Consider the following 111,159-nt stretch of genomic DNA (forward strand, 5'->3'; position numbering starts at 1 on the left):
CCCCGGCGGCGGAGGTGGTTGTGCGCGACCCCTTGGCGGAACCTTCGGATCTGATCCGGAGCGTGTCCCGCGCGCTACGCGTGCTCGAGTCGGTCGGTCGCGCTCCCAGAGGGCTCACCGTCAAGCAGATCGCCCGGCGCTGCGAGCTGACCGTCGCCACCACCTATCACCTGGTCCGCACGCTGGCGTACGAGGGCTACGTGATCCGCCGGGAGGACGGCACGTACATCGTCGGAATGGAGATCGCCGACCGGTACCGCGAACTGGTCACCGCGTTCCGTGGGCCGGCCCCGGTCGGGGAGTCGCTGCGCCGGGCCGCCATGGAGACCGGCTACAGCCACTTCCTCGGCCGCTTCGTGGGTGGCCAGGTGGCGATCACCGCGACCGCCGAGGGTCCCCGCTCGCCGTACCTGGAGGACCTCGTCCCCGGCTTCGACGAGGGCGCGCACGCCACCGCGCTGGGCAAGGCCCTGCTCGCCACCCTCACGCCCGACCAGCGGCTGCGCTACCTGCGGGAGTACGGCATGCGGCCGTTCACCACGGCCACCCTGACCACCGCCGACGCCTTCGAGGCGGACCTGGCCGCCGGTGACCGGCGCGGCATGCAGTTGGAGCTGGGCCAGTTCCGGCAGGGGGTGGCCTGCGCCGCGGTGCTGGTCACCCCGGACAAGGATCTGGAGCGCCGGCTGGTGCTCGCCTGCGCGCTGCCGGCCGGCGAGATGATGACCTCCGCCCGGGTGGTCCGGGCGAAGCTGCTCACCGTCGCGCGCAGCGTCGCCGACGCGGTCGCGGCGGAGAACTGACCCCGCAGGGCGACCCGCGGCAGGCCGCCCGGAACGCCGCGGGGCCCGGCCGTCCCGCGAGACCCGGCACGCCGAGGGGCCCTCTCCCCGGCTGGGAGAGGGCCCCGGGCGGCGGTCCAGCGCCGGACCGCCGAGGAGGGTCAGCTGCCGATCGGGCCGCCGTCGAGCCGCCAGGCGACCACCACGCCCGGCTTGGCGTAGTCGCCGTCCGGCCAGGTCGAGGCCGGCTTCTCCACCGACGCGCCGGTGACCTCCCCGGGGTGCTGTACGGCCACGAAGGCCGAGCGGTTGTCCCCGGTGATGAACGGGCCGCAGGTCTCCGCGCCCAGCGGCACGGTGAGGAACTGCTTCAGGTGACCGCGCTCCGGGCCGTCCACGGCGGTGGCGAAGAGGCCGTCGTTGCTGCCCAGCGCGTTGCCGTCGGTCGAGATCCAGAGGTTGCCGGTGGCGTCGAAGGCGACGTTGTCCGGGCAGGAGATGGGGGAGACCTTCGTCTTGTCGTACCCGGCGAAGTGGGTGGCCGGGTCGGCCGGGTCGCCGCAGACGATCGGCAGCGACCAGGCGAACGACTCGGCGGTGTTGTCGCCCCGGTCCTCGACCAGCTCCAGGATCTGCCCGTGCCGGTTGGCGGTGCGCGGGTTGGCCTCGTCGGCCTTCGGGTTGCTGCCGACGCCCCGGTTGCTGTTGTTGGTCAGCGCCACGTACACCTTGCCGGTGAGCAGGCTCGGCTCGACGTCCTCGGGCCGGTCCATCTTGGTCGCGCCCACCTTGTCCCCGGCGAGCCGGGTGAAGGTGAGCACCTCGGCGGCGGTCATCCCGTCCACGTACGAGCGGTTGCCGCTGACCAGCTTGATCCACTCGCCGCGCCCGTCGAACGCGCCGTCGGCGGGGAGCCTGCCGCTGCCGTCGATCTCGGCGGCGCTGTTCCCGGCCAGCCTGGCGACGTAGAGGGTGCCGGACTCCAGCAGGGTCAGGTTGTGCCGGCGGGCCACCGACGAGTCGCCCGGCAGGAACTTCTTGTCCGAGACGAACTTGTACAGGTAGTCGAACCGCTCGTCGTCGCCCATGTACGCCACGACGTGGCCGTTCTTCGCCACGATGACGTTGGCGCCCTCGTGCTTGAACCGGCCCAGCGCGGTGTGCTTGCGCGGCGTGCTGTCCGGGTCGAACGGGTCGATCTCGACGATCCACCCGAAGCGGTGCGCCTCGTTGGGGTGCTTCGCCAGGTCGAAGCGCTCGTCGGCGCGCTCCCACTTGCGGCTGGCGCTCGGGTAGCGCACGTCGGTGGGGATGCCGTACCGGGCCAGCTTCGGCTTCAGCTCGGCGGGCGCGCCGTCGCCGCCGACGAAGTACTGGTTGAAGTTCTCCTCGCCGGAGAGCACGGTGCCCCACGGGGTGACCCCGCCCGCGCAGTTGTTCAGCGTGCCGACCACCGTACGGCCCCTGGGGTCGGCGGCGGTGCGCAGCCAGGCCGCGCCGGCGGCCGGGCCGGTCAGCTCGAACTGGGTGGCCAGGGCGGTGACCCGCCGGTTGTACCGGCGGCCGTTGCGGGCCGGCCGCCACTGCCCGGTGCTCTCCACCCGCTCCAGCTCCACCACGGACATGCCGTGCGCGGCCATCGCCACCCGCAGCTGCTCCACGGAGAGCGCGTCCAGGCCGGTGAAGCCGGGGAACATCAGGTCCTCGTTGGTGTACTCGTGGTTGACCACGAGCAGCGCCCGCTTCCGGTCGATCGGCAGCACCCCGACGAAGTCGTTGTTGTAGCCGAACTGCCGGGCCTGCGCCGCGGCGGTCTGGGCGTGCAGGTCGAACGCCGGGGCCCCGGGGACCACCGGGTCGCCCCACTTGATGACGACGGCGTGGTCGTAGCCGTTCGGCACCACCAGGCTGTCGAGCTTGTTCGGCGGGATCGGGCTGAAGGTCAGCGCCCCGTTGCCGATCCCGCCGGGCCCGGCACCCGGACCGGCCGGGCCGGCCGCCGGTGCGGCGGGCGCCGCGCCGGCCGGAGCGGCACCGGCCAGCGCGCCGACGGCGGCGCCACCGAAGCCCAGGACCAGGGCGCCGACCGCGCCGGCCCGGACGACCCCGCGCCGGGAGACCTCCGCGTCGACCAGGTCGCCGAAGTACGGGTTGTCGGAGGAGTTCGGTACCGGGTGGTCGCAGGCGTTGCCGCACCGGTACAGGCAGGTCATCGCGTCGCGGCTGCCGTGCCGGCGGTTGGCGCCGAGCAGCGGGAGCAGCCGGGGACGGTCGCTCATGGGCAGTGGCCTCCTGAGAAGACGTCGTGGCACACCGGGTTCACCCGGGCGCGTACCGGCCGGACGCTGCCAGGGTGCGGTGAGCGGGGCTCGGCGGGTGAGTGAACCGGGCGTGAACACCTGCGCCGCGAGCTGCGGATGAACCGAGCGGGCCCGGCGTACGTATGCAGGAACGGACCCACAACCGGACTCGCCGCCGAGAGCGAGGGAGACCGCCATCAGCGACCACGACGCCCAGCTGCTGCGCGCGCTGCACGACGAGCACGCGGAGGCGCTCTTCGGCTACGCCCTGCGACTGGTGAACGGGGACCGGCCGCGGGCCGAGGACCTGGTGCAGGAGACGTTGCTGCGGGCCTGGCGGCACCCGGAGTCGCTGGACCCGCGGCGCGGGTCGGTGCGCGCCTGGCTCTTCACCACCGCCCGGAACCTGGCCATCGACGCCTGGCGGCGCCGGTCCAACCGGGTCGGCGAGGTCTTCACCGACCAGCTGCCCGACCAGCCGGGCATGGTCGACGAGGCGGAACGCGCGGTGGAGGCGTGGACCGTCGCGGAGGCGCTGAGCCGGCTCAGCCCCACCCACCGGGACGTGCTGGTGGAATGCTTCTACCAGGGACGGTCGGTGGCCGAGGCCGCCGCCCGGCTCGGCGTGCCGCCGGGCACCGTGAAGTCCCGTACCCACTACGCCCTGCGTTCGTTGCGGCTGGTCCTGGCCGAGATGGGGGTGACCGGATGACCCGCTGCGAGTTCGCGCACGACGACGGCGCGTACGTGCTGGGCGCCCTGACCCCCGGCGAGCGGGCCGCCTACGAGCGGCACCTGACCAGCTGCGCGACCTGCCGGGCGGCGGTCGCCGAGATCGCCGTGCTGCCGGGGCTGCTGGGTCGGCTCGACGCGGCCGCGCTGGCGGAGTTCCTGCCGGCGGCGGAGGACACCCGGGTGCCCGCGCTGCTCGCCGCCGCGACCGAGCGCCGGCGCCGCGAGCGGTCCGGCGTGCGTCGGCGGTACGCGCTGACCGGGCTGGTCGCCGCGGCGCTCGCGCTGGTGGTCGGGGTGGCCGTGGCCGGGCTGCTGCGCCCGGCGGCGCCGCCGGCCGCCGCGCCGGTGCGGATGGTGGCGATGACGCCGGTCGCGGCGGGGGTGCCGGTGCACGCCGAGATCGGGCTGACCGGCACCGAGTGGGGCACCGAGGTCACCATGCGCTGCGGGTACGACGCCACCGCCGGCTACCACAAGGCGTACGCGTTCCGGCTGGTGGCGCACGGTCCGGACGGCCAGACCGAGCAGCTCGGGTCGTGGCTGGCCGCCCCCGGCGACGACCTGCGCCTGACCGGCGCGACCCGGTTCACCGGCGCGGAGCTGGTCCGCCTGGAGCTGACCCGCGCCGACGGCACGCCCGTGCTCGCCTACGACGTGGACTGACCGGGTCAGCGGGCGGCGGGCACCGGGACCGGGGCGCGGCGGGCGGCGGCGCGGGTGCGGCGGGTGTGGCGGACCGCGTCGACGGTGAAGACGATCAGCGCCAACCAGACCAGGGCGAAGCCGGCCAGTCGGGCGGGGGGCATCGGCTCGTGGAAGATCAGCACGCCGCAGCCGAGCTGGAGGACGGGCGCCAGGTACTGGATCATGCCCAGCCCGGTCAGCGGCAGCCGGTTCGCCGCGCCGGCGAAGAGCAGCAGCGGGATCGCGGTGGCCGCCCCGGCCAGCACCAGCAGCACGGTGTGCGCCGCGGAGACGTGCCCGAAGGTCGCGTCGCCGCGCTGCGCCAGCCACCCCAGGTAGGCCAGCGCCGGCAGCGCCAGCACCGCCGACTCGACGAAGAGCCCCTCCGTGGCGGGCAGTCCGAGCTGCTTCTTGGCCAGCCCGTACCCGGCGAAGCTGAAGGCCAGGGTGAGCGCCAGGTACGGCAGCCGGCCGTAGTCGACGGTCAGCACGACCACCGCCGCCAGCCCGACGCCCATTGCCGCCCACTGCCCGGGGCGCAGCCGCTCGTGCAGCACGAACACCCCGAGCAGCACCACCACGAGCGGGTTGATGAAGTAACCGAGCGCGGTCTCCACCACCCGGTCGGAGGTCACCCCGTAGATGTAGGTGCCCCAGTTGATCCCGATCAGCACGGCGGCCGCGGCGATCCCGGCCAGCGCGCGGGGCCGACGGGCCAGCGCGCGCAGGAAGCCGATGTTGCGGGCGGCGGCGAGCAGCAGCGCCACCAGGGCCACCGACCAGACGACCCGGTGCGCGAGGATCTCCACCGGACCGGCCGGGCGCAGCAGCTTGAAGTAGAGCGGGAGGAAACCCCAGAGCAGGTACGCGCCGATGCCGTACAGGTAGCCGAGGCGGAGCTGGTTCACGCCTCCACCGTAAGTGGTGTAGTGGCGCCTTGCTCCTTTCCGGTGAGCGGGCTCACCGGGGGTTCTCCGCGCTGGTCGAGCTGCATGTAGCGGTCCGGGGCGACCGGGGCGAAGCCGAGCTTCGCGTACACCCCGTGGGCGTCGTTGGTGGCCAGCAGGATCCGGCGTACGCCGAGCCCGGCGAGGTGGTCGCGGGCCGCCCCGGCGAGCCAGCCGCCCAGCCCGCGGCCCCGCTCGGCGCGGTCCACGTAGACGTCGCAGAGCCAGGCGAAGGTGGCCCCGTCGGTGACCACCCGGGCGACCGCCACCTGCCCGCCGTCGCCGGGCCGGTAGACGCCGTACCCGATGGAGCCGGCGAAGGCCCGCTCGACCGTCGCCCGGTCCCGCCCGAGCGCCCAGTACGCGTCGGTGCTGAGCCAGTGGTGCACCAGGTCGAGGTCGAGCCGGCCGGGGTCGGTGCTGAGCTGGTAGCCGTCGGCGCGGGTCAGGGTGAGCACGCCGACCAGGCTAGTCCCGCCGCACCCCGCCCTCGCCAGCCAATTCCCGGTCGCTGGACCGCTGGCTCCGGCCGGCCGCCCGAGTGCGGCGACCGGCCGGGCCGGCGCTCAGTCGCGGTCCAGGACCGCGCCGAGGATCCAGGTGACCAGGCTGACGAAGAGCGCGCCGAGCACCGCGGCCGGCCAGAAGCCGTCCACGTGGAACGGCAGCCCGGCCTGGCCGGCGATCCAGCTGGTGAGCAGGAAGAGCAGGCCGTTCACCACCAGCGCGATGAGCCCGAGGGTGAGCAGGTAGAAGCCGCAGCCGACGGTCTTGATGATCGGTTGGAGCACCGCGTTGACCACACCGAAGATCACCGCGACGAGCACCAGGGTGGTGACGGTCTCGGTGGCCGAGGTGGAGTCCAGCGAGATGCCGGGGATGAGCGACGTGGCCAGCCAGAAGGCGAACGCCGTCGCCGCCAGCCGGATCAGAATTCCCTTCAGAAAACCCATGGCGGGCATCGTGCCACGGCCGATGGATGTAAGGAGACGGCCCCTGTTAACGCATTCTGTACCGGCGGGGGCCCCGCTTGACACCGCTGGGCGGCGAGTCAGCGGCGGAGGGGGCGGCCGATGATCTGGGACTCGATCGGGGTCGGGGAGAGCAGCGCCCAGCGCAGCGCGCGCCGGTTCACCACCGCGACCATGTCCTCCCGGATCCGGGTCAGCCACTCCGCCGAGCCGCCCAGGCCGAGCGCCGTGCCGGCCAGCCCCGCCTCCGTCGCGGTCAGCGGTTGCAGCACCGCCAGGTCGGCCCGGGCCAGTGCCTCGACGTCCGCCGCGGTCAGCTCGTCGCGGACGACCAGGGTGGACCGCCACTGCGGCCCGGGCGCCGGATCGGCCGGCACCGGCCCGACGTCCAGCACCAGCAGCAGCGGCCGCAGGGAGGTGCCGGTGGCCTCGCCCACCGGGCGCCCGGGTGGCAGCACCGGAATGGCGCCGGCGGGCGCGGCGACGCCCCGGACGAACGGCTCCCAGGCCCGTGGCCGGCCGGTCTGCACCACCACCGCGGCGCCCAGCGCCATCGCGCGTACGGTCAGCAGTTGCGCCGCGCGCAACCCGCCGACCAGCATCACCCGGGTCGCCTCCGGCCGGAACAACCGCACGGTCACCGCGCCGCCGTGCCGGTTGGCGCCCACCATCAACCCGGCGTCGTCCACCGTCAGCTCCGCGGGGCCGCCCGCGCCGTCCGGGCCGGGAGCGCTGGGCAGGGCGGCCAGCGGGAGCGTGGCGGCCAGCCCGGCCAATTGTTCGCCGTCGAGCCGGCGCACCCGCGCGCCGAGCGCCCCGGCCGAGAGCCGGATGGCCTGCGCGGCGGCGGCCAGCTGCGCCGGGGTCGGGCCGGCCAGCCGTACGGTGATCCGGCTGGGCGGCGGCCCCGCCTCGGCGCCGGTGCCCGGCCCGGCGCAGATCGACACGGTGGTGGCGGTGGCCGGCGTGGCCAGCAGCCGCGACACCAGGTGCGCCCAGGCCGGCCCGGCCGCCGGCCGCACCCGGAAGCAGCTCTGCAGCAGCTCGCCGGTGCGGACCGCCTGCCACGACTCCCGTACCGGCCGGGCGTCGTCGAGGTGGGCGAACTCCGCGACGGCGCGTAACGCGGCGGTTTCGCCCAGCGGGCGGGCGGCCGACGGTCCGAGCCGCCGGGCGATCCGGCGGACCGTGCCGGAGAGGGCCCGGCGCAGGTCCTCGTCCGACCAGCCGTCGACCCGGAGCACCCGGACCGCGAGCACCGCCCGGGCCCGCCCGGCCAGCCGCCCGTCGGTGAGCTGCCGGTACGACGTGCCGGCGGTGCCGCCGGCGACCGACGGGCTGGGTGCCGGCGCCGCGACCAGCAGGAGCTGGACGCAGACCGGCGGGCCGTCCGGCGGGGCCGCCGGCAGCAGCGCTGCCGGTGCCGGCAGCGCCCGGGGGTGGCCGCCCAGCAGGTCGCCCGGGTCGCCCACCTCCAGCACCGCGGTCAGCCCGGTCGGGTCGTCCAGCACCGCGGCCGGCCCGCCGGCCAGCTCGGCCGGGCGGACGACGGTGCCCGGGGAGACCAGGTCGAGCAGGCCGGTCGGTCCGTCCGACGGGGGCAGGGCCCGTCGCCGGAACAGGTGGGTCAGGCCCACCGCGAGCCATTCGAAGAGCCACCGACCGCGCCACCGTACGGCGACGGCGGCGCCCAGGAGCCCGGCGGCGACGCCGGCCGCCACCAGGGCCACGCCGCCCCGGCCGGCGACCGCCACCGGCAGGGCGAGCGCCACCTGCCCGGCGGCGACCTGGCCGGCGCGCAACCGGGTCCGGCGCCGTCGGTCGGCCGGCATCCACAGTGGCGGCAGGGGCTGCCGCGGCGGAACCGGAACCGGTGCCCGTCCGCCGGTCGTGGTCGCCGTCACCGCGCCTCCTCCGCCTTTCCGCCGGGCCCGCGCCGTCGCCGGCCCGCCGGAGCGCCGCCCCGGTGCGGCCCATCGTAGGGCCCGCGAGGGTTACGACGGGAACACGCATTGTCCACAGGAGAGCCGACGGGGGTAGCAGGAATGCGACTGGGCGGCTACCGTCAGCGACGAGTTTTGGCGAACGGCCGGCGGCCGGGGCGCCGGCAGCGGCCGGCGACACTCCGGTCAGGACGGTCGCCACCCGCAGGACTACCGAGAAAGCGAGGTGACGGATGGCCGAGACCCAGGCGGAAGCAGTGGTCATGCAGCAGACCGCCGCGAAGTTCGAGCAGGTGGACGAGTCACTGCAGAGCATGCTCAGCAGCCTGATGGCCGAGCTGGAGGTGTTGCAGCAGGCCTGGCAGGGCGCGGGTGGACGCTCGTTCGAGCAGGTCAAGCAGCAGTGGTCGCAGGACCAGGCGGCGTTGCAGCGGGCGTTGCGGGAGACCGCCACCGCGATCCGCACCGCCGGCCGGCAGTACGACGTCTCCGACAGCGAGGCGGCGGGCCGGGTCGCCTCCACCAACCGCGGCGGCATCCAGCTGCCGCTCTGACCGTATGGGGAGGAAGCACCCATGAACGACGGCGTGCTGGTCGTCAACTTCGCCGCGCTGCAACAGGCCGGCGCGGACATCCAGAAGGCGTTGAACACCCTGGACAGCCAGCTCGGGCAGCTGGAACGGGACGCCGCGCCACTCGTGGCGACCTGGTCCGGCGAGGCCCGGCAGGCGTACGAGCAGCGGCAGGCCCGCTGGCGCTCGGCCTCGCAGGACCTCCAGGCCATGCTGCGGGACATCAAGCTCGCGGTGGACGACTCCGCGTCCGACTATCTCGACACCGAGAAGCGGAACGCCAATCTCTTCCAGTGAACCCCGCACGGCGGCGCGGGGCGGGTGTGCGCCCGGCGCCGCCGTGTCCCGTCCGGCCGCGCGGAGTGTGGTCACCCGGCAGGCCGAGTGGCGGCGGGTCGGCGGGTGCCGGTGCCCCGGGGTCGGCTCAGGCCGGCCCGGCGGGTCGCCAGCGGCGGCGGGCGCCCCGGGGCAGCACCACGGCCAGCAGCACCACCGCCAGCACGGCGGTCCCGGCGACCAGTGCCACCAGCACCGCCCGGTCCCGCGCGGTCGCCCGGCGCTCCCGTTGCGCCGCCGCCGTCGGGTCGGGCCGGTCGAGCGGCAGCGCGCCGGCCACGCCGGCCGGCCGGTCCGGGCCGGGGCCGGTCTCGGTGACCGCCCGGTACGGGTTCAACACCCCCGTGCCGTAGCCGCCCCGCCGGCCGTCGCCCGGGGCCGGGTCGGTGGTGGCCAGGATCCGCCGGGTCACCTGCGCCGCGCTCCAGTCCGGGTGGTATTCCCGCAGCAGCGCGGCGGTGGCCGCGACGAACGGCGCCGCGTAGCTGGTCCCCTCCGCCACCACGTGACCCCGGCCGGGGGCGGCGGTCAGCACCTCTCCGCCCGGGGCGACCAGGTCGACGTACGAGCCGGTCTGGGAGAACGCCGACCGGGACCCGTCGACCCCGATCGCGCCCACCCCGAGCACCCCCTCGTACGCCGCCGGGTACGGCCGGGGGTCCCCGCTGTCGTGCAGGTTGCCGGCGGCGGCCACCAGCACCACGTCCCGGTCCCGGGCATGGTCGACCGCGGCCCGTACCGCCGGGTGGTCGGCGTAGAGCACGACGGAGAGGTTCAGCACGTCCGCGTCGTGGTCGACCGCCCAGCGGATGGCCCGGGCGAACTCGGCCGCGCCGACCGTACGCCCCGCTTCCCGGCCGTCGACCACCTGCTGCTCGCTGACCCGTACCGGCAGGATGCGGGCGTCCGGCGCCAACCCCCGGAAGGCCACCCCGGCGACCGGCCCGGCGGCGATGACGCTCGCCACCCCGGTGCCGTGCCCGGCACAGTCCCGCCGGCCGTCGCCGCCCGGGTCCAGCAGGTCGGTGCCGGTCAGCACCCGCCCGGCGAGCTGCGGGTGCCGCCCGTCCACCCCGGAGTCGACCACGGCCACGGTCACCCCGGCACCGGTGGCCAGCGGCGCGAGCCGCTCCGGGGCGTACCGTTGCTGTGGCCACGGTCGATCGGTGACCGTCCGGGCCGGAGCGAGCGGGCTGGCGCAGGGGGGCGGAGCGGCCGGCGCGGCGGTGGCCGGCGCGGCGGCCAGCGAGGCCGCCAGGGCGGCGGTGAGGACCGGGCGTGCAACGGGCCGGGGCATCGACGGCCTCCGTATCGTGTCGGCTCCGGGACCGGATGTTATCGCCTCCCCGGCCGGCCGGCGCACCGCCGCCGGCCAGCCATTGTGATCTTGTTACTACCTTGTAGGTTGTACGCGATGCCGTTGGCCTTTTCGTGGGAGGAGAGGTGGCCGTGACCGACTGGGAGCCGGCTACCGAGGCCGAAGCGGCGATGCGGGACGCGTTGCGCGGCAACGACCAGGAGCTCTACTTCCGCATCCTGGCCCGCACCGACCTCCTGCTGCCGGTGTCCGGCCTGACCGTCGCCGGGGAGACCGCCGGCTGGGGCACCTGGACCACCGGTGGGCGGACTCACGTCCTCGGGTTCACCTCGCCGGCCGCGCTGCACGCCTGCCTCGGCGGGAGCGCCGGACCCACCCGCCGGGCCGCCTACGCCGACCTGGCCGAGGAGTGGCCCAACCACGAGTGGTGGCTGGCGGTCAACCCGGGCCTGCCCGTCGAGGGCTATCTGCCGTCCTGGTTCGTGTCGCAGCTCGCCCGGGGCGACGTCCGGCTGCCCGGTCGCACCATGGGTGCGCGGGCCCGGCTGGAGCGGGTGGAGTCGCTCGCCCGGGCGCGGGCGAACGCCACCACGCCGGAGCGGGAGGCCGCCGGGCCCCCGCCGGTGTCCGCGTACCGTCCGCCGGCCGAGCCGCCCGCCGAAGCGCCACCGCGACCTGCCGCTGACCCCCGGCCGCGACCTGGCGCTGACCCAGCGCCGCGACCTGGGCCGGAGAGCCGGGCCGCTCCGCAGGACGGGCGGACCGAGCCGCCGTCGATCGCCGCGGCGACCACCGGCTGGCCGACCCAGCCGACGGGCCGGTCGTTCTTCGAGCCGGCCGCCCAGCGCCGTGGCGCCGACGAGCCCCGCCGCCCGGGGGAGCGGGCTGTGCCACCGTCCCGGCTCGGCCGGAGCGGCCAGCCCTTTCCCCGTCGCCGGCCGCTGGACGAACCAGTGCCCGCCCGCCCGGCCGGGGATCCGGCGGGCGAGGAACTCACCCAGCGGCTCCGGGCCGGCGGTCCCGACGAGGCACTCACCCAGGCGCTGCCGAGGCGGGGGCCGGAGCCTCCGGCGGAGGCGACCCGGGCGTTCCGGCTGGCCCCCGATCCGACGGTCCCACTGCCGCACCGGTCCGAGCCGGCGCCCGACGAGGTGACCCAGGCCCTGCGGCTCGCCGGGGCCGCCGACCGGCCGGCGCGGCCGCTGAGCCGCCGCGAGCCGAGCGCCGAGGAGCAGACCCAGCGGCTGGCCGGCGCGTCCCCGGCGTACGGGCCGGAGGCCGGCCACGACCCGCCGAGCGCCGCCGAGCCGGTCTCCAGCCCGCCGGCCCCGCGCCGCACCTTCTCACCGATCGTCATAGAGGGCACGGTCATCGAGTCCCGCGACCTCGGCGGGCCGGAGCGGGCGGCACCGCCCGTCGACCGCCCGGCCCGGTCCGGGATGCCCGGCCACGCCGGCCTCTTCGCCGCCCCGCCCGCACCCGAGCCGCCCTCGGCTCCGGCGCCGCCCTCGGCCCCGGCACCTCCCACGGTCGCGGCACCGCCCTCGGCCCCGGCGCCGCCCTCGGTCGCGGTGCCCCCCACGGTCCCGGTGCGGGCGGCCGAGCCGCCGGCGGTCCCGGTCGGGCCGGCCGAGCCAGCGGCGGCCCCCGTGCTGCCGACGGCCCCGGTGCCGCCCGCCATGCCGACGACGGTGGATGCCCCGCCCACAGATCGGCCGGTCCGCCCCGCCGCCCCCGAGCCGGCGTCGTTCCGGCCGCCCGCCGAGCCGGTCCGGCCGCAGCCCGTCCCGCCGGCGGCCGGGCCGGTGCCGGCATACCCGACCGAGGGCGCCCGACCGGGGGCCTCGGTGCCCACCCCGGCCACCGGGCCCGCCTCGGCCGCGGCCAAGCCGGCGGCGGCCGACGCGCCGGGTCCGGCGGCACCGCCGACCGCCGGCTTCCTGCCGGCCAACGAGGTCGAGGAGGAGCTGTACGCCGCGGCCGGCGCCGGCAACACCGACAGCTTTCTCTCCACTCTGCTGCTGGCCCGGGTGCTGCTGCCGGCCGCCCCGGACTCCGCGCCCGGCAGCCGCCCGGGCGACCCCGGCTTCGTCTGGCAGACCGCGCAGCTGGACGGCGGGACGCATGTGGTGGTCTACACCTCGACCGAGCGGATGGCCGAGGACGACGCCCGAGCGGTCGAGACGGTGCTGGTCCGCTTCGTGCAGCTGATCCGCCGCTGGCCCGACCACGACTGGTCGTTCGCGGTCAACCCGGGCACTCCGGTGGGGGCCAAGCTGCCCGGCGAGCAGATCGTCGGGCTGGCCAACTGGGCCGCCGACGTCGGGTTGGGCGACGACCCGGAGACCGAGCCCGAGCCGGCGGCGGCCGAGGCGCCGGCCAGCCGGCCCCGGGTCGCCCCGCCGGTGGCCGACCCGACCCGCCCGGTGGTGATGCAGAAGGCGGTCGCGCCGTCCCAGCTCGCCTACTACCTGGAGCGGGGCTACGACCGGGTCTCCGGCTTCGTGCACCGGGCCACCGAGCTCGCCCACCTGCACACCCCGGCCGAGTTGTACGACGCGCTCGGTCTCGGCCACCCCGACTCGCCCTTCGACCGGGCCGCCGAGGACATCTACGTGCTCCGTTGGCCGGCGTACCGGCCCAGCCTCTACCGCATCCCGTACGGCGGGCAGAACGAGACGGCCATGCGGGCCATGGAGGGCTGGGTCATCGAACGCCCGCCGTTCCGGGGCAACGGTTTCGCCCCGGGGGAGAGCACCGACGTGGTGGCCGAGTTCAAGGTGGACAGCGCCCGGCTGCCGCACGGGGCGCAGCTGTGGCGGATCGGGGCGGACGGCAACGAGCGGGTGGTCGCCGTCCTGGACGCCGACGCGGTGCGCTGGCGACGGGTCGGTGAGGACTGATGCGCGACGGGTACGTGGCCCGCTGGCAGGGCCGGGAATACCAGGCCAGCCCGGACGGCGACGACGTGCGGCTGTACCAGCCCGGCCCGGGCGACGGGTTCGAGGAGGTCCGACCCGGCCGGTACGTGCGGGTGGTGCCGGCCGGCGAGGTCGCCGACCTGGCGTACGTCCGGACCACCTGCACCTGGCAGGGGCAGCCGTTCATCGTGTTGGGCGAGCACGAGGGGTGGCTGCGGGTGGAGTACACCGGCGGCCGCTGGCCGGTGGCCCGGGCGATGGGCCTGGAGGTCTTCGACTTCGGCGTCTACCAGGGCTGGGCCCCCGCGGCGGAGGTCGTGGACCTGCGCGAGCAGCGGGTCTGAGTCACGACTTCGTCCACCGCAGGATCTCGCCCAGCACCAGGTCCCGCGCCTCGACGTGCGGAAAGTGGCCCACCCCGTCCAGCAGCCGCCACTCGTAGGGCGCGGTCACGTACCGGCCGGAGCCCTGGGCGGTGCGCGGCAGGGTGGCCATGTCCGCCGCGCCGTGCAGGTGCAGGGTCGGCGTGACCAGGGGCTTCTGCATCAGCCGGACGAACCGGTAGCCGTGCAGCCGCAGCACGGACCGGAACGCCCACCGGTAGGCCTCCAGCGCGCAGAAGGCGGCCTGCGGGATCTGCATCGCGGTCCGGCAGGCCTGGGCGTACGCCTCGAACTCGGGGCCGTCGACCCAGGCCGGCCCGCCCCAGCGGCGCAGCACGGCCGTCACCTCGGCGGCGTCGTCCCGGGTCAGCACGTGCTCGTAGCGGGGGAGCTGGAACTTCAGGGTGGGTGTGGAGGCGGCGAACTGCCCGCGCGGGTCGGCGAAGATGGCCGCCCGCAGCCGCAGCGGGTGCGGGGCGCCGAGCACCACCAGCCGGCGGACCAGGTTCGGGTGGAACGAGGCGACCGTCCACGCGACCATGCCGCCGGCTCCGGTGCCGACCACCGTGGCGGAACGCTCGCCGAGCGCCCGGATCAGCCCGGCCACGTCGGCGGCGAGGGTGTAGCCGTCGTATCCCCGGGGTGGCTTGTCGCTGGCGCCGTACCCGCGCAGGTCGACCGCGACCGCGCGGAAGCCGGCGTCGGCGACGGCCGGCAGCATCTCGTGCCAGGCCCACCAGTATTCGGGGAAGCCGTGCAGGAAGAGCACCATCGGGCCGGTGCCGGCCTCCACCACGTGGAAGCGGCTGCCGTTGGCGCCGACGAACCGGTGCGTCCAGGGCCCTTCGGTCAGGACGCAGGACTCGTCGACGGTTCCGCCGCGCTGCTCGGTCATGTGGCACAGCCTAGGACCCGGTGCCCAGCTCCGGCCCGGCCCGTCGGCCGGAGGTGGCGGCCGGTCGGCCCGCGGAGCCGGCCCGGCGGGCGGTCAGCTGGTGACGATCCGCATGGGTACGCCGGGCCCGCAGTCGACGCCGTCGGTTCCCGCCGGAGCAGGGCGATGCCCGGGCGCGGCTGGCTGTGCACGTGGAGGGTGAACGAGTCCGCCTTCTTCAGGCTGAACGGCGCATCGTACAGCTGGACCCGGGCGCGCCAGGCGTTGCCGGTCAGGTTGTGCAACGGCTTCGGGCGGGAGTCGATATTCAGGTTCCGACCCTCACCCGGGTGACCGCCCGGGTTTTCTGTTGGGGATGCCCTACTCCGTCACATCCGTGCCGGCCCCGGACACGCGAAAGGGGCCGGTGGCGTCGCCGCCGCCGGCCCCTCTCTCTGGTGCTACCCGATCAGTTGGTGACCTTGACGACCATGTCGCTGGTCGGGGTGGTGCCCTGCTGCAGGATCTCGATGCGGGTGCCGGTGCCGGCCATCTTCACCGAGTTCTGCGGGTTGCCCGCGTTCCAGTACTTGCCGACGCCGCTGTCGCTGAAGATCGGCTGCGGCTCGAGCGGCGGCACGGTGACCGCCACGCCGTTCTTGTGGAAGGTCTGCGCCGGCTTGGTGAACTTGCTGAACGTCGCGTCGTAGCCGCCGCGGCGGTTGGTGATGGTGCCCTGACCGCCAATGTTGATCTTGTCCGGGCGGACGTCGACCGGGAGGTTGAAGCCGTAGCCCGGGTGCTGCGACGTGTTGTTGTCGCCGTAGGCGTAGTTCACGTACCAGACCAGCATGCCGGGCTGGTTCGAGAACCGCTCCACGAAGTCCGGCTTGGTGTTGGCCCAGCCGAAGTTGTACCCACCGGTCCGCAGCGTGTCGTCGTAACCGAAGTAGGTCCGGTTCTCGGCGATGTAGAAGCGGGGGTAGGTGGCGGTCACCGAGCCGGTGATCCGGGTGAAGCCCTTGACGGCCCAGTCCGCCGACAGCGTCTCCGCGTCGTCGGTCCAGGCGACCGTCCCGTTCTTGACCAGTTGGATGTTGTCCAGGAACGGGCCGGCCAGGTGCACGCCGCCGTCGGTGGCGTAGCGGTAGCGGAACGTCACGGTCTTGCCGGCGTACGCCGTCAGGTCGTAGCTCAGGTCGACCCAGTTGCCGCTGGTGGAGCCGTCCACGCCCGTCTCGCCCTCATCGACGAGCGAGTTGGTCAGGGCGGCCCAGGTGGCGCCGCCGTCGGTGGACACCTCGGCGTAGAGGAAGTCGTAGTCCTCCTCGATGTCCCACTGGGCCTTCGCGGTGATCGACGCGGAGGTCGCCCCGGTCAGGTCCAGGGTCCGGCCGAGAGTGCTGTTCAGGTCGTCCGCGCTGCCGCCCCACCACTCGTACGACCCGCCGAACGGCGTGTTGTAGTTCGTGGTCTGGGTCTGCGCGGGCAGGTTGACGACGACCGCCTGGGCCTTCGGCCCGTCGCTGTCGCCGGCCGGGCCGAGCGTCACCTGGGTGGTGCCGCTCTTCTGCTCGACGGTCGAGTAGTTCAGCCAGCCGAGGAACAGCTTCGACCACGGGTCCATGTAGCCCGGGGTCGACCCGATGTCGTCGGTGCCGTGGCTCAGCCACGAACCCGAGGCCATCAGGCTCCAGAAGCCGACGCCGTTGTCGCCGCCAGCGGTGTCGTACAGGTCCGGCAGGCCGAGGTCGTGGCCGTACTCGTGGGCGAAGACGCCCAGGCCACCGTTCTCCGGCTCCGTGGTGTAGTCACGGATCCACATCCCGGTGTCACCGATCTGCACGCCACCGGCGAGGTTGCCGGCCGGGCCGGCCTTGCCCTCGAGGTTGGGGAACGCGGCCCAGCGGTGCGACCAGATGGCGTCCTCGCCCTGAGCGCCGCCGCCGGCCTCCTCGCCCTCACCGGCGTGCACCGCCTGGAAGTGGTCGACGTAGCCGTCGGGCTCGTTGAAGTTGCCGTCGCCGTCGTAGTCGTACCGGTCCCACTGATCGAACTGGGCCAGGTAGTCCTTGATCTGCTGCGGCGTCTTGCCGGCCTTGACCTGGGCGTCGTACCAGGACGTGGCGCTGTCCTTGACGAAGTTCCAGTAGCCGTCGGCCTCGGAGATCTCGTTGCTGCCGTACCGGGCCTCGTTGTACGGCACGGTGACCCAGTCGCTGACGTCACCGCCGACGGTGTACCGGCCACCCGACTGCTTCAGGTAGAAGTCCCGCATCGACTCGCCGGCACCGTAGAACATGTCCAGGTAGTGCTCCCGGTGGAAGTCGGAGCGCCACAGGGTGCTGTTGTCGTCGGTGGGGCTGCCGTCCCAGTTGCGGTCCGGCTCGGGGATCTGGTTGACCACCGGGCCGGGGGTGCCGCCGGTGCGCGGGTCGGTCTTGTCGCCGAAGTTGACCAGCATCGTGAAGATGGGGTCGGTCTTCGGCGCCTGCTGGTACTCGACGAACAGGTCGTCCTTGACCTGGATGACCTTCGAGCCGTTGCGCGTCTGAAGCTTGGCCTTGCCCTTGAGCAGGTCGGAGATGGCCTGCTTCCGGACCTCCCGGTGCTGATCCGCCTTCGGGTCCGGGAGGTTGTCCTTGCCGACCTTCGCCTTGTCGGCGCGCGAGGGCTCCGCCGAGGGGGTTGCGGCGGATGCCGGCGCCGTGACGACGCCGGCCGCCAGCAGCGCGGCCGCAGCCGAGGCCAGGCCCGCTGTGACTTGTCTCCTCAAAGGTCCTCCTCCTTTGTGGAATCTGTTACATGACGATGTCGGACTGCGCCGACGGATGTCATGTGATTCGTCACTGACGATTGCACGGCGTTCGGCGGTTGTCACTGGGCAAGCAGCCAATTTTCTCGCGATTTTTTCCGGCAAACCCGGGCGAAAGCCGTGGGGCAGTAGTGGCGTTCTGGGCTCATTGTCAGGTGGAGATCACCTAACGTGACCGCGGTTATGGGGTCCCCCACTGGGGAGCGCGCTGGGGCGGGAAAACGTCACACACAGGGCGATGGGCAGGCCCGGCCGGGCCCGCCCATCGTCGTCCGCAGTGGCCGGTGTCAGTCCTCGGCCTTGCCGCTCTGCAGGCCGGAGGAGATCAGCTCCATCACCGACGAGTCCTGGAGCGTGCTGACGTCGCCGAGCGAGCGGTTCTCCGCCACGTCCCGCAGCAGCCGCCGCATGATCTTGCCGGAGCGGGTCTTGGGCAGCTCCGGCACCAGCATGATCTGCCGCGGCTTGGCGATCGGGCCGAGCGTCTTCGCCACGTGGTTGCGCAGGTCGGCGATGAGCTGCTCACCGGCGTCGCCGGAGGTCTCCGCGCTGCCCCGCGGGATGGCGAACGCGACGATCGCCTGGCCGGTGGTCGGGTCGGTCGCGCCGACCACCGCCGCCTCGGCCACCGACGGGTGGCTCACCAGGGCCGACTCCACCTCGGTGGTGGAGATGTTGTGCCCCGACACCAGCATCACGTCGTCCACCCGGCCGAGCAGCCAGATGTGCCCGTCGTCGTCCTTCTTCGCGCCGTCGCCGGCGAAGTAGATCCAGCCGTCGCCGCCGGTGTTGCCGGCGCCCGCGCCGAACCGGGACCAGTACGTCTCCAGGAACCGGCTGTCGTCGCCCCAGACGGTGCGCAGCATCGACGGCCACGGCTCCTTGAGCACCAGGTAGCCACCGCCACCGTTCGGCACCGACTGGCCCTGGTCGTCGACCACGTCGGCGACGATGCCGGGCAGCGGCGTCATCGCCGAGCCGGGCTTGGCCGCGGTCACCCCGGGCAGCGGCGAGATCATGATCGCCCCGGTCTCGGTCTGCCACCAGGTGTCGACGATCGGCAGCTCCCCCCGGCCGACGTGCTGCCGGTACCACATCCACGCCTCGGGGTTGATCGGCTCACCGACGCTGCCCAGCAGCCGCAGCGAGGACATGTCGTAGCCGGCCGGGATCTCCTCGCCCCACTTCATCATGGTGCGGATCAGGGTGGGCGCGGTGTAGAGGATGGTGACCCGGTACTTGTCGACGAGCTCCCAGAACCGGCCCTTGTGCGGGGTGTCCGGGGTGCCCTCGTACATGACCTGGGTGGCGCCGTTGGAGAGCGGGCCGTACACGATGTAGGAGTGGCCGGTGACCCAGCCGATGTCGGCGGTGCACCAGTAGACGTCGGTCTCCGGCTTCAGGTCGAAGACCGCGTGCGTGGTGTACGACGTCTGGGTGAGGTAGCCGCCGGTGGTGTGCAGGATGCCCTTCGGCCGGGCGGTGGTGCCGCTGGTGTAGAGGATGAACAGCGGGTGCTCGGCGTCGAACGGCTGCGCGGCGTGCTCCGGCGAGGCGGTCTCCACCGTCTCGTGCCACCAGTGGTCCTGGTCCGACCAGGCGACGTCCTCGCCGGTGCGGCGGACGACCAGCACGTGCTCGATCGTCGGGCAGTTCGCCACCGCCTCGTCGACGGTCGGCTTGAGCGCCGACGGCTTGCCCCGGCGGAAGCCGCCGTCCGCGGTGATCACCACCTTGGCGCTGGCGTCCTGGATCCGGTTGGTCAGCGCGTCGGCGGAGAAGCCGCCGAAGACCACGCTGTGCGTCGCGCCGATCCGGGCGCAGGCCAGCATCGCCACCGCCGCCTCGGGGATCATCGGCAGGTAGATCGCCACCCGGTCACCCGCCACCACACCCAGGTCGGTCAGCGCGTTGGCCGCCTGGCAGGTCAGCTTGTGCAGCTCGGCGTAGGTGAGGGTGCGGGTGTCGCCCGGCTCGCCCTCCCAGTGGATCGCCACCTTGTCACCCCGGCCGGCCTCCACGTGCCGGTCCAGGCAGTTGTACGCCACGTTCAGCTGCCCACCGACGAACCACTTCGCGAAGGGCGCGTTCGACCAGTCGAGCACCTGGTCCCACGGCTTGGCCCAGGCCAGCCGGCCCGCCTGGCGCTCCCAGAAGGCGAGCCGGTCCCCGGCCGCCTCCTCGTACGCGTCGGCGGCGACGTTGGCGTTGGCCGCGAGCTCGGTCGGGGGCGGGAACTGCCGCGTCTCGTTCAGCAAGTTGGCCAATGCCTCGCTCATCCGGTGACTCCCTCGTCGCGTGACCTGCGTCTCTTACCCGGCGAGGTTATCCCCGCCCCCCGCCCCCCGCCCCAACTCGCCCCCCACCTACGCGCCCAGCGGCCCACGCCGCGCGCCGAGATGCAAGGCGGGGCCCCCGCTTAACCGCATCCGGTAGCGGCGGGGGGCCCGCCTAACACCTGGCCGGGGTGGCCTGCTGGGTGGGGGGCTAGCGTGGGCGGGTGACCACCGATCCGCTCGCCCCGCTGCTGGAACTCGCCGACATCGCAGCCGCCGTCGAGCGCGCCCGCGACCGGGTCGACCAGGCGATGCGGCACCGCGCCCTGCGCCGCCACGGCGGCCAGGTCGCCGCCGAGGTCAGCCTCCGGTCCGCGGTGGCCAGCGCCGCCCTGGAGGGGTACGTCCACGAGCGTGAGGCGGTCCGCGCCGGCACCGTCACCGAGCCGGTGCTCCAGGGCGCGCTGCGGGTGGCCGGCGCGCTGCCCGGGCTGGTCGAGCTCTGGCCCCGGGCACCCCGGCAGGCGCTGGCCAAGCTGCACGTGCTCGCCGCCCGGGACGTCGTACCCGAGGGGGAGCTGGGGCGGCCGGTGGCCGACCCGGTCGTCGCGGCCCGGCTCGACGGCCTGGCCGCGCTGGTCGCCGGTGGCACCCAGGTCTCCCCGCTGGTGCTGGCCGCCGTGGTGCACGGCGAACTGCTCAACCTGCGGCCGTTCGCCGGCCCGTCCGGCGTGGTGGCCCGGGCCGCCGCCCGGCTGGTGCTGATGTCCCGGGGGGTCGACCCGCGTGGCCTGGTCGCGGTGGACGTCGGGCACCGGGAGCGGGAACCGGAGTACGTCGGCGCGGCCGGGGCCTTCGCCACCGGCACCCGGGACGGGCTGCGCTCCTGGCTGCGGCACTACCTGACGGCGGTCGAGGTGGGCGCCGACCAGCTCACCGCCATCGGTGACGACCTGCTCGGCTGAGGGCCGGCTCAGTCCCGGCGGACCGCCCGGGTGACCTTCGTCCGCAACGCCCGCCGGGCGATCGGGCCGAGGTCGTCGACGATCTCGATGAGCACGGCGAGCTGGTCGAGCGCGGCCAGCGCCCGCTGCGCGCCGGCCCGGTCCACGCCGTCGTACAGCTCCAGCCCGATGAAGGCGGCGGCGACCGCCCGGGCCAGCCCCGGCACGTCGGCGATCTCGGCGAACGGGGAGCCGGCCAGCAGCCGCCGCAGCACCGGCTCGATCTCGTCCACCCACAGCTGCAAGGCGCCGGCCGTCGGGGCGGCCAGCCGCTCGTCGGTCTGCGCGCCAGCCAGCAGCTGGGCCAGGAACGACACGTTGCCGAGCTGCCGCTCCTCCTCGTGCAGGGCGCGCCCCACCGCCAGCAGTTCGCGCAGCGACCGCGCCCCGGCGAGCCGGTCCGACCAGTGCGCGACCCGCTCGGCGGTGCCCGCCCGGCAGGCCGCGGCGAGCAGCTCGTCCACGCTGCCGAAGTGGTAGAAGACCAACGCCTGGTTCACCCCGGCGGCGGCGGCGATGGTGCGGGCCGAGACCCCGGCGATGCCGTGCTGCCGGATCGCGGCGAGGGTGCCGTCGAGCAGACGCTGCTTGGTGTCGGACATCCTGCTCCTCGCGGGCTCGCCAGGTGCGGCGCAGCGATCATCGCATCGGTCACCAGTTGCGCGAACCAGGTCACCCCGGGCAGCCGCAGGGTCCAGCCCACCAGGGCCCACCCCGGGCCGAGGTGTTCCAGGGCGCGGGCGACGGCGGCCACCCCCCGTTCCCGGTGACCGTCGCCGCCCGCGTACTCGGCCCGCCACAGCACCCGGTGGTGCGCGGTGGCGGGAACGACGGTGAGCCCCACCGGATCCCGGCGGGCCAGGAACCGCCAGGTGGCCGCGCACGGCCCGCAGCCGTCGTCGAGCCACAGGACCGCCGGGGCGCCCGCGACGTACGGTCGGCGGCGCGGCCACCAGTCGCGGACCCGGCGGCGGTACTCCCGCCACGGGCCGCCGTGGCGCCGCGCCAGGTCGTGCCGTTCGTGCGGGCCGGCCACCGCCGCGCCGAAGGCGGCCGCGGCCACCGCCGCGCCCGCCAGGGCGAGGCTGCCGGCCGCCGCCGCGGTGAGCAGCAGCAGCGCCACCGCACTGCACTGCATCGGGTTGGCCAGATAGGCGTACGGCCCGGTGGTCACCAGGCGCGGCGGCGGGTCCCAGGGGTACGGGGTGCCGCCGCCCCGGGTGGCGAACTCCCGTACCGCGGCGAGGGCGGGCGTGGCGAGTAGCAGCGCGACCTGCGCGAGCACCAGCAGCCACGATCCGGGCAACCCGGTCAGGCGGGCCCACGAGCCGTCGCCGAACTCGAAGGCCACGGTGGGTACGAACCAGAGCAGCAGCGCGGCGAAGAGGACGGCCTGGAGCACGGCCCGCAGGCGCAGGTGCCGGCGGTCCGCGCCGAGCCGCCCGAGCAGCTGCGCCGGCAGGGCGACGCCGAGCAGGCCCACCGCCTCCCCCACCAGCCAGTACGGCCCGAGCCGCACCAGCGGTGCCAGCGCCGGCATCGCCACCACGTCCACCCAGAGCAGCAGGCCGAGCGCGACCGGCAGCGGCAGCACCCGGCGCAGCAGCACCGGCAGCGGTCCCCAGAGCGCCGCCCAGCCGAGCCACAGATCCACCGGTACGCCCCGGAACGCGCCGTCGACCGGGGCGAACGCGTACCAGCCGGCCGGCCGGGCCAGTTCGTTGAGCGCGGCGACGCCGATCGCGGCGGCCACGAAGGCCAGCAGCGCGGCTCCCCGGGTGGCCCGGTCGCGGCCGAGCCGGGCGGCGGCCAGCACGGCGAGCACGGGGACGGCCAGGCTGAGGTAGCGGGCCGTGGTCATCGCAGCGTCATCATGTCCAGCAGGTGCCCGACCCCGGCGTCGAGCAGGGCGTCCTGGAGCGGGCCGAAGTACCAGGACGGGTCGAGCCCCCGGCGGTAGTCGACCCGGATCCGGACCTCGGTGTGGCCCGGGTCGACGGCCCGCCAGCGCAGGTCCGCCCGCTCGAAGTCGAGCCAGCGCCCGGTGATCGAGGTGTTCTCGACGAACCCGAAGGCCACGTGCCGCGGCTCGCTGGCGCGGACCTCGGCGAGCAGGTGGCCGCCGGGGCCGTGCGCGCTGCCGTGGTAGCCGAACGACCACCGGTCACCCGGGTCGAGCCCGTCCCCGGCGACCTGGCCCGGGGTGGGCACCCCGAGCAGGCGCAGCGGCACGGAGCGGACCGGCACCGGCCGGGGTCCGGCGGCGAGGCGTCCGGCCACCTGGTCGGCGGGGAGCGCGACGACCCGGACCACCTCGACGGACTGCTCCGGGGCGAGCCGGGGCGCGATGCCGCTGCCCTCCAGGCCGGGCAGGAGCAGCAGCGGCACGACCAGCGCCGGGTAACCCCGCGGGGCGCCACGCAGCGCGTGGAACAGCGCCGTGGCGCCGTGCGCCACCGCGTACACCAGCGGGGCGGCCAGGATCACGCAGACCGCGCCCTCGTGCAGCACGACGGCCGCCAGCAGCAGGGCGATCGTGGTGGCCGCGAAGACCCGGCCGTGACTGGTCCGCGCGGGGATGGCGGCCAGCGCCGCGGCGAGCAGCACCGGCAGCGCGACGAAGAGCAGCGCGCTGTCGGCCCGCCCATGGCGTACGGCGGACCCGAAGACCACCGCCCCGAAGACCACGATCAGGCCGGCCAGCACCCAGTTGGCGTGGTTCGGGCCGCTCGGGTCCGCAGCCTCGTCCTCGTGTTCGCCCGGCTCGGTCATGCCCGCCCTCCTCGCTTCTTGAGCACTCGCTCAAACGCGAGGATAGGCGTGTTTGAGCGACCGCTCAAGAGGGTTGCCCGCCCCGGTCGCGAAGCTGCTCTGCGGGCTGGCGCAAGTCGTGGGAGGGCTCTGCCGGAGGCGACGAACTTGATGACGCGCGAACGAATCACGCCTGGTCGCGCGCCGACCGGGCGGAGCGGTGGGCTGATGGTCAGGCGGCGGTGCCGGGAGCGGCGCGCCTCAGGAGCGGAGCGGGCGCGGCGATCAGGCGGCGGAGGTGGACCGGGTGCGCCGGTGCCGGCCGTACCAGGCGATGCCGATGGCCACGCCGACCCCGACGCCGAGCGCTGCCGCGGCGACCGGCACGGCGGGGCGCTCCCGCAGCCGCCGGCCCAGCGGGATCGGGTGCCGGAACTCCAGCACCGGCCAGCCGTTCTCCGCCGCCAGCTTGCGCAGGGGGCGGTCCGGGTTCACCACCGTGGGGTGACCGACGCACTCCAGCAGCGGCCGGTCGCTGTACGAGTCGGAGTACGCGTAGCAGTCGCTGAGGTCGTAGTCCCGCTCGACGGCCAGCTCGCCGACCGCGTCGACCTTGCTCGGGCCGGCCGCGTAGAACTCCACCTCACCGCTGTACCGGCCGTCGACCACCGCCATCCGGGTGGCGATCACGTCGGTGACGCCCAGCAACTCGCCGATCGGGCGGACCATCTCCTCGCCCGAGGCGGAGACCAGCACGACGTCCCGGCCGGCGGCCTGGTGCTCCTCAATCAGGGCGGCCGCCTCGGCGTACACGTAGGGGTTGATCAGCTCGTGCAGCGTCTCCGCGACGATCTGGCGGACCTGTTCCACCTGCCAGCCCTTGCAGAGCGCGGCCAGGTAGTCCCGGGTCCGGGCCATGGTCTGCTCGTCGGTGCCGCCCAGCCGGAACATCAGCTGCGCGTACGCCGACTTCACGACGTCCCGTCGGGTGATCAGGCCGTCCCGGTAGAACGGCCGACCGAATGCCAAGGCGCTCGACTTGGCGATGACGGTCTTGTCCAGATCGAAGAAAGCGGCACTTCGGCCCACGGCGCGAAAGTCTAGCCCGATGGTCTAGGGTCGGCGGGTGCCCGGGGTCCGGAGCGGGAATCGATCTCCGGGCCGACCCCGGTCAACCAACCCATCGTGATGCCCGTCACACTCAGAGTCAACCACATTTCGCGGTGAGTAGGGCTGGCGGCACTCGACGTGTGCACGTTGCTCAGGCATGCTAGTGCTCACGACGACTGTTCACGTCTCGCCACGAGGAACGACCCTCGGCGGTTGCACCCCCCGCAGCCGCTGAGTGGTTCGGCTCAATCCCCCCCGGAGCCGAACCTTCGACGACCCCCGTCACCCCCCGACGGGGGTCGTCCCTATCTGGTGAAGATGCTGCGCCCCAGGTCACAGTCCGTCTCATCCTCGTCGAGTCTCCCCGTCCGATGCCCAGATAGCCTCAGCTAGCAGCTAGCAGCTAGCAGCTAGCAGCTAGCAGTTGGCGTACCGCGGGAGGCCGGGCAGCGGCGCACGATCGCTCGGTGGCGGGGCGGCACAGCAGGGAGCAGCTTGCCGGAATCAACGGGCGGTGCGCGGCGGGGCGAGCGCCCGCGGGACCAACCGCCACGTAACCACGTTGGACAGGGCGACCGCGGCCAGCACCACCACGGCGACCATGGCGACCACGATCGGCGGCAGCCTGAGCGCCACCGGGGCCAGTGCGGCGAGCAGGAGCACGCCGATCGGACGGGACCAGGAGACGCGACTGAAAACCGCGTAGTCGAGCATGCTCCGACCGGCCAGGAAGAGCGCGGGCCCACCGAAGATGGCCGCGACCCAGGTCCAACCGGTGGGCCCGAAGGGGTGCCGGATGATCAGCGTGTCACCCACGGCGCTGAGGCTGATGCCGATCACCATGATCAGGTGCGCGTACGCCGCGAGTTCGCTGATGCGGGCAGGGGCCGAGGCCGAGGCGATGGCGGCGCGGAGCAGTGTGCCCGCCCGGTAGTAGTAGAGCTGCCAGAGCAGCACCGCGATGACGAACGACACCAGCAGCGCCATCGCCCGGTCCCGCTGGAAGCCGTACGGGCTGAACTCGATGCCCGATGCCAGGACCGCCTCGCCCAGCGCGATGATGAGCAGTTGGCGGCAGCGCTCGGTCAGATGCGCCTCCGCGATCGGCTGATCCCGGAGCCCCGCGCGGCCGAGCCGCGGTGTCGGGTAGTCGAGAATCCCCCCGCTGTAGTCGATGACGATCGCCACGGTCCACAGGACCAACCGCGGGCCGTCCATGACGAAGGTCCCGGCAATCCAGGGCACCGCCGACACGGCTGTCCAGAAGAGGATCCGGAGGTGGACGAGGCGCGGGTAACGGTGCTCGCCGCCGATCAGCAGCAGCCAGAATGGGCGGAGCACCTGGACGGTGACGTAGACCCAGGCGAAGACCACGCCGCGCTCGGTGAGAGCCGCCGCGGGCACCGCGGCCGACATCAGCAGGCTGGCGAGCATGGCCACGATGACCATGAGCTGGATGGATGGGCGCTCCGGGTCGTACCTGTTGGTCGTCCACACCGTCCGATACCAGAGCCACCACATGGCCAGCATCAGCACCAGCGTCGCCCAGGAATTCAGCAGATCGAAATTCTCGACCAGCCGCTCGGAGAAGCGGGTGAACGCGAAGACGAACACCACGTCGAAGAATAGCTCCACGAAGCCCACCTGCTGCGGATGCTGCTGGCTCGCCACAGCCTCGGCCGGCCCGTCTGACCTGGCCATCCTGGATCACCCGCTTTCATGACGGTTCGGCCAGTATCCTCCCGAATTCTTGTCGATAGGGTGTCTGGTCGCGAGAACCGCCCAGCCGCGCGTAGACCCCGCCAACTTCGGTGGGCCGGCATCGGCGAGGCAGCGAGAAGGCAGCGCTCGTCGGGTAGGCCATAGCAGATCCACTGCGATCGCGGTCGTTGTCCACAGCACCCCCGGCTGTCCACAGGCGACGGCTTGGGGGCGGCGCGGGTGGCCCGTCCCGGAGGAGTGTCTGGCCCAGCACCCGAGCCCGAGCGCTGGGAGACCACGATGCCACCCCGTACCCTGCCGTCCCGTCCGCGACTGCCGCTGCTCGTGACCGCCGACGGCGACCTCCTCGACGAGCTGCTCCGCCTCGCCGCGGCCGGCGGCACCGAGGTGGAGCTCGCCGCCGACCCGGCGGCGGCCCGCGCCCGGTGGCTGCCCGCGCCCCTGGTGCTGGTCGGTAGCGATCAGGCACCCGCCTGCCTGCGGGCCAGACTGCCGCGCCGGCCCGGGGTCGTCCTGGTCGGCCGGTCCAGCCAGCTCGAACCGGGCTGGGAGGTCGCCGAGCTGATCGGCGCCGAGCACGTGGCGACGTTGCCGGCGGCGGAACCGTGGCTGGTCGACCGGTTCGCCGAGTGCGGACCGGACCGTACCGGTCCGGGTCCGGCGCGGATCGTCGCGGTGCTCGGCGGACGGGGTGGCGCCGGAGCCAGCGTGCTGGCCGGCGGGCTGGCGGTGACCGCCGCCCGGGCCCGGCTGCGCACGCTCCTGGTCGACGCCGACCCGCTCGGCGGCGGCCTCGACCTCGTCCTCGGCTGGGAGCAGCTGGACGGGCTGCGCTGGCCGGCGTTGACCGACGCGGACGGGCGGGTCGACGCGCCGGCCCTGGTCCGTGCCCTGCCCAGCCGCGGCGATCTCGTGGTGCTCTCCTGGGACCGGGGTGACCTGCTCGCCCTGCCCGCGCAGGCGATGGCGGCGACGGTGGATGCCGCCCGCCGGGGTCGGGACTTCGTGGTGATCGACCTGCCCCGGCAGCTCGACGACGCCGCGGTGATCGCCCTGCAAGCAGCGGAGCGGGTGTTCCTCGTCGTACCGGCCGAGTTGCGGGCCACCGCGGCGGCCGCCCGGGTCGCCGCGGCGGTGGCACCGCACTGCGCCGACCTCTCCGCGATCGTGCGCGGCCCGGCCCCGGGCCGCCTGAAGGCGGCCGAGGTGGCCCGCGCCCTCGGCCTGCCGCTGGCCGGCACGCTGCGCCCCGAGCCGGGGCTGTGCCGAGGGCTGGAACGGGGTGAGGCACCGGCGGCGGCCGGCCGCGGCCCGCTCGCCGCGCTCTGCCAGCGGCTGGTGGGGGAGCTGACCGGCGCGACCGGGCAGGGTGCGGCATGACCGACCAGGCCCGACCCGAGGAGCTCGCGGTCCGCGTCCGGCGCCGCTTCGCCGCGGCGGCCACCCCGGTCACCCCGGCGGCGGTGGTCTCCGCCGTGCGCGCCGATCCGACGGCCGCCGTCCTCGGCGACACCGCCGTGCTGCGGATTGCCGACCGGGTGCACGACGATCTCGTCGGCGCGGGGCCACTCGCCGCACTGCTGGCCGACCCCGAGGTCACCGACGTGCTGGTCAACGGCGTCCGGGTCTGGGTCGACCGGGGGCACGGCCTGCACCAGGTCGCCGTGCCGCTCGGCGGGGTGGACGACGTCCGGCGGCTGGCCCAGCGGCTGGCGGCGAGCGCTGGCCGCCGGCTGGACGACGGCTCGCCGTACGTCGACGCCCGGCTCGCCGACGGCACCCGGCTGCACGCCGTGCTGCCGCCGGTGGCGACCGACGGCCCGTACCTGTCCCTGCGTACCTTCCGGCAGCGGCCGTTCACCCTTGCCGAGCTGGTGCAGCACGGCACGGTGCCGCAGCCGCTGGCTCCGGTGCTCGCCGCGATCGTGGCGGCCCGCCTGGCGTACCTGGTGGTCGGCGGCACCGGTTCCGGCAAGACCACCCTGCTCAACACGATGCTCGGGCTGGTGCCGTCGACCGAGCGCATCGTGCTGGTCGAGGACGCCGCCGAGCTGCGGCCGGTGCACCCGCACGTGGTGGGCCTGCAGGCGCGTACCTCGAACGTGGAGGGCTCCGGGGCGGTGCGGCTCGGGGACCTCGTCCGGCAGGCGCTGCGGATGCGGCCCGACCGGCTGGTGGTGGGCGAGTGCCGGGGCGCGGAGGTGGTCGACCTGCTGGCCGCGCTGAACACCGGCCACGACGGCGGCGCCGGGACGCTGCACGCGAACGCGCCCGCCGACGTGCCGGCCCGCCTGGAGGCGCTCGGCCTGCTCGGCGGGCTACCCCGGGCGGCGCTGCACGCCCAGGTCGCCGCCGCCCTCCAGGTGGTGCTCCAGGTGCGCCGGGGCGGCAACGGGCGGGTGCTGGAGTCGGTCTGCCTGCTGCTGCCCGAGGGGCCCGACCGGTTGGTGACCGTCGTGCCCGCCTGGGTCAGGGGGCGTGGGCTGGGGCTGGCCGGACGGGCGCTGGGGGCGTTGCTGCATGAGCGCGGGGTGACCGTGCCACCGCTGCTCTGCTCGGCCTGGCCCGGATCGGTGGGTCCGGCATGACCCCGGCACTCTGGTCGGCGACCCTCCTGCTGGTCGCCGCGGCGCTGACCGTCGCCTGGCCGGTACGCGCCGGACGGGCCCGACGCCGGGCGCTGCTCGGTCCTGGGCAGGTCGCCGCGACCGCTGTTGGCGGGGCGCGGCGGGCCGGTCCGGCGGACGATGCCTCCGGTGTCGTCCTCGGTGTCGCCATGCACGACCACAGCGGAACCGCCGACTACGGCGGAGCCGCCGTCCAGAGCGGTGCCCACCAGAGCGGTGCCGACCACGGCGGTGCCGGGCAGCACGGTACCGGCCGCGGCGGCGGACACGCTGACCCGCGGGCCGCCCGGTCTGATCGCCCCGCGCACCTGGCCGACCCGCGGGTGACCGGCCCTGGCCGATCGGCGACTCGCCCGGCTTCCGGCGGCCCGCCCGGCCGGCACGACCTGCGCCGCCCCGCCGGCCCCTACCGGCCCAGGGCCGGCCTCTCGCCGGACGGTCACACCCCGGCGTGGCGCGTGCTGGCGGGCCGGGCGTGGCGCTCCGGACCGCGCCCGGGATGGCTGCCGCTCGGGCGGACCAAGGCGACCGAATCATCGGGCGGTACCCGTCGGCTGACGTTCCTGGCGGTCCTGGCCGGGGGCGTGGCCGGAGGCGTCGTGGGCGGGCCGGTGGCGGCGGTGGTCACGGTCGGTTACGGGACGCTGGGCGCCCGTGCGTGGCGTCGCCGCCACGCGGGGCGTCACGTCGAGCGGGCCCGGCGACGTCGCCTCGACCAGCTCTGCGCGCTGGCCGCCGACCTCCGGGCCGGGCTGCCGGTCTCGGCGGCGGCCGACGGTACGGGCCTGCTCGACTCCACCGAGGACCGCCCGCGCACCGCCGACGGGTGGCCGGAGACCCCGCCGGTGGCACCGGACCGGCTGCGCCGGCTGGCGCTGGCCGCCGTACGGCTCGCCGACCGGACCGGGGCGCCGCTGGCCGAACTGGTGGAGCGGATCGAGGCGGACGCCCGGGCCACGGACCGGGGACTGGCCGCCGCTGCGGCCCAGGCGGCCGGTGCGCGGGCCACCGCCTGGCTGCTCGCCGCGCTGCCGATCGGCGGCATCGGTCTCGGCTACGGCATCGGCGTCGACCCGGTCGCCGTGCTGCTGCACACCCCGCTCGGGGGCGGCTGCGCGATCGCCGCGATGGTCCTCCAGGTCGTCGGGCTGCTCTGGGCGGAACGCCTCGGCGCCCTGCCGGGAGGGGCGCGCTGATGCCCCGGGAGGCGCTGGTCGCGGCTTGTCTGATCGTCGCGGCCGTGCTGCTCGCTGCGGTCGGTGGGCCGGCACGGCGGTCGGCGTACCGGTTGCGGGCGGTCGGCGCGGCCGGATCTGACGCCCGGTCGGGGACGGGGCCTGATGCCTGGTCGGGTGCCGGGCCGAGTCGGACCGGCGGGCCGGGGGACCGCTCCGACGGGCTGGCCGGTCCCGCGCTCGCCGATGGCGAGCCGGGCGGCGACCGTTCTGCCGGGTCCGGCCCTGCGGCACGCCGACCGGACCACGCCGGGGCCGCCCCGACACCGGGCGGCCTGGTCGGGTCGGGCTGGCGCGCGGTGCGCGGTGACCCGATCCGGCTCGGCGCCGGGCTGGCCGGGGTGGCAGTCCTGGTGGTCGTCGGCGGCTGGCCGGGACTGCTCGGCGGGGTCCTCGTCGCGGCCGCCGCGGACCGCCTGCTGCGCCGGATCGAGCCCCGGGCCGTCCGGGACCGCCGGCTGCGGGAGGTAGCTGACCTGCCGCTCGCCGCCGACCTGCTGGCGGCGACGTTGCGGGCCGGCGCCCCGGTCGACCGGTCGGTGCTGGCCGTCGCCGACGCCCTGGGCGGCCCGCTCGCGGAGCGGCTCGGGCGAGTCGGTCGGACCCTGCTGCTCGGTGGCGACCCGGGCGAGGCCTGGGCCCACCTCGGCCCGGTGGCCGGGGCGGATCGGCTGGTCACCGCCGCGGTGCGGTCGTCGAGCAGCGGGGCCGCCCTGGCCGGTGCCCTCACCCGGCTCGCCGACGACCTGCGGGCCGACCGGGCCACCGCCGCCGAGGCCTCGGCCCGGCGCTCGGGCGTGCTGATCGTGCTGCCGCTGGGGCTCTGCTTCCTGCCGGCCTTCATTCTCGCCGGCCTGGTGCCGGTGATCGTCGCCGTCCTCGGCGACGTGCTCTGACGAACACCAACGAGGGGAGAACGGCAATGCGCAAACTCGTCGCCCGCCTGCGCGGGGACGCCGGGATGAACACCGCCGAGTACGCGGTCGGCACGCTCGCCGCGGTGGCCTTCGCGGGCATCCTGCTGAAGGTGCTGACGTCGGGCAACGTGCAGTCGGCGTTGACCGCGGTCATCGACCGGGCGCTCAAGTGAGCGGGCGCCGGCGGGCCGGCCGGGACCGGGGTTCGTTCACGGCCGAACTGGCGGCCGGTCTGCCGGCGCTGACCCTGCTGCTGCTCACCGGACTGACCGCGATGGACGCGGTCGCCACCAAGGCGGGCTGCCTGGCCACGGCCCGGGACGCGGCGCTGGCCGCGTCCCGGGGCGAGGCCGGCGCCGCGGCGGGTGCGGGCACCGCCCCGGCCGGGGCTCAGGTGCGCGTCTCGGTGGACGGGGACCGGGTCATCGCCACCGTCCGCGCCCCGGTCCGGGCGCTCGGTGCCCGGCTGCCGCGACTCACGGTGACGGCCAGCGCGGTCGCCGCCGTCGAGCCCGGCCTACCCCGGGCGCGGCCATGACCGGCCGGTACCCGACCACCGGCGCGGACCACACCGGGTGCGGCGCACGGGGTGGCGGCGCCGAGCGGGGTGGTGCGACGGTCTACCTCCTCGCCGTCGGGTTGGTCTTCGTCGTGTTCGGGCTCTTCGGCGCGACGGTCGGCGCCGCCCGCACGGCCCGGCAGCAGGCCCGGGTCGCCGCCGATCTCGGCGCGTTGGCCGGGGCGGGACGGGCGGTCGCGGGGAGCGCTGCGGCCTGCGCGACGGCGGGCGAGATCACCCGGGCCAACGGCGCCCGCCTGGCCGCCTGCCGGCTCGACGGCCTGGACGTGCTGGTCACCGCCGAGATATCGGTGACCGCGCTGCCGGGGCTGGTGCGGGTGGTCAGCATGACCTCCCGGGCCGGCCCGGTCCGCGGCTGACCGTCGGCCCGCCACCTGCGCGGCTTACCTAGGTCAGTCTCATCGACGGGCGGTCGTCCAAGGTGAAGCGAGAGCAACTGATGTCGGCTGAGCAGCGGCAACCCGCCTCGAGACGCCCGCCAGCGGCGGTGATCAGCCAACGATCGTGACACTATGCGCGCCGTACCCCTCTACCTCGCCGTTCGTCCTCGTCACCAAGATGACGGGCTCGCCTTCGTGTAGCCCGTACTTTCGCCGCTCGTCAGGGTCGGGCATCCGAGCTTGGGCCTGGTCGCCCTTGCCCAGCGTTACTACGGCCCGCTCTTGCTCTCCTCTGACGAAGGTCCCGCGACTCTGCACGACCACGATCAAGCCCTCGCTTCGCAGTTGCTGAAGTGCGCGGCGGACCGTGAGTCGACTCAGTTGGAATTCCTGGGTGAGGCTCAGCTCGGTGGGGACTCGCTGACCAGGGGCAAGCTGACCTGAGCGAATGGCTCGTCGAAGCCGATCCGCGAGTTGCTTCCAGGTGGCGACATCGGGATCGAAGCCGCTCTCACTGCTCACAAGCGCACGTTAGGTGATTTCATGCTGCCGTACCGTTGTGCTTACGTCAATACAGCACTTAGAGTGACTGATCATGTTGATCCTCCTGAAGGGGCGCGACATGTCCAGGCACGTCACCTACGACGAGTACTTAACTGCCGTGGCGCTGACCCTCCGGCGCAGACATCGGCCGGTGTGGTCCCTCGACGGGAAGGGGATCATCTGTCGCTGCGGCAATGACCTGCCCTGCCGGGTCCGGCATCAGGTGCCGATCAACCGGGGTCACTGGCCAGGGGAGGGGCGGTGACCACGCATGGGCCGGTTCTGCCGATCTGGACCTGCGGCGGGTGTGGCGCCCCCTGGCCCTGTCGGACCCGTCGCGGCGAGCTGCGAGCCGAGTACGACCAGGCCCCGGCGTCCCTCGCGCTCTACCTGGGCTCGTGCCTGGTGGCAGCGAGTCAAGACCTGGGTTGGGCTCCGGCTGGCCTGCTGCATCGCCGTTTCCTTGGTTGGCTGCGGTGACCACACCCCGCTCCGGTGACCTGCTCTGGGTGACTCGTGCGGCCAGCGTCCAGTTCATCAGCCCGGTCTTGTTCCGCGTGATCCGCGTGCTCGACTGGGTGACCTATGACGGGTGGATCTGGCTCGACGGATACCAGCTCAACGCCAAGGGCGATGCCGTCGCGCGTCGGTCGATCTTCGTCCAGCAGGCGGGACTGGTCAGCCCACGACGAACCGCCCCGGCACCCGTGGTCGGGCAACCGAGGCGGTCCAGGTCGAATGTGCGGGCCTGATCAGCGGCTCTGAAGCGCGTCCAGGCCGATCGCCATGGCGATCACCAGCCGGCGGTCGATCTGCGGGTGCTGGATGGTGACCACGTACCGGTCGCGCAGGCCCCACTTCTTGATCACGGAGAAGACCGGCTGGCCGTTGGCGGTGAAGTCGAAGTGGTACGGCAGCCAGGACAGCGAGTCGACGAAGCGCCGCAGCAGGGCCACCGGCATGCTCCGCTCCTGGCCGGTGATCTGCGGCAGGCCGGCCTGCTCGACGTGCCACGTCGAGCGGAGCAGGGACTGGGCGAAGTCCTTGCGGAACAGCCCGATCGGCTGGCCCGCGTGGTCGGTCACGTCGTACGTGGCGCCGAGGTCGAGTCGCTGGCGGGCCTTGAAGCCGAGCAGCGGGGTCTGCTTCGAGTCGTCGGTGTAGATGGTCACCTGCTCCTTGAAGGCGAGGCGCTTCTGCTGGGCGAACGCCAGCAACCCGCCCTCCGAGCCGTCCGGTGCGACGCTGTGGACCTCGTACTGGTTGACCATCATCCGGATCCGCTGCCGGACGTGGAACTGGTGCTGCTGCTGCAAAGCGTCGAGCTGCATAAAATCTCCATTTCAGGGGGGGGTCGGGCCGGAGTTTCGCACAGCCGACCCGTCAACGTCCGCCCTCCATGGTGGCCTTCATCGCCCAACCGTTCAGCACCTGGTGAATCCGGCGGAGCCGTTCGTCGATCTGGGCCAGCCGTTCCGCCTGGGCGAGCGAGGCCAGCGCGGCGCCGAGCGCGATCAACTGGTCGGGCGTGAGTTTCTCCTGGTCGATGGCGTAGAGCAGGTCGACGGTCTCGGCGATGGTGTCGGCCACGGCTCCTCCTGCGGCAACGGGCGGCAAGCACGGCTGGTGTCGAGCGCCCCCGGCGGATCAACGATGACCTAGCCATGGAAGCGCTCCCATGTATCAATGCCCCATGCCTGCGAAGGTCATGCATGACTCGGCCAGCCGACTGCGGCCGGCGCCGGAAAGCCTCCCGGTTCAGCCCCCGGCCCGAACGTCACCGGCGGCCGGAACGTCGCCCGTGGCCCGGTCCCCGCTGGCCCGGTCACCGGCCGCCGAGACGTCCCCGGCGGGCACGGCACCGCCCCGGTCGCCCTGCTGAGGCAGCGCCGGCAGGCTGGTGCCCTCGGCCGGGGGCAGGTTCGCCAGCACCACGTCGAGCACCCTGATCGCGTCCGGCTTGGACAGCGGGTTGTTGCCGTTGCCGCACTTCGGGGACTGCACACACGACGGGCAGCCGGTGTCGCACCCGCATTCGGCGATCGCGTCCCGGGTGGCCCGCAGCCAGGCCCCCGCCGTCCGGTACGCCCGCTCGGCGAACCCGGCGCCGCCCGGGTGCCCGTCGTACACGAAGACCGTCGGCGCCTCGGTGTCCGGGTGGACCGCGGTGGAGAGCCCGCCGATGTCCCACCGGTCGCAGGTGGCCATCAGCGGCAGCAGCCCGATCGCCGCGTGCTCGGCGGCGTGCAGCGCCCCCGGGATGTCGGCCGGCTGCACCCCGGCGAGCGCCAACGACTCCGGCGACACGGTGAACCACACCGCGACCGTCCGCAGCTCCCGGGTCGGCAGGTCAAGCGGTCGGGTGTCGATCACCTCGCCCGAGGCGATCCGCCGTCGCTGGTACGACACCACCTGGCTGGTCACGTCGACCTCGCCGAGGAAGAGCCCGACCGGCCCGGCGTCCGCGTACGAGCGCACCGACGCCACCGACAGTGAGATGACGTCACGGGCGTGGGTGGACCAGTCCGGCTCCTCGGCGTGCACCAGCGCGCAGCCGTCGGCCAGGTCCAGCGAGTCGACCACGTACGAGACGCCCTGATGCAGGTAGACGGCGCCGGGGTGGACGAGGAAGTGCGACGAGCCACCGTCGACGGTGCCGAGCAGCCGCCCGGTGGACGCCTCCACCACGCAGACCGGCGCGCCGTCGGAGCCGCGCAGGTCCACCTGGGGGCGCTCCCGGTGCCGCCAGTACCAGCCGGTGGGCCGCTGCCGCAGCGCCCCCGCCTCGACCAGCGACTCGACCGCCTCCTTCGCCCCCTCGCCGAAGAGTTCCAGGTCGGCGGGGGTCAGCGGGGCCTCGGCCGCGGCGCAGGCCAGCTGCGGGGCCAGCACGTACGGGTTGGCCGGGTCGAGCACGGTCGCCTCGACCGGCCGGCCGAACAGCGCCTCGGGGTGGTGCACCAGGTAGGTGTCCAGCGGGTCGTCCCGGGCCACCAGCACGGCGAGGGCCTCCCCGCCGGAGCGCCCGGCCCGGCCCGCCTGCTGCCACAGCGACGCCCGGGTGCCCGGCCAGCCGCAGATCAGCACCGCGTCCAGCCCGACCAGGTCGACGCCCAGCTCCAGCGCGTTGGTCGAGGCGAGCCCGAGCAGGTCGCCCCGGAGCAGCGCCCGTTCCAGCTCCCGCCGCTCCTCGCGCAGGTAGCCGGCCCGGTAGGCGGCCACCCGCTCGCCCAGGCCGGGAACCGCCTCGTCCAGCCCGCGCCGGGCGCTCGCCGCGACCACCTCGGCGCCCTTGCGGGAGCGGACGAAGGCGAGCGTGCGTACCCCCTCGGCGACCGTGTCGGCGAGCAGGTCGGCGGTCTCTCGCAGCGCCGAGCGGCGGACCGGCGCCAGGTCCACGACCTGGTCCTCGGCGGCCGGCAGCAGCGGCGGCTCCCACAGCGCGAAGGTCACCCCGCCGCGGGGTGAGGTGTCCTCGGTGACGGCGGTGACCGGCAGGCCGGTGAGCCGGCCGGCGGTGGTCGCCGGGTCACCGGAGGTGGCCGAGGCCAGCACGAACGTCGGCCCGGCGGGCAGGTCGGGGCGGGTGGGGCGGCCGTACTTCGCGCACTGCCGGCGGAGCCGGCGCAGCACGTGCGCCACGTGCGAGCCGAACACGCCCCGGTAGGTGTGGCACTCGTCGACCACCACGTGGGTCAGCCGGCGCAGGAAGCCCGACCACTGGGCGTGCCCGGGCAGCATGCCGTGGTGCAGCATGTCCGGGTTGGTCAGCACGAACCGGGAGTGCCGCCGGATCCACTCCCGCTCGGCGCGGGGGGTGTCACCGTCGTAGCAGGCCGGGCGGACGTCCTCCAGTTCCAGCGCGGCGACGGCCCGCAACTGGTCGGCGGCGAGCGCCTTGGTGGGCGCCAGGTAGAGCACCGTCGCCCGCGGGTCGGCCAGCAGGGTGGCCAGCGCCGGGAGCTGGTAGGCCAGGGACTTGCCCGAGGCGGTGCCGGTGGCGACGACCACATGCCGGCCGGCGTACGCCAGCTCCGCCGCCTCGGCCTGGTGCCGCCACGGCGCGGTGACGCCGCGCCGGGCGAACGCCGCCCGCAGCTCCTCCGGGGCCCACCGCGGCCACGGCGCGGTCGTGCCCGGGCGGGCGGGCACCCGTTCGACGTGGGTGACCGGGTCGGTGCTGGCCCGGGCGCGCAGCCGGCGCAGCAGGTCGGCCGGCGCGGCCACCGGCACCCGCCCGGTGCCCGGGTCCGCGGCCGACGGCTGCCGGCCGTCGCGCGGCGACGGGCGTGCCGGGCGGGGACTGTCGTGGGTCACGTCCTGCACTCTCGCACGGGTGTTCGGGGTGAAGCCCGGGGCCGGTGGGTATGGGTGCCTCTGCCGGTGACCTTCGGGTTCGTCGGGTGGAAGGTGGTTAGATGCCCAGGAGAGTTTACGGCTCTTGCGAGGGAGGGACCGATGGAGCTGTCGCTGACGACCCGCACCGTGGGCGAGCACACGGTGCTCGAGGTCGGCGGTGAGGTGGACGTCTACACGGCCCCCCGCCTGCGCGAACGACTCCTCGAGTTGATCGACGGCGGGGCCCGTCAGGTCGTGGTCGACCTCGGCCGGGTGGACTTCCTCGACTCCACCGGCCTCGGCGTGCTGGTCGGCGCGCTCAAGCGGCTGCGCACCGTCGGTGGCACGTTCGCGCTGGTCTGCGACAAGGAGCCGCTGCTCAAGATCTTCCGGATCACCGCCCTGGACCAGGTCTTCCCGCTGCACGCCACGGTCGACGCGGCGGTCGCCGCCGGCCCGGCGGCATGATGGCCGCGGTCAAGCTCTCGTTCTCGCCCGCACCGGTGCACGTCCGCACCGCCCGGCTGGTCGGCGTGGCGGTCGCCCGCCGTGCCGGCGTACGGGAGGACCTGCTGGACGAGGTGCGGCTGGCCATCGGTGAGGCGTGCACCCGCGCGGTGGCCCTGCACCGCCAGTACCACGTGCCCGACCCGGTGCTGATGGAGATGGACGACACCGGCTCCTACACGGTGCGGGTGATCGACCGGGCGCCGATCGAGGCGAGCATCGGGCTGACCGCGTTGGACGCCGACCAGTTGGCCAATGAGTCGCTCGACGAGGACGATCTCACCACCGGCGTCGGCTTCGCCCTGCTCGCCGGGTTCGTCGAGGATCTGCAGGTGCGCCCGGTGCCGGAGGGCATCGGCACCGAGGTCCGGATGGTGTGGCCCGTCGGTCGCTGACCCCACCCCGCAACCACCCGCCGGCCGAGGCCGGCGATCCAATGAGGCCGCGTCCCGCCGGGATGCGGCCTCGTCGTGATGGCCGCCTTCTATATCAGATATTTCCTCATAACACAGCGACGAAGATCATCGGGACACGGCGGCCCCTCCGTGTGACCTCCAACACTGCGTAGGGCTACAGTACCCGGGTTGTCAGCAAGTGATCCGTTCCCGCAGCCAGCGGGAACGGGTGTTCATCGCTGGTCCGCCGGGGTGGGTTGGCGCGCGCTTGCGAGTCCACATCCAAGGCGTCGGCCCGTGCGTCTCCACGGACCGACGCGAGTGTTCGGTACAGGAGGACACAGATGTCCGGGACCTTGGCCGCCGACAGCGGCGGGCTGTCCCTTACCGGAGCCAACGTGACGTACGTCGTCATCGCCGCGGTCATCGCGCTGGTGGCACTCGTCTTCGCCGCCGCCCTCACCAGGGCGGTACTGGCAGCCGGCAAGGGCACCACCAACATGCAGGAGATCTCCGGGGCGGTCCAGGAGGGCGCCTCGGCCTACCTGCTCCGCCAGTTCAGGACGCTGGCGATCTTCGTCGTCGTCGCCGTCGTACTGCTCTTCCTGCTGCCGGTGCACGACACCGACGGCAGCGAGGTCGCGGTGAAGATCGGCCGGTCGGCCTTCTTCGTGGTGGGCGCCCTGTTCAGCGCGTTCATCGGTGGTGCCGGCATGTGGCTGGCCACCCGCGCCAACCTGCGGGTCGCCGCGGCGGCCCGGGAGCGCGAAGGTGGCCGTGAGGGCGCCATGAAGATCGCGTTCCGCACCGGCGGCGTGGTCGGCTTCCTCACCGTCGGCCTCGGTCTCTTCGGCGCCGCGCTGGTCGTGCTGCTCTTCGAGGGCGACGCGCCGACGGTGCTGGAGGGCTTCGGCTTCGGCGCCGCGCTGCTGGCCATGTTCATGCGGGTCGGCGGCGGCATCTTCACCAAGGCCGCCGACGTCGGCGCCGACCTGGTCGGCAAGGTCGAGCAGGGCATCCCCGAGGACGACCCGCGCAACGCCGCCACCATCGCCGACAACGTCGGTGACAACGTCGGCGACTGCGCCGGCATGGCCGCCGACCTCTTCGAGTCGTACGCGGTCACGCTGGTCGCCGCGCTGATCCTCGGCCGGGCCGCGTTCGGCGAGACCGGCCTGGTCTTCCCGCTGATCATTTCCACCATCGGCGTGCTGGTCGCGATCGTCGGCGTGTTCATCACCCGGCTGCGGACCAGCGACCGCAGCGGCCTGACCGCGATCAACCGGGCCTTCTACCTCTCCGCGCTGATCGCGGCGGTGCTGGTGGCGATCGCCGCCTTCGCGTACCTGCCGGCGACCTTCGACGAGCTGGAGGGCGGGCTCACCGGCGTCGACCGCAACCCGCGGCTGGTGGCCATCGGCGCGGTCGTGATCGGCATCGTGCTGGCCGCCGCGATCCAGGCGCTCACCGGCTACTTCACCGAGACCAACAAGCGTCCGGTGCAGGACATCGGCAAGAGCTCGCAGACCGGCGCGGCCACCGTCATCCTCGCCGGCATCAGCGTCGGCCTGGAGTCGGCGGTCTACTCGGCGCTGCTGATCGGCGCCGGCGTGTTCGGCGCGTTCCTGCTCGGCGGCAGCTCGATCACGCTGTCCCTGTTCGCGGTGGCGCTGGCCGGCACCGGCCTGCTCACCACGGTCGGCGTGATCGTGGCGATGGACACCTTCGGCCCGATCTCCGACAACGCCCAGGGCGTGGCGGAGATGTCCGGCGACATCGACGAGCACGGCGCGCGGACGCTGACCGAGCTGGACGCGGTCGGCAACACCACCAAGGCGATCACCAAGGGCATCGCCATCGCCACCGCCGTGCTGGCCGCGACCGCGCTGTTCGGCTCGTACACCGACACGCTGCAGTCCGCGGTCGCCGACGCCCGCGGGCTGGGCGCCACCGACCCGGCGGTCGGCAACGAGATCATCAACTTCCTCAACGTGGCGAACCCGCGCAACCTGGTCGGCCTGATCATCGGCGCCGCGGTGGTGTTCCTCTTCTCCGGGCTCGCCATCAACGCGGTCTCCCGCTCGGCCGGCGCCGTGGTGATGGAGGTCCGCCGGCAGTTCCGCGAGCTGCCCGGCATCATGGACCGCACCCAGCGCCCGGAGTACGGCAAGGTCGTCGACATCTGCACCCGGGACGCGCAGCGCGAGCTGCTGACCCCCGGCCTGCTCGCCATCCTCGCCCCGATCGCGGTCGGTTTCGGCCTCGGCCCCGGCGCGCTGGCGGCGTACCTGGCCGGCGCGATCGGCGCGGGCACGCTGATGGCGGTGTTCCTGGCCAACTCCGGTGGCGCCTGGGACAACGCCAAGAAGCTGGTGGAGGACGGCGCGTACGGCGGCAAGGGCTCCGACGCGCACGCCGCGACGGTCATCGGCGACACCGTCGGTGACCCGTTCAAGGACACCGCCGGCCCGGCGATCAACCCGCTGATCAAGGTGATGAACCTGGTCTCGCTGCTGATCGCGCCCGCCGTGGTGGCGTGGAACGTCGGCGACGACGCGAACACCCCGCTGCGGGTGGCGGTCGCCGTGGTGGCCACGCTGATCATCGTCGCGGCGGTGGTGTTCAGCAAGCGCAAGGGCGTGGCGATGAACGACTCCGGCTCCGGGGTGGACACCCCGGACCAGCGGCCGGAGACGATCAACGCCTGAGCGCTCGGGACGGTGACGGTTCCCGGTCGGCACCCGCCGGCCGGGAACCGTGCCGTCCGGCCCGCGCCCGGCAAACCTGACCGGTGGCGGTTCCACGGTCAGGCCGTACGCTGCAACGCATGCGTACGTGCCGGGCGTCTGCCGCCGGGAAACTCACGGTGGTCCTGGCCACGCTCCTGCTCACGGTTGGCGCCTGCGGCGGTGGCCCCAGCCCTCGGGCCTGGGCCGCGTCGGTCTGCGTGGCGCTCGCCCCGTGGCGGGCGGAGATCAGCAAGCTGACCAGTGGGACCCAGCAGCAGATGACCGCGCAGACCACCCCGGCGCAGGCCCGGGAGAACCTGGTCCGGCTCTTCGACGGGGCCCACCGGGCCAGCGAGGACGCCCGCCGGCAGGTGGCGGAGGCCGGCGTCCCGGAGATCTCCGGGGGGGAGGAGATCTCCGCCGGCTTCCGGTCCTCGCTGACCCGGATGCGGGACGCGTACGGCCGGGCCCGCGACGCCGTGCGCGGGCTGGACACCAGCCGGCCCGCCACCTTCTATGACGGGGTGCAGAGCGCGGTGGAGAACCTGAGCAAGGAGTACGACGCGAGCGCGCTGGACACCAGCCGGCTGCGCTCCGAAGAGCTCAAGGCCGCCTTCGACGAGGTCCCGGAGTGTCGCTGACCCCACCCGACTCACCCCCCGACCCGGGCCGCCAGCTGTCGCTGTTCGGCACCGAGGCCGCCGATCCGTCCGTGGCCGACCTGGCCGGCCTGCTCGCCGGGCCGGGGGAGGTGGTCCGGATGGGGGGCACGGCGCGGCTGTCGGTGGTGGTGGACGCGGGCTGGCGGGTGCACGTGCTGGTGGCGGAGCTGGCCGCGCGAGGGCTGGCGGCGACCTGGGAGACGGTCGGCGACGAGGAGACGGGGCAGCGGCGGCACACCGTGCGCACCGCGTACACGAGCACCCTGGCGCCGCTGGCGCTGGCCTGGGCCCGCGGCGGCGTGAAGCGGCCACCCGCGGCCTTCCACCTCAACGGGCGCCGGCTGCGGATCTGGCTCGCCGCGGCCGGCCGGGCCGATCCGCCGGGCTTCCGGCTCCGGCTCGGCGCGGCCGACGAGCAGTGCTGGGAGCCGGTGGGGCGGGCGCTCGCCGCGGTCGGCCTGGCCGGGACGCTGCTGGACGCCGGCGCGGGCGGCCCGGCGTACCGGATCGCCGGCCGGCGGCGGCTGGGCCGGTTGGCGGAGCTGGTCGGGGACCGCCCGACCGCCGCGCCCCCGGCCGACTGGCCGGCGCGACCCGGCCGGTGAGTCGGGGCCGGCGCGGTCGCGCTCAGCCGCCCGGCCGGGGATCGCCCCGAGCTGCGGCAACCGGCACCGGCCAGGTGTCCGATCAAGGACAGCTGGCGCGGTGGTCCGGGCCGGAAAACGGCCGGATCTGACCTCCACCGACGGTGCGGCGTCGTCACAGTCACCACTTCGCGGCCTACCCACGGTGTACGGTGGCGCCGTCCGGCACAACCGCCGGGGCGGCCGGCCCGTGGGGCGCCGCACCGGACGATCGCCGCCCGTGACAACCGGAAACCGGGCGGCGCGTTACGTTGGACATCCACCATCGGCGGTGGCCTGCTGGTGCAACGCGGCCCGAAACGGGCATTGAGTAGGAGTGAGGTCGGAGAGAGACGTGCCGAGTAATGCTGGAACCACCCGTCTGGTCATCGTCGAGTCACCGGCGAAGGCCAAGACGATCTCGGGCTATCTCGGCCCGGGGTACGTCGTGGAGGCCAGCTTCGGCCACGTCCGGGACCTCCCGCGCAACGCCGCCGACGTGCCGGCCAAGTACAAGGGCGAGCCGTGGGCCCGGCTCGGGGTGGACGTTGACAACGGCTTCCACGCCCTCTACGTGGTCTCCGCCGACCGCCGGCAGCAGATCAGCAAGCTGGTGAAGCTGGCCAAGGAGGTCGACGAGATCTTCCTGGCGACGGACGAGGACCGCGAGGGCGAAGCCATCGCCTGGCACCTGGTCGAGACGCTCAAGCCCAAGGTGCCGGTCAAGCGGATGGTCTTCCACGAGATCACCAAGCCGGCCATCCAGGCCGCGGTGGCCAACCCGCGCGAGATCGACCGGGACCTGGTCGACGCGCAGGAGGCCCGGCGCATCCTCGACCGGCTGTACGGCTACGAGGTCTCCCCGGTGCTGTGGAAGAAGGTCATGCCGAGGCTCTCGGCGGGCCGGGTGCAGTCCGTGGCGACCCGGATCGTGGTCGAGCGGGAACGCCAGCGGATGGCCTTCCGCACCGCGGAATACTGGGACATCCTGGCCACCCTGGCGGTGGCGAACGCGGGCGAGGGCCCCCGGAACTTCAACGCCACCCTGGTCGCGCTGAACGGCGACCGGATCGCCACCGGCAAGGACTTCGAGCCGACCACCGGCCGGGTGAAGCCCGGCGCCGGGGTGGTCCACCTCGACGAGGGCGGGGCCCGGGGGCTCGCCGCCCGCCTGGCGGACCGGCCGTTCACGGTCACCCGGGTCGAGGAGAAGCCCTACCGCCGCCGCCCGTACGCGCCGTTCATCACCTCGACCCTCCAGCAGGAGGCGGCCCGCAAGCTGCGCTTCTCGTCGCAGCAGACGATGCGCACCGCGCAGCGGCTGTACGAGAACGGCTACATCACCTATATGCGTACCGACTCGGTGAACCTGTCGGAGACCGCCATCGCGGCGGCCCGCCGGCAGATCGTCGAGCTGTACGGCGAGCGCAGCGTGCCGCCGGAGCCGCGCCGTTACACCGGCAAGGTGAAGAACGCACAGGAGGCGCACGAGGCGATCCGCCCGGCGGGGGACAACTTCCGCACCCCGGGCGACGTGGCCCGGGAGCTGTCCGGCGAGGAGTTCAAGCTCTACGAGCTGATCTGGCGGCGGACCATCGCCTCGCAGATGACCGACGCGGTCGGCTCCAGCGTCTCGGTGCGCATCCGCGCGGTCTCCACGGCGCAGGAGGAGGCCGACTTCGGCGCCACCGGCAAGACCATCACCGACCCGGGCTTCCTGCGGGCGTACGTGGAGTCCAGCGACGACGAGAACGCCGAGGCGGAGGACGCCGAGCGGCGGCTGCCCACCCTGGTCAAGGACCAGCCGCTGACCGCCGACGAGCTGGCCGCGCAGGGGCACCACACCCAGCCACCGTCGCGCTACACGGAGGCGTCGCTGGTCAAGGCCCTGGAGGAGCTGGGCATCGGCCGCCCGTCGACGTACGCGTCGATCATGCAGACCATCCAGGACCGGGGGTACGTCTTCAAGCGCGGCCAGGCGATGATCCCGTCGTTCCTGGCGTTCGCGGTGATCGGGCTGATGGAGCGGCACTACCCGCGCCTGATCGACTACGACTTCACCGCCAGCATGGAGAACGAGCTGGACGAGATCGCCGGCGGCGACCACGCCGCGGTGGACTTCCTCACCTCCTTCTACTTCGGCAGCGCCAACGGCACCGGCGACCAGACGATCGCCCGTTCCGGCGGGTTGAAGAAGCTGGTGACTGAGGATCTCAGCGAGATCGACGCGCGCAGCGTCAACTCGATCCCGCTGCACACCGACGACGAGGGCCGCGAGGTCGTCGTCCGGGTCGGCCGGTACGGGCCGTACCTGCAGCGGGCGCTCCCCGGCGAGCAGCCCACCCCGTCGGGCGAGGGCGAGGAGGGCGGCGGCCAGGGGGACCGGGCGCCGATTCCCGAGGGCCTGGCGCCGGACGAGCTGACCCCGGAGAAGGTGCACGAGCTGTTCCTCGGTGGCGGGGGCGAGCGCAAGCTCGGCGACGACCCGGGCACCGGCGAGCCGATCGTGCTCAAGTCCGGCCGGTTCGGCCCGTACGTGTCCAGCGGGGAGCGCAAGTCGTCGCTGCTGCGCTCCCAGTCGCCGGACTCGCTCACCTTCGCCGACGCGTTGAAGCTGCTCAGCCTGCCCCGGGTGGTCGGCGTCGACCCCGAGGGCAACGAGGTGCAGGCCAACAACGGCCGCTACGGCCCGTACGTCAAGCGGGGCGAGGAGTTCCGGTCGCTGGACTCCGAGGAGAAGCTGTTCACCGTCACGCTGGAGGAGGCGTTGGCCCTGCTGGCCGCGCCGAAGGCCCGCCAGCGCCGGGCCGCGGCGCCGCCGCTGCGCGAGATGGGTAACGACCCGCTGACCGAGAAGCCGCTGGTCATCAAGGACGGGCGGTTCGGGCCGTACGTCACGGACGGGGAGTTCAACGCCTCGCTGCGGCGCGGGCAGACCCCGGAGGAGCTGACCCTGGCGCAGGCCTCGGAGATGCTCGCCGAGAAGCGGGCGAAGGGGCCGGCGCCGAAGAAGAAGGCGGCGAAGAAGGCGGCACCGGCGAAGAAGACGACGGCTGCCAAGAAGACGACCGCCGCCAAGAAGGCGACGGCCACCAAGGCGACGGCGGCGAAGAAGACCGCGGCCGCCAAGTCCACCGCGGCGAAGAAGGCGGCCACCGCAAAGGCCGCCCCGGCCAAGAGGGCCGCCCCGGGCAAGGCCACCGCCGGCACCGAGAGCGACTGACGTCGCCGCCACGCCCGCCGCCCCGAGGCTGCGGGTTGCGGCATTTCGTGCTGAGCTCGCCGCCGCTGGGGTGCGGGTTGCGGGTTTGCGGGGGAGTGGAGTGGCCGTTTCGCGACAGCGGAGAGAGCGACCGCCCACCTTAGGGTGAAATGTCCGAACTGAGGGCCGCAGCCGATCCGCCGCGCACCTAACGTGAGCCAGATGCTCGTATCCGTGGTGGCCCGCAGGGCGCTCCTCGCCGTCGGGATGGCCGTCGTCCTGCTGCTCGCCGTGATGGTGGGTTGGCAGGCGCTCCGCCCGGCCGACCACGCCGGGCCGGGTGCCGCGCCGCCGGGCGCCGCGTCGCCGGCGGCCGGGCCGACCACGGGCCGGGCGGCCGCATCGGAGCCGCCGGCCCGTCGGACGTTGCGCCTGGTCGCCGCCGGTGACGTGCTGGTCCATCCGGCGGTCACCGAGCAGGCCCGCCGGGACGCCGGCGGGTCCGGCCTCGACTTCGCGCCGATGTTCGCGGGCGTGGCGCCGGTGGTGCGCGGGGCCGATCTCGCGCTCTGCCATCTGGAGACCCCGCTGGCCGACCCGGCCGGCCCGTTCTCCGGTTATCCGTCGTTCAACGCGCCGCCGCAGGTGCTCGCCGGGGTGCGGTCCGCGGGCTTCGACGGCTGCTCGACCGCCTCGAACCACACGCTGGACCAGGGCGCCGAGGGGGTGGCCCGGACGATCCGGGCGCTCGACGCGGCCGGCCTCGGGCACACCGGGAGCGCGCGCAGCGCCGCCGAGGCGGCCACCCCGCGCATCTACCGGGTCGGCGGGGTCCGGGTCGCGCACCTGGCGTACAGCTTGAACTTCAACGGCCTGGACCGCCCGGCCGGCCGGGAGTGGCTGGCCAACCTGATCGACCCGCCGGAGATCCTGGCCGCCGCCCGCCGGGCCCGGGCCGCCGGCGCGGACATCGTCGTGCTCAGCCTGCACTGGGGTACGGAGTACGAGCATCGGCCCGACGCCGACCAGCGGGACTGGGCCCGGCAGCTGATCGCCTCGCCGGACGTGGACCTGATCCTGGGCCACCACGCCCACGCCGTGCAGCCGTTCCAGCGGTTCGGCGACAAGTGGGTGGTCTTCGGGATGGGCAACCAGTTGGCCAGGCACGCCGACCCGGTCGACGACAACCGTGAGGGGGTGCTGGCCCGGGCCACCTTCACCGAGGTGGCGCCCGGCCGCTGGCAGGTGACCCGGATGGAGGCGCTGCCCACCTGGACCGACCTCGCGCCCCGGCTGCGCCTGGTCGACCTGACCGCGGCGCTCGCCGACCCGGGCACCGCACCGGCCGCCCGGCGGGACTACCAGGCCGCGTACGACCGGGTGCTGGGATACGTGGGGGCCGGTCAGGCGGTCGTGCCGGAGGGCGCCCCGCCGAGCACCCGGTCCAGGTAGCCGTTGCCGAACACCCGCCCCGGGTCGAGCCGGTCGCGCAGCGCCAGGAAGTCGGCGAACCTCGGGTACGCGGGGGCCAGCGACGCCGCGTCCCGCCAGTGCAGCTTGCCCCAGTGCGGCCGGCCGCCCAGCTCCGTCGCCACCCGCTCGAACGCCCGGAAGTACGGCTCGTACGGCATCCCGACGTACTGGTGCACGGCGAGGTAGACCGAGTCCCGTCCGTAGCCGTGCGAGAGCCAGATGTCGTCGGCGGCGGTGAACCGCACCTCGACCGGGAAGAGCACCTTGAACGGCAGCCCGTCGACGATCCGCCGCAGGGCGTCCAGCGCCTCGGGCAGGGCGGCGCGCGGCAGGCCGTACTCCATCTCCACGAAACGGACCCGGCGGGGGGTGCAGAAGATTGCGTCGGAGCGGCCGGTGTAGCTGCGCTCGGTGAGCGCCCGGGCGGAGATCGCGCTGATGGCGGGGGCCAGCGCCGGCACGGCGCGGCCCAGCCGGCAGGCGCCCGCGAAGACGGTGTTGGCGAGGAAGTCGTCGTCCAGCCAGCCGCGCCAGCGGGGCAGCGGCCGGTCGTCGGCGGGCACCCGGTCGTTGGTCTTGACCTGCACCCGGTCGGTGTACGGGAACCAGTAGAACTCGACGTGGTCGTGCCGCTCGACCAGCGCCGGCAGCTCGGCCAGCACGGCGGCCAGCGGCGCCGGCCGCTCGTGTGCCCGCAGCACGAAGGCGTCCACGCAGCGCAGGGTCACCTCGACCAGCACGCCGAGCGCGCCCAGGCCGACCCGGGCGGCGGCGAGCACGTCCGGGTGCTGCCCGGCGGTGCAGCGCAGCACCTCGCCGGTGCCGGTGACCAGCGTCAGCGCCTCGACGAAGGTGGACAGGCAGCCGTAGCCGGCGCCGGTGCCGTGGGTGCCGGTGGAGATCGCCCCGGCCACCGTCTGGGCGTCGATGTCGCCCAGGTTGGGCAGGGCGAGACCGTGCTCGGCGAGCAGCGCGTTGAGGGTTCGCAGGGTCATCCCGGCGGGTACGGTGACCAGCCGGGCGGATCGTTCCACCCGAATGTCGGTGCGCAGGGCGCCGAGTTCCAACTGCCGGCCCTCGGGGCGGGCGATGGGGGTGAAGGAGTGCCCGCTGCCCACCGGGCGGATCCGCTCGCCCGCCGCGCCGGCCGACCGAACGGCCTCGACGACGCCGTCCACCGTGGCGGGGCGCAGCACGGCGCCGGGGTCGGCGTGCTGGTTGCCGGCCCAGTTCGACCAGGCGGTGGTGGGCGGCGCAGTGGCGGCCATCGACCCTCCTCGACATGAATGTGAACTGCCTTCATATCAGGAACGTTGTGCCTGGTAAATACCGCAATCGGGGTCCGATCGTTAGTACCGGTAGTCACGGACTCGTGACGTGCAGATATGTTCATCCGTCGAAGGGGGGTGGCGCCGAGTGTCCACACCAGCCGCCACGACCGGACCGCTGCGCCGCGTTCCGGTGCAGGGTCGAAGTGTCGCGCGGGTCCAGCGGATGCTGGACGCCTGCGCGGAGCTCGTCGACGAGGTCGGTTACGAGGGGCTGACCACGACGTTGCTCGCCGAGCGGGCCGAGGTGGCGATCGGGTCGGTCTATCAGTTCTTTCCGGACAAGCGGGCGATCGTCCAGGCGTTGACCCTGCGCACCATGGAGTCCTACCTGCAGCGGCTCGACGAGCGGTTCGCCTCCGACGACCTGACCCACTGGTGGGACGGCGTCGACGCGGGCATCGACGAGTACATCACGATGCACCGCACCGTCCCCGGCTTCCGTACCCTGCACTTCGGCGACGTGGTCGACCTGCACCTGCTCGACGAGCAGCGCGACAACAACGGCGTGATCGCCGACCAGTTGGCCCGGGTGTTGACCGAACGGTTCGGCCTGCGTGACGTGCCCGACCTCCGGTTCCACCTGGAGATCGCCGTCGAGGCGGCCGACGCCCTGATCAAGCTGGCGTTCCGCCGCCGGCCCGAGGGCGACGCCCGGGTCCTGATCGAGGCGAAGGCGCTGATCCGGGAGTACCTCTATCGCCAGGTCGACACCAGGACCGAGGCCGGTCAGTCCAACTGAGCGGGGTCCGCCACCGGCCGCAAGCCGGCGGCGACGCGGGGGAGCCCGGGGTGCGACCGGGCAGGACCAGGGCGGCGGGCGCCCGAGGTGCGCCGGGAGCCCCGCCGCCGCTCACAGATACGCGTGACCCTCGCCCCGGTAGGTGGGCACGGTCGCCACGACGGCGTCGCCGTCGACCAGGTGCAGCTCGTTGACGTGCTCGCAGAGTTCGCCGGCCTTGGCGTGGCGGAACCAGACCCGGTCGCCGACGCGCAGGTCGGCCGCGGCCCGCCCGGCCAGCGGGGTCTGCACCTCGCCGGCCCCCTCGGCGCCGAGCAGCTTCAGCCCCGCCGGCAGCCACGGCCGGGGCAGTCGGCTCGCCGCCGCCGGGCCGGAGGCGATCCAGCCGCCGCCCAGCACGGTGGCCAGGCCCGGCCCCGGGCGCCGGACCACCGCGCAGGCGAAGAACGCGGCCGGGGTCGGCCGCCAGGCCCGGTACGCGTCGAACAGCGTCGGCCCGTACAGGCCCGATCCCGCGGTGACCTCGGTGACCGCGGGATCCGCGCTGGTCGCGGCCAGGCTGCCGGTGCCGCCGCCGTTGACGAACGCCAGGTCGGCGTGTTCGCGTACCGCGGCCACCGCCGCGCCCCGGCGGGCCAGCAGTTCCCGGTACGAGCCGCGCTGGGCGAGCCGGATCGCGGCCCCGTACGCCGCCTGGCCGGGCGGGGCGTCACCCAGGCCGGCGATCTGCGCCTCGTACGCCATCAGGCCGACCAGCCGGAAGCCCGGCCGGCCGGTGATGGCGGCGGCCAGCGCGCCGGCCGCCCGGGCGCTGTGCACCGGTGAGCGGCGCACGCCCACGTGCACCCGACCGCCCAGTGGCCGCCAGGAGGCGTCGAGTTCGAGGCAGATCCGCAGCGGCGGGCGCCGCCCCGGGGGGCACTCGGCGTCGATCAGGTCGAGCTGCTCGGTCCCGTCGACCATCAGCGTCACCGCGCCGGCCAGCGCCGGGTCGGCGGCCAGCCGGGCGAGCGCGCCCCGGTCGGCGGTCGGGTACGCCACCAGCGCGTCGTCGGTCACCCCGGCCTCGACCAGCCGGAGCGCCTCGGGCAGCGTGAAGGCCATCACGCCGCGCCAGCCCGGCCGGGCCAGCGCGCGGGCGATCAGCTCGGGGCACCGCAGCGACTTGCTGGCGATCCGGATCGGCTTGCCGCCGGCCCGCTCGGCGAGCGCGGCGGCGTTGGCGTCGAAGGCGGCCAGGTCGACCACCGCGTACGGCGGGTCGAGGTGGGCGGTCGCCGCGTCCAGGCGCCGCCGGAGTTGCTCGGTGTGGGTCACCACGTCTGCACGCTAACTGTCTGGGAGTGAATGCGAAATCCCCTCGCGTCTGTCCGGGCTGCGCCGGCTGGTGCCGGCGGCCTAGGCTCGGCGAGCAGGATGTCGTGGACGGGGAACATCCCGACCGCGGGACTAGAGTGTTCCACCGGGGGTGCCCAACGTTGGGCCGGCACGTGGAGGTACGGCCATCGAAAGCCAGCAGAACGGCGAGTCGTCCGGCGTGTCGCCGTCGGGTCCGCAGCCCGCGGGGTCGGCGGACCGACGCGCGGCGGACGGCCACGCCCACCCGGACCTCGACGACACCTCGGCCGGCGCCGAGGCCCGGCAGCCCGGCGGGGGCAGCGCCCAGGCCGACCGCTCGGGTGCCACCGCGATCCGCTCGGTGCTGCGCATCCGGCCGTTCCGCCGGCTCTGGATCGTGCTCGGCGTGGCCTCCTTCGGTGACTGGCTCGGCCTGCTCGCCACCTCCGTCTTCGCCGCCGCGCAGGTCTCCGGCAGCACCGCGCAGGGCGCCGCGTTCGGCGGTGTGATCGCCATCCGGCTGCTGCCCGCCCTGCTGCTCGGCCCGGTGGCCGGCGTCTTCGCCGACCGGTTCGACCGGCGCTGGACGATGGTCATCTGCGACCTGCTGCGGTTCGTGCTCTTCGCGTCCATCCCGCTCTACGCCCTCACCGGCGCCCCGGGCGGCCTGGTGGTCGGCTGGGCCGCGATCGCCACCTTCCTGATCGAGACGATCACCCTGCTGTGGATCCCGGCCAAGGAGGCCGCGGTCCCCAACCTGATCCCGCGTGCCCGGCTGGAGGCGGCCAACCAGCTCACCCTGATCACCACGTACGGGCTGACCCCGGTGGCCGCCGCCGTCGGGCTGGCCGTGCTGGACCGCAGCGTCCGGGGCGCCACCGGCGGCGAGATGCCCGGCTGGGCCGAGCCGGCCCAGCTCGCGCTCTGGTTCAACGCGTTCTCCCGGCTGGCCACCGCGCTGGTGGTGGCCCTCGGGATCAAGGAGATCAGCTACGCCCAGCGCGGCGAGGCGGAGCGCACCGAGCAGAGCATGTTCCGCCAGTTCGCCGAGGGCTGGCGGTACATCGGCCAGACCCCGCTGGTCCGCGGCCTGGTGCTCGGTATCTTCGGCGCGTTCGCCGGCGGCGGCATCGTGATCGGCACGGCGAAGTTCTTCGCCGCCTCGCTCGGCGCCGGCGACGCCGCCTTCTACCTGCTCTTCGGCGCGATCTTCGTCGGCCTCGCGCTCGGCATCGGGCTCGGCCCGATGATCGTGCGGGACATGTCCCGCCGCCGCTGGTTCGGCATGAGCATCGTGCTGGCCAGCGCCTCGGTGCTCGTGCTCGCCTTCGCCATCCACCTGTCCATGGCGATGCTCGGCGCGATCCTGGTCGGCGCCGGCGCCGGAATGGCCTTCCTGGCCGGCACCACGCTGCTCGGCGGCGAGGTCGCCGACGAGGTGCGCGGGCGGGTCTTCGCGGTGGTGCAGATCGGCACCCGGCTGGTGCTGATCCTGGCGCTGGCGCTGAGCAGCGTCCTGGTCGGCGTCGGCGGTTCGCGCCAGCTCACCATCGCCGACCTCGGCATCTCCGTCTCCTCCACCCGGCTGCTGCTGCTGGTCGCGGGCGCCGCCGGGATCTTCGCCGGGATCAGCGCGTTCGGGCAGATGGACGACAAGAAGGGCGTGCCGGTCCTGGCCGACCTCTGGGGCTCGATCCGGGGTCGCCCGCTGCTGCCGGCCGAGCCGTTCGTCTCCGCCGGGCTCTTCGTGGTCTTCGAGGGCGGCGAGGGTGCCGGCAAGTCCACCCAGTTGGAGGCGCTCGCCGGCCGGCTGCGCGGGCTGGGCCGCGACGTGGTGGTGACCCGCGAGCCCGGGGCCACCCCGGTCGGCGCGCGGATCCGCTCGATGGTGCTGGACAATGCCGGCGCCGAGGCGCCCTCGCCCCGGGCCGAGGCGCTGCTCTACGCCGCCGACCGGGCCCACCACGTGGCCACCGTGGTCCGGCCGGCGCTGATCCGGGGCGCGGTCGTGGTCAGCGACCGGTACGTCGACTCGTCCCTGGCCTACCAGGGCGCCGGCCGTACGCTGCCGGTCGACGAGGTCTCCTGGCTCTCCTCCTGGGCCACCGGCGGGCTCAAGCCCGACCTGGTGGTGCTCCTCGACGTCGAGCCGCGCACCGGCCTGTCCCGGGTGGCGGCCCGCAACCAGGGCGCCGACCGGCTGGAGGCGGAGTCGCTCGCCTTCCACGAGCGGGTCCGGTACGCCTTCCTCGACCTGGCCGCCAACGACCCGAAGCGCTACCTGGTGCTGGACGCGTCCCGCCCGGCCGAGGAGATCGCCGAGCTGGTCGGCCGCCGGGTGGACGAGTTCCTCGCCGACCCGGCCGGCATCGTGCACCCGCGCCCCGCCCAGGGCCCGGACACCTCGGTGCAGCCGGAGTTATCCGAGGCGGAGCTGGTGACGCTGGAGCGCCGGACCTGATGCCGGACGTCTTCGCCGACCTGGTCGGGCAGGACGAGGCGGTCGACACGCTGCGCCACGCGGCCGCGTCGGCCGCCGCGGTGCTGCGCGCCGCCGACCCGGCCGGCGAGGAGCGGGCCGGCGACGTCGGCGGCGGAATGACCCACGCCTGGATCTTCACCGGCCCGCCCGGCTCCGGCCGTTCGGTCGCCGCGCGGGCCTTCGCCGCGGCGCTCCAGTGCCGGGACGGCACCGGCTGCGGCGAGTGCGCCGGCTGCCACACCACCCTCACCGGCACCCACGCGGACGTCCGGCTGGTGGTGCCGGAGGGGCTCTCCATCGGGGTGAGCGAGATGCGCGCGCTGGTGCTGCGCGCGGCCAGCACCCCGACCGGCGGCCGGTGGCAGATCGTGATCATCGAGGATGCCGACCGGCTCACCGAGGCGGCCGGCAACGCGCTGCTCAAGGCGGTCGAGGAGCCTCCGCCGCGGACGGTGTTCCTGCTCTGCGCCCCGTCCACCCACCCGGACGACGTCTCGGTGACCATCCGGTCGCGGTGCCGGCTCGTACCGTTGCGGCAGCCGCCGGCCGCCGCGGTGGCCGAGGTGCTGGTCCGGCGGGACGGGATCGCCCCGGACGTGGCGGCCTGGGCCGCGGCCGCCGCGCAGGGCCACGTCGGTCGGGCCCGGCGGCTGGCCCGCGACCCGGAGGCGCGCAAGCGCCGGGACGCGGTGCTCGCGGTGCCCCGCCGGCTGACCGGGGTGGGTGCCGCCTTCGACGCGGCGTCCGCGCTGATCGAGGCGGCCGAGGCGGAGGCCGTCGCGTCGGTCGCCGAGAGCGACGAGGCGGAACGGGCGGCGTTGCAGACCGCGCTCGGCGCGGGCGGCACCGGGCGTGGCGCGGCCGGTGCGGCCCGGGGCGCGGCCGGTCAGCTCAAGGAGTTGGAACGGCGGCAGAAGTCGCGGGCCACCCGCGCCCAGCGGGACGCCCTGGACCGGGCCCTGGTCGACCTGGCCGGGTTCTACCGGGACGCGCTGACCACGGCGCTGCGCGCGCCGGTCGCACCGGTGCACACCGACACCGCCGCCGTGGCCGCCGCCGGGGCGCAGAAGTGGGCGGCCGAGGGGTCGCTGCGCCGGCTGGAGGCCGTGCTGGAGTGCCGGTCGGCGATCGAGGCGAACGTCAAGCCGCGGATCGCGGTGGAGGCCATGATGCTCGCCCTCTGGCGGGGCTGAGCGGCGCCGGGGCCGCTGTCCACAGGGCATCGACAGCCTCGATTCCGGTGCGGTACGGTCCGGTGACGCCACGGTGATCGTGGCGGGACGCTCAGTGAGGGCCTGCCGGGAGGAGTCCGCCGATGCCGCGCGGGGAGATCGACGAGGCCTGGATCGAGGAGGCGGTGCGGCGCTACCGCCGCATCGAGTCCCTGCAGGCCGAGTTCGACCAGGCGGTGTCCACCGTGGAGGTCACCGTCCGCTCGCCCGACGGGCTGGTCGAGGTGGTGGTGACCGCCGGCGGCCGGATCACCGACGTCCGGTTCCTCGGCCCCCTGCACTCCCGCAGCCCACGGGACGTGGCCGGCTCGGTGCAGGCCGCGGTGACCGCCGCGGCGGACGCCGCCCAGTGGGCCCGGGAAAAGCTGCACAACGAGACCTTCGCCGCCTACCGTCCGCTCGCGGGGGCCTGAGATGGACGCCCTGCGCGCCCTCGCCGCGCGGCTCGACGAGGCGAGCGACACCCTGACCACGCTGGCGCACACCGTCACGGCCACCGACCCGGCCCACCCGGCGTTCGGCGCGGACGCGCCCGGCCGTCCCGGCGAGATCGGGCGGGCCCTGCACCGGCGCTGGGCCGAGGCCACCGGCGACCGGTCCCGGGAGGCGGCCGCCGCCGCGGCCCGGCTCGCCGCCGCCGCGGCCGCCGTCCGTGCCGCCGCCGACCGCTACGCCGACACCGACGACGCCGCCCGCCGCCAGCTGAGCAGGGAGGCCTGATGGACGCCCTGGACCGGCTCGCCGAACCCGGGCTGGACCTGCTGCGCCGGGTCGACGTCCTGCTCGCCGCCGGCGTGCCGGAGGGGCACCCGGTCTGGCCGCTGCTGCGCCGGATGCAGGTGCTCCCCGGCGACGCGCTGCGCGCCTTCCTCGACCTCCATTCGGCGCCGCTGGCCTCCGCCGGCGACGCGGTGCGCCGGCTCGTCCAGGGGTACGACGACGCGTCCGCCGCGCTGACCGATCCGGGCCTCTGGGCCGGCCCGGCCGCGGCCCACTACGACCAGGCCCGGGCGACCCTGCTGCGCCACCTCGACGAGGGGCCGGAGAGCCTGGTCGGCCGGATGGAGGCGACCGCCGGTTATGCCGACGCGCTCGCCGACTGGGTGACCGGCAGCCGGCTGGCGGTGGCCCGGGCGCTGGCCGACGTGCTCCGCTGCACCGAGGCGGTGGCGGTGGTCGCGGCGACCCGGCCGGGCGCGGCCACGGCGGGTGCGTTCCCCGGTGGCGCCACGGTCGATGCGTCCGCCGGTGGCGCCACGGCCGCCGGTCGCGCCGGAGTCGCCGAGGCCGCGGTGATCGCCGCCCGGGTGCTGGCGGTGCTCAGCGTCGCGTACGACGGGGCCGAGACGCTGCTGCGCCAGTGGTCGCCCAGCCTGGCCGAGTCGACCTGGCGGCCGGTGGCGGAGGCGGGGCCGCGCTGGAGCGGCGCCGGCACCCGGATCGGCCGCTGACCCGCCCGGGCGAGGCAGGACCGCACGACCGGGCCGGCGCCGGGCCGACGGAGGTGGACCGTCGCGCGCGGTGACCACCCGGCGACGGCCGGCGCGCCGCGGTCGGACCGGCGACGTAGGGTGAGGCCATGGGCATGCTCTGCGCGGTCAGCTTCAACCGGTACGGGCGCCTCTACTACCTCGACCCCGGTGAGCTGCGCCCGCAGGTGGGCGACAAGGTGCTGGTGCCCACCGACGAGGGGCCGGAGGTGGCCGAGTGCGTCTGGGCCGCCCAGTGGGTCACCGAGGACACCGACGGCTTCCCCAGGCTGGCCGGCCTGGCGCAGGAGGACGACCTGCGCCGCGACGAGCTGCTGCGCCGGCGCAAGGCGGACGCCAAGGTCGCCGCGAAGCGGCTGATCCGGGAGCACGGCCTGCCGATGAAGGTGGTGGCCGTGGACCACGTCCTCGGCCAGGTCGAGGGCGGTGGCGGGGAACGGACCACCATCTACTTCACCGCCCCGCACCGGGTCGACTTCCGGTCCCTGGTCCGCGACCTGGGGGCGACCCTGCACTGCCGGGTGGAGCTGCGTCAGCTCTCGGCCCGTGACTCGGCCCGGGTGCAGGGCGGCATCGGCTCCTGCGGGCGTGACCTGTGCTGCGCCACGTTCCTCAAGGACTTCGAGCCGGTCACCATCCGGATGGCCAAGGACCAGGACCTGCCGCTCAACCCGCTGCGGATCTCCGGCGCCTGCGGCCGGCTGATGTGCTGCCTCAAGTACGAGCACCCTCTGTACCAGCGCTTCCAGGAGTCCGCGCCGCCGATCGGCAGCCGGGTGGGCACTCCCGAGGGCGACGGCAAGGTGGTCGGCCACAGCGTCCCGAGGGACACGGTGACGGTGCGCCTGGACGCCGACGGCTCCCGCTGCGCCTGCTCCCGCGCCTCCGTCTGCGCCCCCCGCCAGGCCCACGACCAGCACTACCCCCACTAACCCCCACCCCTCCCCGCCCCCCTCCCCCTCCCCCCGGGGGCCTGTGGTTGATCATGAAGTTTGCGTCTGTCCGGCCGCGTTTCGAGACGCAAACTTCATGATCAACGAGGTGGATGGTCAGTGGAGGGTGATGGGGGGTTCGGCCAGGTGGGGGGTTAGGGGGGTTTTGGGGAGCAGCCAGGGAGCGTGCGGGGTCTGGTCGGGGTTGACCTGCCAGTCGCGGGAGACCCGGTCCACGGCCACGGGATAGATGGTGAGCGTGCCGTCGGGGTCGATGCGCAGGCGGAGGAAGGCCTTCGCGTCCTCGATGCCCTGGCCGGCGAAGAGCTCGTTGACGTTCACCCCGAACGAACCGGCCACCAGCAGGTACGCCGCCACCAGTTCGGCGGCGACCAGCCCGAGTACCGGCCCGTACACGACCGCGGCGGCGACCGCCGGCAGCGGCCAGGGCCACTCGTAGAACGGCAGCCTCAGCCAGGCCCAGGTGCCGGCGGCGGCCAGCGCCAGGTGCGCCAGGCAGTGGCTGACGCCGAGGATCCAGTGCCGGGCGTGCCGCTTGCCGCCGGCACTCGGGGGCTTGGCGAAGAAGGCGGCGCCGAGCAGCGCCACCACCAGCATGATCATCAACGGTACGCTGAACAGCCGCTGCTCGCTGGTGCCCGCCCGGTTCGTGGCCACGCCCGCCATCGCCAGCATCAGCAGCGTGTGCAGCGTGCCGAGCAGGGTCGCGAAGCCCGGGTTGCGGAACGGCAGCCGGGCGAGGATTCCCCAGCCGTAGCGCCGGGAGCGGGCCCGGTCGGGATAACAGGCCGCCAGGTCGTACGGGCGGGTGCGGCTGGCCCGCCGGGCGAGGGTGTCCCGCGGCGGCACCTCGATCCGCTCCGGCAACTCATGCGTCGGGTAGAGGTACGCGCCACCGCCGCCGCAGGTGATGAGCTGCCGGTCGGGGCCGGCGTACCGGGCGTAGTGGTGCAGGTCCCCGGAGAGCAGCAGCCGCACCTGCGCCCCGGTCGGGGCGATGATCGTCCGGATGAAGTAGTCGACCGAGTCGTACGCGGTGGGGTGGTCGGCGGCCTTGACCCAGGTCGGCGCCGGCACCGCCACGATCACCCGGCTCCGCGGGGTGAGCTTGCGGGCCACCTCGTCGAAGTAGCTGAGCTGCGGGTCGTCCAGGTACGAGCCGGACTGGTCGTCCAGGCCGATCAGCCACCAGTCCGCGGGCAGCTCCACCGCGAAGTACGAGCGGGACTGCCCGGTGGTCCAGCCGCCGAAGTTGCGGTCCCGGGAGCGGACGAAGAGCCGCAGGAAGGCGGTCAACCCGTCGTACCAGTCGTGGTTGCCCGGCACCGCGAAGAGCGTGGGCCGCTCGGGCGGGGCCACCGGCAGCGCGGCCTGGTACGGCCCCTTGCACCGGTCCTCGTACGCCTCGTACGCGGCCGACGGATAGACCTGGTCACCGCCCATCACCAGGGTCTGCGCCCGGGGCAGCCGGTGGCCGTCCACGGTCAGCTCCGGCTGGGCCAGCAGGTAGGCGATGGAATAGGTGGCGTTGAACCCGTCGCCCAGGTCGGCCACGTAGTCCAACCACAGCCCGCCGTCCGGCCCCACCTGCCGGCCGATCCGGGCGTCGAGCGCGTTCTGCAGCTCCCGCTTGTCAAGGTACGCCCCGAACAGCAGGGCCAGCAGCGTACGGATGCCGGTGCTGATCAGCAGGAGCGGCGCCAGCCACGGCACCGGCTTGCGCGGGGTGAAGCCGAGCTCCAGCGGATCGGTGCTGCGGGGTCGGCGGGCAGCCCGGGGTGCCTCGACGTCCGGCCGACCCTGCCCGGGTGCGGCGTCGGGCTGGTCGGGACTGCCGGCCGATACGCGATCGTCGGTCACCCGCGGCAGCGTACGCCGGGCGGAACGCGAACGGTGTCCGGCGAATGACTTCAGCAGCCGCGCTGTCCGGATCGGCGGGCGGGGGGATCCCGTTCGGTGGTGGCGGCGGTGTGCCGTACACTTGACGATCGTTGCCGCCTTAGCTCAGTCGGCTAGAGCGACGCACTCGTAATGCGTAGGTCGACGGTTCGATTCCGTCAGGCGGCTCGGCACGGAAGCCCAGGTCAACGGCCTGGGCTTCGCCGTTTCCCGAGGTCGATCACGTCGCCGCTGGCGGGTCGAATCCTTGAACAGTCCTGTACCGCCTTGGCGTTGGCGCCCGCCGCCACGGCCAGACTCGCCGCCGTGTGGCGCAGGTCGTGCGGAGTCAGGCCCGCCAGCCCGACCGATGCCCCAGCCGGCGCGAAGACCGCGAACGGAAGTTGGTGTTGTGTCGCGGCCCGCCACGTGGCGCTCCGCCATCCGTGTCCGGCTCGCTTTCGTAATCAACCCGCGTCGTGGGAAGCCCTCAGGGCACCGACCGCTAGCAACGCGGGCCCGGCGAGCGCCATGGCGGTCCGCACCGCCCCCGACAAATCCACCGAGATGGCCGCCGAAACATCTGCCGAACTGGCGACCGATACGGCGACCGCAGCCTCCACCATGACATGGTCATTGCCGTTCGAGAATTCCCACCAGGTCAACCAGGTGCCGGTGAGGTCTTCTAAGGCGACGGCCGTGGACACCGCGACCAGCAGCGCCCCGAGTGGCATGAGGGCAGCCCGGCCAGCGCGTGCGCCTGACAGTGCCACCACCCACGCCGCCATCAGGATGGCGAGGAACGCCGGCCACCCGGCCCCGAGCAGGCCGAGCAATGGGGCGCCGTCGATCCGGGACCAGAGGTTCGCACCGACCACGGCGAGCAGCAGCACGGCGACGAATCTCGCCAACTCAGCGGCCTTCGGTTGCTGCCGAACCGGCAGGGCAACCACCGCAACCGCGAGACAGACCACCCCGAGCAGCAGCCCGACGGCGTTGAACCGCTCCTGGTCAATCATCTGCCGCAACTGGTCGAGCATGGCCGGCGGAATCTGGACCGGCCCCACGGAGGGGCCACTACCGTCCAGCGGCGCGTAAAAGGGCGTGAACCAGCGGACGTCGGCTTGCTCCGGGAGCCACCAGAGTTCCACCGCCATGAGTACTGCGGACAGCCCGATGCCGGCAGCCAGCGCCGGACGTAGGCGCCGCACTGCCGGATCGGCGAGCAGCACGTACCCGACCAGCGCGGCTGTTGCGGCGAGACCAAATTGAGTAGAGGGTCTCTGGGCGGAGACCAGCGCCGCCAGGACCGACAGCGCACTGGCTGTGACGGCCACCATCAGCAGAACACGCTTGGGGCGCACGGCCAGCGATCATGCCATGGACGGGACCACAGCCGGTGACAGCACGGGCATGGGCAGCCACCGGCACGTGCTTGCAGCAAACGGCGGGAGCTAGTGGACCGGGTGGACGACGCCTACCATGAGCCGATGATCGAGCAGAGTCAGCGACGGGTTCCGGTGCCGGTCGTCGTCGCCTCCGTGATTTTGCTCGTGGCGGCCGCGCTCCCGGCGTCGATGATGTTGACGAGCGGTCCGTCCATGGCCACCGGGTTGATCGGGGTCCTGCTTCTCCTGGCGTTGGCCTACGGCCTGTGGCGGGGTAGCGGGCGGGCCCGGTTCTGGACAACCGTGTTCTCGACCGCCAGCGTCGGGTACGGCGTCATCGCGATCACCAGGGCTGATGCGTCAGGGCTGTTGCAGGTCGTCGGTGCGTCCGTTGTCGTCGGTCTCTTGCTGGTGCCCGCATCGTCCCGGCGCTGGTTTCACGCCTCGCCCGCGGAGGAGTAGCGCCGGCCGCCGCGGCGGCGCCTCCGCTGTCCAGCGTGCGCGCCGAGCGGCCGACCACAGCGTCACATCCGGGCTTTCAGCACGTCGACCTCGCAGCCCGGGGCGGACGGGTCGAAGCCGTGCTCGACCAGCCAACGGATCGCCAGCAGGCTTCGCAACGACCACCACGCGCGGATCACCTCTAGGTCGACGTCGGTGCCGTAGCCGGCGACGACGTCGCCGAGGTGCTCCTCGTGTCCGAGCGTCAGGATGGCTAGGTCGTACAGGGCATCACCCCGGCCCGCCTCCGACCAGTCGATGACGCCGGTGATCTCGGCACCGTCGACGAACACGTGGCTGATCTGCAGGTCGCCGTGGGTGAACACCGGTGTCCACGGCCGGAGCGCAGCCTCGGCAATCCGGCGGTTTCGTGTCACCAGGTCGGTGGGAAGGACGCCGTTCGTGACGAGCCACCCGCATTCACCGTCGAGGCGGGACGCCAACTCGTCGAGGCTTCGACCGGGCCATGGCGGCAGCGGCGCGTCGTGCAGCATCCGTACGGCGGCGCCCGCCGCGGCCCACGCCGCCGGCGACGCGGTCGACGGCTCGCCGAGGTGGCCGAGGGCCCGCCCTGGGAGGGCGGCGAGCGCGAGCACGGGCGGCTTTCGCCACAGGACCGTCGGCGTCGGGATCGGCGCGATGGCCATCGCCTCGACCTCGACGTCGGTACGGGTCTGGTCGGCGTCGATCTTCAGGAACACGTCGCCGACGCGCAGGGTCGCGCGTTCGCTGTGGGCGACGACGACCTCGACCTCCTGCACGTCGGCCAGTATGGCGGGGACGCCCATCGGCGTCGCCGGATTTATCGGGTGCGACCGCCTGGCTGAGGGTGTCGCACGTGAGCCCAGGTCACGCCCCACGCCGTTGGCGTCGGTAGTGACCCCGCCGGCCGAGCAACCGTGGGGTTACATCGCCACCTTCGCCGACCCCGACGGTCACCTGTGGATGGTGACGGCGACCTGAGGTGACGTGGCCGATCGGCAGGCGGATCCCAGGCCAGCACCGGAGCCGCCGTCAGGTGGTCAGACGGCCGTGAGCAGCGCGTCGAGCGGCCGTGGCAGCGCGTGCCGGTCGACTGCCGCCTCGACCAGCAGCCGGATGTAGCGCTGGTGGCGGCGCGAGCTGCTGCGCAGGTACCGGTGCAGCTGCGCTTCGGGATCCCGGCCGGACCAGGCGGGCTGGCTCTGGAACGAGCGGAACGAGCGGAGATCGCCCTGCGAGTCGAGGACCGCTTCCACCTCCGCGGCGCCCAGGGCGCGGATCAGCTCCTCCTCCAGATCCTTGACGCAGACGTGGAACCCGAGGCGCTCCAGGTCGGCGCGCGTACGGGGTGAGCCGACCCGGGTCGCCTCCAGTGCGCGCCGGAATAGCTCCTCCTCCAGCAGGTCGCACAGGCCGGCGAGTCGTACCCGGCTGCCCAGGGGTGCCAGCCGGGTCAGGAAGTGGCCGATCGCGTGCGCCCCACCCATCGGCACGATCACGACCCGCTCCGCGTCGAGATCACGGCCCCGGCCCGCCGCGGCCGTCTCCAGTGCGATCTGGTCGCTGATGCCCTCGACGAGCACCACGGCCACGGCCGCCTCGACCCTCGCCAGGGCGCGGGCCGTCGCGTGGATCGAGGCGGCATTGCCACCCCGTGAACCGTCGAGCGCGCCCATGGTGAATCCGGTGGTGGCCATGGCCGCAATCATCGCTGCCGCGCCAGCCGGTCGACCAGGGATTTAGCCGGCGGCGGGGGAGGCGTCCGCGCCGTCCGGTTGCCGGAGCACGGCAACGGGCCAAGGATGGCGGAATGTCGGAGGCCACCCTGCGGGTGCTCACGCTGAACACGCTCGCGCCGTTCTTCGCCGACTGGCCGCGCCGCCGGTCGGTGCTGATCGAGGGGCTGCGCGCGTTGCGGCCGGACGTGGTGGCGTTGCAGGAGGTGGCCGGCGGCGGGGAGGCGGACGAGGCCGGCGGGCTGCTCGGGCCGGAGCATCATCTCGTGCCGCACCCGGGCCGGTCGGCCGACGGGGTCGGTGCGGTGCTGGCCAGCCGGTGGCCGATGCGTACCGTCGGGGTGCTCGACCTGCACGTCACGCCGCGCACCGCCGCCCTGCCGTGGAGTGCCGCCGTCGTGGTGGAGGTGGCGGTGCCGCCGCCGCTGGGACCGGTGATCGTCGCCCACTACAAGCCGACCTGGCAGTACGACGCCGAGCACGAGCGGGAACTGCAGGCGGTGCGGACAGCCCGATACCTTGAGCAGGTCGTCGCCGAGCGGCGGCCCGAACGGGTCGACCCGCACGGCCCGGACGCCGAGCCGCACGTGGTGGTGCTGGGCGACTTCGACGCGGCGCCCGACGCGGCCAGCGTCCGGTTCTGGACCGGCCGGCAGTCGCTGGCCGATGTCAGCGTCTGCTACCAGGACTGCTGGGCGGCGGTCCGGGGCGACGAGCCGGGGCACACCTTTTCGCCGGACAATCCGCTGGTCCGGGCGGGGCTGATGCCGCTGGACCGGGGCCGGCGGATCGACTACGTGCTCGTCCGGTGCGGCGCGCACGGCCCGACCCTCGACGTGGCGGACTGCCGGCTGGTCTTCGCCGAGCCGGTCGACGGGGTGTGGGCGAGCGACCACTTCGGAGTGCTCGCCGAGCTGCGCCTTCCGCCGCACCCGCCGGGCGTCTGGCACTGATGGGAAACCGGTTCTCCGGTGGCGGCAGCCACCTGCGGCTCGGCAACGGCGCGACCGACGCCTTCCAGTCGCTGCTCCAGTTCGCCCTCTCCGACCTGGCCGGCGAGCCGTGGGAACGGGCGCTCGCGCAGTGGTTCGCCTGGCACGACCAGAACCTGGTCGGGTCCGGCACGGTCGGCTTCGACCTGGCGGATCGTCGCATCGTTCGAGCCGCCCCCGGTGGCCGCGCCGTCCAGGGCGTACCCGTGGCCCGGCCCGGAGGACGGTGAGGTCCGCTGCCCCCGCCACCGGGTCCACTGCTCCGACCTCGGGCGGTGCCGCGTCTGCGTCGACTACTGGCCGGACGGTCCACCGGCGGCCGGCGGCTGACCAGGCCGACCGTCCGGAAGGCGCCACCCGGGTCGCATAGAGTGCGCGGATGTTCGCCATCACCCTGCACGACGGGGCCGAGCTGCGCCCCCTGGAGCCGTGGCAGGCCGAGGAGTACCTCGCCCACATGGACCGGGCCCGAGCCACCGTGGACCCCTGGATCCCGTGGGCCAGCCGGAGCACCGACCTCGACTCGGCCCGTGCCACCCTCCAGCGGTACGCCGACCTCGCCGCCCGAGACGCCGGCCGGCTGTACGGCATCTGGCTCGACGGCACCCTCGTCGGCGGGGTCATGTTCGTCGCCTTCGACGCCGCCGCCGGCACCTGCGAGATCGGCTGCTGGGCGGAGCCCGCCGGGCAGGGCCGGGGCCTGGTCACCCGGGCGGCGGCGCGGCTGGTCGACTGGGCGGTCCGGGTGCGGGGCATCCACCGGGTCGAGTGGCACTGCCGGCCGCAGAACACCGCCAGCAGCAACGTCGCCCGCCGGCTCGGCATGCGGCTCGACGGCACGCTCCGCGAGCAGTTCCGCTACCAGGGCGTACGCCACGACACGGAGGTCTGGTCGCTGCTGGCTCCCGAGTGGACGGGCCTGCGCTGACCCGCTTCGGGAGCGACGGAACGGTACCGTCCCAACGGCCAGGTCGGACACTGGCCGTTCGGTGCTGGCCCGGTGGGATCGACGCCTGGCAAAATGCGGTCATCCGTCGGCCCCACCGGGACGACGAGGTTCACGAGCCCATCCCGGGCCCGCCCTATACGGGGGTTTTCTTGGCACTCCGCCGTTCGGCGGTGGCCGCGCTCGCCATGGCTCTCGCGGGGACGATGCTCCCCGCGATGTCCGCCGCCCAGGCCGCGCCGTCACCCGACCACAAGCTCGACGTCAAGCAGTCGCCGCGCCTGGAGCGCCCCGGCAAGGGAGCGCAGCGCGCGTACGACCCGCACGCGGTCCTCGTCAAGTTCAAGCCGGGCACCGCCCGGTCCGCGAAGGACAAGGCGCTGTCCCGCCGGGCCGCCCGGATCGCCTCCGAGGTGGGGCGGACCGGCTACGTGAAGGTGCAGACCGACGGGTCGGCCACCGAGCTGCTGGCCGCGCTCGGCAAGGACCCGGCCGTTGCCAGTGTGTCGCTGGACTACCAGCGGCAGGCCACCGCCAACCCGAACGACCCGGGCTACTACTACGGCGACCAGGACTACCTGAAGTCGTTGCGGCTGCCGCAGGCGTGGGACGTCAGCAAGGGCTCCACCGCCCAGGTCATCGCCGTGCTGGACTCCGGCGTGCGGACCTCGCACGAGGACCTGACCGGCCGGACCGTCCCCGGCTACAACGCCATTACGAACAAGACCACGACCGCGGATTTCCAGGACGACTTCGGTCACGGCACGCTGGTGGCTGGCATCGCGGCGGCGAACACCAACAACAGCAAGGGCATCGCCGGCGCCGCCTGGACCGCGCGGATCATGCCGGTCAAGGTCCTCAACAGCCAGGGCACCGGCAGCGACTCCAACATCGCGCGGGGCATCACCTGGGCCACCGACAAGGGCGCCAAGGTGATCAACCTGTCGCTGGGCGGCCCGGGCGACAGCCCGGTGCTGCGCGACGCGGTGAAGTACGCATACAGCAAGGGTGTGGTGGTCATTGCCGCCGCCGGCAACGCCGGCGACGACACGCCGCAGTACCCGGCGGCGTACCCGGAGGTCCTGGCGGTGGCCGCCACGGACCACGGCACCCGGCTCACCGACTTCAGCTCATCCGGCGACTGGGTCGACGTCGCGGCTACCGGCTGGGACGTCGTCTCCACCGGGTACGACTCCAACACCTCCTACTGGTTCGAACTCCCCGGCACGTCGTTCTCCGCGCCGCTGGTGTCCGGCATCGCGGCGCTGGTGCGCACCAAGTACCCGACGATGAAGCCGGCCGACGTGATGAACCGGCTGCGGTGGACCGCCCGGGACGCCGGCCCGAGGGGCATCGACCCCTACTACGGCTACGGTCTGGTCGACGCGTACGCCGCGGTGGGCGGACGGTGGGCCCCGGAGCTGACCGCGCCGTCGGTCGGGGACGCCAACGACACCCCGGCCCGGGCCACTTCGCTGGGTACCTCGGCGACCGGCACGATCGGCATCGAGGGTGACGTCGACTGGTACCGGTTCTCGCTGGCCGCCCCGCAGATGTGGGTCGGCCGGGTCACCCCGCCGGCCGTCGTGGACACGGTGGCCCAGAGCACCGACCCGGTGCTCGCGCTCTACGACGCCGACCTGAAGCTGATCAGCGAGGTCGACACCTACGGCCCCGGCGACATGGAGACCATCGCCGCCACCCTGAACGCCGGCACCTACTACCTGTCGGTGCGCAACTACAACGGATCCCGGGACGCCCGCGCGTACTCTCTCACCACCTCCACGGGTGAGACCGGGGTGGTCACCCCGGGCGGCGAGCAGCTCTGGGTGCGGGACGTGACCCCGGCTCCGTTCGTCGGCGGGCAGGCGCTCAGCACCGCGCCGAAGGTCACCTTCGCCCGCCCGGTGGCGCCGGACTCGGTGAACGCCGGCACCGTCAAGCTGGTCAGCGGCAAGACCGGTTCGACCGTGGCGACGACCGCCACGCTCAGCGGTTCCACCGTGACGCTGGTGCCGACGAAGCCGCTGCTGGACAACACCCCGTACCGGATCGTGGCCAAGGGGGTGCGGGACACCTCCGGGGCGACCCAGGCGGCGGCGTACTCCAGCATCTTCCGGACCGTCGACAACGCGCCGGGCGCGGTCACCGCGCTGACGGCGAAGGGCGTCTACCGCGGGGTCGCCCTGAGCTGGACGCTGCCGGCTCTCACCGACCTGGACCAGGTGGTCGTGCGGATGGCGGCGGGGACGACCCCGCCGACGTCGCCCACGTCCGGCACCTCGGTGTACGCGGGCACCGGCACCTCGGTCACCGCGTCGAACCTGACCGCCGGCACCTCGTACGCGTTCGCGGTCTGGGTCAAGGACCGCAGCGGCCGGCTCAGCCCGGTGGCGACCGCCCGGGCTACGGGCACCTCGGCGAGCATCACCAGCAGCGTGACCTCGCTGTCGTATGGCAAGACCGTGCAGGTGTCGGGCAAGGTGCTGCGCAAGGACAACGGCGCGGCCGTGGCGTTCGTGCCGGTGGAGCTGATGGCTCGGCGTAAGGGCACGTCGACGTTCACCCGGGTGGCGACGGTGACGTCGAACAGCGTGGGTTACGTGGCGTACACCCACAAGCCGTCCTGGTCGGTCGAGTACATGTGGACGTACCGCGGTTCGGGTGGGTTCATCGGCGTGTCGAGTGCGGTGCGGTCGGTGTCGGTGGCGCCGGTGGTGTACGCGAACCTGTCGAAGACGTCCTTCCCGTTGGGTGGCACGGTGACCCTGTCGGGCAGTGTGGCCCCGGGGCACGCGGGCCAGGCGGTGTATCTGCAGCGACTCGTGTCCGGGGTGTGGAAGACCCAGACCAGCAAGGCGTTGTCGTCGACGAGCGCGTACTCGTTCTCGATCAAGCCGACGGCGCGGGGCACGTACTCCTACCGGGTCTACAAGCCGGGTGACTCGGACCACGCGACGGCGTACAGCCCGTCGCGCAGCTTCAAGGTTTCCTGACCCGTTCCACGTTCGGCCCCCTGTCGTGAATGCGACAGGGGGCCGAACGCATCCATCCAGGGCTGTCCCAGGTGGACGGCGGCTGCAAGACTCTGTTCATCGTCTTACCTGCAAGACGGGGGTTTCCATGGCGCTCCGCCGTTCGGCGGTGGCCGCGCTGACCCTGGCCGTCACGGGCGCGCTCGTGCCCGTGGTGTCGGCCCAGGCCGCGCCGTCAGCCGACCTGTCCACCACCATCCGATCGCCCCGCCCGGAGCACGCCGGCACGGGATTCGACCCGCATGCCGTCCTGGTCAGGTTCAAACCGGGCGCCTCGAAGGCGGCGCGGGACGCGGCCCTGTCCCGCCGGGCCGCCCGCGTCGACTCCGCCGTCCGAGGCACCGGCTACGTCAAGGTACGGACCGACGGGTCGGCGACCGAGCTGCTGGCCGCCCTGCGCGCCGACCCGGCCGTCGCCACCGCCACGCTGGACCACCGGCGCCGCGCTGCCGCCCGGCCGAACGACCCCGCGATGGCCGACGACCAGTTCTGGGCCTTGAACGCGCTACGGCTGCCGAAGGCGTGGGACTACGTCAAGGGCTCCACCAGCCAGGTCATCGCCGTGGTCGACACCGGGGTGAACACCGGGCACGAGGACCTGGTCGGTCGCACGGTGCCCGGCTGGAACGCGCTCAACCCCGCCGCGGCGCCGGTCGACGACAACGGCCACGGCAGCATGGTGGCCGGGATCGCGGCCGCCAACACCGACAACGGCAAGGGCATCGCCGGGGTCGCCTGGATCGGCCGGGTCATGCCGGTCAAGGTCCTCGACGCCGACGGCATCGGGTACGACTCGGACATCGCCGCCGGCATCACCTGGGCCGCCGACCACGGTGCCAAGGTGGTCAACCTGTCGCTGGCCGGCCCGGACGACAACCCCGCCCTGCACGAAGCGATCAGCTACGCCAACGACAAGGGCGCGGTGGTGGTGGCCGCCGCCGGCAACGAGGGCACCGGCGCGGCCCAGTACCCGGCGGCGTACCCGGAGGTCCTGGCCGTCGGCGCGACGGACAACGGCGGCAACCTGACCGACTTCAGCTCGCACGGCGACTGGCTCGACCTCACCGTCCCCGGGCTCAACATCCACTCCACCGGCCTGGGCCAGTCCTACCCGGTGGTCGACGGGACCTCCTTCTCCGCGGCGCTGGTGTCCGGGATCGCCGCGCTGGTCCGCACGAAGTACCCGGACTTCCCGCCGAACCGGGTCCGGGAGCGGTTGACCGCCACCGCCCGGGACGCCGGCCCGCGCGGCCTGGACCCGTACTACGGCTACGGCTGGGTGGACGCCTTCCGGGCCGTCGGCAGCACCGGCACGTCGCTGGCCGTGCCGCTGCCCGAGATGTACCCGGCCGAGCCGAACGACGTGCCCGTCCGGGCCACCCCGATGGGCGCCATCGAGACCTGGGATCGGATCAACACCGGCGGCGACGTCGACTGGTTCCGCTTCGACGCCACCATGCGCAAGGGGATCACCCTCACCCTCCGGCCGTCGGACTCCTCGGCCCTGTCGCACAACCCCGACCTGGCGATGACCCTCTACGACGCAAACCTGCGCCGGCTCGCCGCCGCCGACGCCACCGGCAAGAGCGGGACGGAACAGCTCACCGCCACCGTGGAGGCCGGCCGGCACTACGTCGCGGTGCGCAACAACAACGGCAGCCACTCCAGCGCGTACGTGCTGAAGCCCGCGGACGTCGCGGCCGGGACCACCACCCCCGCCGGCGAGCGAATCTGGGTGCGGGACGTCTCGCCGCCCGACTTCGCCCTGGACCAGCCGGTCACCCTCCGGCCGAGCGTGACGTTCGCCCGGGCGGTGGCGCCGGAGTCGGTCACCGGGGCCACGGTCAAGCTGCTCGACGGCCGCGGCGACTATCCGGTGCAGGCCACCCGGACAGTCACCGGCAACGTGGTGACGATCGTGCCGCTGGAGCCGTTGTTCGACAACCACCCCTACCGGATCGTGGTCAACGGGGTGACCGACACCGCCGGCGTGACCCAGACCGAGCGGTTCACCACCACCTTCAAGACGAAGGACCTCCCGCCCGGGCCGTTGTGGGGCTTCGCGGCGATCGGCGGGTACCGGCGCGTGGACGTGCGCTGGGGGCTGCCGCGGATCACCGACTACGACCAGGTGATCGTGCGGATGGCGGCCGGCACCACCCCGCCGGCCTCGCCCACCGCCGGCACCGCCGTCCACCCGGGCAGCCAGTACGTGGTCAACCTGACCCCGGGCACCACGTACAGCTTCGCCGGCTGGGTGCGGGACAAGTCGGGCAACTACAGCAAGGTGTCCACGGCCCGGGCGGCGGGCACCGCCACCAGCATCGTCAGCAGCCCGACCTCGCTGATCCACGGCACCGCCGAGGTGACGCTGACCGGGCGGCTGGTCCGCACCGACACCGGGGCGCCCATCGCCGGGGTGCCGGTGGAGCTGCACGCCCGGCGCAAGGGCACCACCACGTTCACCTACCTCGGCAGCGTGACCACCACCAGCACTGGCTCGCTGACGTACGCCCGGCTGCGGCCGGAATACAGCACCGAGTACAAGTGGGTCTTCCGCGGGTCGAACGACAAGGCCACCGGGCAGGCGCACGTCGGGGCGGCCAGCGCGCTGAAGCTGGTGTCGGTGGCCCCGTACCTCAGCGCGCGGCTGTCGAAGACCTCGTTCGCGCTCGGCGGTTCGGTGACCCTCTCCGGCACGGTCACCCCGGAACACCCGGCCGGGCAGACCGTCTATCTCCAGCGGTCGGTCGGCGGGGTGTGGAAGGACGTGGCGAGCACGAAGCTCTCCTCGGTCAGCTCCTACTCGTTCACCATCAAGCCGGCCGCGCGCGGCACCTACTGGTACCGGGTCCGCAAGCCGGCGGACAGCGACCACCTGCAGGCCTGGAGCCCCGCCCGGAGCTTCAAGGTGTCCTGACCGGTCGGAACGCGATCAGCCCCCCGCCGTGGACGGCAGGGGGGCTGATCGCTGCGTGGCACCCGGCGGGTGCGGGCGTGACGGTCAGAACCGCTGACCCGGCTCGGTGCCGGTCGGGTCGCCGGTCGGCTCGGTCACCGGGCCCACCACCTCAGTCTCGGTCACCACGTACTCGGGCTCGCCGGTGGTCGTACGGTCGCTGTCCTGGCCCCCGTCGGCGCGCTGTCACCCCGGGAGGCCGCCGCGGCGTCGACACCGGGCGTGCCCGGGACCAGCCCGTCGTTCACCTCGCCGCGCCAGGCGCCGGTCTCGGCGCCCCGGCCCTCCACGAAGGAACGGAACCTCTCCAGGTCCGACTCGGCCTGCTTCGCCACGATGTGCAGCGCGTCGCCCGCCTTCTCGACCAGCCCCTCCGGCTCGTACTCCAGGGAGAGCCGGATCGCGGTCCGATCCGCGCCGACCGGCTCGAAGTAGACCGCGCCGGCGTTCGTGGCACCCTCGGTGGCCGCCCAGGCCACCTTCCGGTCCGGCACCTGCTCCAGGATCCGCGCGTCCCACTCGCGCCTGACGCCGCCGATCTGGGCGACCCAGTGCAGCCGCTTGTCGTCGAGCTGGCGCACCTCCTTGACCCCGCCCATGAACTGGGGGAACTCCTCGAACTGGGGTCCACTGGTTGTACGCGGTGCGGACCGGGACCCGCACCTCGATGGTTTTCTCGACCTTCGTGGTCATCGCGATGTCCTCCCTCGTCACGGCCTACGCCTCAGCCGTCCGCACGGTCGGGGCTCTCCAGCCGGAAGAAGTTGCTCTGCCGGCCGTCGGAGCGCTCCTCCTGGTAGATGAAGTTGAGCCGCCGCGCGTCGAAGGCGCGGAACCACTCGTCCCAGCTGATCTCGGTCAGCCGGCCCTCCCGGCCGTTGGCTGGGAAGTCGAGGCGCAGCACGCCGGCGTGCCCGTCGTGCTCGCTGCCGTCGACCGTGCACGGCACGCCCTTGCGCGCCTCGGCCCAGCGGCGGATCACGTCGTGGTCTGTGGTGACCAGGCTGCGACCGGGGCGCTCCGGCTCGTCGTCGATGGAGGTGATCTCCTGCGAGTACCGGACCGAGCTGGAGGTGTGCGAACCGGTCCGCGTGCCCCCGCCGGACGAGCCCGCGCCGGCCTTGCCGCCGCCCGCGCCGGCCTTGCCGGAAGGCTCCTCGCGGAGGCTTTTGACCAGAGCCTTCACCAGGTCGTCACGGTGCATGTCGGGGGCCTCGCGGACGCCCCGGGAGCGGAGCCGCTCGCGCAGCTCGTCGACCTTCAGTCGGGCGATCTCGCTCTCGTTGATGTCGGGGGTGTTCGGGGTCTGGTTGCCGGGCGGGTTCTTGGTCGCGGTCGCGCCGCGGCCCTTGCCGTCACGGGTAGCCATTGAATCCTCATCCTTCCCACGGCCCGAGGTTCCCCGGGTGCCGAAGCAGCGCGCGGTGGGCCGTTCAGGAGAATCAGTACCCTCGGCCGACGGCTGAAACGTCCCGCCGAGGACGGCCGGAGGATCAGGCGTACAGGGTCTTCAGGTAATCCGGGCCGTAGCGGCGCTCCAGGTCGGCGAGGCTCTCCGCGGGCGCCTCGACCTCCTTGATCAGCCGGGGGCGCGGCGGCAGCACCTCCGGCTGCCAGGTCTCCGGGCGCCACAGCTCGGAGCGGAGGAACGCCTTCGCGCAGTGGTAGAAGATCTGCTCGACGGTCACCTCCACCGCGAGCACGGGGCGGTGCCCGTTGACCACCATCCGGTCGAACCACGGCGAGTCCCGCACCAGCCGGGCCCGGCCGTTGATCCGCAGCGTGTCGGTGCGCCCGGGGATCAGGAAGATCAGCCCGACGTGCGGGTTGTCGAGGATGTTGCGGTAGCCGTCCGCGCGCCGGTTCCCCGGCCGTTCCGGAACGGCGATCGTGTGCTCGTCCAGCACCTGCACGAAGCCGGCCGGGTCGCCCTTTGGCGAGACGTCACAGGTGCCGTCCGCGCCGGCGGTGGCGACCAGGCAGAACGGCGAGGAGGCCAGCCACTCCCGGTCCCGCTCGTGCAACACGGTGCGCTCCTTGGCCAGCGCCCGGGGCATCGGCGCCCCCAGCAGCTCGCGCAGTTCCTCGGGCGAAGTGATCTCCACCGTCACGTGAACCTCCCTGCGGCCGTTGACCATGGTGGCGAGCCGGCACGCAGGCCGGACGTCGCCGGCATCAGCCTAGGAGAGCGTGTCGCACGCGAGGTTTGCCCCCGGACCCCACGGGTACCGCCTCACACGCAGCGCGCCCGGATGCGAAACCGTGGAGGCGGGGATGGAGAGCCGACTGAAGGCACTGGGCCACCCCGTGCACCCGATGCTGGTGATGTTCCCGGTGGCGCTCTTCGTCACCGGGACGATCTTCGACATCGTGGACACCGTCGGCGGCCCCGACTTCCTCGCCGAGGTGGCGTACTGGAACATCACCGTCGGCCTGATCGGCGGTCTGCTGGCCGCCGTGGCCGGCGCGTTCGACCTGCTGGCCATCCCGACCGGCACCCGCGCCAAGCGGGTCGGGGTCAGCCACGCCGCCGCCAACGTCGCGGTGATCCTGCTCTTCGCCGCCGTCTGGGTGGTCCGGCTCAACGCCGAGTCCCGGGCGGCGGGGGGCGCGCTGATCGCGATCGAGGTGGTCGGCCTGGCGCTGCTGGGCGTCAGCGCGTGGCTCGGCGGGGAACTGGTCGACCGGCTCGGGGTCGGCGTGGACCGCGACGCCCACCTGGACGCGCCCAGTTCACTGCGGCCCTCGGCCGCCCAGCGGAGCGGAGACGTGCGATGACGGAGCAGAGCGGAGCCGGGTTCGGCCGCGGTTGGCGCGGCCGGCAGCAGGGCTGGGACCCGATGGGCGAGTTGCAGTCGCTGCGGTCCGAGCTGAGCCGGCTGGTCGGCGGCGGGCGGAGCGGCTCCGCGGACGTGGAGCTGACCGAGTCCGGGGACGGCTGGGAGGTGATCGTCCGGCTGCCCGGGGTGGCGCCGGAGGAGGTCGCCGTCGAGCTGGACGACCGGGAGTTGTGCGTACGGGCCCGGTCGGAGGCCGAGGTCAACGCCGAACAGGGCATCCCCGGCGGCTTCGAGACCCGCGGCTTCGAGTACCGGGTGGACCTGCCGTCCCGGGTCGACCCGGACGCCATCGACGCGGTGATGGACCACGGCCTGCTCCGGGTCCACCTGCCCCGGGCCCGGCGCGCCGCCCCGCGCACCATCACCGTCGGCCGCACCGGCCCGCGTTCCGGCCGCTCCGGCGGGCCCGCCCCGCTCGCCGACCCGGCCGCCGACCGGGAGCTGCACCACCCCGACACCACCGTCGACGAGATCGACCGGCCGTAGCCGGCATGGTCGGCCCGTCCCTGCTCGGCCCGGTCGCCGAGCCCGTGCCCGGCGTGGAGCGGATCGCCGTGCTGCGCGCCAACGCACTGGGCGACCTCATCTTCACGCTGCCGGCGCTGGAGTCGCTGCGGGCCGCGTACCCGGAGGCGGAGATTGTGCTGCTCGGCGCGCCGTGGCACGCGAAGCTCTGGCGCGACCGCCCGGGCCCGGTGGACCGGGTCCTGGTGGTGCCCCCGGCGCCCGGGATCCGGTCGCCGGAGGCGGGCGAGGCGGAGCACGGGCTGGACGACTTCCTGGCCGCGGCCCGCAAGGAACGCTTCGACCTGGCGTTGCAGGTGCACGGCGGCGGGGCCAACTCCAACCCGCTGGTGGCCGGGCTCGGCGCCCGGGTCACCGCCGGGCTGCGGGCCGAGGACGCGCCGCCGCTGGACCGCTGGATCCGGTACGTCTACTACCAGCACGAGGTGATCCGCTACCTGGAGGTGGTGGCCCTGGTCGGCGCCCCGGCGGTCACCGTCATCCCGGCGCTGGCCGTAACCGACGCCGACCGCGCCGAGGCCCGGCGGGTGCTCGGCGAGCCGGAGCGGCCCCGGATCGCGCTGCACCCCGGGGCCACCGACACCCGCCGGCGCTGGCCCCCGGAACGCTTCGGCGAGGTGGCCCGGGCGTTGACCGCCGACGGATACGAGGTGCTGGTCACCGGCACGCCGAGCGAGCAGGAGACGGTGGACCGGGTGGTCGCCGCGGCCGGGGTGCCGGTCCGCGCCGAGGTCGGCACGCTCAGCCTGGGCGGCCTGGCCGCCTGCTACGCCGGCTGCGCGCTGGTGGTCTCCAACGACACCGGCCCGCTGCACCTGGCCGGCGCGGTGGGCACCAGCACCATCGGCATCTACTGGCTGGGCAACCTGATCAACGGGGCCACCCCGCTGCGGGCCCGGCACCGGCCGATCCCCTCCTGGACGACCCGCTGCCCGGTGTGCGGCGCCGACTGCACCAGCGACATCTACCCGCATCGCCCGGGCGAGAGCGGCTGCGCGCACCGCGACTCCTTCATCGCCGACGTCCCGGTAGCCGAGGTCCTGGAAGCCGCCGCGGATTTGGTGCAAGGAGGGGCCCCGCTCAACGCATCCGGTAGAGGCGGGGCCTCCGCTTGATACCCCCGGTCCCGGTCAGGCCGGCTGCGCGGCGTCGTTGTCGGCGAGGACGACCTCCCACGCCTCCACCTCCCGCTCGGTGACCGTGGTCGGCGACTCCAGGTGGTACGCACCGCTGGGCACGATGCCCGCCCCGCCGTACCGGTCCATCACCGCGAGCTGGGCCGCGACGTCCTCGCCCTGGTGCCGCTCGGGCAGCCGGCGCCAGAAGTCGAAGCCGCCCGCGTCGACCAGCTTCGCCCGGTCGTAGAGCACGCAGCCGCCGATCCAGGAGACCTTGTACGCCCGCCACTGGCCCGCCGGCAGGTCGAGCTTCTCGGTGACGTGCAGCAGGTTCGCCGCCGGGTGCAGCGAGGCCCGGTGCCACTCGGGGGTGCCGGGGCGGACCCGCTCCGGTACGGGGGGACCGTCCCACTCCTCGTAGTGCCCGTGCGTCTCCGGGCGCACGTCCTCGGCGTACGACAGGCCGTGCACCGCGTTGCCCACGAAACCGCAGCCCAGCTCCCCGATCGCGGTGACCAGCCGGCGCAGCGTGCCCGGTTCCAGCCACACGTCGTCGTCGAGGCAGAGCACGTACCGGGCGGTCGAGGCGTCCAGCAGGTAGGCCCGGTGCTCGGCCAGCCCGCGCCGGGGCAGCCGCCGGGTCAGCAGCACCGGATGCCCCCGGTGGCGCAGCGCCCGGACCATGGTGGCCGCCGCCGGGTGCGCGTACGCCGGCCCGCCGTCGGACTGGTCGCTGACCACCACGCCGAACCCGGGCACCCCGTCCTGGGCGGCCAGCCCGGAGAGGGTGACCGCCAGCTCCGCGGGTCGGTTGCGGGTGGGGATCAGCACGTCCAGCAGGCGCGGCGCGCGGAACCGGTCGGGGGCGCCGGGGTCGAGCGGTCGGCTCACGGTCGACGCCTGCCCGTCACCGGTGCCGTGCTGCCGTCCCGGCCGGCGGCGGGTCCGTCGCTCGCACCGGCGGGCGCGTAGGCGGCGGACCGGTCGGCCGTGCCGTCGGGCGAGTGGGTGGCGGAGCGGTCGGCCGCGCCGTCGGGCGAGTGGGCGGCGGGCTGGTCGCCTGCCCCGGCGGGTGAGTGGGCGGCGCGGATCCGGTCGATGATCGCCGAGGTGGATCGGTCCGGCACGTACCCGAGGGTGCGCACCTGCCCGCCGAGCCGGCGGACCAGCGGCGCCTCGGGCACCATCTCCGGCGGGTAGTCGCCGCCCTTGACGTACACGTCGGGCCGGACGGCCTCGATCAGCGTGGCCGGCGAGTCCTCCTCGAAGACCACCACGTGATCCACGCAGGACAGCGCGGCGAGCATTGTGGTCCGGTCCTCGACCGGGTTCACCGGCCGGTCGGGGCCCTTGAGGCGGCGGACGCTGCCGTCGGAGTTGACCGCCACCACCAGCAGGTCGCCCAGCGCCCGGGCCTGCTCCAGATAGCGCACGTGACCCGGGTGCAGCACGTCGAAGCAGCCGTTGGTGAAGACGATCGACCGCCCGGCGCCGCGCTGCTCGGCGACCAGCCTGCCCAGCTCGTCCGCGTCCACCACCACCGGGCTGTCCGGGTCGCCGCCGGGCGTGCCGAGCGCGTCGAGCAGGTCCTCCCGGCGGCACACGCAGGTGCCGGTGTCGGAGACCGTGACGGTGGCCGCCAGTTGGGCGAGCTGGGCGGCGGTCGGCAGCGGCGCCTCGGCCGCCAGGGCCAACGTCATCGCCGCCAGGTACGCGTCGCCCGCGCCGACCGCGTGGCTCGCCGGCACCGGGGTGCTGTGGCTGCGTCGGGGCGTACCCTCGGCCCCGCCGACCACCGCGCCCTCGGTGTCGAGGGTGACCGCCACGACGTCGGCGCCGGTGTGCGCGCGCAGCTCGGCGAGGCGGGCCTCGGCCAGCACCGCCCGGTCCACGCCCTCGCCGGCGGTGGCGTTCACGGTGACCCCGGTGCCGGTGACGCTGAGCCCGTCGCCGGTCATCGCCACCCGGCCCTCCGCCGGCGTCGGCTCGCCGGTCGGGGCGCCGCCCACGGCCGGCAGGCGGCCGTTCGCCCGCCCGTCCCGGTCGGTGCCGGACGCCGTGCCGTGACCGTTCAGCCCGGACGGCGGCCGGTGGCCGCTGCCGGCCGGCGTGGTCCACGGGCCGTTCGGGTCGACCCGTCCCGCGTCGGGCACGAACCGTTCCGCGGGTGCCGCGCCGACGCTCAGCTCGGACAGGCCGTCGTCGTCCCGGTCCGGCCCGGGGTGGTCGAGGTGCAGGTCGGTGCCGGTGTGCCCGTCCGCCCGGGCGCCGAAGCCGACGGCGGCCCGGGCGAGTAGCCGGGTGGCCTCGGCGAAGCTCGGGGTGACCACGGTCGGCGACAGGCCGTGCCAGTCGGCCAGGTCGTGCGCGTCCAGCGCGACGGTGGCGTACCGGTCGCGGTTGGCGACCAGCCAGGCCCGCACCACCTCGGGCAGGGCGCCCAGCCCGTAGTCGCAGACCACCAGGGTGGGCGGGGCGCCGCCGGAAGCGGCGCGCAGCTCCTCGGTCGCGCACTCCAGCGCGGTGATCAGCCGGGCCACGCCGTCGGAGTCGAGCGGGTCGTCGGGGTCGCCGGAGTCCTCGCGGAGCAGGATCTGGTTGCCGGCGAGCATCCGGCGCTTGACCGGGGTGGGCCGGCCGGGCTGGCCGACCGTGCGGTCCCAGACTCCCGCCCGGTCCAGGCAGTCGTGCAGTTCGTCGCCGGCCACGTCCGCCCCGACCGGTGCCACCAGCACCGCCCGGCCGCCGAGCGCGGCGACGTTCACCGCCGTGTTGCCCGCCCCGCCGGCGGCGGAGATGCGCCGGCGCAGGGTGAGCACCGGGGCCGGCGCCTCGCGGCAGAGCCGGTCGGACTCCGCGAACCGCCACTCGTCGAGCATCGCGTCGCCGACCACCAGGACGGGACGTTCCCGCCAGCTCTCCACGACGGTGGCGAGCCGGCGCTGTTCCGCTGCTGCTCCTGCCATGCCCTTCGGGGTCCCCGGGAGCGGTCGGGTCAAACCTGCGGCGAATCGACCGGCGTCGGGACGGATCGGGCGCAGCGCCGCCCCGGCGGGTGCCCGACGGGGGCCTCCCGGGACCAGGCCGGGTGGTGGCGGCGCCCACGCCGAGTGGGGCGTTTCGGGCAACCTGCGCCGGGAACGATTCCAGGATCACCCCGGAGAGGAGAACCGACATGGCAACGACCCTGCAAGGCAAGCGCATCGCCTTCCTCGCGGCCGACGGCGTCGAGGAGGTCGAGTACGTCCAGCCACGTGAGGCGGTCGAGCAGGCCGGAGCGGCGGTGGAGCTGGTCTCGCTGAAGCCCGGCTCGATCCAGTCGTTCAACCACCTGGACCAGTCGAAGACGTACGACGTCGACGTGACCGCGGCGCAGGCGGACGCCGGGGCGTACGACGCCCTGGTGCTGCCGGGCGGCGTGGCGAATCCGGACTTCCTGCGCACCGACCCGGACGCGGTGCGATTCGTCCGGTCGTTCTTCGACGCCGGCAAGCCGGTCGGCGTGATCTGCCACGGCCCGTGGACGTTGGTCGAGGCGGGCGTGGTCCGTGGCCGGCGGATGACCTCCTGGCCCAGCCTGCGCACCGACCTGACCAACGCCGGTGCCAACTGGGTGGACGAGGAGTGCGTGACCGACAACGGGCTGGTCAGCAGCCGCAAGCCGGACGACCTGCCGGCGTTCTGCGCCAAGATCGTCGAGGAGTTCGCTTAGGCCGGGGGGAAGCACCCGGTGCGGTGATCGGGGTGCGCTGGCGGCGTCGTGGCGCAACCCACGACGCCGCCGGCTCGTCAACGAGGAGATTCGGCCGCCGGACGCATGTTCTCGTCCCGGCGGGAAAGAAGGCCGGATGAGCGTCCACGCCGGCACCCCCATGCTCTCCGCCCGCCAGCTCCGCCTGCTGATGTTCGGCCTGATGACCGGCATGCTGCTGGCCGCCCTCGACCAGACCATCGTCGGTACGGCGCTGCCGACCATCGTGGGCGAGTTGGGCGGTATCGACCACTATTCGTGGGTGGTGACCGCGTACCTGCTCGCCTCCACCGCCTCCACCCCGCTGTACGGCAAGATGGCCGACCTGTACGGGCGGCGGCCGGTCTTCCTCTTCTCGATCGGTACGTTCCTGCTCGGCTCGCTGCTGGCCGGCCTGTCGCAGGACATGACCCAGTTGATCGTCACCCGGGGCGTGCAGGGGCTCGGCGCGGGTGGCCTGATGACGCTGGCGTTCACCATCATCTCGGACGTGGTGTCGCCCCGGGAGCGGGGTCGTTACCAGGGATTGTTCGGGGCGGTCTTCGGCCTGTCGTCGGTGGCCGGCCCGCTGGTCGGCGGGTACTTCGCGGAGACCAACTGGCGGTGGATCTTCTACATCAACGTGCCGCTGGCGATCCTGGCGATTGTGGTCTGTTACCACGTGATGCGGTTGATCCCCTTCGAGCGCCGGGAGCACGCCATCGACTGGCTGGGCGCCGGGCTGCTGGTGGCCGGGGTGAGCTGCGTGCTGCTGGCGCTGAGCTGGGGCGGCACCACCTACCCGTGGCGCTCGGGGCTGATCGTCGGGCTGTTCGTGGCGGGCGTGGTGCTGGGCGCGCTCTTCGTGCTCCAGGAGGCGCGGGTCGCCGAGCCGATCCTGCCGCTGCGGCTGTTCCGCAGCGCCACCTTCGCGCTGGCCAACTCGGCGGGCTTCGTGCTCGGTCTGGTGATGTTCGGGTCGATCATCTTCATCCCGCTCTACCTGCAGATCGTCAAGGGCGCCTCGCCGACCCGCAGCGGTCTGCTGATGCTGCCGATGATGGCCGGCATCATCGTCACCTCGATCCTCACCGGCCGGGCGATGAGCCGGATCGGCCGGTACAAGTGGTTCCCGGTGGCCGGTTCCGCGGTGCTGGTCGCGGGGATGCTGCTGTTCCGGCAGCTCCAGGTGGCCACCTCGCTCTGGGTGGCGTTCGGCTACATGGTGGTGATCGGCGTCGGGCTGGGCCTGTGCATGCAGTCGCTCATCCTCGCCGTGCAGAACGCGGTTTCGTCCCGGGACCTGGGTGCCGGCACCTCGTCGGCGACGTTCTTCCGGTCGCTGGGCGGGTCGTTCGGCGTGGCCATCCTCGGCGCGGTGCTGTCGTCCCAGCTCAAAGGCCAGCTCGCGGACCGGCTGCCGGCGGCGATCGGGCAGCTGCCGCCGGACCAGCGGGCCGCCGTGACGGCCGCCGGCGGGACCAACATCTCGATCAACGATCCGGCCACCATCCTGGCCCTGCCCGGTCCGGTCCGGGCCGCGATCCAGGCGTCCTTCGTCGAGTCGCTGCACCTGGTCTTCCTGACCACGGGCCTGATCGCCATCCTGGCCGTGCTGGTCACCCTCGCCCTGCCCAACCGGGAGCTGCGCGGCGCCGGTCCGCAGGGCGCCACCGGCGGCGCCGACCCGCTCGGCGGGAAGGCCGCCGCACCGGGCGGGAAGCCGCTGCCGAAGGAGTCGAAGGACGAGGCCGCGGCCGAGATGGAGGCCAAGTCGCAGACCATGCTGTGACGCCCCGAGCGGATCTCGACCCCTCGCGTCCGGGTCGTCGAGGCGGCGGGTCAGGCAGCGGGTGGCGGGTCCGGCTCCGCGGTGAGCAGGTCGAGGATGAGGGCCAGCGGCGGCCAGGCCGCGCGACCCCGGCGCACCACGGCGTACGCGCGCAGCAGCGCCGCCGGGTCGGCGAGCGGCAGCAGCCGTACGCCGGGCACGGTGGGCTGGTCGGCCGGGAGCAGCCCCACCCCGAGCCCGGCGACGATGAGGTCCTGGACCAGTTCGAGGCTGTCCGCGCGGTGCGCGACCCGGGGCTCGAAGCCGGCCATCGAGGCGATCGTGCGGACCGTCACCTCGTCGGCGGTGTTGCGCGAGTTGACGATCCAGTCGGCGGCCCGGAACCGGTCGAGGACCGCCGGGGAGGCGCCCGCCGGGGCGGCCGGTGCGCCGGCCGGGACGCCGAGGTGCCAGGCCGCCGACCAGAGCGGGGTGGCCGCCAGCGTCGCGTCGGCGGGGGCCGGGGCCAGGTTGTAGTCGTAGGTCAGCGCGAGGTCGACCGCGTCCGCCGCGAGCAGCGCGTACGCCTCGGCCGGCTCGTGCTCGTGGATGCGCAGGTGGACGTGGGGGTGGTCGGCGGCCAGCCGGGCGGTGAGCGGCAGCAGCGAGCGCCGGACGGCGGTAGCGAAGCCGGCGACGCGTACGGTGCCGGCCGGTTCGGCGCGCGGGTCCAGGTCGAGGCGGGCGGCGTCGACCGCGGCGAGGATGGTCACGGCGTGTTCGGCGAGCCGGCGCCCGGCCGGGGTGAGCCGGACCCGACGGCCGTGCGGCTCGATCAGTTCGGCGCCCACCTCCCGGGCCAGCACGGCGAGCTGCTGGGACACGGTCGAGGTGGTGACGTGCAACTCGTCGGCGACCTGGCGCATCGAGCCGAGCCGGGCCAGTTCGCGCAGCAGTCGCAGGCGGCGCAGGTCCATGGCGCGATTGTTCACGATCGTCGAACGGATCGTCCAGAAAGAGCACGTGGACGCGAACGGTCGGGACCGGCTCTACTGGTGGCATGACGCGTCTCACCCCCGCCCGCTCGGGCACGGCCATGGCCGTCGCCTCGATGATCTGCGTCCAGCTCGGGTTGGCCGCCTCGGTCGGGCTCTTCGACCGGGTCGGCCCGGCGGGCGCCGCCTGGCTGCGGCTGGCCTGGGCCGGGGTGCTGCTCGTGGTCCTGGTCCGGCCCCACCCGTCCGCGTTCAGCCGGTCCGCCCTGCGGGCCTGCGTGGCGCTCGGTGTGGTGACGGCCGGCGTCACCCTGCTCTTCATGGCGGCGGTGGCCCGGCTGCCGCTGGGCACCGCCAGCGCGCTGGAGTTCCTCGGGCCGCTCGGCGTGGCGGTGGCCCGGGGCCGGGGCGGCGCGAAGCTCTGGCCGGCGCTCGCGGCGGTCGGGGTGCTGCTGCTCACCGAGCCGTGGCACGGCGGCGTCGACCCGATCGGAGTGGCGTACGCGTTGGGCGCGGCGGTCTGCTGGGCCGCGTACATTCTGCTCACCCAGCGGGTCGGTGACGAGGTCGCCGGCGTGCGCGGGCTGGCCGTCTCGATGCCGGTGGCCGCCGTGGTCGCCACCCTGGTCGCCGGCCCCTCGGTGTTCGGCCAGCTCACCTGGCAGGTGCTCCTGGCCGGGCTGGGGCTGGCCGTGCTGCTGCCGGTGGTCCCGTTCGTGCTCGAACTGCTCGCGCTGCGCCGGCTCACCGCCGCCGCGTTCGGCACCCTGATGGCGCTGGAGCCGGCGATCGCCCTGGTCGTCGGGCTGGCCGCGCTGGGGCAGGTGCCCGGGCCGGGGGCGGTGGCCGGGATCGCGTTCGTGGTGGTCGCCGGGATCGGCGCGGAGCGCTCCGGCGCCCGGCCGAGCGCCGAGCAGCCCGAGCCGCCGCCGGGCGGGAAGCCGCTGCCGAAGGAGTCGACGGACGACATCCCAGCCGGCGTGTCGAGTTGTTAGGCAGGGGCCCCGCCGCTACCGAAGGCGGTAAGCGGGCGCCCCTCCTTACTTCCCTACTTGAGGATCAGGCGGTTGGTCTGCTCGAAGACGTCCAGGTCGGCGAGGGTCTCCAGCACGCTGGCGGAGAGCGGCGCGGGCAGCTCGTCCCGGGGGAAGAAGCCGGCGTCCACGGTCTCGTCGGTGAACCGGGTCAGCTCCCCGTCCCACTCCTCGACCCGGAAGGCGGTGGTGAAGATCTGGTAGGTGTGGCCGTACATGTTGGTGTGGGTCCGGTCCGGGCCGGTGTAGAGGGCGAACGCGCCGACCCGCAGCGCCCGCAGCCCGGTCTCCTCCCGGACCTCGCGCACCGCGCAGTCGGCGATCGACTCGCCCAGCTCCATCGCGCCGGCCGGCAGGGCCCACTGGTTGTTGTCCGAACGCTGGATCAGCAGCACCCGGGCCGCGTTGTCGCGGACCACGGCGCGGGCGCCGACGAACATCAGCGTCCGGTCACCGGCCAGGGCGCGCAGTTGCCCGACATACGAGTCGGCCCAGGAGATGCTCACCCGGCCCAACTTACGGGGGTTCCGCTGATGTGACCGGCGACACTAGCTTGTTACCCATGCGTAGCACGATGATGGACGCCCCCCTCCAGATCGCCCGGATCCTCGACCACGGCTCCACCGTGCACGGCACGGCGGAGGTGGTCACCTGGACCGGCGCCGAGCCCCGCAGGATGTCGTACGCCGAGGTCGGCCGCCAGGCCGCCCGGCTGGCCCACGCGCTCCGCGACGAGCTGGGCGTGACCGGCGACGAGCGCGTCGCCACCTTCATGTGGAACAACGCCGAGCACCTGGTGGCGTACTTCGCCGTGCCGAGCATGGGCGCCGTGCTGCACACCCTCAACCTGCGGCTCTTTCCCGACCAGGTCAGCTACATCGCCAACCACGCGCAGGACCGGGTGGTGCTGGTCGACTCCACGCTGATCCCGCTGCTGGCCAAGGCGATCGGCGCGATGAGCACGGTGCGGCACGTGGTGGTGGTCGGCGGCGGCGACCCGGCCCCGCTGCTGGCCGCGACCGGCGACCGGGTGGCCGTACACCGGTGGGACGACCTGCTGGCCGGGCGGCCGGACCGGTACGACTGGCCGGAGGTGGACGAGCGGGACGCGGCCGCGCTCTGCTACACCTCCGGGACCACCGGCCACCCCAAGGGGGTCGCCTACTCGCACCGGTCGATCTACCTGCACTCGTTGCAGATCTGCATGCCGGAGGGCTTCGGGCTCGGGCCGACCGACCGGGAGTTGGTCATCGTGCCGATGTTCCACGCGATGTCCTGGGGCCTGCCGTACGCGGCGTTCCTCTCCGGCGCGTCGCTGATCATGCCGGACCGGTTCCTCCAGGCCGAGCCGATCGCCGCGATGATCGCCGCCGAGCGGCCCACCCTGGCCGGCGCGGTGCCGACCATCTGGACCGACCTGCTCACCTACCTGGACGGCCACGACGTGGACACCTCCTCGCTGCAGGAGGTGATCGTCGGCGGCTCGGCGTGCCCGCCGGCGCTGATGCACGCGTTCTCTGAGCGGCACGGCATCGAGGTGGTGCACGCCTGGGGCATGACCGAGATGTCTCCGCTCGGCTCGGTCTCCCGCCCGCCGGCCGGGGCGACCGGCGAGGAGGCCTGGCGCTACCGGTACACCCAGGGCCGGGTGCCGGCCGGGGTCCAGGCCCGGATCGTCGGCCCGCTGGGCGAGCCGCTGCCCGCCGACGGGACGTCCGTCGGCGAGCTGGAGGTCCGGGGGCCGTGGGTGACCGCACGGTACGTCGGTGACGACGCACCGGACGCCGAGAAGTTCCGCGACGGCTGGCTGCGGACCGGGGACGTCGGCACGCTCTCCCCGGACGGCTTCATCACCCTCACCGACCGGGCCAAGGACGTGATCAAGTCCGGTGGCGAGTGGATCTCCTCGGTGGAGCTGGAGAACGCGCTGATGGCGCACCCGGACGTGGTGGAGGCCTGCGTGGTCGGGGTGCCGGACGAGCGCTGGGGTGAGCGTCCACTCGCCACGGTGGTGCTCCGCGAGGGCGCCGAGGTGGGCGCGGAGCAGCTGCGCGACTTCCTCGCCGGCTCGGTGGCCCGGTGGCAGTTGCCCGAGCGCTGGGCGGTCATCGACGCGGTGCCGAAGACCAGCGTCGGCAAGTTCGACAAGAAGGTGGTCCGGTCCCGGTACGCCGAGGGCGGCCTCACCGTGCGGGAGCTCGCGGCGCCGTGACGGCGGCGGTGTAACACTTTTCGCGCCCGGGTCGCCTGATGGTCAGGGACATGGTTCTGCAGGACATCCCTCCCCAGAGGGCGGCCCCGGCGTTCGCACCGCGCCGGGGCCGCCCGCCTTCTTGCGGGTTGGCCCCGCACCGTCATTCTTGCGAAACTTGTTCGCCTCTGTCCCGGTGACGAGGAAATCAGGTCGCGTCCGCGCTGCTCACGGCCCTGCTCACGGCTCGCTGGTGGTGATCAGGACCTTGCCGACCACCGAGTTCTCCACCGCCTCGTGCGCCGCCCGCGCCGCGGTGAGCGGGTGGTGGTGCAGCGGCAGGCCGGCCTCCTCACCGACCCGTACCGCGCCCTGGGCGACCGCCGCGGCCACGTCCACCACGGCCTGCGCCTTGGCCGCCTTCGGTTCGGTGTAGACCAGCACGAACTGCCAGCGCGCGTTCGGCACCATCATCGGCCGGATCGGGACGGTCACCTCGTCGCCGCCGTCGTCGGCGTACACGCAGACCGCGCCACCGGCGCGCAGTAGCTGGGCGTCGGCCGCCGCGTTGCGGGCCGCGGAGACCTCGACGATCGTGTGCACCCCGTCGGGGGCGATCTTGCGGACCTCCTCGACCACGTCCTGCTCCCGGTAGTTGACCACGAAGTCGGCCCCGGCCGCCGCCGCGAGCTGCGCCTTCTCCGGGCTGCTCACCGTGGCGACCACGCAGGCGTCCGCCCACCGGGCGAGCTGGATCGCCGCGTTGCCCACCGCACCCGCCCCGCCCTGCACCAGCACCGTGTGGTCCGACAGCGCCCCGGCGTGCAGCCGGTCCGGCATGAACTCGCCGACGGTCAGGCACCGGTGCGCGGTGAGGAACGGAATGCCCAGGCAGGCGCCCAGATCGAAGGAGGCGTCGCCGAGGCGTACCGCCTGCCGCATCGGCACCACCGTGTACTCGGCGGCGGTGCCCCAGGGTCGCTGCCAGGCCGCCTCCCACAGCCACACCCGCTCGCCGATCCAGTCCTGGTCGACCCCGCGGCCGACCGCCTCCACCACGCCGGCGCCGTCCTGCCCGGGGGTCTGCCACCCCGCCGGCAACGGCCACTGCCGTCGGGCCTTCCAGTCCGTGGGGTTCACCCCGGCGACGGCCATCCGGATCAGCAGCTCGCCCGGGCCCGGCTCGGGCACCGGCCGCTCGACCAGCTCCAGCACCGACGGGTCGCCGGTGCGCTCGTACACGATCGCCTTCATCGCCGATCTCCTCACCTCGACGGCCGGTGGCTGCCCTACCCGGGGCGGCCCTGACCATTCCGGGCCCCGCCTTCGGAAACCGTACAACCGGGCGGTGGCGGAGCGGAGCGGGGTCGGGCGGGACGTACGCGACGGTGGTCGGGGGCTGTCGCTAAGGTCGTCGCATGTCGATGGTGCCGCAGCGGCTGGTCTGGGCCGTCGGTCGGCTCGCCCCGCGGCCGGGGGATCGGGTGTTGGAGGTCGGCTGCGGGCCGGGACTGGCCGCCGGGCTGATCTGCGCCGCGCTCACCGAGGGGCGGCTGCTCGCCGTCGATCGCTCGGCCATCGCGGTAGGCGCCGCGCGGCGGCGCAACGCGGCGGCGGTCGCCGCCGGCCAGGTCACCTTCCGGCTGGCCGAGCTGGCCGCGCTCGACCCCGCCGACGGTCCCTTCGACCGGATCCTCGCCGTGGACGTGAACGTCTTCTGGGCCCGGCCGCCCGGCGCCGAGTACGCGCTGCTGCCCCGCCTGCTCGCTCCCGGCGGCGAGCTGCACCTCTGCTGGCAGCCGCCGGACGCCGGCCGGATCCCGCTGATCCTCGACCGGGTGACCGGCCGGCTGCGGGACGACGACTGGACGGTCCAGTCGACCGCCCACCCCGAGGGGCCGTTCTGCGCCGTCCGCGCCCGGCGTGCCGGCTGACCGTCTTTCAGTCGAGCCGCTCCACGACGCCGGGGGTGAGCGCGCCGATCGAGGGCAGCACCACGGCCGCCAGGGCCTCGGCGTCCGGGTCCAGCGGGTACGACCCGTGCGGCACGGCCACCACCCGCATCCCGGCGGCGGCCGCCGAGCGCACCCCGTTGGACGAGTCCTCCACCGCCACGCAGCGGGCCGGGTCGACCGCCAGCCGGGCGGCCACCGCCAGGTAGACGTCCGGAGCCGGCTTGCCGCGTGCGGTCTCCTCCGTCGACAGCGTCGCCCGGAACGCGTCGGCCAGGCCGGTGGCGGCCAGCGCCGCGCCGATCAGCCGGGTGGGGGAGGAACTGGCCAGGCCCAACGGCCACCGCCCGGCCAACCGGCGGACGACCTGGTCGGCGTCGTCGATCAGCGGTACGTGCGCCGCGTACCGGCGGGACATCTCGGTCACCACCTCGGTGGCCACCTGCTCGGCGCCCCGGTCGACGCCCAGCTCGCCGCTGAGGTAGGCCGCCCACTCGGCGGTGCTCATCCCCATCAGCCGGCGCTGGGTGTCCGGCAGCCACCGGCCGCCGTGCTCCGCCACGTACGCCCGGCGCACCTGCTCCCAGACCGGCTCGGAGTCCACGATCACGCCGTCCAGGTCAAAGACCACCGCGTCCGCCACGTGCCCATCCTGCCCGACGGCGGCGGTACCCGCCGGTCAGCGGGCCGGCGTGGGGGTGCCGGTGCCGCCCAGGGCGGGCAGGCCGATCGGCGCCTGGGCGGGGATGATGGTGCGGCACCGGCTGCTGACCGGCTCCAACAGCTCCCGCAGCCGGGCCGTACGCTCCGGGCCCAGCGCCTGCCACGGCCCAATCGCGGCCCGGTCGGTGGCCTCTTCGACGGCCCGGAAGGTCGCCGTCGCGTGCTCGGTGGGCGTCCGGTCGGCGGCCAGCCAACCCTTCTCGACCAGGCGCTCCTCGGCGGCGTCCCACTCCTCGTCGGTCCAGCCCCGGGCCGGCTGGTGGAACTGCCGGGACTGGTCCACCCGGCACCGCCAGGCCACCACCTCGACCGGGTCGAGCCCGGTGCCGACCAGCGCCGCCACGTGCCCGTCGCCCCGGTGCTCGCGCAGCGTGGTGGCGGCCTGCCAGAGCCGGGCCAGCGGGTACTCGCCGCGGGGCAGGGCGGCGTTGACCGCGCCCAGTACCCGCCCGGCGGTCGCCACCCGGCCGGCGGCCTCCTCCAGCAGGTCGGCCGCCTCGACCAGGTGCGCCTCGGGCAGCTCGTAGGTGAACTCGGCCAGCGCCTGCACGGCCCCGGTGAGCCGGGCGCGCAGCGCCTCCTCGGGCGTGGCCAGCCGCCACACCGAGGGCAGCGCCCTGGCCACCATGTCCGGGGCGAAGCTGAAGAAGGCGGCGACCACCGGGGCGGCCGGCACCGGGCCCAGCGGGGCGGCCCGCCCGGCGAAGTAGCCCCGCCAGTAGCCGCGCAGGCCCACCGCCTCGTACGCGGCCCGGGCCCTCGGGTGGAAATAGGTCACCGCGTGGACCGGTTCGAAGTGGGTCCACATCGTCCGGGCCAGGCCCGGGTCGTCCAGCGCCGGCACGTGCACCTCCGCGTCGGTGTGACAGTCACCGTGGACGGCGTACCGCCCACGGTGACTGAGAACCTAGTGCCGGTAGGTGACGGTTAGGAAGCCCGATGTGAGCTACTGGGCAGCCAGCACATCGACGACGAAGCGCAGCGGGCCGGCGGGGCGGCCACCGGAGGAGTCGTTGCCGTACGCCAGCTCGGCCGGGATGTCGAGCTGCACCCGGCTGCCCACCGGCACCCCGACCAGGCCCTGGTCCCAGCCCTTGATGACCTGGCCGACGCCGATCGGGAAGCTGACCGGCTGGCCGCCGTTCCAGGAGGCGTCGAACTCCTTGCCGTCCTTGTAGAACACGCCCACGTAGTTGGTGGTGATGGTCTGGCCGGCCTTCACCTCCGGGCCTTTGCCCTTGACCAGCGGGGTGACGGTCAGCTTGCTCAGCTCGCCCTTGCCGGCGGTCACCGTCGGCTTGCTGGCCAGCGCCGGGTCCGTGCCCGGCGGCAGCTGGCCGGGGGCCGGCTGGTCCGTGGGCTGATCGGCGGGCTGGTCGGCGGGCTGGTCGGCCGGGGCGCTGGCGGAGGCGTTGGCGGCGGGCTGCTTGTCGTCGTCGCCGCCGTCGGCCAGCCAGACGATGCCGCCGATCAGGGCCACCACGGCGATCACGCCGGCGGCGGCGCCGAGCATCGCCTGGCGGCGGCGCTTCGCCTCGGCGGCCTTCTTTGCCGCCAGCTGGGCGGCCAGCCGCCGCTCCCGCTTGGTGCCCGGGGCGTTCTGCACCTGTTCGCTCACGTCGTCGACTCCCTGCGGTGAGGTGGATGAGCCCGGGCGGCCGGTGCCGGGGCCAGCGCACACGGTACCCGCCGCACCTCCCACCCCCCTAGTGGAAGGAGGGGCCCCCGCTTAACGCATTGGTAGAGGAGAGGGCCTTGTTGACGGGTGTGGCCAGTGAGCAGCCTGCGGCGGCTGCGCGTGGCGGGCTGCCTGGGGTGCGTTGTGCAGGATGGGTGAGCTGTGAGCAATCGCGTGAGCTGGGCGATCTCGGTGAGTCGGCCGCCGTAGGCGGGGTGCCTGGTCAGGCGGTCTTGCGGGGGGCGGTCTTCTTGGCCGCCTTCTTCGCCGGCGCCTTGGCGGCCTTCTTCTCGGCCGTCTGCTTGGCCGCCGCCTTCTTCGCCGGCTCGGCCTTCTTGGCGGCGGCCTTCTTCTCGGCGGTCTTCTTCGCCGGGGCCTTCTTCGCCGGGGCGGCCTTCTTCTGCGCCGAGCGGGCCGCCGAGATCGGGGTGGGCTCGGCCCCGCCGCCGGTCGGCTCGCCCCGGGCCGCCCGGGCCCGGTCCACGGACGCCCGCAGCGCGGCCATCAGGTCCACCGCGGCGGCCGGCGCGGCCTCTTCCTCCGCCGGCTGGACGACCTCCCGGCCCTCGACCTTGGCGTCGATGACCTCCTGCAACGCCGCCCGGTAGTCGTCGGTGAAGGCGTCCGGCTCGAACTCGCCGGCCATCGAGTCGATCAGGGAGCTGGCCATGGCCAGTTCCGGGGGCCGGACCTTCAGGTCCTCGTCCAGGAAGCCGAAATCGGGGGTACGGATCTCGTCGGGCCAGAGCATCGTGTTGAGCAGCAGCACCCCCTCGCGTACGCGCAGGGTGGCGAGCTGCTCCCGCTGGCGCAGCGCCACCTTGACGATCGCCACCCGCTCGGAGTCGGCCAGGGCGTTGCGCAGCAGCACGTACGGCTTGGCCGCCGTGCCCTCCGGTTCGAGGAAGTACGCCTTGTTGTAGAGGATCGGGTCGACCTGCTCGGCGGGGACGAACTCCAGCACGTCGATCGCGTGCGAGGTGGAAAGCGGCAGGTCGGCGAAGTCCTCGTCGGTGAGGATGACCATCTCCCCGCCGCCGATGTCGTACCCCTTGGCGATGTCGTCGTAGGTGACCTCCTCGCCGCAGACCTGGCAGGTGCGCTTGTAACGGATCCGGCCGCCGTCCTCGCGGTGCACCTGATGGAACCGGATGTCCTTCTCCTCGGTGGCCGAGTAGACCTTCACCCCGATCGACACCAGGCCGAACGACACCGCTCCCTTCCAGATCGCCCGCATCCCGCGCTCCTCTCCCCGGTTCTGACCAGAATCGCAAATGATCGAACGGGACGCACGCGCTTCCGCGTGCAACTACAGTCAGAAGGTGCCCGGCGCGCCGTTGAAGCCGATGCTCGCGATGACCGGGCAGCTCCCGGTCGGCGCCGGCTGGGCGTACGAGTTCAAGTGGGACGGCATCCGCGCGCTCGCCGACATCGTCAACCACCGCCAGCACCTGTACGCCCGCAGCGGCGTGGACATCACCGTCGCGTACCCGGAACTGATCACCCTGGCCGAGCAGGTCGACGACGCGCTGCTGGACGGCGAGGTGGTCCTCTTCACCGACGGCCAGCCCTCGTTCACCGCCCTGGCCGAGCGGATGCACGTGCGCAACGCGGCGAAGGCGGCCCGGCTGGCGGCGGGCGTACCCGTCACGTACATGATCTTCGACCTGTTGCGGCTGCGCGGCCGGGACCTGACCGGGCTGCCCTACCGGGAGCGGCGGGCCGAGCTGGAGGCGCTCGGGCTCGGCGCCGCCCGGTGGGCGGTCCCGCCGGCCTTCCCCGACGGCCCGGCCACCTACCAGGCGGCGGGTGAGCACGGCCTGGAGGGGGTGATGGCCAAGCGGGTCGACTCGGCCTACCGGCCGGGGGTCCGCTCGCCGGACTGGGTGAAGGTCAAGCTGGAGGTCACCGGCGACTTCGTGGTGGGCGGCTGGCGGCCGGGCGCCCGCAAGATCGGCGGGCTGCTGGTCGGGGTGCCCGGGCCGGACGGCCGGCTGGTCTACCGGGGGCGGGTCGGCGGCGGGATCGGCGCGGCCATCGAGCGGGAGTTGCTGCGCGAGTTGGAGCCGCTGCGCGCCGGCGGGTCGCCGTTCGCCGGGGACGTGCCGCGCGAGGATGCCCGGGGGGCGATCTGGGTAACGCCCCGGGTGGTGGTGGAGGTGAAGTACGGGCAGCGCACCCCGGACGGGCGGCTGCGCTTCCCGCGGATTCTGCGGCTGCGCCCGGACAAACCGGCGGAGGAGGTGGTCGACGGTGCCTGAGCGGTTGAAGGTGGAGGTCGAGGGGCGGGCGCTGGAATTGTCCAACCTGGACAAGGTGCTCTATCCGAAGGCCGGCTTCACCAAGGGCGAGGTGATCGACTACTACACCCGGATCGCCCCGGTGCTGCTGCCCCACCTGGCCGACCGGGCGCTGACCCGGATCCGGTTCCCCAACGGCACCGACGGCGGGTCGTTCTTCGAGAAGAACGCCCCGGCCGCGACCCCCAGATGGGTACGCACCGAGACGCTGCCCGCCCCCGGCTCCACCAAGGGCCGGGAGACCATCGACTACGTGGTCTGCGACGAGCTGCCCACCCTGGTCTGGCTGGCCAACCTCGCCGCCCTGGAGCTGCACACGCCGCAGTGGAAGGTCGGGGAGCACCCGGACATGATGGTGGTCGACCTGGACCCGGGCGCCCCGGCGGCGCTGCGGCAGTGCTGCGAGGTGGCCCTGCTGATGCGGGACCGGCTGGCCGACGACGGCATCGACTCCTACCCGAAGACGTCGGGCAAGAAGGGGATGCAGCTCTGCTGCCCGATCGCGGGGACGCAGGACGCCGACGACGTCTCGGCGTACGCGAAGCGGATCGCGCAGGAGTTGGAGAAGGAACACCCGAGGCTGATCGTGTCGAAGATGGCGAAGAACCTGCGGCCGGGGAAGGTCTTCATCGACTGGAGCCAGAACAACGCGGCGAAGACGACGGTGGCGCCGTACTCGCTGCGCGCGCAGGCGGTGCCGTCGGTGTCGACCCCGTTGACCTGGGACGAGGTGGCGGCTGGCGCGGCGGGTAAGCGGCCGGCCACCCGCCCCTACACCGCAGGTGAGGTGCTCAAGCGGGTCGAGAAGGACGGCGACCTGCTGGCTCCGCTGCTCGACGGTGGTCCCGAGCTGCCCGCCCGTTGACCCGGGCCGCTAAATACAGTGGAGTGGGGTGATCCGGAGTGGGGGAGTGCCCGATGGACCTGATGACCGCGCCCGCAGGCGTACCGGACGGGTCGTCGCCCGCTGCCGGGACGCCGCTGCTGACCTGGTGTGACGACGCCACCGGTGAGCGGGTGGAGCTGACCGCGCGGCAGCTCGGCGGCTGGGCGGCGCGCAGCGCGGGCCTGCTGCGGGACGGGTGCGCTCTTCGCCCCGGCAGTCGGATCGCGGTGCTGCTGCCGCCGCACTGGCGTACGGCGGCGGTGCTGATCGGGGCGTGGGCGACGGGGATGGCGGTGTCGTTCCGGCCGCGGGCCACCGCCGGGCTGCCGGTGCTCGAGCCGGGCGCCGACCGGCCGTACGACGCGGTGTTCGTGACCCCGCAGCGGCGCGACGACTGGCTGGAGGACGTGCCCGACGGGGTGCACCGTTACCTGGTCGGCACCGCGCCGGGGCCGCTGGCCGAGGTGCCGGTGGGCTGGCTGGACTGGTCCACGGAGGTGCTCCGGCACGCCGACGCTCCACCCGACCACGCCGCCGTCGACCCGGCCGGCCCGGCCACCCCCGACGGCACCAGCTACGGGGCCTGGGGACAGCTCGCGGCGGAGTTCGCCCAGCAGCTCGACCTGGGGCGCGGTGACCGGCTGCTGGTCGACGCCGCCGAGCACGAGCAGCCGCTGAAGTGGCTGCTCGCCCCGCTGTCGGCCGGCGCCTCGGTGGTGATCTGCGCGAACCTGGACCGGGCGCGGCTCGACGCCCGGATTGCCGCCGAGCGGATCACCCGCGTCCTCTGACGACCATCGCCGGCCGAGTCCGCTCGGGCGGCTGTTCGTCTTCGCCGGTCTCAGCCGTTCGCCGGACGGCCCGTGCGCCGTTCGGTGGATGGTGAGTAGAGTGACGGGGTTTTCCGTACCTGTGATCTCCGAGGAGGCCGGCGATCGTGGCCGACAGGTGGACCACTCGTTCCGCCGACGGGACCGCCCGAGCCGTCGGTGGCCCGCACCGTCAAGCCGCCCGGCGATCCGGCGGCCGGCCGGTCTGGCTGATCTCGGTCTGCGGGCTCGGGCTGGCGTCGCTGATCTGCGCGCTGGTCTTCTCCCGGGGGCTCGGCCGAGCGCCGGACACCGTCGAGCCGGCGGCGGCCGGCGCGTCCGTTCCGGCGGTGTCCGATGTGCCGGTGGGGACCGTGCAGGAAACCCCGTCGGCGCCGGCAGCTTCCGCGACACCGGGCAGCACCTCCGCCGCGCCGAGCGCCACGCCCACCGGCACCCCGTCGGTCACGGCTACCGGCACCCCGTCCGCAACGGCGGCCGCCACCCCGTCGGTCAGGGCGACCGGCACGCCTGCCGGCAGGCCCGGCGTCACCCGGTCGGCCACGTCGACCGCCGGCCCGACGCCGACGCGGACGCAGAACCCGGGGCCGGTACTGCTCGGGCCGGCGAACGGCCCGGGAGTGACGGACCTGGTCCAGCGGTACTGCGACCGGCACGGCGGAGGCTCGGCGAGTTCCCGGCGCGACGGCGGTTGGCAGTGCGCGCGGTTCCTCTCCACCGCCAGCGTCGACCTGGACGTGGCCTGCCGGGAGGCGTACGAGCCGGATGCCTATGCGCGGACGTCCGACGCCGGCGACCCGTACGCCTGGCGCTGCTACCGCTGAGCCACCGCGGCTGTCGGTGCGACGGAGGGTGGGGCGGCATCGGGCGCGAGCGCCCGCCGGCCTCGGCGGAGGAACCTGGGGGCGGGGAGGCCGGCGGGCGGGCGTGGCTCGTCAGCGAGTGTCGGTCTGCGCGGAGCGGGCGTCGCCGTACGCGTACCAGCTGGTGCCGAGCTTCGGCCCCCACTCGACGGTGAGCGCCGGTGCCGGCGCCTCGTCCGGGTCGGGCAGCGGGAAACCCGCGTTGAGCAGCGGCTGCCACTGCACGGTCAGGAACGGCTCGGTCACGACCAGGCCTCCTCGGCGATCAGCGGGTCGTTGGACAGCTCCGGCGGCACCGTCTCCTGCCCGGGGGCCAGGGAGCGGGCCTGCTGCCGGGGCGCGAAGACCGGGTCGGGCGGGGCCGCCCGGTGGTGTTGCGGGTGCCGGTCCTGGTAGTCCAGTGCGGCCTGCACCAGGGCCGGCTCGGAGAAGCGCGGACCCCAGAAGGCGGCGTTGATCGGCAGCCCTTCGGTGCTGTCGTAGCCGATCGGGAAGGTCACCATGGGCCAGGTGAGCGCGTTCGGGAGCTGGTAGAAGGTGCGGTAGTTGGGCAGTTGGGTGCCGCCGACCCGGGGCCCGACCTGCGCGCCGATCGGCAGCACCAGCATGAAGTCGACGCCGGCCTCGTCGAGCGCCCGCTGGTAGTTGGCCTGGAGCGTTCGCCGACGGTGTTCGCCCTCGTCCCGTACCGATGCGGGAATCGCGCCGGCGGTGGCCGCCGCCCGGGCCAGGTCGCCGAACTGGCGGGTCAACGCGGCGGCGTTCTCCGGGTGCGACTCCGCGAACGCCTGCACCGCCTGCCAGTAGCGGATCTCGTACCGGTTGGGGCTGAGCACCGCCGTGGCGGGCGACACCACGGTGCCGTCGGGCAGCGGGATACGTTCGGAGGTACGGAAATAGGGGTCGTTCGCCGCCACCGTGACGTCGAGGCCGGGGAACTCCTTGACCGTGGCCCCGAGGGCGACCAGTTCCGCCTTGAGGCGTTCGAAGGCGGCGCGGTAGTCGCCGTCGTACGTGTCGGCGGGCGGGACGCCGGTGCCGCCGCGGGTCATCCAGTCGGTCTGCGGGATGCCGATGGTGGTGCCGGCCAGTGGCCGGTTGCCGCCGCGCGCGGCGAGCGGCAGGGCGGGGAACGGGTTGGGGGCGGAGAGGGTGAGCGGGTCGGGGGCGGCGTCCGGCCCGAGGACGGCGGCCAGCACCAGCGAGGCGTCCCGGATCGAACGGGCGATCGGGCCGAGCACGTCGTAGCCGGGGGACAGCGGCATCACCCCGGCGGTGGAGACCAGGCCCAGCGACGGCTTGATGGCGCTGGCGCCGTTCGCCGCCGACGGCATGATGATGGAACCGCCGGTCTCCTCACCGATGGTGGCCGCGGCCAGCCGGGCGGCGGTCGCCACCCCGGACCCCTGGCTGGAGCCGCCCGGGATGAAGCGCGGGTTCCAGGCGTTGCCGGCGAACGTGCCGGCGATGGTGCCGGAGAACGCCGACGCGATGGTGTGTCCGATGATTACCGCGCCCTGGGCGCGCAGCCGGGCCACCACGGTCGCGTCCCGGTGCGAGAGGTTCCCGTCGTACGCGTGGGTGCCGTTCTTCGCCTCCAGCCCCTTGACCGCGACGGAGTCCTTGATGCCGAAGGGAATGCCGCACAGCGGCGGCGCCTTCGGGTCGGTGCGCAGCAGCGCGTCGGCCGCCGCGGCCTGGGCCAGCGCCCCGTCCCGGTCGATGCGGACGAAGGCGTTGTAGCCGCCGTTGTCGCCGTAGACCTCGAACGGCCCGTTCAGCCGCTCGATCCGGTCGAGGTACGCCCTGGTCAGCTCGACAGAGGTGAGCATCTTCGCCCGGAGCAGGACGATCAGCTCGCTGATCTCGTAGTCGACGATCCGCGCCCGGCGCGGGATCTTGCCGACCGGTGGCAACTTCTTGAGTAGTTCCAGGGTGCTGTCGGGAGAGGCTGCGGCCGGCTGCGCGACGACCAGGCCGGCCACTGTCGCGCCCGCGGCGGCGGCGCTGCCACCGAGCAGGGCCCGGCGGCTGAATCCGGGCCGCTGGTCATCGGTGCTGGACGGTGTCTCGATGGTATGGGTTCTGTTGAGCATGAAGGCTCCCGTCTTGCCAGGTGGGCGGGCACGTGGGACCGCCGTGAGGCACCGAGTTGGCGCCGCCGGTGATCGTCACGACGGGTCGTCTCCCCGGTGTTGCCGCCCGCTTTCCGGCTGGTAAAGCCCCTCTTCACCGCCCCGCCGGTCGACGTCGGGTGGCCGACCCGGCGACCATGGCGTCCGCCGTTCGGTCCAGGTTCCTGCTCGTGGGCCTGTTGTGAACGACCTGTGACATGTTCTGATACCGGAGTACGACGAGCGTCACTGACCTCGTCGTGGCGGCGGCCCTCGTCCATTCCGCCTCGCCGCCCACCCCCCATGCGTGAAAGGTGAAACGATGCGCAGGAGACCGTTTCAGTTAGCCGTACTCACCGCCACCGCGGCGACGTTCCTGGCGGGCGGTGGCGCTGCCGGGGCGGTCGCCTCGGCGGCACCGGCCAGCCCCTCGCCCGCTGTCGCCGAGTGTGCGCCCGGAGCTGAGGCGCACACGGTGGCCCGGGTCAAGGAGGGCGCCACCGCCCAGGAGCCGGAGCTGTACTCGAAGAACGAGGCGAACGCGTACGGCGTGCTCAAGGACGCCCCGCGCCTGCCCAACGGCAGCGTCACCGTGCCCACCGTGTTCCACATGGTCTCCGACCACCCGCTCACCGCGGCCGAGACGACCCGGTGGAACACGCTGATCGCGGCGCAGATGAAGGTGCTCAACGACTCGTTCTCCGGCAAGACGGCGGCGGACGCCTCCGACACGCCGTTCCGGTTCGACCTGGTCGACACGACCTGGACGGTGAACAGCGCCTGGTACACCGTCGTGCCGGGCAAGAACGAGCGGGACATGAAGAAGGCGCTGTACACCGGCGACGCCCGCACCCTCAACGTGTACGCGGCGAACATCGGCGGCGGCCTGCTCGGCTGGGCGTACTTCCCGAAGGGTTACAACAACGGCCGCGACTACATCGACGGCGTGGTGATGCTCGACGAGTCGATGCCGGGCGGCACGGCCGGCAAGTACGCCCTGGGTGACACGCTGACCCACGAGGTCGGGCACTGGCTGATGCTGGAGCACACCTTCGCGCACGGCTGCTCCGCCTCCGGCGACTTCGTCGCGGACACCCCGCGCGAGGCGCACCCGCAGTTCAACTGCCCGGTCGGCGCGGACAGCTGCACCGCGCCGGGCCTGGACCCGATTCACAACTTCATGGACTACACGCAGGACTCCTGCATGAACATGTTCACCCCGGGCCAGGCGGAGCGGATGAGCGACGCCTGGGTCGCGTTCCGCGCCGGTGGCGGGAAGCAGTAACCCGAGCCCGGTCGGAGGGTGACGGGCCGCGCGGGCGGCCCGTCACCCTCCGTTTTCGCTATCCTGCCGCGATGCGGACCACGATGGACGTACGCGGCAGCCGGTGGGCGCCGGCACTGGTATGGACGCAGTTGCTCGTCGTGCCACGCGGCGCCAGTGGCGTCCGCTGGCGGCGGTCAGCGCGGCGAGCGTACTGATGCTGCTGGTCATGGCGACGCCGCCCGGCTGGGAGCTGTTCGACTGGTACGTCGGATAGCCGGCGGCTGGCCCGGCCCGGGACGATCCCAAGGCCGGGCCGGGCCGGACCGGTCGGTCAGTCGAACGCGGCGGCGAACATGCCGGGCTGGTACGAGCCGCCCTTCTGATGCACGATCACGGCGAGCCGGTTGGCTGCGTTGATCAGCGCGACCAGGCAGATCAGCGCGGCGACCTGGTCGTCGTCGTAGTGCTTGCGCACCTGCGCCCACGTCTCGTCGGACACCCCCTGGGAGGCGTCGGCGAGCCGGGTGCCCTCCTCGGCGAGCGCCAGCGCGGCCTGCTCCGCCTCGGTGAAGACCGTCGACTCGCGCCAGGCGGCGACCAGGTGCAGCCGGATGGGGTCCTCACCGCCGGCCACCGCCTCCTTGACGTGCATGTCGATGCACCAGCCGCAGCCGTTGATCTGGCTGGCCCGCAGCGACACCAGCTCCTGCGTCGACTTCGGCAGTGGCGACTGCTGGACCGCCATGCCGGCGTTGGCGAACCGCTTGAAAAACTTCATGGCGGTCTCGTTGTCGAACATGTTGAATCGGGCGTCCATGATCCGTCCTCACTCGTGGTGGCCTGGAACGAACACGAGATACCGGCGGCCGGACCCCTGTGACGGGATGCTGCACGTGACGACCGCCACCGCCACCCGCTGTCACAGATCCGCCGGGCCCGGCATCTGATGGGGGGCATGGTCGAGAGCGAACGGGAGTCACCGATGGTGGGCACGGCACAGCGCGGAACCGGGGACGGCGACCGGGGCGACCGGCCGGACCCGGCCACCGAGGCGTTCCTGCGCCACCGCAACCTGCTCTTCACCGTCGCGTACGAGATGCTCGGCTCGGCCGCCGACGCCGAGGACGTCCTCCAGGAGACCTGGTTGCGGTGGTCGGGGGTCGACCTCGACGAGGTACGTGACCAGCGCGCCTACCTGGTCCGCGTCACCACCCGGCAGGCGTTGGGCCGGCTGCGCACGCTGGGCCGCCGCAAGGAGTCGTACGTCGGCTCCTGGCTGCCGGAGCCGCTGCTCACCACCCCTGACGTGGCCGACGACGTGGCCCTGGCCGACAGCGTCTCGATGGCGATGCTGCTGGTGCTGGAGACTCTCGCCCCGATCGAGCGGGCGGTGTTCGTGCTGCGCGAGGTGTTCGACGTCGGGTACGACGAGATCGCCGAGGCGGTCGACAAGAGCCAACCCGCCGTACGCCAGATCGCCCACCGGGCCCGCGCGCACGTCGCGGCCCGCCGGCCCCGCCAGGTGGTGTCCCCCGCCGAGACCCGGGACGCGCTGGACGCGTTCCGCCGGGCGGTCGAGACGGGCGACCTGCAGGGGCTGCTCGGCATCCTCGCCGGGGACGCCGTCCTGCTGGCCGACGGCGGCGGGATCAAGCAGGCAGTGCTGCGGCCCATCGTGGGCGGCGACAAGGTGGCCCGGCTGATGACCGCCGGGTGGGGCCGGGTCGGCCACCGGGCGTCGATGGAGCCGACCGAGGTCAACGGCTATCCGGCGCTGATCGTCCGGCTCGACGGGGAGCTGGACACGGTGGTGGCGGTGCACCTGGAGGCCGGTCGCATCACCGGCCTGTACGCCGTCCGCAACCCGGAGAAGCTCTCCCACATGGGCCGGGAGACGCTGCTGCGCCGCTGACCCGGGTCGCGATAACCATGGCCGAATCGAGCCGTCATCGGCGGCGGAGCCACGGCGCCCGCCGCACGCAGGCCGAGGCATGGTCCACCGGCAGCGCACACCGCCCGCCGCCGTCCGGTAGCGGCCGGTCGCAGAAGACCCAATGGCGTACGCACTGCTGGTCCTCGGCCGACACGGTCACCCCGCCCGGCTCGACCCGGGCGCTGAGCTGGGCCAACACCCGAGCGGCGGTACGCGCGAAGATCCGCGCGCGGTGCAGGTCCGGCACCGTGACCGGCAGGTGGATCACCCAACGCTCGGTCATCGGTAGCGACGGTTCGCCGACTGGGCGCTCTGCCAATCCCGCAGGGCGTTCTTGATGCGTACGTTCTCCTCCTGCACCGCGACCAGGGCGGTCTGCGCGACGGCCAGTTCATCGGCGACCCGGTGCAGGAAGGCGCGGATCTCGGCCGGGTCGAGGCCGTGCCGGCGGACGTTGAAGCAGCGCTCCCGCACCTGCCAGGGGCGCAGCGGGGGACGGTTCATCGGCGTCTTGTGGGTCGGGGCTGGTTGCGGAGCGTGGTGCCGGCGGAGCAGGTTGCGCACGAGGTGACCGCCCTTCGTGAAGGCCGCGGATCGTGGGGGGGGGGGAGGGGCGGTCTCCGCCGCTTACGACCGGCGGAGACCGCCCCTTGCCTGCCGCCCGGTGGGTAGGGCGGCAGGGCCGCGCCGGGGGAGCGCGGAGGGTGAGGTCTCGACGGCGATGCGAGACCGGTACGAGAGGCGCCAACCGACCGCAGCAGCACCGCATCACCGAGAGCGACGGTACCGATACCTCTCACCTCTGTCAACGCTCTCTTACCTGTCGAATCTGGCTGTCGACGCTTGCCTGCCGCTCCTACGTCAGTTATTGCCGCTGTTTCACCTGTTGCTCGATACTGGGGGGGCCAACCGACTGCAAGGGGCCTCCACGTGCCGATTCCGCCAACTATGGGTGAGTTGATCAAGGATCTGCTGAGGCGGATCGAAGAGGGTGAGTTCCAGCCCGGGTCGCAGATCCCGTCCACTCAGCAGCTGTCCGACCACTACGACGTCTCGGTGTCGACGATCCATCGAGCGGTGGCGACGCTCCGTGAGCAGGGTGTGCTGGTGGGGCGGCCGGGCCGCGGTGTCTTTGTCGCCGAGTCCGATCGGGGTTGATCGCCCAGTCAGCCCGCGAAGCGCTGCGGCGCGGATCAGTTGCCGGCCGGCTCTTGTGGCAGGTCACGATGCAGATCGACGTCGAAGGTGTGCGGGTCGACGTCGAGCATGAGGGCGATGGCTTCCCGTGCCATCGCTTCCACCTCGTCGAGATGACGAGCCTGGGAGAAGACGCCCTTGATCTCCGGCACGGTGATCGCCCACCATCCGCCCGAGCGCACGCACTCCGCGGTGAACGTCATCGACGGCCTACCTCTCCCCGCAGCCAACGGGCAAGCTATTCGACGGGTGATTGCGCCTATGGTACCGCCCGCAGTACCGTATCGGGGTGCCGGCCGTAGCCAAGCTTGTCGAGGCGCTGCGCAAGAACCAGCAGAACGTCTCCTACAACGACCTCTACCGGGTCTGCGAGCACTACTTCGGTAAGCCCCGGCAGGCTGGCACCTCCCATGCGGTCTTCAAGATGCCCTGGCCCGGCGACCCGCGGGTCAACATCCAGGACGACAAGGGCAAGGCCAAGGCGTATCAGGTCCGGCAGGTGCTCAAGGCGATCGACAAGAAGGAGGCCATGTGATGCAGCAGCCCGGTGCCCGTCCCGAGATCACCCACTACACCTACCGCGTCACCTGGTCCGCCGAGGATCGGGAGTTCGTCGCCACCTGCGCGGAGTTCCCCTCCCTCTCCTGGCTGGCACCCTCGCAGATCGAGGCGCTGCAAGGGCTCGAAGCCATGTTGAGCGACGTGATCGCCGACATGGAGGAGCAGGGCGAGCAGGTGCCGCAGCCGTTCGCCGACCGCCACTACTCGGGCAAGTTCAACCTCCGGGTCGGTGAGAGCCTGCACCGCGAGCTGGCTATCCAGGCCGCCGAGGACGGGATGAGCCTCAACCAGTACGTCCTTCGCAAGCTCCGCGCCGCCTGACGCTGCCGACCGCTGCTCGACGCCCGCTAGATCCACCCCTGCATGCGGGATGTGATGGTGTCAGACGGCCGGGATACCGCAGAATCCCGCATCCGGGGCCATCAGCCCCGCGTCGGGGGCCGTCCGAAGCGCGCCTCAGTCGAAGGAGGGCAGCGACGGCCCGAGCACGTCGTCAGCGTCCACGATCGTGTACGCGTACCCCTGCTCCGCCAGGAACCGCTGCCGGTGCGCCGCGTACTCGGTGTCGATCGTGTCCCGGGACACCACCGTGTAGAAGTGGGCCTGCCGCCCGTCCGCCTTCGGCCGCAGCACCCGCCCCAGCCGCTGCGCCTCCTCCTGCCGCGACCCGAACGTGCCGGACACCTGGATCGCCACCGCCGCCTCCGGCAGGTCGATCGAGAAGTTCCCCACCTTCGAGATCACCAACGTGCGCACCTCACCGGAACGGAACGCGTCGAACAGCCGCTCCCGCTCCTTGTTGGTCGTCGAGCCCTGGATGATCGGCGCGTCCAGGTATTCCCCGAGCTGGTGCAACTGGTCGAGGAAGCCACCGATCACCAGCACCTGCTCCTGAGGGTGCCGCTGCACCAGAGCCCGCACCACCGGCAGCTTCGTGCGCGCGGTAGCCGCCATCCGGTAGCGCTCCTCGGCCTCCGCCGTCGCGTACGACATCCGTTCCGCGTCGGTCAGCGTCACCCGTACCTCGGTGCACTCGGCGGGGGCGATCCAGCCCTGCTGCTCGATGTCCTTCCACGGCGCGTCGTACCGCTTCGGGCCGATCAGGCTGAACACGTCGCCCTCCCGGCCGTCCTCGCGTACCAGAGTCGCCGTGAGGCCCAGCCGGCGGCGGGCCTGGAGGTCCGCGGTGAAGCGGAAGATCGGCGCGGGCAGCAGGTGCACCTCGTCGTAGACGACCAGGCCCCAGTCGCGGGCCCCGAACAGGTCCAGGTGGGTGAACGCGCCGCCGCGCCGCGCGGTGAGCACCTGGTACGTGGCGATGGTGACCGGGCGGATCTCCTTGCGCTCGCCCGAATATTCGCCGATTTCCTCCTCGGTCAGCGAGGTGCGGGCGATCAGCTCCCGCTTCCACTGCCGGCCCGCCACCGTGTTCGTCACCAGGATCAGCGTGGTGGCCTTCGCCTCGGCCATCGCCGCCGCCCCGACCAGCGTCTTGCCGGCGCCGCAGGGCAGCACCACCACACCCGAGCCGCCGGCCCAGAACGCTTCCACGGCCTCCCGCTGGTACGAGCGCAGGGTGAACGGCTTGCCGCCGTCCTTGCCGGCCTCGGCCAGCTCGATCGGGTGCGCCTCGCCGTCCACGTAACCGGCCAGGTCCTCCGCCGGCCAGCCCAGCTTCAGCAGCGCCTGCTTCAGCCGGCCCCGCTCCGACGGGTGCACCTGGATGGTGTCGTCGTCGATCTTGTTGCCGAGCATCCCGGCGAGCTTCTTGCTCTTCGCCACCTCGACCAGCACCACCTGGTCCAGGGCGCGCAGCACCAGGCCGTGCGCCGGGTCGTTGGCGAGCTGCAACCGGCCGTACCGGTCCATGGTCTCCGCCACGTCCACCAGCAGCGCGTGCGGCACCGGGTAGCGGGAGTACTTGATCAGGGAGTCGACCACGCCCTCGGCGTCGTGGCCGGCGGCCCGGGCGTTCCACAACCCCAGCGGGGTCAGCCGGTAGGTGTGCACGTGCTCGGGGGAGCGTTCCAGCTCGGCGAAGGGCGCGATGGCCATCCGGCACGCCTGCGCGTCGGGGTGGTCGATCTCCAGCAGCAGGGTCTTGTCCGACTGCACGATCAGTGGTCCACCGCTCACGCCAGCGTCCTCTCCTCGCCCGGGCCGGCCCCCACGGGGCAGGGTGAACCTGCCCGAGGCCGACCATCCAGTGTTGCACGCGGGCGCATCGACCCGAGAAAAATGCCCGTCGGACGCAACCGTGACGGCATCCAGGAACGTCTTGCAGAAGGGCGGGTGTGTCGGTCGCGGGGGAGGCGCCGACGTCGCCCCCGGCCAGGGTGGTTCGCCGGCCGGCGCGCGTTCGGGGCATCGGGGGCGAGCGCGCGGCGGGCTGGCCGGCGGACCGTCGGCCCTTCTCACTGTGGTGATCAGGTGTCACTCTGGAACCCGGGGCAGGGTGTACGGGGTGGGGAGGCACGGCATGACGGTCGATCGGGAGGTGCTCGCCGACAACGAGCAGCCGGCAGACGGGGTACCCACGGCCGTCCTGGTCGGGTACGTGCTCGCCGGCGTCGCCGTCTTCGGCTGGTTCCTCTTCGGCTGGCTGGTGCAGCGGCAGGGCTTCGTCGCCTCGATCGGCGAGTCGGCGGGCGCCGCGTTCGCGCTGCTGCTCGCCGTCTCGGTGATCGCCTCGGTCCGCCGTGGCGGACTCTGACCGGTCCGCCCTCAGTCCTCCAGGACCGCCGCGGTGATCCGGTGCAGGGCGAAGGTGTGCAGCATCTCCGTCCGCTCGTCCTCCGCCCGCAGATAGCCGGCGCCCATCGACACCGGCCGGACCAGGCGGGACGCGGTCGCCCCGTGCGCGTCGACGTAGCCGACCCAGACCAGCGTCTTGTCCCGCACCGCCTGCTGGAGCACGGCCAGGGCCTCGGCGTGACCGTGCACCGGGGTCGGCCCGCTGGGCGTGGCGCCGCGCACCACGGCCGGTGCCCGCCGGGCCGCCCGCGCCGCCGCCTCGCCGCGCCGGATCTGCTCCACCACGCCCAGCAGCCGCGGCATCGGCAGCCTCGGCGTCGCCAGTGGGTCCACCGCCCGGGTCGACACCGGCATCCGGGCCGGCGCCCGCCGGATCTTCGGCCGGGTTAGCACCGTCGCGCCGCCGGCATCCTCCGGCACCGGCGCGTACCCGGCGTCGCGCAGCGCGAGCAGCATCCGGTTCACCTGGTAGGGCGTCACCAGCACCGTCGGGGCCAGCCGGCGCAACGCCAGCGGCTCCAGCCGCCTGTCCGCCAGCACCTCAGTGAGCAGCGCCTCGTCGTCGCTGCGCACGTACCCGCCGGCCGAGCCGACGCGCAGCCCGCCGTGCTTGCGGGCCACGTCGTCCACCAGATAGGCCAGCCCCTGCGGCACCGGGGTACGGGACCGGCGGCGGAACAGCGCGTGCAGGTCGTCGGCCGAGTAGCCGGCGTCCAGGGCCCGCCGCACGCTGGCCGGAGTCACCCGGTAGACGCTCGCCCCGCCCGCCGACTCGTGCTCGGCCACCACGTCCAACTCACCCGCCAGCGCCGGGTCGGGCGGGCCGGGCACCACCACGGTCAGGTCGGCCTGCACCAGCACGTGATCCACCGGGGCGGGCAGCAGCGCGTCCAGGGCGCGTACCGCCGTGGACGGGTCGCCCGACTCGGCCTCGGAGAACAGCCCGAGCGGGTCCTCCCCACCCCGCTCGTCGGCGTCGGTGACGTCGGCCAGCAGCAGCCGCCCGTACGAGGTGAGCGCGCCCAGGCCGGTCACCCCGAGCTGGGCGGCCTCGGCCAGCACCTCCCGGTGCGCCCCCTCCCGCCCCCGGGCCCGCCGCGGCGCCCGCCACTCCAGCAGGGCCAGCGCCTCGTCCGGGGTGGGCGCGGTGGCCGGCTCCAGTTCGGCCAGCACCCCGAGCACCGCCCGCCGGGAAGCCGGCGCGCCGGCCCGTTCCGCCTCGGCGGAGAGCACCGGGATCGGCCGGTCCCGGTCGTCCCGCTGCCCCACCAGGCCCGGCTGCCGGGTCATGGTCAGCCACGCCCGGGCCAGCTGCTCCCAGCGCTGGGCCAGCGACAACGCCCGCCACACCTCGTACCCGCCGGTGGGCAGCACCTGCTGGTCGCCGCCGTACCGGGCGGTCGCGGAACCGGTCAGGTCCAGCTCGCCCAGCAGGCCCGCCGCGTACGCCACCTCGAACAGCAGGGCGGTGGTCGGGTCGTCCAGCCCCAGCACCCGGGCCAGCCGGCGCAGGTCACGCACCCCGACGCCGCCCGAGCGGAGCACCGGCGCCGGCTCGGCGGCCAGGCTCTCCAGCAGCGCCTCGGTGTGGCGTACCGCCTCCATGGTCTGCCCGGCGCCCGCCGAGTCGACGGCCTTCGGCTCCCGGGGCGGGCCGGACACCGGGGGTGGGGTGGTGGTCACCGGCCCGAGCGGGCCGGTCTCCCGGCGCAGCAGCAGGCCCACCTCGCGGGGCAGCTCGACCGTGCCGCCGCCCTTGCCGCTCGACACCCGCACCAGCAGCCGGTGCTCGACCAGCCAGCGGACCGGGGAGCCGGTGGGCGCGCCGCCGTTGGTGACGTCCGGCGGCAACGCGTCCTCCGCCCCGACGGCGGGGGCCTGCAACGCCCCCGGGGGCACGCTGCCCACCGGCGGCCCGGCCGCGAGCCGGTCCAGGACCGCCCGGGCCGAGGGCGGAGCGGCGAGCAGCGTACGCCGCAGCTTCGCCGGGTCCGCGCAGAGCGCGGCCGAGCGCGGGTCCAGCTCCGCCGCCGGCCGGCCCAGCCCCGCCGGGTACGGGGAAACCTCGTCGACGCCACCGACCACGCGCAGCTCGTGCTCCGGGCCGTACAGCAGGAAGAGCGCACGCAGCCGGCCCAGCGCCCCGCGGATCGCGGCCGGGGCCGGCGGGCGGGGCCCGGCGCCCGCCATCGCGAGGATCGCCTCGGCGGTGGTGGTGCCGGCGTCCGGGTCGCGGGTGAGCCGGGCGGCGTCGAGGACCTGGAGGGTGAACTGGTCCAGCCCGTCCAGGGCGCGCGCCACGGAGACCCGGGACTGGGCCCGGATGGCCAGCGCGGAGACGTCGGCGGGCACCGGCACGACGAGGTCCGGCCGCAGCTGGAGCAGCGCGGCCAGCGAGTCGTCGGGCAGGGCCCGCAGGTGATCGGCGAGTGAGGTGGTCATCGTCGTTCCACGCTAGCCCGCAGGGGCGACGTCCCGCCGCTCGGACGTCCGGCTCGGTCCGGGTTGGGCGGGTACGTTCGCCACATGCCCCCACTGATGGTCGGTTTCGACCTCGACATGACCCTGGTCGACTCGCGTCCCGGCATCGCCGCCGCGTACCGGGCGCTGACCGCGCGCACCGGCGTGTCGGTGGACGCCGACGCGGCCGTGTCCCGGCTCGGGCCGCCGCTGCGCACCGAGATCGCCCGCTGGTTCCCGCCGGAGCAGGTGGAGGAGGCGGTCCGCGCGTACCGCGAGCTCTACCCGGCGTACGCGATCACGCCGACCCTGCCGATGCCCGGCGCGGTGGCGGCGATCGCCGCGGTGCACGAGCGGAGTGGCCGGGTCATGGTGGTCACCTCGAAGATCGGCCGGCTGGCGAAGCTGCACCTGGACCACCTGGGGCTGGCGGTGGACGAGCTGGCCGGCGACCTGTTCGCCGAGGAGAAGGCCACCGCGCTGGGGGAGCACGGGGCGACCCTCTACGTCGGGGACCACGTGGCGGACATGGCGGCGGCCGGGGCGGCCGGGATCCCCGGGATCGGGGTGGCGACCGGCCCGTGCACGGGCGACGAACTGCGGGCCGCCGGGGCGCGGCTGGTGCTCGACGACCTCACCGGATTCCCGGCGGCACTCGACCGGATCATCCGGCTAGCCTTGGAGCAGTAGTCGTTCGAGCGAAGCAGGGGTTCTCAGGTGCCTACGGGTCGAGTGAAGTGGTACGACACGGCCAAGGGATACGGGTTCGTCACCAGTGACGAGGGTGGCGACGTGTTCCTGCCGAAGGCCGCGCTGCCGGCGGGTGTCACCGACCTCAAGGGTGGTCAGCGGATCGAGTTCGGTGTGGTGGAGAGCCGGCGAGGTTCCCAGGCGATGAGCGTACGGCTGCTGGAGGCGCCGCCGTCCGTGGCCGAGGCGCGCCGACGGCCCGCCGACGAGCTGCACGGCCTGGTCGAAGACATGATCAAGGTGTTGGAGGCGAAGGTCCAGCCGGACCTGCAACGGGGCCGGTTCCCGGACCGGAAGACCGCGCAGAAGGTCGCTCAGCTGGTCCACGCGGTGGCCCGCGAGCTGGAGGTCTGAGGGACGAGCCCGGCGTCGGCGGCCCGGCCCAGCAGCGCCTCCACGGCGGCGAAGCCGGCCTCTCCCAGGTCGGCGGTGAACTCGTTGACGTAGAGGCCGATGTGCCGGTCCACCACGTCGGGCTCCATCTCCTGCGCGTGCGCGAGCACGTACTCCCGGCTGGCCTCGGGGTCGGCCCACGCCTGCCGGACGGACTCCCGGATCCAGCCGGCGGCCTCGACCGGGTCGACGGCGCCCTTGCGGGCCAGGATCGCGCCGAGCGGGATCGGCAGCCCGGTGTCGCCCTCCCACCACTCACCGAGGTCGACCAGGGCGGTCAACCCGTGCCGCGGGTAGGTGAACCGCGCCTCGTGGATCACCAGCCCGGCGTCGTACCGGCCGGCGGCCACCCCCGGCATGATCTCGTGGAACGGCACCACCTCGATCCGCGCCGGCGGCTGGCCCGCCGCCCAGAGCCGGAACAGCAGGTACGCCGTGGTCCGCTCACCCGGCACCGCCACCGTCGCGCCGGACAGGTCGGTCCGGTCGCCGCGGGTGAGCACCAGCGGGCCGCAGCCCCGCCCCAGCGCCCCGCCGCAGGGCAGCAGGTGGTAGTCCGCCAGCAGCCAGGGTAGGGCGGCGTAACTCACCTTGACCAGGTCGAACGCCCCCCGCTCCGCGGCGGTGTTGGTAACGTCCACGTCGGCGTAGGTGACCTCCACCGCCGGTGCGCCGGGCACCCGCCCGTGCACCAGGGCGTCGAAGACGAACGTGTCGTTCGGGCAGGGCGAGATCGCGAGGGAGAGCGCCACGACCCCACCGTAACCCCGCCCACGGCCGGTGGCCCCGCCCCGCCCGCCCACCGTGATCCGCGACTCCGCCGACTGGTCGGGGTCGTGCCGGCGCGGGGGGTGGTGCCGGCGGCGCCGGCGCGTCGTCTCGGGGTGACAGGGGGGTGTGTCGGTCCCTGTCGGCGTGACGTCGTGGTCGGATCGGCGCGGGGGTGGTGCCGGCTGCGCCGGGTGTCGTCTCCGGGCGGCAGGGGCCCGTGTCGGCCCCCTACCAACTTGACGTCACAGACGAATCAGAGTGGGCACGGTTTCCGGCGTGTCGGGGTGTCGTTCCCGGGCTGCTGATTCGTTTACGTCATCAAGTTGGTAGCCGCTGAACCGCACCGGTCGTCCCCAGGCCGAGCGGTTTTCCACAGGGTTGTCCACAGGTGGACGGTGGTTGTTGAACGCGGTCACCGGCGGGGCGGACCATGTGAGCATGACCGAGCCGGGGGAGGCGGTCGACCTGGGTTCGACGCTGCGGGCGTTGCGCCGCCAGGCCGACCTGAGCCAGCGCGAACTGGCCGCGAGGTCCGGCATCCCGCAGGGGACCATCGCCCGGATCGAGGCGGGGCGGGCGACCGACCCCCGGTTCCGCACCGTCGAGCGACTCGTGCGGGCGATGAACGCCCAGGTGGCCGTCTCGCTGCCTGCCGGTGACGCGCCACGCGGCGTCGACCCCCGCCCCGGCCTGCACCCGCGCCCCGGCCTGCACCCGCCCGTCGGCGCCGACCGGGCCGGCGGGGGCGGGGCGGCAGCCGCGCTGACGGTCGCGGCCGACGGCCCACGGGACGCTGCCGGGCGGCAGTGCCCGGCACACCTCGACGGGCGTGAGGTCCGCGAGCCGCGGGACTGGCCGGGTGCCTGGTGGGCCGGCTGGTACGACCTGCCCCGGCGGTTCTGGCCGCTCAAGCTGCCGGCGGCGACGTGGCGGTTGAACCGGCACGAGCGGGACCGCCAACGCCGGGGCGTCGACGTGCGGCGCAGGGTCGAGATTCGCCGCTTCACCCGGGCCGGGCTTCCCTCGACGTCCTGGCGGTTCGTCGCGGAGCTGCCCGACGGCGAGCTGGTCGGCGAGCTGCGGGCCCACGAGCGCAGCCTCGATCTGATGATCGGGTACGACCTGGGCGGCCAGCGGGAGGTCGTGCTGGACGGCGTACTGGTCGCCGCCGAGCACCGGTTCCTCGGTATCGGCCGGCGGCTGCTGGCGGCGCTGACGGGGGAGATGCGCCGGGCCGGTGTCGTGGAAGCGCGGGCCGTCGCCGAGTTCGGCGGCGTCGGGTTCCTGTTCGCCTGTGGGTGGCAGCAGGAGGCCGCGCGGCCGACCGCCTTCCGGTTCGACCTGCCGGACGAGCCGCCCGTGGCCGAGCCCGCCGCGGCACGCTGACCGCCGCCGCAGCTCAGCGCAGCACCTGGGCGGCCTCGGTGAGGGCGGCGAGGGCCTCCCGCATCCGCCAGGCGTCCCGGTCCCGGGGGCCGACCGGGTTGGAGATCGTCCTCAGCTCCCCGAAGGGCAGCCCGGCCTGCGTCGCGGCGACCGCCACGCCGTACCCCTCCATGGCCTCGGCCACCGCGTCGGGGTGACGTGCGGCGAGGGCCAGGGTGCTGGCGGCGGTGCCGGTGACGGTGCTGACGGTCAGCACCGCGCCTACGGTCGCCGTCGGCAGCGCCTGCCGCAGCTCGGCCAGCAGCGCGGCGTCGGCGTCCACCGACGGGCCGCCACCCAGCCACTCCGGTGGCATGCCCAGCTCGTCCACCGGGATGAAGCCGGCCGGCGACTCGGCGCCCAGGTCCGCCGCGACGCTGCGGGTGCCCAGCACCGTGCCGGCGACCGGCACCCGGTCGGCGAAGCCGCCGCCGACGCCGGCGCTCAGCACTGCCCGGAACGGGTGGCCGGCCGCCTCGGCCAGGGCGAGCAGCCGGGCCGTGGCCGCGCCCGCCACGGCGGGCCCCACCCCCACCGGGCGCACCGTCACCGTCGGGTCGGTGAGCCCGGCCCGGACCGCCTCGGCCTCCACCGGCACGGCGGTCACCACCAGCAGTCTCGTCACGGCACCGATCCGGGTGAGCTGCGGCGCTGCTCGTCGTCCGCCCCGCCGGCCGGCGGCACGGCGGAGGACGGCCGGTAGACGTGGTAGCCGGGCGGGGCCAGCCCGTCGTCGTCGGCCCGCGGGGGCCCGTCGTAGCCGCCGGGGGCCGGCGAGGTCGGCGCCGCCCGGCGCGCGGCCTCGGTGGCGTCGGCCGCGACGGTGTCGTCGGGGTCCGTGCCGGTCGACCGGTCCTGCTCGGCCAGTTCGTCGTCGTCGAGCGGGCGGCCGACCAGCCGTTCGGCGCGGAGCCGGCTGGCGACCAGCAGCCCGCGGAGGGCGGCCAGGACCGCGACCCCGGCCGCGACGAGGACGCCGACCCGGCCGGCGAACGGCACCAGGCCCAGCGCGCCGCCGGCCACGAAGGCGAGCATCAGCGCCGTCTCCGAATGGGCGAAGGAACTGGCCCGCAGCCGTTCCGGGATGCGCTCCTGGATCGAGGCGTCCACGGTCAGCTTGGCGATCCCGCTGAACAGGGCGGTCACCAGGCAGAGCACCGCCACCATGGGCAGCGAGAACTTCAGGGTGGCGAGTACGCCCACCCCGGCCACGATGATCAACGCGCTGGACTGGATGGCGACCGGGCGGTGGATGCGCAGCCGGGTGCCGATGGCGGTGGCCAGGAAGCCGCCCACCGCCAGCGCCCCGCCGACCACGCCCAGCGCGACCTGCGGGCCGAGTTCCCGACCGAGGAAGACCGTGGTCAGGTCGCCGGACTTGATCGCGAAGGCGAGGAAGAGCAGCAGGAAGCCGTACATGCCGCGCAGGGTGGCGGAGCCGATCAGGGTGGCGATCACCAGCCGGCCGGCGGGGCGGCCCCGGCCCAGCGGCCGTTCCCGGTCCCGGCCGCGCAGCGCGCGCAGCGGGTGGGGGACCCGCTCCGGCGGCTCCGAGTCCGCCTTCGGCGGCAGCCGCAACGCGATCACCATGCCGACCAGGAAGATCACCGAGGCGACCCGCAGCGGCCACTGCGGCCCGAACCAGAAGGCGGCCAGGCCGAGCGGCGCCATCAGCGCGCCCGCCACCGTCCCGTAGACGCTGGCCCGCGCGCCCACCTGGGACAGGCCGATGCCCTCGGGCAGCAGCCGGGGGACCGCCGCGGACCGGGCCACGCCGTACGCCCGGGACAGCGCCAGCACCCCGAAGGCGGCCGGGTACAGGCCGAAGCTGTCCAGGTAGTCGGAGATCAGCCAGGCCAGGAAGGCCCGGCCGAGCATGGTGGCCGCCAGCGCGTACCGGCGGCCGTGCCGGAAGTGGTCGAGCAGCGGGCCGACCACCGGCGCCAGCATGGCGAACGGCACCATTGTCACCAGCAGGTAGAGCGCCACCTTGTTGCGCGCCTCGCCGAGCGGCACGTCGAAGAAGATCGTGCCGGCCAGCCCGATCGCGATCAGCGTGTCGCCGGCGCAGGAGAGCGCGTGCAGGTCGAAGAGGCGGACCATGCCGACCTCGTTGCCGGCGCTGCGGGCCCGGGCCGAGCCGGCCCGCCGGGTCATCCACCGGCCGCCGCTGACCGAGCCGCGCAGCAGCAGGCGTACGGCCCGGATGCCGGTGCCCACGGTCCGCCCGAGTACGGATCGCTCGGGGCGGGAGAACAGCGGCATGTGTTCCATCCTCGCCCATCCGGTCGGCGAACGCCGCAGCACCGGCGCAGAAGCCTCCCGGGGAGTCCCTGTGTCGGGCTCCGCCGGGCATGGGGAACAATGGACCGGTGACCAGGCCCGCCTCCACCCGCGCCCGTCTCGACCAGGTGTGCGCCGCTGCCGTCGAGGTGGCCCGCGCCGCGATCACCGACGTGGA

General features: G+C 73.9%; 108 protein-coding genes, 1 tRNA gene and 2 pseudogenes (1 of these 111 only partly in view). 61 read left to right on the plus strand and 50 right to left on the minus strand.

All coding sequences use genetic code 11. The features are described from left to right. Positions 1–20: 20 nt before the first annotated feature. Positions 21–803 (plus strand): helix-turn-helix domain-containing protein, encoded by a 783-nt coding sequence (locus tag AB0H57_RS04310; RefSeq protein ID WP_357502512.1) that lies wholly within the window; start codon positions 21–23, stop codon positions 801–803. A 140-nt stretch (positions 804–943) separates the two neighbouring features. Here the strand turns inward: AB0H57_RS04310 and AB0H57_RS04315 are convergent, their stop codons facing one another. Continuing rightward, complete coding sequence (locus tag AB0H57_RS04315) at positions 944–3,061, minus strand: PhoX family phosphatase (protein ID WP_357502514.1); 2,118 nt, start codon at positions 3,059–3,061, stop codon at positions 944–946. Between the two features lie 238 nt (positions 3,062–3,299). Between AB0H57_RS04315 and AB0H57_RS04320 the strand changes: the two genes are divergently transcribed. After that, positions 3,300–3,794 carry a sigma-70 family RNA polymerase sigma factor gene (locus tag AB0H57_RS04320; protein WP_357502837.1) on the plus strand — a complete coding sequence of 165 codons (495 nt, stop codon included), beginning with the start codon at positions 3,300–3,302 and terminating at the stop codon, positions 3,792–3,794. Continuing rightward, a complete protein-coding gene (locus AB0H57_RS04325; RefSeq protein ID WP_357502516.1) occupies positions 3,791–4,480 on the plus strand; it encodes a zf-HC2 domain-containing protein in 690 nt (229 codons plus the stop codon). Before AB0H57_RS04320 ends, AB0H57_RS04325 begins: the two co-directional genes overlap by 4 nt. A gap of 5 nt (positions 4,481–4,485) precedes the next feature. Here AB0H57_RS04325 and rarD read toward each other — a convergent pair whose 3' ends face one another. The 4 genes from rarD to eccE all read right to left on the minus strand — a co-directional run bounded on the left by rarD (position 4,486) and on the right by eccE (position 8,323). Continuing rightward, complete coding sequence (gene rarD, locus AB0H57_RS04330) at positions 4,486–5,409, minus strand: EamA family transporter RarD (protein ID WP_357502518.1); 924 nt, start codon at positions 5,407–5,409, stop codon at positions 4,486–4,488. Next, positions 5,406–5,906: a GNAT family N-acetyltransferase gene (locus AB0H57_RS04335; RefSeq protein ID WP_357502520.1), complete on the minus strand. Its 501-nt coding sequence runs from the start codon at positions 5,904–5,906 to the stop codon at positions 5,406–5,408. Before AB0H57_RS04335 ends, rarD begins: the two co-directional genes overlap by 4 nt. 108 nt (positions 5,907–6,014) lie before the next feature. Further along, entirely contained in the window at positions 6,015–6,401 is a 387-nt protein-coding gene (locus AB0H57_RS04340) for a phage holin family protein (protein WP_357502522.1), read from the minus strand. Positions 6,402–6,499: 98 nt separating this feature from the next. Next, positions 6,500–8,323 (minus strand): type VII secretion protein EccE, encoded by a 1,824-nt coding sequence (eccE, locus tag AB0H57_RS04345; RefSeq protein ID WP_357502523.1) that lies wholly within the window; start codon positions 8,321–8,323, stop codon positions 6,500–6,502. 272 nt (positions 8,324–8,595) lie between these two features. On the opposite strand from eccE, the gene AB0H57_RS04350 reads away from it, so the two are divergent. After that, on the plus strand, positions 8,596–8,916 hold the full coding sequence (locus AB0H57_RS04350; RefSeq protein WP_357502525.1) for a WXG100 family type VII secretion target: 321 nt from the start codon (positions 8,596–8,598) through the stop codon (positions 8,914–8,916). A 21-nt stretch (positions 8,917–8,937) separates the two neighbouring features. After that, the gene (locus tag AB0H57_RS04355; protein WP_357502527.1) at positions 8,938–9,231 is read left to right on the plus strand and encodes a WXG100 family type VII secretion target; all 294 of its coding nucleotides are present in this window, start codon (positions 8,938–8,940) and stop codon (positions 9,229–9,231) included. A 127-nt stretch (positions 9,232–9,358) separates the two neighbouring features. On the opposite strand, the gene mycP is transcribed toward AB0H57_RS04355, so the two are convergent. After that, positions 9,359–10,567, minus strand: coding sequence for a type VII secretion-associated serine protease mycosin (gene mycP / locus AB0H57_RS04360; RefSeq protein ID WP_357502529.1), 1,209 nt, complete (start codon positions 10,565–10,567; stop codon positions 9,359–9,361). Between the two features lie 152 nt (positions 10,568–10,719). Here mycP and AB0H57_RS04365 point away from each other — a divergent pair, with 152 nt between their 5' ends. Further along, on the plus strand, positions 10,720–13,491 hold the full coding sequence (locus tag AB0H57_RS04365) for an SseB family protein (RefSeq protein WP_357502531.1): 2,772 nt from the start codon (positions 10,720–10,722) through the stop codon (positions 13,489–13,491). After that, the gene (locus AB0H57_RS04370) at positions 13,488–13,853 is read left to right on the plus strand and encodes a hypothetical protein (protein WP_357502839.1); all 366 of its coding nucleotides are present in this window, start codon (positions 13,488–13,490) and stop codon (positions 13,851–13,853) included. Before AB0H57_RS04365 ends, AB0H57_RS04370 begins: the two co-directional genes overlap by 4 nt. Before the next feature lies 1 nt (position 13,854). On the opposite strand, the gene AB0H57_RS04375 is transcribed toward AB0H57_RS04370, so the two are convergent. The 4 genes and pseudogenes from AB0H57_RS04375 to acs all read right to left on the minus strand — a co-directional run bounded on the left by AB0H57_RS04375 (position 13,855) and on the right by acs (position 19,860). Next, a complete protein-coding gene (locus AB0H57_RS04375) occupies positions 13,855–14,787 on the minus strand; it encodes an alpha/beta hydrolase (protein ID WP_357502533.1) in 933 nt (310 codons plus the stop codon). Continuing rightward, positions 14,784–15,119: pseudogene (locus AB0H57_RS04380) on the minus strand (hypothetical protein); the annotation flags it as partial. The pseudogene AB0H57_RS04380 and the gene AB0H57_RS04375, both read right to left, overlap by 4 nt. Positions 15,120–15,235: 116 nt before the next feature. Further along, entirely contained in the window at positions 15,236–17,542 is a 2,307-nt protein-coding gene (locus tag AB0H57_RS04385) for an immune inhibitor A domain-containing protein (RefSeq protein WP_357502535.1), read from the minus strand. A gap of 326 nt (positions 17,543–17,868) precedes the next feature. Beyond that, positions 17,869–19,860 carry an acetate--CoA ligase gene (acs, locus tag AB0H57_RS04390; protein ID WP_357502537.1) on the minus strand — a complete coding sequence of 664 codons (1,992 nt, stop codon included), beginning with the start codon at positions 19,858–19,860 and terminating at the stop codon, positions 17,869–17,871. A gap of 221 nt (positions 19,861–20,081) precedes the next feature. Between acs and AB0H57_RS04395 the strand changes: the two genes are divergently transcribed. Beyond that, positions 20,082–20,822, plus strand: a complete 741-nt coding sequence (locus AB0H57_RS04395) for an oxidoreductase (RefSeq protein ID WP_357502539.1) — start codon at positions 20,082–20,084, stop codon at positions 20,820–20,822. An 8-nt stretch (positions 20,823–20,830) separates the two neighbouring features. Here the strand turns inward: AB0H57_RS04395 and AB0H57_RS04400 are convergent, their stop codons facing one another. From AB0H57_RS04400 to AB0H57_RS04420, 5 genes are all read right to left on the minus strand, one after another. Next, the gene (locus tag AB0H57_RS04400) at positions 20,831–21,463 is read right to left on the minus strand and encodes a TetR/AcrR family transcriptional regulator (protein WP_357502541.1); all 633 of its coding nucleotides are present in this window, start codon (positions 21,461–21,463) and stop codon (positions 20,831–20,833) included. After that, positions 21,358–22,722: an isoprenylcysteine carboxylmethyltransferase family protein gene (locus AB0H57_RS04405; protein WP_357502543.1), complete on the minus strand. Its 1,365-nt coding sequence runs from the start codon at positions 22,720–22,722 to the stop codon at positions 21,358–21,360. The genes AB0H57_RS04400 and AB0H57_RS04405 overlap by 106 nt, the downstream gene beginning before the upstream one ends. Then, positions 22,719–23,633, minus strand: a complete 915-nt coding sequence (locus AB0H57_RS04410) for a hypothetical protein (protein WP_357502545.1) — start codon at positions 23,631–23,633, stop codon at positions 22,719–22,721. The genes AB0H57_RS04405 and AB0H57_RS04410 overlap by 4 nt, the downstream gene beginning before the upstream one ends. 264 nt (positions 23,634–23,897) lie before the next feature. Next, positions 23,898–24,701: an HAD-IB family hydrolase gene (locus AB0H57_RS04415; protein ID WP_357502547.1), complete on the minus strand. Its 804-nt coding sequence runs from the start codon at positions 24,699–24,701 to the stop codon at positions 23,898–23,900. 525 nt (positions 24,702–25,226) lie between these two features. Beyond that, positions 25,227–26,423, minus strand: a complete 1,197-nt coding sequence (locus AB0H57_RS04420) for a low temperature requirement protein A (protein ID WP_357502549.1) — start codon at positions 26,421–26,423, stop codon at positions 25,227–25,229. A 300-nt stretch (positions 26,424–26,723) separates the two neighbouring features. Between AB0H57_RS04420 and ssd the strand changes: the two genes are divergently transcribed. The 7 genes from ssd to AB0H57_RS04455 all read left to right on the plus strand — a co-directional run bounded on the left by ssd (position 26,724) and on the right by AB0H57_RS04455 (position 32,162). Further along, positions 26,724–27,824 carry a septum site-determining protein Ssd gene (ssd, locus tag AB0H57_RS04425; protein WP_357502551.1) on the plus strand — a complete coding sequence of 367 codons (1,101 nt, stop codon included), beginning with the start codon at positions 26,724–26,726 and terminating at the stop codon, positions 27,822–27,824. Beyond that, entirely contained in the window at positions 27,821–29,032 is a 1,212-nt protein-coding gene (locus AB0H57_RS04430; protein WP_357502553.1) for a TadA family conjugal transfer-associated ATPase, read from the plus strand. The genes ssd and AB0H57_RS04430 overlap by 4 nt, the downstream gene beginning before the upstream one ends. Beyond that, entirely contained in the window at positions 29,029–30,267 is a 1,239-nt protein-coding gene (locus tag AB0H57_RS04435; RefSeq protein ID WP_357502555.1) for a hypothetical protein, read from the plus strand. The genes AB0H57_RS04430 and AB0H57_RS04435 overlap by 4 nt, the downstream gene beginning before the upstream one ends. Before the next feature lie 314 nt (positions 30,268–30,581). Then, on the plus strand, positions 30,582–31,202 hold the full coding sequence (locus AB0H57_RS04440) for a type II secretion system F family protein (protein WP_357502841.1): 621 nt from the start codon (positions 30,582–30,584) through the stop codon (positions 31,200–31,202). Between the two features lie 26 nt (positions 31,203–31,228). Next, on the plus strand, positions 31,229–31,396 hold the full coding sequence (locus AB0H57_RS04445; RefSeq protein WP_222954134.1) for a DUF4244 domain-containing protein: 168 nt from the start codon (positions 31,229–31,231) through the stop codon (positions 31,394–31,396). Continuing rightward, the gene (locus tag AB0H57_RS04450) at positions 31,393–31,761 is read left to right on the plus strand and encodes a TadE family type IV pilus minor pilin (RefSeq protein ID WP_357502557.1); all 369 of its coding nucleotides are present in this window, start codon (positions 31,393–31,395) and stop codon (positions 31,759–31,761) included. The genes AB0H57_RS04445 and AB0H57_RS04450 overlap by 4 nt, the downstream gene beginning before the upstream one ends. Further along, entirely contained in the window at positions 31,758–32,162 is a 405-nt protein-coding gene (locus AB0H57_RS04455) for an Rv3654c family TadE-like protein (RefSeq protein ID WP_357502559.1), read from the plus strand. The genes AB0H57_RS04450 and AB0H57_RS04455 overlap by 4 nt, the downstream gene beginning before the upstream one ends. Before the next feature lie 132 nt (positions 32,163–32,294). Here the strand turns inward: AB0H57_RS04455 and AB0H57_RS04460 are convergent, their stop codons facing one another. Next, positions 32,295–32,705 carry a GntR family transcriptional regulator gene (locus AB0H57_RS04460; protein ID WP_357502561.1) on the minus strand — a complete coding sequence of 137 codons (411 nt, stop codon included), beginning with the start codon at positions 32,703–32,705 and terminating at the stop codon, positions 32,295–32,297. A gap of 73 nt (positions 32,706–32,778) precedes the next feature. On the opposite strand from AB0H57_RS04460, the gene AB0H57_RS04465 reads away from it, so the two are divergent. Both AB0H57_RS04465 and AB0H57_RS04470 read left to right on the plus strand, forming a co-directional pair. Then, entirely contained in the window at positions 32,779–32,991 is a 213-nt protein-coding gene (locus AB0H57_RS04465) for a hypothetical protein (protein WP_357502563.1), read from the plus strand. A gap of 211 nt (positions 32,992–33,202) precedes the next feature. After that, positions 33,203–33,478 (plus strand): hypothetical protein, encoded by a 276-nt coding sequence (locus AB0H57_RS04470; protein ID WP_357502565.1) that lies wholly within the window; start codon positions 33,203–33,205, stop codon positions 33,476–33,478. Here the strand turns inward: AB0H57_RS04470 and AB0H57_RS04475 are convergent, their stop codons facing one another. The 3 genes from AB0H57_RS04475 to AB0H57_RS04485 all read right to left on the minus strand — a co-directional run bounded on the left by AB0H57_RS04475 (position 33,479) and on the right by AB0H57_RS04485 (position 37,043). Beyond that, on the minus strand, positions 33,479–34,057 hold the full coding sequence (locus AB0H57_RS04475) for a hypothetical protein (RefSeq protein WP_357502567.1): 579 nt from the start codon (positions 34,055–34,057) through the stop codon (positions 33,479–33,481). A gap of 52 nt (positions 34,058–34,109) precedes the next feature. Continuing rightward, positions 34,110–34,316, minus strand: a complete 207-nt coding sequence (locus tag AB0H57_RS04480) for a hypothetical protein (protein WP_357502569.1) — start codon at positions 34,314–34,316, stop codon at positions 34,110–34,112. Between the two features lie 168 nt (positions 34,317–34,484). Next, entirely contained in the window at positions 34,485–37,043 is a 2,559-nt protein-coding gene (locus AB0H57_RS04485; protein WP_357502571.1) for a DEAD/DEAH box helicase, read from the minus strand. Between the two features lie 141 nt (positions 37,044–37,184). On the opposite strand from AB0H57_RS04485, the gene AB0H57_RS04490 reads away from it, so the two are divergent. From AB0H57_RS04490 to AB0H57_RS04520, 7 genes are all read left to right on the plus strand, one after another. Further along, a complete protein-coding gene (locus tag AB0H57_RS04490; RefSeq protein WP_357502573.1) occupies positions 37,185–37,532 on the plus strand; it encodes an STAS domain-containing protein in 348 nt (115 codons plus the stop codon). Then, complete coding sequence (locus AB0H57_RS04495) at positions 37,529–37,966, plus strand: ATP-binding protein (RefSeq protein WP_357502575.1); 438 nt, start codon at positions 37,529–37,531, stop codon at positions 37,964–37,966. Before AB0H57_RS04490 ends, AB0H57_RS04495 begins: the two co-directional genes overlap by 4 nt. Positions 37,967–38,310: 344 nt before the next feature. After that, entirely contained in the window at positions 38,311–40,674 is a 2,364-nt protein-coding gene (locus AB0H57_RS04500) for a sodium-translocating pyrophosphatase (RefSeq protein WP_357502577.1), read from the plus strand. Between the two features lie 119 nt (positions 40,675–40,793). Beyond that, on the plus strand, positions 40,794–41,336 hold the full coding sequence (locus tag AB0H57_RS04505; protein ID WP_357502579.1) for a hypothetical protein: 543 nt from the start codon (positions 40,794–40,796) through the stop codon (positions 41,334–41,336). Continuing rightward, positions 41,327–41,962 carry a hypothetical protein gene (locus AB0H57_RS04510; protein ID WP_357502581.1) on the plus strand — a complete coding sequence of 212 codons (636 nt, stop codon included), beginning with the start codon at positions 41,327–41,329 and terminating at the stop codon, positions 41,960–41,962. The genes AB0H57_RS04505 and AB0H57_RS04510 overlap by 10 nt, the downstream gene beginning before the upstream one ends. A 373-nt stretch (positions 41,963–42,335) precedes the next feature. Further along, positions 42,336–45,203 carry a type I DNA topoisomerase gene (gene topA, locus AB0H57_RS04515; RefSeq protein ID WP_357502843.1) on the plus strand — a complete coding sequence of 956 codons (2,868 nt, stop codon included), beginning with the start codon at positions 42,336–42,338 and terminating at the stop codon, positions 45,201–45,203. Between the two features lie 201 nt (positions 45,204–45,404). After that, positions 45,405–46,634, plus strand: a complete 1,230-nt coding sequence (locus tag AB0H57_RS04520) for a CapA family protein (protein WP_357502583.1) — start codon at positions 45,405–45,407, stop codon at positions 46,632–46,634. On the opposite strand, the gene AB0H57_RS04525 is transcribed toward AB0H57_RS04520, so the two are convergent. Further along, positions 46,586–47,923 (minus strand): D-arabinono-1,4-lactone oxidase, encoded by a 1,338-nt coding sequence (locus AB0H57_RS04525; RefSeq protein ID WP_357502585.1) that lies wholly within the window; start codon positions 47,921–47,923, stop codon positions 46,586–46,588. The genes AB0H57_RS04520 and AB0H57_RS04525 overlap by 49 nt on opposite strands. 226 nt (positions 47,924–48,149) lie before the next feature. Here AB0H57_RS04525 and AB0H57_RS04530 point away from each other — a divergent pair, with 226 nt between their 5' ends. Beyond that, positions 48,150–48,725, plus strand: coding sequence for a TetR family transcriptional regulator (locus AB0H57_RS04530; RefSeq protein WP_357502845.1), 576 nt, complete (start codon positions 48,150–48,152; stop codon positions 48,723–48,725). Between the two features lie 111 nt (positions 48,726–48,836). Here the strand turns inward: AB0H57_RS04530 and AB0H57_RS04535 are convergent, their stop codons facing one another. Continuing rightward, entirely contained in the window at positions 48,837–50,045 is a 1,209-nt protein-coding gene (locus AB0H57_RS04535) for an alanine racemase (protein ID WP_357502587.1), read from the minus strand. Between the two features lie 379 nt (positions 50,046–50,424). Here AB0H57_RS04535 and tmk point away from each other — a divergent pair, with 379 nt between their 5' ends. From tmk to ricT, 6 genes are all read left to right on the plus strand, one after another. Continuing rightward, the gene (gene tmk / locus AB0H57_RS04540) at positions 50,425–52,524 is read left to right on the plus strand and encodes a dTMP kinase (RefSeq protein ID WP_357502847.1); all 2,100 of its coding nucleotides are present in this window, start codon (positions 50,425–50,427) and stop codon (positions 52,522–52,524) included. Further along, positions 52,524–53,738: a DNA polymerase III subunit delta' gene (locus tag AB0H57_RS04545; protein ID WP_357502589.1), complete on the plus strand. Its 1,215-nt coding sequence runs from the start codon at positions 52,524–52,526 to the stop codon at positions 53,736–53,738. The genes tmk and AB0H57_RS04545 overlap by 1 nt, the downstream gene beginning before the upstream one ends. Positions 53,739–53,860: 122 nt before the next feature. After that, positions 53,861–54,190 carry a YbaB/EbfC family nucleoid-associated protein gene (locus tag AB0H57_RS04550; protein WP_357502591.1) on the plus strand — a complete coding sequence of 110 codons (330 nt, stop codon included), beginning with the start codon at positions 53,861–53,863 and terminating at the stop codon, positions 54,188–54,190. Between the two features lies 1 nt (position 54,191). After that, entirely contained in the window at positions 54,192–54,497 is a 306-nt protein-coding gene (locus tag AB0H57_RS04555) for a hypothetical protein (protein WP_357502593.1), read from the plus strand. Next, positions 54,497–55,228 (plus strand): hypothetical protein, encoded by a 732-nt coding sequence (locus tag AB0H57_RS04560; protein ID WP_357502594.1) that lies wholly within the window; start codon positions 54,497–54,499, stop codon positions 55,226–55,228. The genes AB0H57_RS04555 and AB0H57_RS04560 overlap by 1 nt, the downstream gene beginning before the upstream one ends. A gap of 128 nt (positions 55,229–55,356) precedes the next feature. Beyond that, a complete protein-coding gene (gene ricT / locus AB0H57_RS04565) occupies positions 55,357–56,199 on the plus strand; it encodes a regulatory iron-sulfur-containing complex subunit RicT (RefSeq protein WP_357502596.1) in 843 nt (280 codons plus the stop codon). A 117-nt stretch (positions 56,200–56,316) separates the two neighbouring features. Here the strand turns inward: ricT and AB0H57_RS04570 are convergent, their stop codons facing one another. Beyond that, the gene (locus AB0H57_RS04570) at positions 56,317–58,080 is read right to left on the minus strand and encodes a metallophosphoesterase (RefSeq protein ID WP_357502598.1); all 1,764 of its coding nucleotides are present in this window, start codon (positions 58,078–58,080) and stop codon (positions 56,317–56,319) included. Between the two features lie 133 nt (positions 58,081–58,213). Between AB0H57_RS04570 and AB0H57_RS04575 the strand changes: the two genes are divergently transcribed. After that, positions 58,214–58,287: transfer RNA gene (locus AB0H57_RS04575), tRNA-Thr, on the plus strand. 278 nt (positions 58,288–58,565) lie between these two features. Here AB0H57_RS04575 and AB0H57_RS04580 read toward each other — a convergent pair. Continuing rightward, positions 58,566–59,462, minus strand: coding sequence for a hypothetical protein (locus AB0H57_RS04580; RefSeq protein WP_357502600.1), 897 nt, complete (start codon positions 59,460–59,462; stop codon positions 58,566–58,568). Between the two features lie 126 nt (positions 59,463–59,588). Between AB0H57_RS04580 and AB0H57_RS04585 the strand changes: the two genes are divergently transcribed. Beyond that, positions 59,589–59,948 carry a hypothetical protein gene (locus tag AB0H57_RS04585; RefSeq protein ID WP_357502602.1) on the plus strand — a complete coding sequence of 120 codons (360 nt, stop codon included), beginning with the start codon at positions 59,589–59,591 and terminating at the stop codon, positions 59,946–59,948. Between the two features lie 62 nt (positions 59,949–60,010). Here the strand turns inward: AB0H57_RS04585 and AB0H57_RS04590 are convergent, their stop codons facing one another. Further along, complete coding sequence (locus AB0H57_RS04590) at positions 60,011–60,748, minus strand: phosphotransferase (RefSeq protein ID WP_357502604.1); 738 nt, start codon at positions 60,746–60,748, stop codon at positions 60,011–60,013. 261 nt (positions 60,749–61,009) lie between these two features. Continuing rightward, entirely contained in the window at positions 61,010–61,666 is a 657-nt protein-coding gene (locus tag AB0H57_RS04595) for a TOPRIM nucleotidyl transferase/hydrolase domain-containing protein (protein WP_357502606.1), read from the minus strand. 113 nt (positions 61,667–61,779) lie between these two features. Between AB0H57_RS04595 and AB0H57_RS04600 the strand changes: the two genes are divergently transcribed. From AB0H57_RS04600 to AB0H57_RS04620, 5 genes are all read left to right on the plus strand, one after another. Beyond that, on the plus strand, positions 61,780–62,658 hold the full coding sequence (locus tag AB0H57_RS04600) for an endonuclease/exonuclease/phosphatase family protein (protein ID WP_357502608.1): 879 nt from the start codon (positions 61,780–61,782) through the stop codon (positions 62,656–62,658). Continuing rightward, complete coding sequence (locus AB0H57_RS04605) at positions 62,658–62,927, plus strand: hypothetical protein (protein ID WP_357502610.1); 270 nt, start codon at positions 62,658–62,660, stop codon at positions 62,925–62,927. The genes AB0H57_RS04600 and AB0H57_RS04605 overlap by 1 nt, the downstream gene beginning before the upstream one ends. A 149-nt stretch (positions 62,928–63,076) precedes the next feature. After that, entirely contained in the window at positions 63,077–63,625 is a 549-nt protein-coding gene (locus tag AB0H57_RS04610) for a GNAT family protein (protein WP_357502612.1), read from the plus strand. A gap of 170 nt (positions 63,626–63,795) precedes the next feature. Continuing rightward, a complete protein-coding gene (locus AB0H57_RS04615; RefSeq protein ID WP_357502614.1) occupies positions 63,796–66,639 on the plus strand; it encodes a S8 family serine peptidase in 2,844 nt (947 codons plus the stop codon). 127 nt (positions 66,640–66,766) lie between these two features. Further along, a complete protein-coding gene (locus tag AB0H57_RS04620; protein WP_357502616.1) occupies positions 66,767–69,598 on the plus strand; it encodes a S8 family serine peptidase in 2,832 nt (943 codons plus the stop codon). Positions 69,599–69,882: 284 nt separating this feature from the next. On the opposite strand, the pseudogene AB0H57_RS04625 reads toward AB0H57_RS04620, so the two are convergent. The 3 genes and pseudogenes from AB0H57_RS04625 to AB0H57_RS04635 all read right to left on the minus strand — a co-directional run. Then, positions 69,883–70,330 (minus strand): annotated as a pseudogene (locus tag AB0H57_RS04625) (SRPBCC family protein); the annotation flags it as partial. Positions 70,331–70,361: 31 nt separating this feature from the next. After that, on the minus strand, positions 70,362–71,006 hold the full coding sequence (locus AB0H57_RS04630) for a hypothetical protein (protein ID WP_357502618.1): 645 nt from the start codon (positions 71,004–71,006) through the stop codon (positions 70,362–70,364). A gap of 124 nt (positions 71,007–71,130) precedes the next feature. Beyond that, positions 71,131–71,748, minus strand: coding sequence for a pyridoxamine 5'-phosphate oxidase family protein (locus AB0H57_RS04635; protein ID WP_357502620.1), 618 nt, complete (start codon positions 71,746–71,748; stop codon positions 71,131–71,133). Between the two features lie 163 nt (positions 71,749–71,911). Between AB0H57_RS04635 and AB0H57_RS04640 the strand changes: the two genes are divergently transcribed. From AB0H57_RS04640 to AB0H57_RS04650, 3 genes are read left to right on the plus strand one after another with little or no spacing between them, the layout of a single operon-like run. Continuing rightward, positions 71,912–72,415 carry a DUF2231 domain-containing protein gene (locus AB0H57_RS04640; RefSeq protein WP_357502621.1) on the plus strand — a complete coding sequence of 168 codons (504 nt, stop codon included), beginning with the start codon at positions 71,912–71,914 and terminating at the stop codon, positions 72,413–72,415. Beyond that, on the plus strand, positions 72,412–72,963 hold the full coding sequence (locus tag AB0H57_RS04645; protein WP_357502623.1) for an Hsp20/alpha crystallin family protein: 552 nt from the start codon (positions 72,412–72,414) through the stop codon (positions 72,961–72,963). The genes AB0H57_RS04640 and AB0H57_RS04645 overlap by 4 nt, the downstream gene beginning before the upstream one ends. 5 nt (positions 72,964–72,968) lie before the next feature. Next, positions 72,969–74,117 carry a glycosyltransferase family 9 protein gene (locus tag AB0H57_RS04650; RefSeq protein WP_357502625.1) on the plus strand — a complete coding sequence of 383 codons (1,149 nt, stop codon included), beginning with the start codon at positions 72,969–72,971 and terminating at the stop codon, positions 74,115–74,117. A 15-nt stretch (positions 74,118–74,132) separates the two neighbouring features. On the opposite strand, the gene AB0H57_RS04655 is transcribed toward AB0H57_RS04650, so the two are convergent. Then, positions 74,133–75,011, minus strand: a complete 879-nt coding sequence (locus AB0H57_RS04655; protein ID WP_357502627.1) for a glycosyltransferase family A protein — start codon at positions 75,009–75,011, stop codon at positions 74,133–74,135. Beyond that, positions 75,008–77,086, minus strand: coding sequence for a D-glycero-beta-D-manno-heptose 1-phosphate adenylyltransferase (rfaE2, locus tag AB0H57_RS04660; protein WP_357502629.1), 2,079 nt, complete (start codon positions 77,084–77,086; stop codon positions 75,008–75,010). Before rfaE2 ends, AB0H57_RS04655 begins: the two co-directional genes overlap by 4 nt. Positions 77,087–77,295: 209 nt before the next feature. On the opposite strand from rfaE2, the gene AB0H57_RS04665 reads away from it, so the two are divergent. Beyond that, positions 77,296–77,832, plus strand: coding sequence for a type 1 glutamine amidotransferase domain-containing protein (locus tag AB0H57_RS04665; RefSeq protein WP_357502631.1), 537 nt, complete (start codon positions 77,296–77,298; stop codon positions 77,830–77,832). Positions 77,833–77,968: 136 nt separating this feature from the next. Beyond that, positions 77,969–79,642, plus strand: a complete 1,674-nt coding sequence (locus AB0H57_RS04670) for an MDR family MFS transporter (RefSeq protein WP_357502633.1) — start codon at positions 77,969–77,971, stop codon at positions 79,640–79,642. Between the two features lie 50 nt (positions 79,643–79,692). On the opposite strand, the gene AB0H57_RS04675 is transcribed toward AB0H57_RS04670, so the two are convergent. Beyond that, the gene (locus AB0H57_RS04675) at positions 79,693–80,598 is read right to left on the minus strand and encodes a LysR family transcriptional regulator (protein ID WP_357502635.1); all 906 of its coding nucleotides are present in this window, start codon (positions 80,596–80,598) and stop codon (positions 79,693–79,695) included. Between the two features lie 83 nt (positions 80,599–80,681). Here AB0H57_RS04675 and AB0H57_RS04680 point away from each other — a divergent pair, with 83 nt between their 5' ends. Next, positions 80,682–81,611, plus strand: a complete 930-nt coding sequence (locus AB0H57_RS04680) for an EamA family transporter (protein ID WP_357502637.1) — start codon at positions 80,682–80,684, stop codon at positions 81,609–81,611. Between the two features lie 53 nt (positions 81,612–81,664). On the opposite strand, the gene AB0H57_RS04685 is transcribed toward AB0H57_RS04680, so the two are convergent. Beyond that, positions 81,665–82,156, minus strand: a complete 492-nt coding sequence (locus tag AB0H57_RS04685) for an NUDIX domain-containing protein (protein ID WP_357502639.1) — start codon at positions 82,154–82,156, stop codon at positions 81,665–81,667. A gap of 56 nt (positions 82,157–82,212) precedes the next feature. On the opposite strand from AB0H57_RS04685, the gene AB0H57_RS04690 reads away from it, so the two are divergent. After that, the gene (locus tag AB0H57_RS04690; protein WP_357502641.1) at positions 82,213–83,862 is read left to right on the plus strand and encodes a fatty acid--CoA ligase; all 1,650 of its coding nucleotides are present in this window, start codon (positions 82,213–82,215) and stop codon (positions 83,860–83,862) included. Positions 83,863–84,081: 219 nt separating this feature from the next. Here the strand turns inward: AB0H57_RS04690 and AB0H57_RS04695 are convergent, their stop codons facing one another. Further along, a complete protein-coding gene (locus tag AB0H57_RS04695) occupies positions 84,082–85,095 on the minus strand; it encodes an NADPH:quinone reductase (RefSeq protein ID WP_357502643.1) in 1,014 nt (337 codons plus the stop codon). A 164-nt stretch (positions 85,096–85,259) separates the two neighbouring features. Here AB0H57_RS04695 and AB0H57_RS04700 point away from each other — a divergent pair, with 164 nt between their 5' ends. After that, entirely contained in the window at positions 85,260–85,775 is a 516-nt protein-coding gene (locus tag AB0H57_RS04700) for a methyltransferase domain-containing protein (RefSeq protein WP_357502645.1), read from the plus strand. 7 nt (positions 85,776–85,782) lie between these two features. Here the strand turns inward: AB0H57_RS04700 and AB0H57_RS04705 are convergent, their stop codons facing one another. From AB0H57_RS04705 to AB0H57_RS04720, 4 genes are all read right to left on the minus strand, one after another. Next, complete coding sequence (locus AB0H57_RS04705; protein WP_357502647.1) at positions 85,783–86,436, minus strand: HAD family phosphatase; 654 nt, start codon at positions 86,434–86,436, stop codon at positions 85,783–85,785. A gap of 36 nt (positions 86,437–86,472) precedes the next feature. Further along, on the minus strand, positions 86,473–87,324 hold the full coding sequence (locus AB0H57_RS04710; protein WP_357502849.1) for a hypothetical protein: 852 nt from the start codon (positions 87,322–87,324) through the stop codon (positions 86,473–86,475). 138 nt (positions 87,325–87,462) lie between these two features. Beyond that, positions 87,463–88,134, minus strand: a complete 672-nt coding sequence (locus AB0H57_RS04715) for an FKBP-type peptidyl-prolyl cis-trans isomerase (RefSeq protein ID WP_357502649.1) — start codon at positions 88,132–88,134, stop codon at positions 87,463–87,465. A 283-nt stretch (positions 88,135–88,417) separates the two neighbouring features. Next, positions 88,418–89,431: a Ku protein gene (locus AB0H57_RS04720; protein ID WP_357502651.1), complete on the minus strand. Its 1,014-nt coding sequence runs from the start codon at positions 89,429–89,431 to the stop codon at positions 88,418–88,420. An 85-nt stretch (positions 89,432–89,516) separates the two neighbouring features. Between AB0H57_RS04720 and ligD (AB0H57_RS04725) the strand changes: the two genes are divergently transcribed. From ligD (AB0H57_RS04725) to AB0H57_RS04735, 3 genes are all read left to right on the plus strand, one after another. Then, entirely contained in the window at positions 89,517–90,455 is a 939-nt protein-coding gene (gene ligD / locus AB0H57_RS04725) for a non-homologous end-joining DNA ligase (RefSeq protein ID WP_357502653.1), read from the plus strand. Then, entirely contained in the window at positions 90,448–91,359 is a 912-nt protein-coding gene (ligD, locus tag AB0H57_RS04730) for a non-homologous end-joining DNA ligase (protein WP_357502655.1), read from the plus strand. Before ligD (AB0H57_RS04725) ends, ligD (AB0H57_RS04730) begins: the two co-directional genes overlap by 8 nt. Before the next feature lie 62 nt (positions 91,360–91,421). After that, positions 91,422–92,171 (plus strand): TIGR03089 family protein, encoded by a 750-nt coding sequence (locus tag AB0H57_RS04735; RefSeq protein ID WP_357502851.1) that lies wholly within the window; start codon positions 91,422–91,424, stop codon positions 92,169–92,171. Between the two features lie 211 nt (positions 92,172–92,382). On the opposite strand, the gene AB0H57_RS04740 is transcribed toward AB0H57_RS04735, so the two are convergent. Then, a complete protein-coding gene (locus AB0H57_RS04740) occupies positions 92,383–92,754 on the minus strand; it encodes a hypothetical protein (RefSeq protein WP_357502657.1) in 372 nt (123 codons plus the stop codon). 76 nt (positions 92,755–92,830) lie between these two features. Here AB0H57_RS04740 and AB0H57_RS04745 point away from each other — a divergent pair, with 76 nt between their 5' ends. Further along, positions 92,831–93,034 carry a hypothetical protein gene (locus tag AB0H57_RS04745; protein ID WP_357502659.1) on the plus strand — a complete coding sequence of 68 codons (204 nt, stop codon included), beginning with the start codon at positions 92,831–92,833 and terminating at the stop codon, positions 93,032–93,034. Positions 93,035–93,145: 111 nt separating this feature from the next. Here AB0H57_RS04745 and AB0H57_RS04750 read toward each other — a convergent pair whose 3' ends face one another. Both AB0H57_RS04750 and AB0H57_RS04755 read right to left on the minus strand, forming a co-directional pair. Continuing rightward, positions 93,146–93,319 (minus strand): hypothetical protein, encoded by a 174-nt coding sequence (locus AB0H57_RS04750; RefSeq protein ID WP_357502661.1) that lies wholly within the window; start codon positions 93,317–93,319, stop codon positions 93,146–93,148. Next, complete coding sequence (locus AB0H57_RS04755) at positions 93,316–95,169, minus strand: amidase (RefSeq protein ID WP_357502663.1); 1,854 nt, start codon at positions 95,167–95,169, stop codon at positions 93,316–93,318. Before AB0H57_RS04755 ends, AB0H57_RS04750 begins: the two co-directional genes overlap by 4 nt. A 340-nt stretch (positions 95,170–95,509) precedes the next feature. On the opposite strand from AB0H57_RS04755, the gene AB0H57_RS04760 reads away from it, so the two are divergent. Together AB0H57_RS04760 and AB0H57_RS04765 are read left to right on the plus strand one after the other, a co-directional pair. After that, positions 95,510–96,472 carry a zinc metalloprotease gene (locus tag AB0H57_RS04760; RefSeq protein ID WP_357502665.1) on the plus strand — a complete coding sequence of 321 codons (963 nt, stop codon included), beginning with the start codon at positions 95,510–95,512 and terminating at the stop codon, positions 96,470–96,472. Between the two features lie 121 nt (positions 96,473–96,593). Beyond that, positions 96,594–96,728: a hypothetical protein gene (locus AB0H57_RS04765; RefSeq protein WP_357502667.1), complete on the plus strand. Its 135-nt coding sequence runs from the start codon at positions 96,594–96,596 to the stop codon at positions 96,726–96,728. Positions 96,729–96,785: 57 nt separating this feature from the next. On the opposite strand, the gene AB0H57_RS04770 is transcribed toward AB0H57_RS04765, so the two are convergent. Beyond that, positions 96,786–97,271, minus strand: a complete 486-nt coding sequence (locus tag AB0H57_RS04770; RefSeq protein WP_357502669.1) for a carboxymuconolactone decarboxylase family protein — start codon at positions 97,269–97,271, stop codon at positions 96,786–96,788. Between the two features lie 165 nt (positions 97,272–97,436). Between AB0H57_RS04770 and AB0H57_RS04775 the strand changes: the two genes are divergently transcribed. After that, a complete protein-coding gene (locus tag AB0H57_RS04775) occupies positions 97,437–98,366 on the plus strand; it encodes an RNA polymerase sigma-70 factor (RefSeq protein WP_357502853.1) in 930 nt (309 codons plus the stop codon). Positions 98,367–98,400: 34 nt separating this feature from the next. Here AB0H57_RS04775 and AB0H57_RS04780 read toward each other — a convergent pair whose 3' ends face one another. Both AB0H57_RS04780 and AB0H57_RS04785 read right to left on the minus strand, forming a co-directional pair. Next, entirely contained in the window at positions 98,401–98,670 is a 270-nt protein-coding gene (locus AB0H57_RS04780) for a hypothetical protein (protein ID WP_357502671.1), read from the minus strand. Beyond that, positions 98,667–98,942 carry a DivIVA domain-containing protein gene (locus AB0H57_RS04785; RefSeq protein ID WP_357502855.1) on the minus strand — a complete coding sequence of 92 codons (276 nt, stop codon included), beginning with the start codon at positions 98,940–98,942 and terminating at the stop codon, positions 98,667–98,669. The genes AB0H57_RS04780 and AB0H57_RS04785 overlap by 4 nt, the downstream gene beginning before the upstream one ends. 375 nt (positions 98,943–99,317) lie before the next feature. On the opposite strand from AB0H57_RS04785, the gene AB0H57_RS04790 reads away from it, so the two are divergent. Next, entirely contained in the window at positions 99,318–99,545 is a 228-nt protein-coding gene (locus AB0H57_RS04790) for a winged helix-turn-helix domain-containing protein (RefSeq protein WP_357502673.1), read from the plus strand. 35 nt (positions 99,546–99,580) lie between these two features. On the opposite strand, the gene AB0H57_RS04795 is transcribed toward AB0H57_RS04790, so the two are convergent. Continuing rightward, positions 99,581–99,787 (minus strand): type II toxin-antitoxin system HicB family antitoxin, encoded by a 207-nt coding sequence (locus AB0H57_RS04795; protein ID WP_357502675.1) that lies wholly within the window; start codon positions 99,785–99,787, stop codon positions 99,581–99,583. An 86-nt stretch (positions 99,788–99,873) separates the two neighbouring features. Here AB0H57_RS04795 and AB0H57_RS04800 point away from each other — a divergent pair, with 86 nt between their 5' ends. Next, complete coding sequence (locus AB0H57_RS04800; RefSeq protein ID WP_357502677.1) at positions 99,874–100,119, plus strand: toxin HicA; 246 nt, start codon at positions 99,874–99,876, stop codon at positions 100,117–100,119. Beyond that, a complete protein-coding gene (locus AB0H57_RS04805) occupies positions 100,119–100,466 on the plus strand; it encodes a toxin-antitoxin system HicB family antitoxin (protein WP_357502679.1) in 348 nt (115 codons plus the stop codon). The genes AB0H57_RS04800 and AB0H57_RS04805 overlap by 1 nt, the downstream gene beginning before the upstream one ends. A 135-nt stretch (positions 100,467–100,601) precedes the next feature. On the opposite strand, the gene AB0H57_RS04810 is transcribed toward AB0H57_RS04805, so the two are convergent. Next, a complete protein-coding gene (locus tag AB0H57_RS04810) occupies positions 100,602–102,281 on the minus strand; it encodes a DNA repair helicase XPB (RefSeq protein ID WP_357502681.1) in 1,680 nt (559 codons plus the stop codon). 343 nt (positions 102,282–102,624) lie between these two features. Here AB0H57_RS04810 and AB0H57_RS04815 point away from each other — a divergent pair, with 343 nt between their 5' ends. After that, entirely contained in the window at positions 102,625–102,858 is a 234-nt protein-coding gene (locus tag AB0H57_RS04815) for a hypothetical protein (protein WP_357502683.1), read from the plus strand. 11 nt (positions 102,859–102,869) lie between these two features. Here AB0H57_RS04815 and AB0H57_RS04820 read toward each other — a convergent pair whose 3' ends face one another. Next, positions 102,870–105,341: a helicase-associated domain-containing protein gene (locus tag AB0H57_RS04820; RefSeq protein ID WP_357502685.1), complete on the minus strand. Its 2,472-nt coding sequence runs from the start codon at positions 105,339–105,341 to the stop codon at positions 102,870–102,872. A gap of 84 nt (positions 105,342–105,425) precedes the next feature. Here AB0H57_RS04820 and AB0H57_RS04825 point away from each other — a divergent pair, with 84 nt between their 5' ends. After that, positions 105,426–106,049: an HAD hydrolase-like protein gene (locus tag AB0H57_RS04825; protein ID WP_357502686.1), complete on the plus strand. Its 624-nt coding sequence runs from the start codon at positions 105,426–105,428 to the stop codon at positions 106,047–106,049. Positions 106,050–106,076: 27 nt separating this feature from the next. After that, positions 106,077–106,463 carry a cold shock domain-containing protein gene (locus AB0H57_RS04830; RefSeq protein WP_357502688.1) on the plus strand — a complete coding sequence of 129 codons (387 nt, stop codon included), beginning with the start codon at positions 106,077–106,079 and terminating at the stop codon, positions 106,461–106,463. Here AB0H57_RS04830 and AB0H57_RS04835 read toward each other — a convergent pair. Continuing rightward, on the minus strand, positions 106,424–107,254 hold the full coding sequence (locus AB0H57_RS04835; RefSeq protein WP_357502690.1) for a 1,4-dihydroxy-6-naphthoate synthase: 831 nt from the start codon (positions 107,252–107,254) through the stop codon (positions 106,424–106,426). The two genes, AB0H57_RS04830 and AB0H57_RS04835, sit on opposite strands and share 40 nt — an antisense overlap. A gap of 261 nt (positions 107,255–107,515) precedes the next feature. Then, positions 107,516–107,689, minus strand: coding sequence for a hypothetical protein (locus tag AB0H57_RS04840; RefSeq protein WP_357502692.1), 174 nt, complete (start codon positions 107,687–107,689; stop codon positions 107,516–107,518). A gap of 22 nt (positions 107,690–107,711) precedes the next feature. Here AB0H57_RS04840 and AB0H57_RS04845 point away from each other — a divergent pair, with 22 nt between their 5' ends. Further along, complete coding sequence (locus AB0H57_RS04845; protein ID WP_357502694.1) at positions 107,712–108,659, plus strand: GNAT family N-acetyltransferase; 948 nt, start codon at positions 107,712–107,714, stop codon at positions 108,657–108,659. 13 nt (positions 108,660–108,672) lie between these two features. Here AB0H57_RS04845 and AB0H57_RS04850 read toward each other — a convergent pair whose 3' ends face one another. Both AB0H57_RS04850 and AB0H57_RS04855 read right to left on the minus strand, forming a co-directional pair. Next, entirely contained in the window at positions 108,673–109,323 is a 651-nt protein-coding gene (locus AB0H57_RS04850) for a futalosine hydrolase (RefSeq protein ID WP_357502696.1), read from the minus strand. After that, the gene (locus AB0H57_RS04855; protein WP_357502698.1) at positions 109,320–110,963 is read right to left on the minus strand and encodes an MFS transporter; all 1,644 of its coding nucleotides are present in this window, start codon (positions 110,961–110,963) and stop codon (positions 109,320–109,322) included. The genes AB0H57_RS04850 and AB0H57_RS04855 overlap by 4 nt, the downstream gene beginning before the upstream one ends. A gap of 89 nt (positions 110,964–111,052) precedes the next feature. Here AB0H57_RS04855 and AB0H57_RS04860 point away from each other — a divergent pair, with 89 nt between their 5' ends. Then, positions 111,053–111,159 carry the 5' portion of a DUF3027 domain-containing protein gene (locus tag AB0H57_RS04860; protein WP_357502700.1) on the plus strand. It continues 730 nt past the right edge of the window, so 107 of the gene's 837 nt are visible here — the first part of the coding sequence; the start codon lies at positions 111,053–111,055; its stop codon lies off the right edge, out of view.

The organism is Micromonospora sp. NPDC050686 (assembly GCF_040654475.1).
In the GTDB taxonomy this organism is placed as follows: Bacteria; Actinomycetota; Actinomycetes; order Mycobacteriales; family Micromonosporaceae; genus Micromonospora.

Excerpts from the sequence above, each read along its gene's own strand:
- AB0H57_RS04780 (WP_357502671.1), bottom strand. The coding sequence starts at position 98,670 with ATGACCGAGCGTTGGGTGATCCACCTGCCGGTCACGGTGCCGGACCTG.
- AB0H57_RS04765 (WP_357502667.1), top strand. The coding sequence starts at position 96,594 with ATGGACGCAGTTGCTCGTCGTGCCACGCGGCGCCAGTGGCGTCCGCTG.
- AB0H57_RS04550 (WP_357502591.1), top strand. The coding sequence starts at position 53,861 with ATGCCGCGCGGGGAGATCGACGAGGCCTGGATCGAGGAGGCGGTGCGG.
- AB0H57_RS04525 (WP_357502585.1), bottom strand. The coding sequence starts at position 47,923 with ATGGCCGCCACTGCGCCGCCCACCACCGCCTGGTCGAACTGGGCCGGC.
- AB0H57_RS04520 (WP_357502583.1), top strand. The coding sequence starts at position 45,405 with ATGCTCGTATCCGTGGTGGCCCGCAGGGCGCTCCTCGCCGTCGGGATG.
- ssd (WP_357502551.1), top strand. The coding sequence starts at position 26,724 with ATGCCACCCCGTACCCTGCCGTCCCGTCCGCGACTGCCGCTGCTCGTG.
- AB0H57_RS04695 (WP_357502643.1), bottom strand. The coding sequence starts at position 85,095 with ATGAAGGCGATCGTGTACGAGCGCACCGGCGACCCGTCGGTGCTGGAG.
- AB0H57_RS04825 (WP_357502686.1), top strand. The coding sequence starts at position 105,426 with ATGCCCCCACTGATGGTCGGTTTCGACCTCGACATGACCCTGGTCGAC.
- acs (WP_357502537.1), bottom strand. The coding sequence starts at position 19,860 with ATGAGCGAGGCATTGGCCAACTTGCTGAACGAGACGCGGCAGTTCCCG.
- AB0H57_RS04690 (WP_357502641.1), top strand. The coding sequence starts at position 82,213 with ATGCGTAGCACGATGATGGACGCCCCCCTCCAGATCGCCCGGATCCTC.
- rfaE2 (WP_357502629.1), bottom strand. The coding sequence starts at position 77,086 with ATGGCAGGAGCAGCAGCGGAACAGCGCCGGCTCGCCACCGTCGTGGAG.
- AB0H57_RS04645 (WP_357502623.1), top strand. The coding sequence starts at position 72,412 with ATGACGGAGCAGAGCGGAGCCGGGTTCGGCCGCGGTTGGCGCGGCCGG.
- AB0H57_RS04675 (WP_357502635.1), bottom strand. The coding sequence starts at position 80,598 with ATGGACCTGCGCCGCCTGCGACTGCTGCGCGAACTGGCCCGGCTCGGC.
- AB0H57_RS04620 (WP_357502616.1), top strand. The coding sequence starts at position 66,767 with ATGGCGCTCCGCCGTTCGGCGGTGGCCGCGCTGACCCTGGCCGTCACG.
- AB0H57_RS04735 (WP_357502851.1), top strand. The coding sequence starts at position 91,422 with ATGACCGCGCCCGCAGGCGTACCGGACGGGTCGTCGCCCGCTGCCGGG.
- AB0H57_RS04435 (WP_357502555.1), top strand. The coding sequence starts at position 29,029 with ATGACCCCGGCACTCTGGTCGGCGACCCTCCTGCTGGTCGCCGCGGCG.
- AB0H57_RS04680 (WP_357502637.1), top strand. The coding sequence starts at position 80,682 with ATGACGCGTCTCACCCCCGCCCGCTCGGGCACGGCCATGGCCGTCGCC.
- AB0H57_RS04350 (WP_357502525.1), top strand. The coding sequence starts at position 8,596 with ATGGCCGAGACCCAGGCGGAAGCAGTGGTCATGCAGCAGACCGCCGCG.
- AB0H57_RS04325 (WP_357502516.1), top strand. The coding sequence starts at position 3,791 with ATGACCCGCTGCGAGTTCGCGCACGACGACGGCGCGTACGTGCTGGGC.
- AB0H57_RS04630 (WP_357502618.1), bottom strand. The coding sequence starts at position 71,006 with ATGGCTACCCGTGACGGCAAGGGCCGCGGCGCGACCGCGACCAAGAAC.
- AB0H57_RS04585 (WP_357502602.1), top strand. The coding sequence starts at position 59,589 with ATGATCGAGCAGAGTCAGCGACGGGTTCCGGTGCCGGTCGTCGTCGCC.
- AB0H57_RS04400 (WP_357502541.1), bottom strand. The coding sequence starts at position 21,463 with ATGTCCGACACCAAGCAGCGTCTGCTCGACGGCACCCTCGCCGCGATC.
- AB0H57_RS04670 (WP_357502633.1), top strand. The coding sequence starts at position 77,969 with ATGAGCGTCCACGCCGGCACCCCCATGCTCTCCGCCCGCCAGCTCCGC.
- AB0H57_RS04490 (WP_357502573.1), top strand. The coding sequence starts at position 37,185 with ATGGAGCTGTCGCTGACGACCCGCACCGTGGGCGAGCACACGGTGCTC.
- AB0H57_RS04445 (WP_222954134.1), top strand. The coding sequence starts at position 31,229 with ATGCGCAAACTCGTCGCCCGCCTGCGCGGGGACGCCGGGATGAACACC.
- AB0H57_RS04355 (WP_357502527.1), top strand. The coding sequence starts at position 8,938 with ATGAACGACGGCGTGCTGGTCGTCAACTTCGCCGCGCTGCAACAGGCC.
- AB0H57_RS04845 (WP_357502694.1), top strand. The coding sequence starts at position 107,712 with ATGACCGAGCCGGGGGAGGCGGTCGACCTGGGTTCGACGCTGCGGGCG.
- AB0H57_RS04600 (WP_357502608.1), top strand. The coding sequence starts at position 61,780 with ATGTCGGAGGCCACCCTGCGGGTGCTCACGCTGAACACGCTCGCGCCG.
- AB0H57_RS04720 (WP_357502651.1), bottom strand. The coding sequence starts at position 89,431 with ATGCGGGCGATCTGGAAGGGAGCGGTGTCGTTCGGCCTGGTGTCGATC.
- AB0H57_RS04340 (WP_357502522.1), bottom strand. The coding sequence starts at position 6,401 with ATGGGTTTTCTGAAGGGAATTCTGATCCGGCTGGCGGCGACGGCGTTC.
- AB0H57_RS04760 (WP_357502665.1), top strand. The coding sequence starts at position 95,510 with ATGCGCAGGAGACCGTTTCAGTTAGCCGTACTCACCGCCACCGCGGCG.
- ricT (WP_357502596.1), top strand. The coding sequence starts at position 55,357 with ATGGGCATGCTCTGCGCGGTCAGCTTCAACCGGTACGGGCGCCTCTAC.
- AB0H57_RS04410 (WP_357502545.1), bottom strand. The coding sequence starts at position 23,633 with ATGACCGAGCCGGGCGAACACGAGGACGAGGCTGCGGACCCGAGCGGC.
- AB0H57_RS04405 (WP_357502543.1), bottom strand. The coding sequence starts at position 22,722 with ATGACCACGGCCCGCTACCTCAGCCTGGCCGTCCCCGTGCTCGCCGTG.
- AB0H57_RS04420 (WP_357502549.1), bottom strand. The coding sequence starts at position 26,423 with ATGGCCAGGTCAGACGGGCCGGCCGAGGCTGTGGCGAGCCAGCAGCAT.
- AB0H57_RS04595 (WP_357502606.1), bottom strand. The coding sequence starts at position 61,666 with ATGGCCACCACCGGATTCACCATGGGCGCGCTCGACGGTTCACGGGGT.
- AB0H57_RS04775 (WP_357502853.1), top strand. The coding sequence starts at position 97,437 with ATGGTGGGCACGGCACAGCGCGGAACCGGGGACGGCGACCGGGGCGAC.
- mycP (WP_357502529.1), bottom strand. The coding sequence starts at position 10,567 with ATGCCCCGGCCCGTTGCACGCCCGGTCCTCACCGCCGCCCTGGCGGCC.
- AB0H57_RS04315 (WP_357502514.1), bottom strand. The coding sequence starts at position 3,061 with ATGAGCGACCGTCCCCGGCTGCTCCCGCTGCTCGGCGCCAACCGCCGG.
- AB0H57_RS04610 (WP_357502612.1), top strand. The coding sequence starts at position 63,077 with ATGTTCGCCATCACCCTGCACGACGGGGCCGAGCTGCGCCCCCTGGAG.
- AB0H57_RS04605 (WP_357502610.1), top strand. The coding sequence starts at position 62,658 with ATGGGAAACCGGTTCTCCGGTGGCGGCAGCCACCTGCGGCTCGGCAAC.
- AB0H57_RS04710 (WP_357502849.1), bottom strand. The coding sequence starts at position 87,324 with ATGTGGACCCACTTCGAACCGGTCCACGCGGTGACCTATTTCCACCCG.
- AB0H57_RS04640 (WP_357502621.1), top strand. The coding sequence starts at position 71,912 with ATGGAGAGCCGACTGAAGGCACTGGGCCACCCCGTGCACCCGATGCTG.
- AB0H57_RS04455 (WP_357502559.1), top strand. The coding sequence starts at position 31,758 with ATGACCGGCCGGTACCCGACCACCGGCGCGGACCACACCGGGTGCGGC.
- AB0H57_RS04855 (WP_357502698.1), bottom strand. The coding sequence starts at position 110,963 with ATGCCGCTGTTCTCCCGCCCCGAGCGATCCGTACTCGGGCGGACCGTG.
- AB0H57_RS04650 (WP_357502625.1), top strand. The coding sequence starts at position 72,969 with ATGGTCGGCCCGTCCCTGCTCGGCCCGGTCGCCGAGCCCGTGCCCGGC.
- AB0H57_RS04375 (WP_357502533.1), bottom strand. The coding sequence starts at position 14,787 with ATGACCGAGCAGCGCGGCGGAACCGTCGACGAGTCCTGCGTCCTGACC.
- AB0H57_RS04475 (WP_357502567.1), bottom strand. The coding sequence starts at position 34,057 with ATGCAGCTCGACGCTTTGCAGCAGCAGCACCAGTTCCACGTCCGGCAG.
- AB0H57_RS04430 (WP_357502553.1), top strand. The coding sequence starts at position 27,821 with ATGACCGACCAGGCCCGACCCGAGGAGCTCGCGGTCCGCGTCCGGCGC.
- AB0H57_RS04795 (WP_357502675.1), bottom strand. The coding sequence starts at position 99,787 with ATGACGTTCACCGCGGAGTGCGTGCGCTCGGGCGGATGGTGGGCGATC.
- AB0H57_RS04545 (WP_357502589.1), top strand. The coding sequence starts at position 52,524 with ATGCCGGACGTCTTCGCCGACCTGGTCGGGCAGGACGAGGCGGTCGAC.
- AB0H57_RS04555 (WP_357502593.1), top strand. The coding sequence starts at position 54,192 with ATGGACGCCCTGCGCGCCCTCGCCGCGCGGCTCGACGAGGCGAGCGAC.
- AB0H57_RS04700 (WP_357502645.1), top strand. The coding sequence starts at position 85,260 with ATGTCGATGGTGCCGCAGCGGCTGGTCTGGGCCGTCGGTCGGCTCGCC.
- AB0H57_RS04495 (WP_357502575.1), top strand. The coding sequence starts at position 37,529 with ATGATGGCCGCGGTCAAGCTCTCGTTCTCGCCCGCACCGGTGCACGTC.
- AB0H57_RS04505 (WP_357502579.1), top strand. The coding sequence starts at position 40,794 with ATGCGTACGTGCCGGGCGTCTGCCGCCGGGAAACTCACGGTGGTCCTG.
- AB0H57_RS04530 (WP_357502845.1), top strand. The coding sequence starts at position 48,150 with ATGCTGGACGCCTGCGCGGAGCTCGTCGACGAGGTCGGTTACGAGGGG.
- AB0H57_RS04820 (WP_357502685.1), bottom strand. The coding sequence starts at position 105,341 with ATGACCACCTCACTCGCCGATCACCTGCGGGCCCTGCCCGACGACTCG.
- AB0H57_RS04560 (WP_357502594.1), top strand. The coding sequence starts at position 54,497 with ATGGACGCCCTGGACCGGCTCGCCGAACCCGGGCTGGACCTGCTGCGC.
- AB0H57_RS04805 (WP_357502679.1), top strand. The coding sequence starts at position 100,119 with ATGCAGCAGCCCGGTGCCCGTCCCGAGATCACCCACTACACCTACCGC.
- AB0H57_RS04465 (WP_357502563.1), top strand. The coding sequence starts at position 32,779 with ATGTTGATCCTCCTGAAGGGGCGCGACATGTCCAGGCACGTCACCTAC.
- AB0H57_RS04755 (WP_357502663.1), bottom strand. The coding sequence starts at position 95,169 with ATGCTCAACAGAACCCATACCATCGAGACACCGTCCAGCACCGATGAC.
- AB0H57_RS04665 (WP_357502631.1), top strand. The coding sequence starts at position 77,296 with ATGGCAACGACCCTGCAAGGCAAGCGCATCGCCTTCCTCGCGGCCGAC.
- AB0H57_RS04815 (WP_357502683.1), top strand. The coding sequence starts at position 102,625 with ATGACGGTCGATCGGGAGGTGCTCGCCGACAACGAGCAGCCGGCAGAC.
- AB0H57_RS04500 (WP_357502577.1), top strand. The coding sequence starts at position 38,311 with ATGTCCGGGACCTTGGCCGCCGACAGCGGCGGGCTGTCCCTTACCGGA.
- AB0H57_RS04770 (WP_357502669.1), bottom strand. The coding sequence starts at position 97,271 with ATGGACGCCCGATTCAACATGTTCGACAACGAGACCGCCATGAAGTTT.